This is a genomic window from Vescimonas sp., from assembly GCF_057856985.1.
In genome coordinates, this window is sequence record NZ_DBLZXX010000003.1 from 1 (window position 1) to 113,603 (window position 113,603).

The window sequence follows — 113,603 nt, forward strand, 5'->3', positions numbered from 1 at the left end:
GGAAAAAGCCGAGCGTGGAAAGAACGCCCAGCTTGCATACAGCTTTGACATTGCCTTGCAGAATGAATTTTCCCTTGAGGAAAACATCGCTCTTGCAAGGCGATTTTTATTGGAGAACTTTGTGAGCCGTGGCATGGTGGTTGACTTCGCCGTACACCAGCCAGACCGGGAGGACGGCGGCATACCAAACCCACACTTCCATGTGCTTTGTCCCATCCGCCCCATCGAGCAGGACGGTAAATGGGGGCTAAAGCAACGACGAGTGTACGAGCTGGACGAGGACGGAAATCGTATCAGAGACCAGAACGGCGAGTATGTTTTCAATGCCGTTCCCACTACCGACTGGGGCAGTCCCGAAACGCTGGAACATTGGCGGCAGACATGGGCGGAACTATGCAACGCCAAGTTTGCGGAGAAAGGGCTTGATGTTCGTATCGACCACCGAAGCTATGAGCGTCAGGGCGTGGAGCTTCTTCCCACCGTCCATGAGGGCGCAACCGTCCGGGCAATGGAGAAGAAAGGCATACGCACCGAGAAAGGCGAGTTCAACCGCTGGATCAGAGCAACCAATGCCGTTATCCGGGACATCAAGAAGAAAATCGCTCTCCTGTTTGATTGGATTGCCGTACTGGATGGAGCATCCTGATGAGGTGGACACGCAAAAGCTGGCGGACATCAGTGTGCAGATGCTCTCCTCCGTAGAACAGATCATCTAAAAAAGCTGCGGCAGTGCCGCAGCTTTTTTGCGTCCAAGCCCGGACACTTTTTGAAAATGTGTCGTTCCATCTATCCGCTGTCTCTTGTATGATGGAATCAAATCAGAGACAAGGAGAGATGTATGATGGCAGAGATCAAAATTCATGTGTTCCACACCGGCGAGGCATGCGTAGCACCGGATCTGCCCTTTGGCGGCGAGCATTGCAGCACGATCAAGGCATCCGGCGCGTTTGCAAAGAAATCGGAACGGTTGTGGCTGCCTGTGTCAGCCTATCTTATTGAGTGCAGCCACGGGAAGATAATCTTTGACTGCGGATGGCATCGGAATATGAGCCCCGATGGTGTGTTTGATAAAAAAGCGCAGATCAAGTCCCTCGGTTCGCTGCCGCTGTATGTAACAAATCAAGGACGAATTGAAAAAGGCTTAGCCATCGACGAGCAGTTGGCGGCGCTGGGCATTCATCCTGCCGACTTGGATTTGGTGCTGCTGTCCCATCTGGATTGCGACCACACCAACGGTCTGAATCTGGTGGCCGACGCAAAGCAGATCCTTGTGTCGAAAGACGAGCTGCTTTTTGCGGAGAACAAAACGCCCGTCAACCGCATCCGCTACAATGCGGATTGGTGGCGCAGCACGAAAATGCAGACCTTCGACTGGAACGGTACGGAAGGCCTTGCGGGAAAATCCTACGATGTATTTGGGGATGAAAGCCTCGTTATGGTCAATATCCCTGGTCATTCCAAAGGGCTATGTGCGCTAAAGATTACTGGTTCTGACGGGCGGTTCATACTACTTCTACGCCGATGGCGGTTACGCCCGAAAATCGTGGGAGCAGCTGATCACATCCGGCATTGCAGATGACAAGGCGGCACAGAAAAAGTCACTGGAATGGATACGAGAGCAAAGCCTAAACGCAAACTGCGTAGAGTCTCTTGCCAACCACGACCCCGATGTGCAGCCGCACATCATCGAATTGTGAGGTGGCTAATATGAGAAAAACAGTACTTATCACCGGCGCATCCGGCGGACTGGGTTTGGAGTTTGCCAGAATATACGCAAGAGAGGGTTTTGATCTTGTTGTAGTTGCCCGCAGCGAGGGGAAGCTCTATAAGCTGAAAAGCGAGCTGGAGACGCAGTATGACTGTCATGTATGGGTGCTGGCGCAGGACTTGTCTCAGCCAGACGCCGCCTATGAAGTATTCAATTACACCTTAGAGAAGAATATCACCATTGATGCACTGGTCAACAACGCCGGGTTCGGTGACTTCGGCAACTTCTGGGAGGTGGACGCCCAGCGGCAGACCGATCTCCTGCAAGTCAACATCATGACGCTGGTGCAGCTTACGCGGTATTTTCTGCCCGGTATGGTGGAGCGCAGACATGGCAGTGTGCTGAATCTATCTTCGGTCGCAGCATTCAGTGCCGGGCCGAGGATGTGCCTATACTATGCCTCTAAGGAATTTGTACGCAGCTTCAGCGAAGCCGTTGCCGAGGAGGTGCGCAGTACGGGCGTTACAGTGACTGCGCTTTGCCCCGGCCCAACTGCCACGGGATTTGAACAGGCCGCACAGATGAAAAACTCCCATATGTTCTCCATGTTTAAGCCTGCCAGCGCAGCGGCTGTTGCAGAGGCAGGTTTCCGTGCTGCACAGAAGGGAAAAACTCTTCGCTATTGTGGCTGGCCAACTCACACGGTGAGCATCGCTGCACGGCTGCTGCCAAGAAGTGTGTGCAGAAGATTTATGATGAAGGTCAATGGATAATGAGTGCAATCGCTGTTTGCTCTAATCAGTAGCTTAATCATCTATCAACCACCAGGGAGCAATCCCCGGTGGTATTTTTATGCTCGTAGAAGGAAACAGCCGGAATATTCCGGCTGTTGTTATATAGCAATATCACATATTCTGCTGTTTCGGTAGCACAACAGTAAAGGTCGTTGTTCCGCTTTCGCTTTTTGCCGATACCGCACCGCCGTGCAACTCACATACTTTTTTCACGACGGCAAGACCAATGCCGTTTCCTTCCGACGAATGTGACTCATCCGCCTGATAGAACTTATTGAAGATATGGGCAATACGGTCCTTTGGGATGTCTTTGCCGTGGTTGGAAACAGAGATTGAAAGGCATTCGCTCCCGTCGGAAATATCGACAGATACCGTGCCGTTCGGATCCGAAAACTTGATTGCATTATCCAGCAGATTGATCCATACCTGCTTCAGCAGTTCTTCATTTGCACATATCATATGCTCACCGAACTGCATATCCATATACAGGTTCTTGGGCGTCCATTTTTCTGCAAGCAGCAGGACGGCTCCACGAATCTGTTCAGAAAGGTTAAATCTTGTAACCTCTGTCAGGATCGTCTGGTTTTCCACCCGAGTCAAATTCAATACATTGTTTGCCATGGCAGAAAGCCGAAGCGATTCCTCTTCAATGACTTCAAGGTATTCTTCTTTTTGTTCGTCCGTAAGGTTTCCGCGACGCAAAAGCTTTGCAAAGCCTGCGATAGAAACGATCGGTGTCTTAAATTCATGAGAGAAGTTGTTGATAAAATCACTGCGCAGCATTTCTGTGTAATCCAGTTCTTCTGCCGCCCGATTGAAACTTTTTTCTACCTGCTTGAAGGTGGGATGGTCGGCAATAGGCTTGCCGAAATGCAGTCTCGTCTTGAAGTCGCCGCTTGCCAGCCGGTCAAGCTGATCGATAATACGCTTGATTGGTTTTAGAATGATTTTTCCTGTCAAAGAGGCGAGAAGAAATCCAATAACCAGACTGGTGTAAAAGAAGAACCTCAAAAGCTCCGGTAATCCTACCTGTCCTCCGGTCGTTTCAATGACTCCGAGTCGGGCCAGTCCATAGATAGCTACGATCGTCAGCAGCATAGCGATCGTGTTGGTAAGAAAAACAATGCCGGAGATCAGCAGTGCCAAAGCGATCCGCCCTGTTCGCTTCCTTTTATTCATACCTTCTTCACCGCCTTATAACCAAGCCCACGAACAGCAACGATCTCAAATTCATTCCATCCTTCAAAGCGTTTGCGTAAGCGCCCGACATGAACGGTGACGGTTTCCCAACCGGTTTCGCTATCCGTCCCCCATATCTCATCCATCAGCTGAATACGGGTGAAAATTTGACCGGGATAAGAAAGCAGCTTATACAGGAGCATAAATTCCTTCTGCGGTAGCTCCTGCGTTTCACCATTTTTTGTGACCGTAAAGGCATTGTAGTCCAAAACAACATCACCAATCGTGATTTTCTGTTCGCTGACGATCTGCGCACGCCGAAGCAATGCTTTGATACGCAAAAGCAGCTTTTCCTCGTCGATCGGTTTTGTGATATAATCGTCGGTTCCCACAAGGAATCCCTTTTTCTCATCTGCCGGTAAATGCTTTGCCGTTACCATCAATATAGGCAGCGCATTATCTGTTTCCCGAACAAACCGTGTAAATTCATATCCGTCCATTTTCGGCATCATAATGTCCAGTACAACCAGATCAATATGCTCTTTGTCCAGAGCCTCCAGCGCTTCTTCTCCGTTGGTTGCCGTTGTTACGGTGTAATGGGCATTTTCCAACACGGCACGGAGCAGCTTCCTGGTATGCTTATCGTCATCTACAACGAGAATGTGAAACATAAATATCCTCCTCGGCTAAATTATCTCCCATAGAATAATGCTGCAAAATCAACTGAAAATAAACTTATTCCTTTTTCGCAGGTTTGTTGATGCTGTATCTAAGATCGACAGGCCTTTTCAAATCCTTCGGAATCATATAAGAATGTCCGAAACGCAGCACCCCGTCTATCCGGTTTTCCTTACAGAGCTTTTGCACCCAGCGCTGCGAAACCTGCCACTGCTCGGCAGCTTCCTTTACAGAGATATAATCCATACATTTCCTCCGCTTGTATTCGTTTCTGCGAACTATATATATTTTACAGTATCACGCCCGACGTGTCAATGCCGGCTGAAATGTTCCTCGCATAATGAAAAAAGCGGCTGCCGACGCTTTTTGTGCATCGGCAGCCGCCCATTGGTTCTGTATTTTTTACTCGATGAGTCCGCTTTCTCTCAGCAGGATCTCGATATCTGTGCCCTTAACCTTTTTCAGGACCACCTTGAGCATTTCCTTCTCCTTGAAGGACAGCGGTGCCTCACTGATCGGCTTCTTGTCGATGGCGTAGTAGCAGGCACGCAGGATCTCACGCACATCGTACTTGCTGCCCCAGACCTCCGGCACGCCGCGGTCGATGTCAAGCAGCGTGTAGACCGACTCCATACCGGTACGCATGGAATACTCGGTGGTGAAGATGGTGTCACGGGGCGTCTCGGCAAATTGACCGATGAAGGCGAAGTTCACAGCGCCATCGGGCACGACCTTCGGACGGTCAGACTCCTTACGAGGCTGGAAGAAGGAATTGATATACGGCATAAAGCAGGTGGTGGTGTTGCAGGCATCGTGTGCCAGCGCATCGATCTTTTCGGTCGGCATGCCGATGTGGTACAGCCACTCACGGCAGACCTCCTCGCCAGTGCAGTCCCGCATGGCCTTCTTTACATAGTTGCCTTCCTTATTGGTGTTCAGAGAATACAACCACACAAGCACCATGTTCTTATCTTGGGACTTGAACTGCGGCTGGCGGTTAATGGTCCAGGAGAGATACCAGTTGTCGGTGCTGTCCTTGACGGTGACAATGCCGCCGGTGGTTACCTTGCCGGAGCGCGGGTCACGCTTGCAAACATTCATAATGTGCTGAATGATCTCTTCATTGGAAGTGGCGACGGTAGCGCTCATCCAGTTGGTGGCATCCACATCGGAGCAGAATTTGTCCGGGTTGCCGTACTCGCCGTGCTCGGCCTGAGCAGCGATAGCTTTCCACATATCCCAGGAATCGCCCTTGCCGTTTTCAATGCCGGACAGATCGGGTGCATGAGTCTGGTCGCCATAGCAGGAGGTATCGGTGCAGCAGCCGTTGGTGATGAACACCAGATCGTCCTCGATGAGGTCGATAGAGATTTTTCCCTTTCCGTGTTTCATAGTACCATTATCGTATATTCAAATTCTAAACTGAAACGAAACTTTTGAAAATCCGGGCAGTTTCGTTTCAGTTTAGAATTGCTTGCTACACTCTCCGCAGAAAATGTCGAAATAACGGTTTTTAAGGGAGTGACAGACTTGAACTATGAAATAGCCTATTACAGTTTATCAGGCAATACAGAAAAGCTGGCATACGGCATTGCAAAGCGTCTTCCGGAAAATCAAGCTTTTTTGACGAACCTGCAAGAGGAAGAAGTTACCCTTGCGGCCGATGTGTATTTAGTAGGATTCGGCATAAACAACGGTACAGTCCCGCTAAAAGTCATGGACGCATTGGACCGGCTGGCCGGAAAGAAGATATTCCTGTTTGTGACCTGCGGCATAGAGCCAAGTGAGGAATACAAGCGGCTTATCGAGCGCAAGATCGAACCTTTTCTGCCGGACGAATGCGACTATTGCGGCATTTTGCTGTGTCGAGGTCAGATAGCGGAGGAGGTGCTGAGCAAAATCCAAAGACAGTTCGCACAGCAACCGGACGATCCTGCCATCAAAAAAATGATCTCCGAGGCAAAATTGTCCGAGGGGCATCCCGATGAAACGGATGCGGAAAACGCAGTGAGGTTTATCCGGGAAAAGCTTGATTCTTTCTAACCGGCAAGCAGCATTTCAAAGATTCATTACATAAAAAGGAGTTTTTACCATGAGAAAAGTTAAGATCATCACCGATTCCTGCGCAGACCTGAGCGCAGAGCAACTCGAAAAATACGACATCGACTACGCCAGAATGTCCACGATCGAGGATGGCAAAGAGTCTCCGGCGCTTCTCACATGGACACCCGCAGAAGCACACAGACTTTACGAGACGATCCGTGGCGGAAAGCGTATCACGACAGCGCAGGTTTCCGTTGAAGAATTCAAAAGCTGTTTGAAAAATATCTGGGGCTTTATCAGTTAGGGGCTGTCTATACAGGCCTTTTTGCTGTTCTTGGACATGCCTATCCGATCTGGTACGGCTTCAAAGGCGGCAAAGGATTTCTCGTCAGTCTTTCAACGATTTGGGTAACAGACTGGCGGGTCGGTCTGATCGTGACCGGAATGATGGTTGTACTGCTGCTTACCACAAAATATATGTCGCTTGCTACTGTTGCTGCGACGCTCTGCAGCCCATTGCTTCTGCTGCTGTTCAAAGCACCTGTATCCGTAATTTTGATAGACGCTGCAATCGTTATTTTTGTGGCGCTGCGGCATAAGGAAAACTTCAGGCGCTTGAAAGCCGGAACAGAATCAAAGTTTACATTAAGCACGCACTGATAAATTTACAGAACAGGGACGATGCTTCGAGGAGGTAATGAACTTATGTCTGAAAAATATATTCTTTATAATCCCTGTGCAGGCGGTCCGGAGACCGAGAAAGCCGTAAAAGCCTTGCAGGATGCCAATGAAGGGGCTGTGGCGATCAATATTTGCCGCATCATCAGTTATAAGACTTTTTTTAACGGATTAGACCCGAATGACACTGTGATCTTATGCGGCGGAGACGGCACCCTGAATCGTTTTGTCAACGATGTTAACGGAATGAACATTCCCAATAAGCTCTACTACTACCCCACGGGAACCGGCAACGATTTTGCGAGGGATGTCGGGCAAAAACCGTTTTCGGATCCAACGGTTTGCCTCAACCCATATTTTGAACGGCTACCTCGTGTAAGCGTTAAAGGAAAGTCTGAATTGTTCCTGAACAATGTCGGTTTCGGCATTGACGGTTATTGTTGTGAGGTTGGAGAAAAGCTCCGAGAGGAAAACAAGAAGAGGAAAAAGCCCAAGCCGGTAAATTATACGAAGATCGCCATCACCGGGTTGCTGTTTCACTATAAGCCCAAGAATGTGACCGTCGTTGTTGACGGCAAACGCTATCAATATAAAAAAGTGTGGCTTGCCTCTGTCATGAACGGCAGGTTCTATGGCGGGGGTATGATGCCGACGCCGGAGCAGTACAGATTACGTGAAGACGGAAAGGTATCCATTCTGATATTCCACGATGTCGGCAAACTGCGTGGACTAATGATCTTTCCGTCGATTTTCAGCGGCAAGCATCTGAAGTATACGAATCAGATGACGATTCTGGAAGGAAAGACCATTCAAGTGAAATATAATGAGCCGGCACCGCTTCAGATCGACGGCGAAGTTGTACCGGAAGTCATGGAATATACGGTTCGGTCATGCGTTTCACCGGCAGAGAAAGCAAAACAGGACAGTGAAATGGCAGCTGTATAAATGCGAAGATAAACGATATTATAATGGCGACAGGCCGATGGGAGATATTACATATGCATAGGATATTCAGAAAAGATCAGGTATTGACGATACCGAATTTATTAAGTGTGATACGCTTGGCGCTGATTCCGCTGATCGTGTGGCTATATATAGGAAAGCAGGAATATTCTGCTGCAGTGGCTGTGATTTTAATCTCCGGTGCAACGGATATTATTGACGGATTCATCGCCCGCAAATTCAATATGGTGTCAGACCTCGGAAAGATTTTGGATCCCGTGGCAGACAAGCTGACGCAGGCTACGGTGATCCTCTGCTTGACGGTGAAATATCGCTGGATGCGCGGATTGATTGTTCTCTTTGTGGTCAAGGAGATCATTATGGCCGTGCTCGGGTATATGGCAATTCAAAAGAAAGATGTTGTTAACAGCGCAAAATGGTATGGCAAGCTCAACACCGTGGTTCTGTATCTGGTTATGACGTGCCTTATCTTGTTCCCGAGTATATCGGAAACGGTGGCAAATGTTCTGATCGGAATTTGCATTTGCGTTATGCTTATGTCCCTTACGCTGTACATACGGTTTTACCTGAATCTGTTCCGCACGAACTGAATCAGCAAACCACAGATCCAAGGAGGGATAAAATGGTTGTTGTTTACATACTGCTTGGCATTCTCGCCGTCCTGCTGCTCTATATTTGCTTCCTTGCAATTTGCAGCCTATGCGTCGATCCGAAAAAAGAATATGAGAAAAACAGCCGTTTTTACCGCACACTGCTTACAGCGCTTCTGCCGCTGCTTTGAAGGTGCTGCGAATCAGAGTATATACAAGCGGACTGGAGAAGATACCTAAGAATCAAAAGCTGATGTTTGTCGGAAACCATCGCTCCAATTTTGACCCGATCATTGAGTGGCTTGTGCTGAAACCGTGGGATATTGCGTTTATCTCAAAAGGCGAGAATTTTAAGATTCCGTTTTTCGGACGAATTATTCGGAAATGCTGCTTTATGCCGATCGACCGGGAGAACCCGCGAAAGGCATTGAGGACGATCAATAAAGCTTCTGATCTGCTTCAGAGCGGCGAGGTCTCTATCGGTGTATATCCGGAGGGCACCCGAAGCAAAACCGGAGAATTGCTCCCGTTTCACGACGGTGTTTTCCACATTGCCAAAAAGGCCGGCACACCGATTGTCGTTATGTCCATCAGGGGAACGGAACAGATCCATAAGAATGTCCTACGCCGGCATTCCGATGTATATTTGGACATCGTGCAGGTGATTCCTGCAAGCGATGTGGAAAACGGAACCACACATACGATCGGCGCAGAAATACGGAATATGTTGCTCGATAGTATAAAAGATAAATAATACAGTAGTTTTATTACGAGGGGTCACAACCATACTCAAGCGAACGATAACCGGTGCGTTTATAACAGCCGCCGTTTACTTAATCCTATTCTATTCTTACATACCGGCGGTCATTTTGGTGGCTACCGCCATCCTTTGCGCCTTTTCGGTGTATGAAATATACCGCGCAACCGGCACAATCGAAAATGAAGTGATGTTTACTGTTTCTATGCTCATTGCCGTTTTGGCTGCTTTCGTACACATTCCCCGTTCCGAGATCGTACTGACGGTGGCATTTATTTTTGCAACTGTAGCATCCATTTGGCTGATGATACGGCAAAAACATTGCAGCTTGGACTCTCCCGTCAAGGCATTTTTCATTGTGCTCCTGATCATTGTGCTCTTTAAAGCCATTCCGGAGCTGAGAAGCCTGAATAGCGGACTGTATTATCTGATTTTTGCTGTCACATTGTGCTTTGTCACGGATGTCGCCGCCTATCTGATCGGGCGAGGTTTGGGACGGCATAAGCTAATGCCGAAGGTAAGCCCAAATAAGACCATAGAAGGCTCCCTTGGCGGCCTATTGTTCGGGGTGCTATTGGCACTGCTTGGCGGGATCGTTGTTGAGAAATTTGTAAAGATTGAAGTAAATTACGGAACGCTGGCACTTTGGGCGCTTATGACCTCCGTTGTCGGCCAGTTCGGTGATCTGTCTATGTCAGTGATCAAACGTATTTGCGGCATCAAAGACTATGGCAATCTGCTGCCGGGACACGGCGGTATACTGGACAGGTTTGACAGTCATTTATTTGCCGTTCCGTTTACTTATCTTTTCTGCACATACGCAGGCGGCTTCTTTTTATAAGCGCAGGAGGAATCATCTATGAAAAAATACCGTGCCGGGATCGACATCGGCTCCACGACCGTAAAGCTTGTGGTACTTGATGACGCCGATGAGATCCTTTACGGAGAATACAGACGGCATCAGGCCCACACGCAGGAAACCCTATCCACTTTGTTGGAAGAAGCCAAGAAATCTGTTGGGGAATGTGAACTGCAGGTTTGCATTACCGGCTCCGGTGCGATCAATCTGGGGAAAGCGTTGGATATTTCCTTTGTCCAGGAGGTCGTTGCCGTCGCTACAGCCCTGAAAAAATGTGCGCCGCAGACGGATGTGGCGATTGAACTTGGCGGCGAGGATGCTAAGATCATATACTTTACCGGCGGATTAGAGGAGCGAATGAACGGTGTCTGCGCCGGCGGAACCGGCTCTTTCATCGATCAAATGGCATCGCTGCTGCAAACGGATGCCGCCGGACTGAATAGAGAGGCTGAGCAGTACAAGCAGATCTACCCGATCGCAGCACGCTGCGGCGTATTTGCGAAAACAGATATTCAGCCCTTGATCAATGAAGGGGCAACCAAAGCGGACCTTGCAGCATCTATTTTTCAGGCAGTCGTGAACCAGACGATCTCCGGTCTTGCCTGCGGAAAGCCGATCCGGGGATGCGTGGCATTTCTCGGAGGTCCGCTGCATTTTCTGCCGGAACTGAAAAAGGCATTTGTACGGACTCTTGGTTTGACAGCGGAAACGACTGTTGATCCGGATCACTCCCATCTGTTTGCCGCCATGGGCGCTGCAATGGAAAGCACGGAAAAAGACACTGTCCCAATCGACACCCTGATCGAGCGTCTGAAAAACGGCGTCTCGATCTCTTTTGAAATGCCCCGGCTTCCGGCTCTATTTGAAAGTCACGCAGAATATGAGCAGTTCTGCTGCAGACACGCTCGGGCTTCCGTTGCCCGTGGTGAGCTTTCCGCCTATCGAGGGAACTGCTATCTGGGAATCGACGCTGGTTCTACGACAACCAAGATGGCGCTGATCGGGGAAAACGGTGAACTGCTGTATTCTTACTACACGAACAACAACGGCAACCCAATCGAGGCGGCAAAAAAGGGTATCCACGAACTGCAAACGCTAATGCCGGGGAATGCAAAAATCGTCCGGGCGTGCTCTACCGGCTACGGAGAGGCACTGCTGCAGGCTGCCTTTTCTCTGGATGACGGAGAAGTGGAAACGATTGCTCACTGTACGGCCGCTTCTTTCTTCGATCCAAAAGTGGACTGTGTGCTGGACATTGGCGGTCAGGATATGAAATGTATCCGTCTGAAAAACGGTGCTGTGGACAGTATCATGCTTAACGAAGCCTGCTCCTCTGGCTGCGGTTCCTTTATTGAAAACTTTGCAAACTCTTTAGGATATACTGCAGAAGAGTTCGCACAAACCGCACTATTTGCCGAACACCCGGTTGACCTCGGTACCCGGTGCACGGTTTTCATGAATTCCAATGTCAAGCAGGCACAAAAAGAAGGTGCCTCGGTTTCGGATATTTCCGCCGGCCTTGCCTATTCCGTGATCAAAAACGCTTTGTATAAGGTCATCAAGCTGTCCTCGGCGGAGGAGCTTGGCAGCCATATCGTCGTGCAGGGCGGTACTTTTCATAACAAGGCTGTCTTGCGGGCGTTTGAAGAAATTGCCGGTGCAGAAGTGATTTGCCCGGATATTTCCGGCGTGATGGGTGCTTTCGGTGCCGCATTGATCGCCAGACGCAATTACACCGGAGCACCGACACCGACTAAGATGCTTTCACTGGAGCAGATCGAGGCGCTGACCTATTCCTCTTTCACAAGACGCTGCGGCGGCTGTGCCAACCATTGTATGCTGACGGTAAATGTTTTTGACGGAGAGCGCCGCCACATCACAGGAAATCGCTGTGAAAAGATGGTCGGCAATGCCGAGCGGAAAAAAGCTGCACCCAATATGGTTGAATTCAAGCGCCGATGCATATTTGGCTATGAGCCGCTTGCAGAGTCAGCTGCCGCACGGGGGACGATCGGTATTCCCCGGGTGCTGAACCTATATGAAAACTACCCGTTTTGGGCAACCTTTTTCAAACAGCTGCATTTCCGGGTCATCTTATCCCCCTTTTCAAGCCGAAAGATCTACGAGCTTGGGATGGAGTCAATCCCATCCGAATCGGAATGTTACCCCGCAAAGCTGGCGCACGGCCATGTACAGTGGCTCATCAACCAAGGCATCAAAACGATCTTTCACCCCTGCGTATTCTACGAACACCAGGAAACGCTGGGAGCACAGAACCATTTTAATTGCCCCATTGTTGTTTCATATCCTGAAAACATCAAAAACAATGTGGAAGCCGTTACCAATGGAGCCGTGCGCTACATACGCCCATTTATGGCGTTTACCGATGAAAAGACGGTTGCTGACCGCATGGTAAAGCTCTGCCGTGAGGAATGGAATATTCCCGCACCGGAGGTGCATGCGGCAGTAAAAGCGGCATGGGCAGAACAGCAGCGGGTCAAGGCAGATATTCGTACGGAAGGCAAGCGCCTGCTCAATCAGATGAAGCATAACGGCGAGTGCGGAATCGTGCTGGCGGGGCGGCCGTATCATATCGACCCCGAAATCAACCACGGGATCCCGGAACTGATTGCCTCCTACGGTCTGACGGTTTTTACTGAGGATAGTCTTCCCATCGATTTTGAGCCGTCCCGGCCCTTGCGTGTTGTGGATCAGTGGGTATATCATTCCCGGCTGTACAATGCAGCGGAATTTGTCTGCCAACATGATAAATTGGAGATGATTCAGCTCAATTCTTTCGGATGCGGACTTGATGCCGTAACGACAGATCAGGTAAGCGAGATTCTGGAGGCTTCCGGCAAGCTGTATACGCTTTTGAAGATCGACGAGGTCGCCAATCTCGGCGCTGTCCGTATCCGAATCCGCAGCTTGCTCTCTGCTATGGCTATGCGAAAGCAGGATCAAAGCAGGGCGACGGCAAAGCCTGTGGCGTATCACCGAACAGAGTTCACCAAAGAAATGCGGGAAAAGGGGTATACCATTCTTGCGCCGCAAATGAGTCCGATCCATTTTGATATTTTGGAGCCCGTGTTCCGCAAGCACGGATATAACCTGGTTGTTCTGGACAATGACAATCGCAGTGCTGTGAATATGGGACTCAAATATGTCAATAACGATGCCTGCTATCCTTCTATTACGGTGGTCGGACAATTTATGGATGCCGTACTTTCCGGCAAATATGATACCGACCGTTTGGCAATCGTTATGACACAGACCGGCGGATGCTGTCGTGCCAGCAACTATGTATCCTTCATTCGCCGCGCCTTGGATAAGGCCGGATACTCCCATATTCCGGTCATTTCCCTGAACGCCAACGGGATGGAGAAAAATGAGGGTTTCAGCCTGTCCGCCGGTTTAGTCACGGATGCCGCAAAAACGATCGTCTACGGAGATCTTTTTATGCGCTGCCTGTACCGTGTGCGACCGTATGAGGTCATACCCGGTTCTGCCGATGCGCTCCATAAAAAGTGGCAGGATATTTGCATCGACTCACTCATAAATTCAAAAACGCAGTACACCTATAAGGAAGTATGCCGTGGAATCGTCAATGCGTTTGACAGCTTCACCATCGATGAAACGATCCGTAAGCCGAGGGTCGGCATTGTCGGTGAGATCCTTGTGAAGTATATGCCGCTGGCAAACAACCACTTGGTGGAACTGCTGGAACGGGAAGGTGCCGAGGTTGTTGTTCCGGATCTGCTGGACTTCTTCAATTACTGTGTTTTCGGCTCCCAATACAAGGCGGAATACCTCGGCACCAAAAAATCTTCGGTCATCGTATCCAAGGCGGCAATAAGGCTGATTGCCGCTCTGCGCAAACCGGCAACTGATGCGCTGAACGAAAGCAAACGGTTTGAGGCCCCATTGTCTGTTTACCGGATTGCTGAAATGACAAAACCCTTTTTGTCTTTGGGCAATCAATACGGTGAGGGGTGGTTCTTAGCCGGAGAAATGATCGAACTGATCACACATGGCACGCCGAATGTAGTTTGTATTCAGCCGTTTGCGTGTCTTCCAAACCATGTTGTAGGCAAGGGCGTGATCAAAGCGCTGAAAAAAGCATACCCGCAAAGCAATATTGCTGCGGTGGATTATGACCCCGGTGCCAGCGAGGTCAATCAGCTGAACCGCATCAAGCTTATGCTGTCCACAGCAAAGAAAAACATAGGTCTCGATGGCTGACGAAATGAAGCAAAACGGAGTTTTTTCTCCGGTTTGTTTCGTTTCAGTTTAGAAATGGACAGTATACTCACCACAATGAACGAAAAGGAGTCGGGTAAGTATGAAAGAAGTTAAGTCACCGAGAAAACCCCTGATCTATTATTACGGCATTGTTTTGTTGGTCATTCTGGTTTTCAACATGGTCATCTCTCCGTTGCTTGCAAATGCCAGAGTGAAAGAGGTTGATTACGGTACCTTTATGAAGATGATCGAGGATAAAGATATCGGCAGCGTAGAGGTTGCCGATTCCGAGATCGTATTCACAGACAAGGACAATACCCAGATCTACAAGACTGGCGAAATGAACGACCCCACCCTGACCGAGCGGCTGTATGCATCGGGAGCTAAATTCACACGGAATATTGAAAAAGGCATGTCTCCGCTGCTCAGCTTTTTCCTGACATTTATTCTGCCGATCCTGATCTTTGCTGCCCTCGGACAGTATATGGCGAAGAAAATGATGTCCCAGGCAGGCGGCCCAAATGCGATGGCGTTCGGTATGGGAAAAAGCAATGCCAAGGTCTACGTTCCGTCCACGGACGGCATCCGTTTTGCCGATGTCGCTGGTGAGGATGAAGCAAAGGAAAATCTTGCCGAAATCGTCGATTACCTACATAATCCCAAGAAGTATTCCGATGTCGGCGCATCTATGCCCAAGGGCGTATTGCTTGTAGGCCCTCCGGGTACCGGCAAAACGATGCTGGCTAAGGCTGTTGCAGGCGAAGCCGGTGTTCCGTTTTTCTCCATGTCCGGCTCGGAATTTGTGGAGATGTTCGTCGGTATGGGTGCATCAAAAGTGCGTGACCTGTTCAAGCAGGCCAAGGAAAAAGCGCCCTGTATCGTCTTTATCGATGAGATCGATGCCATCGGTAAAAAGCGCGATGGTCAGATAGGCGGCAACGATGAGCGTGAACAGACGCTTAACCAGCTTCTGACCGAGATGGACGGCTTTGAAGGCAACAACGGCGTCATCATTCTGGCGGCGACCAACCGCCCGGAGTCCCTTGACCCGGCGCTGACCCGCCCCGGCCGCTTTGACCGCCGTGTTCCCGTGGAGCTGCCTGACCTCGCAGGTCGTGAAGCCATCCTCAAGGTCCATGCGAAGAAGATCAAAACGGCGGACAATGTGGACTTCCATACCATCGCCCGTATGGCCTCCGGAACCTCCGGCGCAGAGCTTGCGAACATCATCAACGAAGCTGCCCTCCGTGCGGTGCGCAGTGGGCGCACAGTCGTAGAGCAGGCAGACCTGGAGGAAAGCATTGAGGTCGTCATCGCCGGCTATCAGAAGAAAAACGCCATCATGACCGATGATGAAAAGAAGGTCGTCGCCTACCATGAGATTGGCCATGCGCTGGTCGCTGCTTTGCAGACGGCTTCCGCACCGGTGCAGAAGATCACGATCATCCCCAGAACCTCCGGCGCACTGGGCTACACCATGCAGGTCGAGCAGAACGATAAGGTTCTGATGACCAAGGAAGAACTGGAAAACAAAATTGCCACGCTGACCGGTGGCCGTGCGGCGGAGGAGATCGTATTCGGGCAGATTACAACCGGTGCCTCTAATGACATCGAGCAAGCAACCAAACTTGCCCGTGCGATGATTACCCGCTACGGTATGACCGATGAATTCGATATGGTTGCGATGGAGACGGTCAGCAACCAGTACCTCGGCGGCGATACCTCGCTTGCCTGCTCGGCGGATACACAAAAAGAAATCGATCAGAAGGTCGTGGAGACTGTCAAAAAGCAGCATGAAAAGGCTCGCCGTCTGCTGGCAGACAATCGCAAGAAGTTGGATGAACTTGCAAGCTATCTTTACGAGAAAGAGACCATTACGGGCAGCGAATTCATGACGATTTTGAACAGAAAGGATGGGAATGCGGTATGAAAAGAAAAAACGGCTTTGGATGGAGCGAATTGATCGTCGGCGTGCTCCTGATCCTGCTTGGCATCTTTGCCTTTATCCGCCCGGAAAGCATGCTGACGGGAGCGGTCGTTATTTACGGCGTGATCGCCATTGTGATGGGCATTGAAGATCTCGTGGTATATGCCCGGCTTTCCCGCTTTATCAGCTTCGGTCCGATGCTGTCGTTGATCTCTGGGATTTTAAGCGTTATGTGCGGCGTGATGCTGATCGCCAATCCCAATGTCGGGAAATGGGCACTGACGATTCTTCTCCCGATTTGGTTTATCGCCCACTGCATATCCGAGCTGACAAGGACAAACCTGATTCGTTTGATTGGAAATCCGTTTTATTACTATTTCTCACTGATTCTGAACATTCTCGGGCTTGTGCTCGGATTTGTGATGATCTTTAGTCCGGCGCTTTCCTTTGTAACGCTCAGAGCGATCTGCTATATGGTGGCAATCTATCTGATCCTGTTCGGCATCGAAAGCATTATTGCGGCTTTTGCCCGCAGAAACTCCGACTGGTAATACAGGAGATGCAGTATGGAAGAAATGAAAAAGGAGCAGATCCCTCAGATCGGCAGCCGTTTGCGGCAGCATATTCTGAAGATCCCGGAGGCGGTTTTCCAAGCCAGCGGAATTATCATCAACGGACGCAGGATCAAAAGCTTTGTCTTTACCACCGATCTTGCAATTATTCGGAATTGTGACGCCGATGCCGTGTTTGCGGTCTATCCCTTTACTCCGCAGCAAGCGATCAGCGATGCAATCATTCGCTCCTCTTATATCCCGGTGTTCTGCGGCGTTGGTGGCGGGACGACCAAGGGAATAAGGACGGTATCCTTGGCGAAGGACGTGGAGTCGCAAGGTGCTATGGGAGTTGTGCTGAATGCACCGATTTCCGATCTGAATCTTCTGGCTGTAAGCAACGCCGTAGATATTCCGGTGATTATCACGGTGACGCATGAGGGCACGGACATTGCCAGCCGTTTGCAGCATGGCGCTGCGATCTTAAATATCGCCTGCGGAAAAGAGACTCCGAATGTTGTACGAAAAATCCGCTCGGAGTTTCCGAATGTTCCGCTGGTTGCATCCGGTGGGAAAACCAACGAAAGCATCTATGAGACAATCGTGGCCGGGGCCAACGCTATTACCTATACGCCGCCCTCGACGCAGGAATTGTTTAAGGAACTGATGGCAAAGTATCGAACTTAACGGTATTATAAACAACAAAGATTATGGGAGCAAACCAATATGTTTGAGCTATTAAAGAAAATGAAACGCAAGGAGTGGCTGACTGCCGGGCTTTGCGCCATTCTGGTATTGGGTCAGATCTATTTTGATCTGCGCCTGCCGGACTATATGAGCGACCTGACAGTACTTATCAAGACCCCTGGCAGCGCAATGAGTGACATCTGGCAAACAGGGCTTGAAATGCTCGGCTGCACGCTCGCAAGCGCTCTGCTTGCGGTAATTTGCGGATACTTGGCAGCGCAGACTGCCGCAGGCTTCAGCTATACAATCCGTGAAAAGGTGTTTAATCAGGTGGCGGATTTCGGTCAGTATGAAATGCAGCAGTTTTCTGTTCCGAGCCTGATCAACCGCACGACGAATGACATCACGCAGATCCAGATGCTTGTGGCAATGGGCCTGCAAATTATGATCAAATCTCCGATCATGGCGATTTGGGCGGTCATAAAGATCATCAACAAAAGCTGGACGCTGTCTGTTATCACCGCCGGCTTTGTCGTGGCGCTGCTTGCCATGATGGCAATCGTCATTGCGGTGATCGTGCCGCGTGTCCGCCGTGTGCAGAAATTGACGGATAACATCAACCGTGTATCCCGTGAAAATCTGACGGGCATCAATGTGGTGCACGCTTATAATGCCGAGAAATATCAAGCGGAAAAATTTGAGCAGGCCAACGACGAATTGATGAGAACGCAGCTGTTCAATCAGCACGGATTTGCGATGCTTATGCCGGCTGTCTCGTTCGCTATGAATACTTTGGCATTGACCGTCTATTGGGTAGGCGCATCTATCGTGGAAAAGGTCGCACTTACAGATGTCGCAGCGAGGATCGCAACATTCGGTGACATTATGGTATTCGGCACCTATGCAACCTATGTCATCATGTCCATTATGATGATGGTCATGATTGTAATGTTCTTCCCTTCGGCCCAGGTTTCTGCCGGGCGTATCAATGAGGTGCTGAATGCAAAAATCACCTTACGGGAAGGAAAATCGGACAACGCTCCCGAAGTGGGCACAGTCGAGTTCAAGGATGTTTCCTTCCACTATCCCACCTCGGATAAGGATGTATTGGAAAACATCAGCTTTAAGGTGAATAAAGGTGAAACCATTGCATTTATCGGTGCGACCGGCAGCGGTAAAACAACGCTCATCAGCCTGGCAGCTCGCTTTTACGACACGACCTCCGGCACGGTCCTGATCGACGGAAAGGATATAAAAGAATACACCTTCGACGCCCTTTACGACCGTATCGGATATGTAACGCAGAAAGCGGTTCTGTTTGCCGGTGACATCCGGGATAATGTGCTGTTCGGTGAAAGCGCCGCAGTTCCTACCGACGAAAACGCACAGAAAGCCTTGGAACTTGCCCAGGCAAGTGAATTTGTCGAAAAACTGCCCGGCAAATTAGATGCACCGATTTCACAGGGCGGATCCAATGTTTCCGGCGGACAGAAGCAGCGTTTGGCAATCGCCCGTGCGTTGGCGAGAAATCCCGAGATTTTGATTTTCGATGACTCCTTCTCCGCATTGGACTACAAAACCGATGCAGCGCTGCGAAAAGGTCTTGCCGAAAAGCTCGGCGGCGTTACCTGCATGATCGTTGCCCAGAGAATCGGTACGATCCGCAACGCCGATAAGATCGTCGTTCTGGATGAAGGCAAGGCCGTTGGGATCGGTACGCATGAGGAACTGATAAAGAATTGTGCTGTCTATCGAGAAATTGCCATGTCGCAGTTGTCCGCCGAAGAACTGGGCGCATAAGGAGGTGCTCTGTAAATGAACGGAAATCAAATGATGGGGCGCCGAACAGGCGTGCCCGAAAAAAGTAAACGAGGAATAAAGGGCGTTCTGAAAGAACTGTTTACCTATTCTTCAAAATTGCGGCTGCCAATGATCATTGCGTTTGTGTTTTCCATGATCGGCGCTGTCTTGACGATCATCGGGCCAAACCAGCTTAGTCGTATCACGGATCTGATCTCAGACGGACTGATGACCGGCATTGACCTTTCTGCCGTTGCAAAGGTGGGAGGCGTCCTGCTGGCGATCTATCTGATCGGTGAAGTGTGCGGATATATTGAGCAATATATCATGGCTACCGTTACGCTGGATCTGTCCAAGAAAATGCGGCGGGATCTTTCCGATAAAATCAATAAGGTCCCTATGAAGTGCTTTGGGAAAATCTCGCACGGCGATATTCTGAGCCGTGTGACAAATGATGTCAGCACGCTTCAGCAGGCACTTTCCAACAGCCTTCCGTCGATGATCAGTGCAGTTGCCCAATTCGTAGGCTGCCTGATTATGATGCTTGTGACGGAGTGGCGAATGGCGCTTGCAGCGATCGCCATTACGCTGATTGGATTCGTTGTAATGGCGGTAATCATGTCCCGTTCTCAAAAATACTTCGTCGCCCGTCAGCAGAGTCTCGGTAAGCTCAACGGCTATGTGGAGGAAATGTACTCCGGCCATGATGTTGTACGCATTTCCCGTGCCAACAACGAGATCAAAAAGAACTTTGCCGGGATGAACCGTGCGGTTTACGATGCAAACCGGAAAAGTCAGTTTCTATCCGGCGTTATGCAGCCGCTGATGAATGTGATCGGCAATCTCGGTTATGTAGCGGTCTGTGTGATCGGTGCGGCTTTGGTTATGGATGGGCAGATCACCTTTGGCGTAATCACGGCATTTATCATGTTTGTCCGCTTGTTTACCTCCCCGCTCAGCACACTGGCACAGGGTATGACGCAGATGCAGACGGCAGCTGCCGCCGGAGATCGGATATTCGACTTCCTGCAGGAGGAAGAACTTTCGGATGAAAGCTATAAGACCGAGAAATTGACCGAGGTGCATGGCGAGGTCGAATTCGACCATGTTCGCTTCAGCTATCCGGATAATCCGGACAAAATCATTATCAAAGATTTTTCTGCTCACATCAAGCCGGGGCAGAAAGTCGCTATCGTCGGTCCTACAGGTGCCGGTAAGACAACAATGGTCAACCTTTTGATGCGGTTCTTTGATCTGGTCGGCGGCGATATCCGCATTGACGGTATTTCTACCTCCGATTTGACACGAGAAAACATCCACGAGCTGTTTGGCATGGTGCTGCAGGACACCTGGCTGTTTGACGGAACCGTGCGTGAAAATCTCGTTTACAACAAAACAGGGGTTACGGACGAAGAACTTGAAAAGGCCTGCCGTGCGTGTGGGATCTATCACTTTATCGAGACGCTTCCGAATGGCTTTGATACCGTGCTTGGAGAAAATGTGGTCATTTCCGCAGGGCAAAAGCAGCTCTTTACCATTGCTCGTGCCATGATCAAAAACAGCCCAATGATGATCCTGGACGAAGCGACCAGCTCGGTCGATACACGGACGGAGCTGATGACGCAGAAGGCTATGGATACGCTGACAGAGCACAGAACCAGCTTCGTGATCGCTCATCGGCTTTCTACCATTAAAAACGCTGACCTGATCCTTGTGATGAAGGAAGGCGACATCATCGAACAGGGCACGCATGAGGAACTGCTGGCACAGGGCGGTTTCTATGCTGACCTATACAACAGCCAGTTTGACAAAGCATCTTAATCAGAAGGGAGAGACAACCATGAAATCCTTGGCAATCGAAAGAGAATTCGGAAGCGGCGGCCGTGAGATCGGTATGCGTGTTGCCGAATTGGCAGGAATACCTTACTATGACGGTGAGTTGCTGATCAAAGCCGCTGAAGCCCAGGGTGTATCTATCGAACTGCTGAAAACCTACGACGAGCAGCGTACAGGTAGCTTTCTGTATGACATTGCTGCTTTTTCGGACTACGCACGTAACCGGAAGAACACAGTCTATGAGCTGTTCGAGGGAATTCGTCGGACAATGGTAAACATCGAGCTGAAAGGCCCTGCTGTTTTTATTGGCAGATGCTCCACGGTGATCCTCGGGGAAAGCCCTCGTGTTCTGAAATCATTTATTTATTCATCCGATACCGAGAAAAGGGTGGAACGCATTATCCGAACGGAAAATGTTTCGGAGACTGACGCAAAATATCTGATGCAGAAAAAGGATAGGGATCGGAAAAACTATTTCCACTTCTGGACACAGAAGGAGTGGGCAGATAAGAGCAATTACGATATTCTGCTGAATACATCCGGCGTGTCCACGGAGGCATGTGCCCAAATGCTTCTTGCTGCGATAAGCGGCCAGCCACAGAAGTAATTCAGCATTTCCAACGGCCGCTATGCAAATCAAAGAGGTATCAAACTTATGAAACATTTTTTGCGTTGCTTGCTTTACATAGCGGCCTTGGGTGTTGTGTTTTTTGTAGTCGGACGGTTAGTACCAAAGTCTTGGTTCAAAGCGGATCATTTCCCGTGGCGGTGCTATTCATATGAACAAGCAATATGGAAAGCGCTGCGTGTGAAGCAGTGGCAGGCAAAGGTGCCGGATATGAGCCGTATTTTTACAAATATCATGCCGGCAAAAAAGCTAAAGCGACAAACGCTTTCCGATTTGCCCAGAATGATCCAAGAAACCTGTGTTGCAGAGTGGACACACGGTATCTTATCGATTGCAGGGCTTGCAATGCTATGGTTCTGGCCTGGTATAGGAGGTATTTGCATGACGGCCGTTTACATTTTGCTCGGCAATTTGCCATTTATTGTGGTACAGCGTTTCAACCGGCCTCGCTTACAAAAATTACTCTTAAAGCAACAGCGCAATATGCAAATTCGGAACTTACCACGATATGAGGAGCAGCTACTAACGACGATAGCACCGTAAACCCTTATCTCGCTTTTGCCGCACGTTACGAATGGATGGAATGTTATGCAAAGAAGCACGAAAAAAATCAAACCGGAGGTGGACTACCGCCAGTTTCGTTTCAAAAAAATGAATACGCCGGAGTTTTCACATGTTAAGTTGCTGCTGTTTTGGCCGTTTTTCGGATTGATGTTTATGTTTCTTGAACGGTTTCAGCCGGAAAGACATTATTACGTTGTACACTGTGCGCTGGACGACTTGATCCCATTCTGGGAATGGGCGCTGATCCCGTATCTTCTGTGGTTTGTTTTTCTCATCGGAGCACTTATCTATACCTTTTTCTTTGACACAAGAGCCTTCCGAAGAATGATGCACTTTGTTATCGTTACATACGGCATCACATTGCTTATTTACATCGTATTTCCGACCTGCCAGGAATTACGACCGGAGCATTTCGATGAACCCAATATACTTACTGATTTTATAACGGGGTTTTATTCATTTGACACCAACACGAATGTCTGTCCTTCTCTCCATGTTATCGGCTCGTTTGCCGCTATGTTTGCCCTGTGGGATTGCAAACGCTTTCAAAATGTTGCATGGAAGATCGTGTTCGGCATCATCGCAGTATGCATCAGCCTTTCGACTGTTTTTATGAAACAACATTCTGCTGTGGATGTCATAGCTGCATTGCCTGTGTGCGCTTTGGGCTGGTGGCTGGGTTACGGAAAGAAAGAAGCATCAGCTCAGACCTCTGCAGTGGAGAAATAGATATGGATAAAAAATTTAAGCAACAGCTTGGCTTGATTGCTTTCGGCGTTGCTCTATTCACAGCATTAAACAACTTGAACTATATTTCGGACTTTTTACATGTGTGTGCGGAATTGCTCACCCCTGTATTTGCAGGGTTGCTCATGGCGTTTATCCTGAGCGTTCCGATGCGCGGGATCGGCAAGCGTCTTTCTCGCCTTATGCCCAAAGCAAGCGAGCGCACAATCAATGTTTTAAGTTTGATTATTACATTGTTGCTTTTAGTCGCTATTATCGTGCTACTATGTGTCATTGCGATTCCTCAGCTCATAGCCTCCGTAAAAAGTATCATTTCTCTTATTAAAGAAAAGTGGCCCGACTGGGCAGCGGTGCTGCGCAATTATGGCTTTGATACCGCTGAGATCAGCGCATATCTCAACAAGTTGGATTGGAAAACCATTGCCGAGAAGGCAATGAACGGAGCAGGCGTAGTAATAGGCTCCGTTGTCAGTGTTGCCGGCTCTACAATATCTACTGTTGTCAACGCAGCCGTTTCGCTCGTGATCATGTTTTATGTTCTGGTTGGAAAGCAGGAACTTGGCAAACAAACAAGACGGGCGCTGTACGCTTATTGCAAAGAATCTGTCGCAGATAAGGTCTGCCATATCGCAAAGCTGTCTCACGATACCTATGCCAAATTTCTTTCAGGTCAATGTGTAGAGGTGCTGATACTTGGTACGCTGATTTTCCTTTCGTTTTCTATATTCCGGATCCCTTATGCCGGGCTGACGGCGGTTTTGACCGCAGCTTTTGCCTTTGTACCATACATTGGAGCGTTCTTGTCCTGTGCAATCGGTATGTTGCTGACTTTGCTGGCTGAGCCAAACAAGGTGATCCTATGCCTGATCGTCTATCAGGCGGCACAGTTCGTTGAAAACCAATTTATTTACCCTCATGTTGTGGGAAGCAGTGTCGGGCTATCTCCGTTTTGGACCTTGCTCGCCGTCCTTTTGGGCGGGAAGATGTTTGGCGTTTTAGGTATCATCTTCTTTATCCCGTTGATGGCGGTGATCTCACAATTACTGCATGAGAATATTGAACACCGTTTGGCTGTGCGGAAGCTAAAGAAAAACGACCTCATCCAAAAATCTGACTGAGCACTTCAACAAATGATATGGTTACGGCGCAGCCGAAAAAAGGCTGCGCCGTTCTTTTATTATGCTCGTTCTCTCAGATCCAAACGGGAATACTATGATCCTGAGCAAATTCCCTTTTGTTTCGTTTCAGTTTAGAAAAGGACATTATAATTTCTGCAAATCTGGATAAAAGGAAAGGTGCTGATGAAAAACGTTATCTTTAAGGGTATAAAGGCCTTGGCTATTCTGTTTGTGCTTTACATACTGATCAGCCTGATCGTCCCGCCGATATTCCAAAAAGAACCGATAGAGCTCGAAGGAGCCGAGTTCGCCGGTACAGGTGTGACAGAACGGGTTCTGTGTATTGACGATAACCGTGAAGCGCTTATCTGGCGTCTTCGACTGATAGACAGGGCCGAAAACGAGATCATTCTGTCAACATTCGATTTTCGGGTGGATAACAGCGGGAAAGATATGATAGCGGCCTTGAATGAGGCTGCCGAGCGTGGGGTGAATATCAAAATACTCGTTGACGGAATTTCCGGAGATATGTATTTGCGCTGCAACAGGCTGATCGGTGCATTGGCGGCTAATACGAATGTACAAATCAAGCTGTATAACCCCATCAATCTTATGACTCCTTGGAAAATCAATTACCGCCTGCACGACAAATACCTGATCGTGGATGGAAAGCAATACCTATTAGGCGGAAGAAACACAAACGATTTGTTCCTCGGAGAATATAAGGACAAGGAAGACCGCAACATTGACAGAGAAGTTTTGGTCTGCTCTGATGGGACGAACAGCTCGACCGAGGCCTTGACAGCATATTTTGCGAAGATATGGGATTTGCCCTGTAACAAGGAAATCTCCGGCAACCGGAGAAACCTCCAAAAGGCACAGGAAACGCTCCGAACGCATTATACAGAACTACAGGGATCGTATGCCGAGGCTTATTTGCCGGTGGATTTGGAAAGAGAGACGCTGGAAGCCAAAAGTATCACACTTCTCTCCAACCCAACCTCGCCGGAAAACAAAGCACCTGTACTCTGGGAGCAATTGAGCGGCATCATGAAGAACGGCGAAAGCATTTTGATTGAGACTCCTTATATTATCTGCAATAACGGTATGTATGAAACACTGGCAGGCTTCTGTGAGGGCGGTCGCCGGGTCCAAATCATGACCAATGCCATTGAAAGCGGAGCAAACCCCTTTGGCTGCACAGACTACCTGAACGAGAAGAAAAACATTCTTGCAACCGGCAGTGAGGTCTTTGAAGTGTCCTGCGGGCAGTCCCTGCATACCAAAACGATTTTGGTGGACGATCACATCAGTATGATCGGCTCCTATAATCTTGACCTGAGAAGCACCTATCTGGACACGGAGCTCATGCTGGTGATCGACTGCCCGGAGCTGAATCAATGCCTACGGGAAAACGCATCTGTCAAGGCAGAGCAAAGCAGACATGTGCTGCCCGATGGAACAGAGAACGAAGGGCCGGATTTTCAAGGAGAAATGCCGTTTTATAAGAAAGCCGGTTATTTCCTTTTACGACTCCTCACCGGCCTCTTCCGGTATCTGTTGTGAATGATCCGAATCCGGAGGTGCGTCTGTCTTAATCGGCGCACTAAAGATATCCCTTAGCAGAAAGGAAGTTGTAGTATGAAAAAGAATACAAAGAAAATCGTAACAGCGGCAGGAATCGCAGCCGGAACAGCTGCCGTTGCATTGCTGTCCGCATATGTCACAATAAAAGCCCTGATCGATACAGCACTTGATCGGGAAATGCCAAAGGTGATGGAAAAAGCAGATAAGCGTATCTCCGGAGAGAAAAGCAGCGACGAGTTCACAAACCGGATGGAGAGTGCCTCTGAAAGCCTTGCCGTACAGCCGAATGAAACGGTTGAAATCATTGCTCATGACGGAGAAAAGCTCGTCGGACATTATTTTCCCTGCGAAAAGCCGGAAAGAGTGATTATTGCTTTCCACGGATGGCGTTCATCGTGGCATCGGGATTTTGGGATGATCTCCGATTTCTGGTACAAAAACAACTGCAGCGTGCTCTATGTTGAGCAGCGTGGGCAGAATAACAGCAGTGGCGAATATATGGGCTTCGGCCTTACCGAACGCTTTGACTGTCTGGACTGGCTGAATTGGGAGATTGAACGCTGCGGAAGCGATATTCCTGTTTACCTTGCCGGTGTTTCCATGGGGGCTACCACCGTACTGATGGCTGCCGGACTGCAGCTGCCGCCCAACGTACATGGGATCATGGCGGATTGCGGTTTTACATCGGCCAATGCGATATGGGAGCATATTGCTAAGGATAACCTCCACATTCGATTCGGCATACGCAGTGCGATTGCCGACAGGATGTGTCGTCGGAAAATACAGGTCGGCTCAAAGGAGCATTCGACGGTAGAAGCTCTTAAACATACCCATGTTCCCGTTATTCTTGTCCACGGCGCCGATGACCATTTTGTTCCGGTAGAGATGACCTACGAGAACTACACTGCCTGTACGGCACCGAAGGATTTGCTGATTGTTCCGGGTGCCGATCACGGTATGAGCTACTTTATGGAACCGGAAAAGTATGAAAATGCCGTAAAGGCGTTCTGGGCAAAATATGATAGACCGAGGTGCGAAGCATGAAATTCAATGATAAGCTGATTACTGCAATCGCAGCAATCGTTGTGGGTGTCCTGTTTATTGCGCTGAAAGGGGACGTGCTGAGTATTGCATTTACTGTTCTCGGCGCAGCGTTGATCGTTATGGGTATTCTGGACGCCGCAAAAAAAGACAGTAAAAGTGGCACTGTGAAAATTGTCGCCGGCCTTGTGACCGTGCTGCTCGGATGGACGCTTGTCAGTATCACGCTCTATATTGTGGCGGCATTGATGATCCTCTATTGCCTGATGAATTTGGTTTCCTCTTTGAAAACGGATGGCTATTCCATGAGTACTGTGCAAAAGCTTCGCACCTATGCAAAGCCGGTCATCGGTCTTGCTGCCGGCATCTGTCTCCTGCTGAACCAAGGCGGTACCGTCTCCTGGGTGTTCATCTTTACCGGTATTGTTTTCATCGCTGAGGGCATTATGATGCTTGCGGAATGCAAAAAATAACTCTCTGTTAAAAGGAGAGCACAAAATTGAATCTGAAACTGAAAGAAAAAATCAAAGAGTCACTCTCCGCCGTTCTTCCAATCACCGGAATTGTTCTGATGCTCAGTATTTTCTTGGTTCCGATGGAGCTTGGCAGCATTGTTATGTTCCTTACCGGAGCGGTCATGCTGATCGTCGGAATGGGATTTTTCCAGCTCGGCGCAGAGATGGCGATGACGCCGATCGGAGAAGGCGTCGGCGTGCAGATCTCGAAAATGAAAAAGCTTATAACGGTTTTGCTGACCGGCTTTGTTATGGGCGTCATCATTACCGTATCCGAGCCGGATCTGCAGGTCCTTGCCGGTCAGGTGCCCTCCGTTCCCAATGCCGTGCTGATTATGACGGTAGCAATCGGCGTCGGCTTGTTTCTTGCGCTGGCAATCGTCCGTATCCGCTATAAGATCAGCTTGCCCCTGCTGCTGATCATCTGCTATGCGGCGCTCATCCTTATATCGCTGTTCGTGCCGAAGGAGTTTCTGGCTGTGGCATTTGATTCGGGCGGCGTTACCACCGGTCCTATGACCGTACCGTTCATTATGGCAATGGGCGTCGGGCTTGCCTCTGTGCGGAGCGATAAAAATGCAGCCAGCGACAGCTTCGGATTGGTTGCGCTTTCCAGTGTCGGGCCGATTCTCGCCGTTTTGATCCTCGGTTGTTTCTACAAACCGACTGAGGCTGCGTATACGCTCACCGATGTGGCGACTGTCGTCACCACCCAGGATGTTGCCCGTGTGTTTGCACAAGGTCTACCGCTGTATGCCAAAGAAGTCCTTGTATCGCTGCTGCCGATCATTGCGGTGTTTCTGATTTTCCAAATGATGACCCGCCGTTACCAAAAGCGGCAGATCAAGCGCATTGCCGTTGGCTTTGCGTATACATACATCGGTCTGGTGCTGTTCCTTTGCGGAGCCAATGTCGGCTTTGCACCGCTCGGCTCCTATCTCGGCAAAGAGCTGACCGGGGTGTCCTTCCGTTGGATTTTGATCCCCATCGGTATGCTGATCGGTTATTATATCGTAAAGGCCGAACCTGCCATCCAAGTGCTGAACCATCAGGTAGAGACTGTTACAAACGGCGCTATCTCCGTAAAAATGATGAACCGCTGCATGTCGATCGGTGTAGCCGTGAGCGTGGGGCTGGCAATGCTTCGTGTTCTTACCGGGATCTCTATTCAATGGTTTGTGATCCCAGGATACCTCATCGCTCTGGTGCTGTCCCGTTTTGTTCCGGATATTTTTATCGGTATTGCATTTGACTCCGGCGGCGTCGCCAGCGGCCCGATGACCTCGACATTTCTGCTGCCTCTCAGCATCGGCGTTTGTGAGGCGCTTGGCGGAAATCTGATGACTGATGCGTTCGGCGTGGTTGCGCTGGTTGCTTTGACACCGCTGATCGCCATTCAGCTTATGGGTCTTGTATATAAACTGAAGACTGAAAAGAGGACATCGACGGGAACGGCTGAAATTGCCGACGATTGCGATGCGATCGTTGACCTTGAGGAGGGTGAGTAAAATGGATTATGAGAAAAAAGTATCTTTTCAGCTATTAACGCTGATCACCACGCCAAAGCTTGCCGAGAAGGCAGCGGAAATGTTCAAAAAGGGTGCACTGCCGCTGCAATATCGCTTCAATGCCGAAGGCACCGCCTCCAGCGAGATCATGGACATGCTCGGTCTCGGCAGCATCGATAAAAGCGTTTTGATCAGCATGATCCCGAAAGAACTATCCGATGTCCTGATGGATAAGTTGCGCTCGGAGCTGCAGTTAAACATGGCAAACAGCGGTATTGCATTTACGATCCCGCTGAACGGAGCAAACAACCTGATTTTGCGTATCCTTGCCCAGAATACGGGAAAGGAAGTATTGAATATCGGAGGAAAGGAAGAAAACAGTATGTCTGAAACAAAATACTCTCTTGTTGCGGCAATCGTGAACCGGGGCTTCAGCGGTGATGTGATGGAAACCGTTCGTGGTGCCGGTGCCAAAGGTGGCACTGTGATTCACAGTCGGCGCATCGGAAATGAGGATGTGACCAACTTTTGGGGCTTGAGCGTCCAGGACGAAAAGGAAATCGTTCTGATTCTGACGGAGTCCGCAAACAAGGTGGCGCTTATGAAGTGTATCGGAGAAAGCTGCGGTATGCACAGTGAGGCGCAGGGGATTGTCATGTCCATGCCGATAGATTCCGTCGCCGGCATTTAAGTACGCAGATCGGAGAAATGCTATGTACTGGAATGATTATATATGGTTTATAACCGCTATGCTGTTTTGCACCTTATTTTCTGCGATTGCAAGCGGAAAGGTTCATTCGGCATTTTCAAAATACTCTAAAGTCCGGTGCCGTTCGGGAAAGACCGGATATGATACCGTCGCCCAATTATTGTGGTCGAATCGGGTAAACGGAATATCCGTCGGGCGTGTAAAAGGAAACCTGAGCGACCACTATGACCCGAGAAGAGGCGTTGTCAATCTTTCCGAAAGCACTTACGGCAACAGCTCGGTGGCATCCGTAGCTGTTGCTGCCCACGAAATGGGACATGTCATGCAGAAACAGGAAGGCTATTGGTTTTACAGATTCCGCACAGCACTGGTTTCTGTAGTGAATTTCGGATCAAGGCTGGCATTGCCATTGGTGTTGATCGGGCTTTTGCTTGACGCCTTTGTGATCAGTGCCGATCCTGAGATGGGATTTCACATCGCAATGATCGGCGTGATTTTGTACGGAACATCCTTCCTTTTTACTTTAGTTACGCTGCCGGTAGAGATCAATGCAAGCCGCCGTGCAGGAAAAATGCTTTTGCAGGAAGGAATACTGACGACAGATGAGATGCCGGGAGCAAAGAAAGTACTGTCCGCTGCTGCTCTCACTTACCTGGCTTCACTTATGACTTCTCTCGTTTATTTTCTGCGCTTTTTCCTCTATGTTTTAACCTTATTCGGCAGACGCAACGACAGGATGTAACCGGCGGAGGAAAGCGTGATTATAGAATGAGCAATATTTTGCTGTTGGATAGAAATATAGACGAGGCAGAGAGGATAAGCAGCTATTTTGAAGCGAGAAGTTATGCAGTCATATGGCCGAAAACCATAGCGGATTTACTTTATCATGTTGTACACAGGGATTTTTGCTTAGCCATTTTAGATGTCGCTCTTTCAGCAGAGGACGACCACCGGTTTCTGGATGCTCTACGCAAAGTAAAGGGCGTTCCCATTTTAGTTTTAGGGTCCGATACGGCGGATGCGGAAGAACGCCTCAATTCTCTGCGGGCAGGTGCGCACGCATATCTGTGTCGGCCGTATTCGATGGAAGAATGCTTTGCGCAAGCGCAAGCCCTCATACAGGCGTATTCGCCACACATGCAAACACGGAAAGAGGAAAATAGCTCATGCAAAATGACAGTGGCCGGAAGGCTGCGTATTTCTCCGGAGAGTCGGCAAGCGTTCCTTGGCGAAAAGGAAATTATGCTGACACGAAAGGAATTTGACCTGCTGCTTCTGTTTGCCGAGAATCCAAACAAAGTATTTACCTGTGATCAGCTTTATGATCTCTTGTGGAGTGAGCAGACTGCATATAATGTTGATGAGGTGGTTAAAGCTCATATAAAATCACTCCGGCAGAAACTGTCCGATGACGATTCGGTCCAGATAAAAAATGTTTGGGGTGTCGGCTACCGATTTTGTTACAACAGAAAATAAAACTACCGAATTCTTCCCGATATATTCCCTAAAAAATCCCTATGTTTTGCTATCCTTAGAATAGCAGGAACATAGGGATTTTTGTTGTGGCAGGTCAAAAGACAAACAATATATCGAAAAAAGAAGCAACCGCTTATCTTTGTAAACGGCTGCTCATTTATCAGTTTTCAGCTTATCTGCTTGTTGACACAAGGACACATACTTTTGAACCTCTGCCTCACTCTTTCCGGCGAAGAAATCCATAGCGGTTTTTGAAATATGCCCTCGCACAATATTGGGAAACAGGATCGCATCAATACTGATATCCAATTCTCTCGCAATAAGCAAGATGGTTTCGGCTTTTGGATTGCTGATTCCGTGTTCCAGATCCTGAATAGTACGGATGCTCATATGGAGCTTATCCGCCAGCTGCCTCTGTGTGTAGCCAATCGCCTTGCGCTTTCGGAGCACTTCCGCAGCGAAGGTATCTAATACATTTTGCACTGTAGTTCACCTCATATATATTTTAGTGTGAGCTACAGTTCGTATAAATATCCTTACGGCTCGCATTTAGTGAGTTGTGGTTCGCTTTTTATGTGTGAAAGGAGCACTATGGTACATATGAGGAGGTTCATTTAAGCTAACGGCGGAAGACGAAGTCTATTTTTACTTCTCTTAGAGCATAATACTTGGACACCTAAAACGAGTTGCACTCACGAATATGAGTTGCAGCTCGTTTCTTATGTATTGCAACTGCTTTTCTCAATTATTTGGGACACACCGCCCGGCACATATTATCATAACGACACTTGTATATACGCAGAGGAAAGCGCATTTTCGGATTTTCATGTCCGTCAATGCGCTTTCTTTTGTTTTAACTGTCATTGCCCCGGGTGCCGTTCTCCTCCGTGTTTGTCTGCTCCCATACGCCAGACAAGAAACACGGAGGGTTTTATATGTATAAAAAGAATAATGGCTCAACTGAGCAGGAAATATTGCAAAACCAGTTTTCGGCCTATGTGAAAAAGGCAGTCCATAATCGGAGAATTCAATTTTTGACCGAGAAAAGCCGCAAGTTTCGCTTTGAAACACCGCTTTTTGACCTGGACTATCTCCTGTTCGATACAACGGACATCATTCAGGAGATCACGGATCATGAGACCGTGCGGCAAGCGCTTCGGTCAATCAAGGAAAACGAACGGCGGATCGTCCTTGAAAGAATCATTGAGGAAAAAAGCTTCGGGCAATTATCGGATGAACTCGGTATGTCCTATAAGACTGTAGCCTCACTGTATTACCGTGCAATAAAGAAGCTCCGCCGATTTATGGAAGAAGGTGAATCAAAATGAATTTCAAAGAGTTACTGTTGCAAGCAAAATTCGGAGACAGAACAGCCACAACAGAATTACTGATGCTATATCAGCCCTTGCTACTGAAAGAATCAATTATAGACGGAATTCTTGACGAGGATCTGTACCAGGAGCTTTGCATTGTGTTTATGCGCTGCATAGACCGTTTTGACCCATAAAATAAAAGGGCGGCAGGAGTTTTGCTCCTGCCGCCCTTACTCATCTTCTGAAACTTGCCATAGTATTTTTGATTGCCGCCATACCATCCTCTCCCAGCAGTTCGGCAGCGTCATCAAAGGCGATCTCTTCGGATTTGACCGTCTTTTTCTCCGGCGCCTGTCCGACATCTTTTGGGGTGGGCTTTTCTGAGTATTCCTCCATAATGCGCCGCACGATTGCTTCAATGGCGTCGGTATTAACTGGTGACGGCTGAGGAATATCGGGCGTTTCGGAGCAATGAATGTAGTGCAGAACTGTGTTTACAAGAAACTGTGCTTTCCGGCGCCCCTGCTGATTGAGTATTTCCGCAACCTGCTGATGCTGCGGATCTCCGCCGCTGAATTGAATAGTGAACTTGTAAATATCTTTCTTCGCCATTCACATCACCCCATACAAGCGGCCTTGAACAACAGCTCGTAGCCCTTTGTATTGGCGGAAATCTCATCGACAAAAATCGGTGCGCCGACCTTGCCGGACGCTTCGATTTGTTTCTTCAGTAGGATAGAACCGCCGCCGACAAACACAGCCTTGCCGGAGCGCAAATCAATCATCCGCTCTCTGAGCTTGCCGAAAAGATCGTTGATAAACTGTTGCGCCTGCTCCTGCACGATACGGATCACACTTTCGTCAAAATCGGTAGGCGTATCCTTCAAGATAGCATCAATGTCCGACTCGTCCAGGAGGATGTCAAAATCCGCATTGACCTTGGATTTGATTCCATTGTAAAGAGTGATGACGCCGTTATCCAGTGAGTCGCAGGCAGACAGATCCGCCTCGCCGTTTTTCACCAGCAGATAGTCGGCAGTAAAACCGCCAATGTCCAGCACTGCAACCTTTGAATACGAATGGATCCGCTGATAGATCGGCATAATGGCAGCGTAAGCCTGCGGAAAGCAAATCGCCGTGCTGATGAATACAGAGTACGGTCTGCCGTCGAGCTGGAAGTCAATAATATCCCGGTTCAGAAAATAGTTTTCAAACCGTTCGTATTGCGCTCCGTAATGGGCAGGCGGCAGGCCTACCGCAAGCTGCACATCTACGATCTCGTCCTTGCGGTACTCGGTTCCGGCAAGCTCAAAGGCAACGGAAAACAGCGTGAGGATAAAATACCGTTCGTCAGCCGTCTTGTCCCGCATATACGGGATGCGCTGATCGGTGAGGGTATAATACTTGCCCTTGTAGAACAGAACATCCTTTCCGAAGGGCGGCTTTGTGTCGCTTTCCCGAAGCCCGGACACAAAGGTCCTGTGGTTGGTTTTGATTTGTTTATTCCCGTGGTCGATACTGATTAGCATGGTAAAATCTCCTTTGTTTTTGGTTTATACTCTTTAATTACGACTTTAATGCGTGTTATTTCAACAGATTTCCGCAAAGGGGCAAAATAGTCCCGCAAGTAAAAAATAGTGATAAGACAAAGCACCTCACGGGGAAAAATCCCGTGAGGTGCTATTCGCTCATATACGATTATGGTCGTTTCGTGCTGAAGTCCTTGAAAGTAATTTGAAGGATGACTTCTTCTCGTGTCGAGGTTACAGATTGCACCTTAGCCTCCAGCAAGTCGGGCATAGCCTGTGCCGTCAGTTTATATAAACTGCGGTAGCGACCTACTATATTGATCCCGGCCTTTACAACGACTGGTATCTCATCGCTGGCAATTCCGATCCGACTGCAAAAGTCGAGAACGGTGATCTTTCTCATGGCAACTCCTTTCTAATGCTTGGGTGAGCAGAGGAGCCTACCACCCAATATCCATTCCTAACTGTTCCATTGCCGACTCCATAGAGAGAACTTTCATCCGCTTGGCGTCAAACACCGAAAAGGAGAGAAGCTCCCCATTCTCGTCGCAGGCAATGGAATTTTCCGATAAAACTGCAGCGTCAAGCTCCTGAATGCCGGCGTACACATTGCCTTCGTTATCCATAAGATACGGAAAAGAAGGTGTGACCTCGCACCCGTTCATCATAAGCCGCGTTCCTTCCGGCAGCTCCATCAGCAGCTTTTCCTTATCTCTGCCGGCAGGCTCTATGTCGAACAGCGTCTGCTGCCCGAAATAGGAGCCGGCATATAGCTTTCGCTTTCTGTAAGGATACTTGCCGGTTTCCGTCTGCACCATCTGCTTGATGCGCTCGACATTGTTCTGCATGGCAGACCAGTCGATCACTTCGTGCAATCGGTGCTCATTGTAGTAACCGGCACTAATATTTACCGCTGCTGTTTTGAGATATGGCGCAACAACGGAAATGTCGCTGAAGGAGCCCATTGCCTCACGGAAACCGAAGGAGCAGACAAACTCAGAAAACTTCGGGTTGTCGCAGTTGTAAAACACAGCGTCGTTGTTCCCACGGCGGTCCACCTCTACAATGTAATTCACATCGATCTGGATCCCGCTCCGTTCAAACGCTTTGGCGCCCTGTCCGCCGGTTTCCTCATCCTCGCAGAACAGCACATGGCAGCGTACTTCGCTAATGATCTGTAAGATCATATATACGCCGCACCGGTCGTCGCCGCCGATCCCTTGCGGGGACATGATATAGCGCCCGTCTTCGGATCGGCAGATGATATGCGGCAGCTCATTATGTACGGTGTCCAAATGGGCGACCAACAGCACCGGCACTGTGCCCTCGGCATAGAGGAAGCCTTTCTTTTTGACTGTCTCATAGCCAAGTTTCTTCAGGTGACCGGCCAGATAATGCTTCAGTTCCTTTTGCCGCATACGGAGAATATCATCAAATCGAATCATCTCGCACCGCCTTCCGCAGCTGTGACCGAAGTCCTGTGGCAGAACGCATTGCCGATGATGCGGCAGATGCTGCAAACGCTGCAGGCCGCACACGGCTCAAGCGATGCCCGGTAGCAGGCTTCGCATATCTCTACCAACCGGCCTCTGCGGTCGTATGCCGGATACATTGTTCCGTGGATCATCTCACCGCACGAGCCGCAGATATGCAGGCACGCATGGCAGTGATAGACTCCTTCAATATATCTTGCATTTTGCTTGGGAACAGTATTGCCGCAATCCTTGCAGACAACGGTATCCTCGCATCGGCATTTCAAGTGACCCGAATGGTACGCTTGGCCGCAGCAAACACAGAGTGATGGGCCTCCAATGACGAAATGACTGGGTGCGGCAGCGGTTTTTAGCATCGACAGATTCCCGTAGTAATTATAGTCGGGATATTGACGGCTGCCTTCGCCGCTGGTGCAGCACTCGTTCACATCCTCACGCTTCTTTTTCAGCACCCAACGATTTGGCACACCGAGGCAGGTCGCAATCGCTTTCTGTACGATACTGCGGTACAGATCCATTTGCTCCGACAAATCGCTCGGATAGAGCCTTGATTGAAACAGCGTTTGATCCTTGTAGAAAAACATCTGCCGTGACCGTCTCGGCGCACGGTAATAATGGTCTTTCACTTCCGGGTCAACCGTGAAGAAGATCATGCTCACATCGTCAGTCATATAGGACAGCGTACCGGCCTGATAGCTGCCGCTTTCGAGATTGTGGCAGGAAGTCCAGGTGTTGTCCTTGTTAGACATTTCGAGAAAATCACACGGGTGCAGAGATAACAGCGCCGTTTTGAGCATTTGCAGAGGATTCAGAGAATCGGAAAGCTGGGCAAATACCGCATTATAACGCTCATGCCCGTCCACACCGAAACTGCGGCACAGCTTGCCGATGATCCGGCTGGTTTTCTGTCCCTCGGCGCATTTTATACCGCCACGGGTACGGATGATCTCCAGCGTTTGCTCGGACAGCGTGCTGCTGTACTCGTTGACAGCGGCACGCAGAGCAATGCGGAAATCCTCCAAACGCTGTTCTTCATTGATCTGCTCGGCGGCAAGATCCTCCATAGTAAAAGCAATCTCGTCCACGACATCACGCTGAATACCGCGTCCCTCGTCAAAGGAAAACACGATTGCCTTTGCGTCCTCATCCCAATTCGGATGGCGGCGCAGCAATTCGAGCAATCCTGCTTTTTCTTGTGCCCATAAGTTCAGATTTGTCATAACGCCGGTTTCGCCAAAGGATTTTTCATACTTATACATGACCTCGTAAAAGGCCTTTTTTAATTCTTCCATTCGTTTCAGTCCTTTCCTAAATAGTATTTGCTTCAAATTCAACGCCGATAAAATCATCGGCAGTCAGAATATGCTTGCCGCTGTACCATTCGTCGCCGACGATCTGCTCAGCGGCCTCTTTGCTTTCTGCCGTCACATCGACCGTTCGTTTCAGCGTTTCGGTTATGGTGACCCTATATTTCTTTGCCATAGCATTTCCTCCGATCCGACAAGGGCGGAGAAGAAAAACTTCCTCTCCGCCCGTCATTCTATTGATTATTTACTCTCCGATCATACGGAAAAACTCTGCCGGAGACAGTACGGCAACGCCGAGCGCTTGCGCCTTGGCGAGCTTACTGCCGGCATTTTCGCCGCAGATCAGGTAGTCGGTATTCTTGGATACGGAGCTTCCGGCTTTCGCACCCAAAGAATATATCTTCGCATTGATGCCGTCACGGGTGTACGGCTCGACCTTGCCCGTAACCACAAGCGTTTTCCCCACAAAGGGGTTGTCCTGTACGACGGACATAGCGGTTTCTTTCTTTTCAATGTTTACCATAGGCTTTAATTCCTCCCATAAAATGCGGTTTTCTTCAACTGAAAACCATTCGTGAATGTTGTTATGCAGCGTTTCTCCGAAATCGGGAAGCTGCGTAAAATCATAGCCGGAATCGACCGCTACCTCAAAGGCACGGAGACTCTGATCGAAGCATCGACCGAGCGCAGCGCTGGCTGTGTTGCCGATCATCGGAATATCCATTGCGATAAGATAGCGTTCAAATGTGGTATTGCGGCTTTTTTGAATCGCATCCCACAACCGCTGCCAGGACCTTTCTCCGAAACCGTCCATACGGATGATCTCGTCCCGGTGATTATCCAGCCGGTAAATATCCGTAAAATCCTGAAGCCAGCCACGGGCAATGAATTGCTCCAGCGTCGCCTCTGACAGCCCATCAATGTCCATCGCTTTCTTTCCGACGAAGTGAACGAATTTCTTCAGATTCTGCGATGCACAATTCGGATTGTGGCAGAATAGTGTTTTCGTCAGCTTCTGCTCACCGTCGGTCCGCTTCTGTGTAGTATGGATCATCGTCTGATACCCACAGCAGGGGCAGAGAGACGGAACCAGCACTTCCATTGAAAAATCTCCACGGTCAAGGTTTTCTTCGACCTGAGGGATGATCATGTTCCGCTTACTCACCAGAATGCGGTTGCCCGGCATCAACTCAAGCCCCTCAATAAAAGAGAGGTTGTGCAGCGTTGCACGGGACACCTCGCATCCGTCGATCTCTACCGTGTCAAAAACAGCTACCGGAGAGATCTCACCGGAACGGGTCGGCGTCCACTCAATGTGGTCGAGCCTTGTTTCAAAGAGCTCGTCTTCAAACTTAAAGGCAAGACCATCCTTGAAATGGTGCCCTGTCCGTCCGCAGGTGCGGGAGTAGGAAATGGAGTCATAGGTCATGACCAGTCCGTCGATCGGCAGATCTTCCTCGGCCGCTTTGTCCCGCAGTACCTTAATGTGCAGATCCATCATATCGTTATTTGCCGTTGCAAACTGAATAGAGCGCACTCTGCCGAAGCCGAATTCAGTGAGCTTTGCCAGCTTCATGCGTTTGCTGTCCGTCTCGGCCTCGATCTCCGGCAGTCCCTCTATGACCGCAAAGGGCAAAAAGTGGACGCACCGCTTGGCGCATACCGCAGAATTGTAAGCACGGACGGAGCCAGCGGCAAGATTGCGGCTGTTTCGGTACGGCTTTCCCGTACTGTCAACCAGCTTTTGGCGCAGCCGTTCAAAGTCGTTACAGTGAATAAAACTCTCACCGGCAACGACCAGTCTTTCCTTGTACGGGATCTGCACCGGTATTCCTTCGATGGCTTCGGCGTTGTGGGTAATATCCTCACCGATGTCGCCGTCGCCCCGGGTAGAGAGCCGTTGCAGAAGGCCGCCCTCATAAATGATCTCGGTCGTCAGTCCGTCCAGCTTCAGTGAGAAATTCACTGCGCGACCGTCCTGAAATGCAAGCAGCTCGCTTATCAGCTTTGTTTTATCCAGTGATAACAGCGGAATATCGTGCTTTGCCTGCGGCAGCCTCGACACAACGGGGTAGCCCACGGTCTGCGTCGGCGAATTGGACATCACTACGCCGGTTTCTTTCTCCAGTTCAGTCAGCTCATCAAAGAGCCGGTCATATACAGCGTCCGATACTGACGGAGTATTTTGGTTGTAATACTCGTCCCGGTATGTATTGAGCCGGGCGGTCAGTTCACGCTGCCGTATCAATCTTTCTTTCATTCTGTATCATCCTTTCTCGTTATGCTGCCCGTTCAAGAGCAGGTGCGTATAGCACATTTTCTTTCCAGCTTTCGATAAATCTCTTCACCTTGGGCGGCGGGACAACATTGTTCTGGATCCTTGCCTGAATGACATCCCCATGCTTCACCTCTACCGTACAATACGGCTTTTTCGGTGCGGACGCTTTTCGGATGAAAAGGATTGTGGTATTGTTTTTTACCACATCTTTCACATAGCGTCCGACACAGTGGTGCAGTTTATCGCCCTCCTGTGTGATCTCTTTTGCGGAATGCGGAGGAATAACAACAAACCCCATTTGGGTGTATCCGTAACGGTGCTGCAATCCCTCAAACATTTTGGCAATTATCCGATCATACGCCTGCGACACATCATTTCGGGACATATCATTTACCCGGTCATGCTCCGCCTTCAAATCATTCGGAAACAGGACAAAGCTGCTTTTCATATCGTGCTCCAATAGTTCGCACATACAAAGGTAATCCTTATAGTCGGACATCATCTCACGCATGGAATAATAACCGGGGGCGTAATAAGAGGTCTTTCGGTGTGTGGCAAACTGTTCCGTAGCATACCGCATCAGCTTATGGGGCGTCATATAGCGCAAGGGAACCGTAATATACGCTTCCTCTCCGATGTCGTTTTTGCTGCACCATTTCATCAGTTCCAGATCCGGTCGGATATTATCCCGCAGAAATGCTTTGAACATCGTAAGCTGGTTCGGCCCGGGGTCGATCGTCTGCAGAAGCGGTATATATTTTTTACCGACACCCAAAACCTCTGTTACGGTTTTGCCCTTGCTGTTGAGCACGCTGTCGTCATAGAAATGAGCCCCGCCCGTATCTCCGTAAGCAACATAGGTTGCGAGGCGATAGAGCTTCAGCTTTACCAAATACTCCAGCATAGGATAGCGTAAATACTTCTGCAGATACTGCCCGGCATACAAGGGCGTGGGATCTCCTGCGTAATACTCCTTCAGTGCGGAATACTGCCACGGCGTTCCTTTCAGTTCACTGTCCAGATTCCGATGATAGAGATAACCGCAGCAGTCTGCCTCAAAATTGTAGTACCACCGGCTGAATACCGGTCTGTCGCCCGGATGCCACGGTGTAATGCGATCCCGGGAATAACCGTAATAGTAGCTTTCACTGGCTATGATCTTGCTGCCGTCCCATTGAAGAAACAACCGTGCGTTTTCATAAACATGAAACTCCGGCGTGTCGCTTTTCAGATAACGGCGATAGGCTTTTACGAAACGAATGATCATTTCGTTGCTACCCAGCCGCTGAATAACCTGTGCAGTAGAACGGTCAACGATATATCCGCGGCGCCCACGGCTCTTAAAGGTGATTTTCCTCTTGCAGTGTGGGCAAACGCCTTCGCCGTTGTGCTTGGCTTCAGCGACCGATACATTATGCTTGCAGGCAGTACAGTATGCGTTTTTCGGCGCTTTTCCCTTGGCATAATCATAGAAGATATAATGCGGCAGGGTCTCTCTGTGCATAAAGCCTTTGATGTCCCTGGGTAATGCGCCTACCGGTTTCATCCGCTCGATGATCCTGCGCTGCTTTTTCAGTTCATTTTCCCTTTGCTTTTTCCGCAATAAATCCAACTGAAGCAGGCAGAGGCTTTCAAATCCTTTTTGCTTTTCGGAATGACAATATCTCGTGACCCGTCTCTCGTCGGCCTGGGAATAGAAAGAGCATTTGTCCCTGAAAAAGTAATCCTTTCCGAGGTTCTCGAACATAGACTGCTGCCAGCGTGTGCCTTTATCATCGGTGCATAAGGTAATATAGCCGCCTTTCTGCTGAAACATTGTCCAGCGAGGGGTATGATTTCCGGCCAGCACACTTTCCTTTGCGTAGATATACAGTACCAGCGTGCGCTGATGGTCGATATTTTTGGTCGCCGTGCGCACCACATACTTCACCTGATCGGCACAGAAAATGCCGTTTTTCGGGTTGGGGCTGCTGCTCGGTATTGCAAATTTGCGCAAGACTCTTTTATTCATCATGCGCCCACCTCAAACAAATTCATCTGCGTGCTATCGTTCAGATGTTCCTCTGCCGGCGGCTCCTTTTGGGGAGCCGGCTTTTTCTTGTCGGCTTTCTTATTGGATCTCGGGGTCGGCTTTCCGGGATAGGGCTTCGGAACGAATTTTTCCTCCTTTTCCTTATCTTCCTCTGCGTCCATATCCATAAAGTATTCTTCGGCCCAGAGATAGCACATATCATCCGGCACATCACAGCCATAACCGCCTGCGATCGGCTTTTCGTCGTTGTCCTTCATTTCCTGCTCGGCAAACTCCTTGGCTTTGCGGGTAATGTAACGGAAACAACGGATCATATTCTTGCGGGGGTGCATGACCTGCCGGGCAAACTCCGGTTCGCTGAGGCACTTAGTCTGAATATGCTCGGTCACGCATTGCTTCATATTGCGGCGGGTCAGTCGCTCGGCGTCATCACCGACACGCTTCATCGAAGCCATCATGACCTCATCATCACCCATAGCCACGGCGTTTTCCCAGGCAGCCTGTTCAGCTTCGGCTTTTTCACGCTGTTTTTGCTCCCATTCGGCTTTGCGCTTGGCTTCGGCCTCTTCATGAGCACGGCGCTTTTCGTCCTCGGCTGCAGTATTCTGCATTCGCTGAAGCACTTCCTGTGCAGCTTCGGCTTCCGCCTGCTGCCGCTGATCATCCCTTTGATCTGCGATAGTCGCCAGATCGGCGCCTTTTTTCAATTCCGTATTGTTGGTATCAACACTCATAAAATGTTCCTCCTATAAAAATAGGGACACAGCGCAGTTTTACCCACGCTGTATCCCATTCTTGACATATAGCCGTTTCCGGTTGTTCCTATTTCTTTGCGAGCATCGGAGAAAACTTCACAGGACAAAAACCGTCTGTGTCACGGTAGAAATAACGCCGTCCCGTGTCGTCATACAGTTCTATCACATCGGATGGGGCGACGCTCCTGCCTCGGTAATCCTTTGGCAGAACATCACCGAAAAGTTCGGCAATGCGTGTGAGCCGCCCTGTATCACTCACCGTTTCCTCACAATGCAGCATACCGTCATGTATCAGCCTGTACTGCGCTGCCGGCGGGTATTCGTGACCTGCTTTTTGCAGTTCCTTTATTCCGCCGAAGGCAAAGGGAATGACCTTGTAAAGACTAACATCCAACTGGTATATCCGAAACCGTTGCTCCTGCCTTTGCGACAGCAACCGATTTTCAAGCTCGTCGGAGCTTCTGACAAACAAAGAATACTCTTCCTCCGTCAGCCCGAGATATTCGTGCAGCTCATACGCACATTCAGTGCTTTCGTGCCACTGTGCAATATCATCGTCGATCACTTCAAAGTCACAAAGACCGTACATAAATCTTTGCCTGAAATTCTTCTTGCTATCCTCCTTTGCGTAGGCGTTTCGCTTTAAGGCAAGCTGCCAGTCGTCCACGCCCTTGTAATTCGGATTCCAGTTGAGTCCACGGCACACCATGCCGTATTTCCTTGCCAATTCGTGCAGCTTCAAGGCGCCCTTGCAGGCAGCCTCATTCCGGTATTTGTCCATATCCTCCGATTCAATGATCGTATGCGTGCCGTTCTCTGCCAGCTCTTTCAGTAGAAGCTCCAGCTGCGCCATATTGTTGACGCCGGCCGTAGCGGCAAAGGAACGGTTCATCAGATAATGGGCAATGTCGGATTTCAAAAGCCCTTCCGTCACATAGACAACGCCTGCATTCGGATCACCGACAAAATGCGCCGGGCTTCCGGAGGAGGTGCCTTTCGGCTTACCGGCAGACGAAAACCAGATGTATTTGGCCCCGTCCTTTTCCGGCGGATCATCCTCATTCTTCAGCGGCACATCCAAACGGATCTGAAAGCCGCTGATAAGCCCTTGCCTTGTCCGTGCAGGGATCATAATGCCGGCGGTAAAGCTGGAGCTGGCAATCGTCCACTGACCGTCCTTTTGATAAAATCCCGGCACGCCATCCAGCTGATGCCCGTTTTGCAGAAGCCGGTTTGCCAGTGAACGACACATATAGAAGGGAGGCATAGTCTTGTAGCCCAACCTCTCGATCTGTTCATCCGGCAAGCCTCTGACCGTTTGCAGATGTGCACGGTGCTCCTTGGATAGCGTCAGCATAGCAAGAAGTGCGGTATAGGTCTTATTGCGCACGGCAATGTCGGCAGCAGGCGCAGCTTCGACCGGCGTTTCCTTCGGCTTATCCGGGTACTTGACCGCATGATCCGAAAGGTTTACTCCGTTGAGCAGCGCATCGCTGATCTCCCGATAGGCAGTGCTCGTGCTGATGCTATGCACCTTTGCATATAAAGCCAGCATACCGCCGCTTTCATCGCAGTAATTGCACCGCCAGGTATCGGTCTGCGTGTTGATGTGCATTTTCCCTCGCTTGTCATTACAGATGGGACAATCCACATAAAGCCCTTGCGGGCTCGGCCGCCGTATCCGTAAGTGAAGCAGTTCCGCCACATCCGTTATGTCGAACGAAAAATCATGCGGCTGGCTCATGAACAAGCCTCCTTTCTAAAGAAATATCGGTGAATTTTAGCTTGCTCTCTGCATTTCATCCAAAGACGCCTGCATGATCGTAGCTGCCGCACGAAGAATGTTATCATTGCCGGAATAGCCGTTGATGTACCATTTCAGGCTCGCAGGGCGGCGGTCAGCCACTTGCGACATCGCCCAGCCCTTGCAGGTGCCGAGCGGCACGATCACATTGCCGGCCTCTTCATAGGTCATCATGGAGCAGATCTCATCGACCGGCATATCCGAGGAATAAGTCGGCGCTGCCGCATCGGTATCGGCGGTTTCTTCCTCGATTTCTTCGCCCTCAGTCTCTTCCGTGACGGGAGCAACAGATTCCATAACCTCTGCGGCCGGAGCTTCTGCAACGGTTTTCTGAACAACAGGGGCTTCCTGCACAGGCTCGTTGATTACTTCTGTCGCCGCTTCGGCAACCGTAACCGGCACTTCTGTGGAAACTTGCTCCGCCGTGGCGGTTTCCGCTACTGTCGGCTGCTCTTTGACGGTTTCGGCCGCTTTCTCTGCGTTCGCTGTAGGAGTGGCAGCAGAAAACTGTACGCCAAAACCGGCGTCCGACAATGCCTGGTCAATGGCAGCGTGCTGCGCTGACTCGATATACAGACCGCCCGGAGTGGCTTTCGCCTCTCTTTGGGCAATGAAGCTGGATCTCGGCTGTGCGTCGTTCTTGTCGAAATACACACGGGCCTCGATGATTGCCAGCTGATCCGTGATCTTGAGGGAGGACAGCTTGATCCTGCCGTTCGGATATTTCAGGCGGAACCAGAGCTTTTTGTATTTGAGGTCAAGAACCTTTTCGCCCTTGGTCGTTCTGCGCAGAAATTTGAGCGGGTCAAAGCCATGCACCTTGTTCAACTCGGAAACCACAGGGACAGATTCATACATCGTTGCACTTTGATTTGTATTCATACGGGAAATCTCCTTTCATAAATAAACACGAAGCACTCCTGCACTTTTCTGCAAGCCGCTTCGTATCAACTGACCTTTTTCAATTCATTTTGGCGGGTAAAGGCTTTCAGATATTTGCCGATACGCTCGCCGAGCTGCGTGTTTCGTTTCCCGGCGGCTTTTTTAAGGATCGCCATGATCAGCGTTTTCTTCTGACCGACCGCAATGACCTGTTTCTTTGCACGGGTGATCGCCGTATAGACGATGTTCCGGTTCAGCAAGATGTAATGGCTGCGAAGAATAGGCATGATCACAATATCAAATTCCGAGCCCATCGCCTTATGTACGGTAGTCGCATAAGCCAGTTCCATATGGCCCATTTCTTCCATACCGTATTCGGCAATGCGGTCGCCGGAAAACTCGATCGTCACGACCATTTCGTTCTTTGCATTGCGCCCCATTTTGCGAATGTAGCCGATGTCGCCGTTGGATGCCTTCGCATTGTTTTTTGTCTGCATCACCTTGTCGCCTACACGGAAGTAGTGGCTGCCGACCTTCAGATCGGCAAACTCGTCCCTCGCCGGATTGACAAGCTCTCGGATAGCGGCGTTAAGCTGCTCGACCGAGGCCGGCCCTTCCGAACGGAACGGAGAGAGTATCTGCACCTTTTCGATTCCGTGCAAAGTGACCTGTTCACAGAAGATCCTGCAGATCAGGTCAGCGGCTTCCTCCTGTGTCTGGCACTTGACAAACTGAAAATCCTCGCCGTACTGAAGGTCGATGTTGGCCTCATTGATGCGCTTTGCATTGTAGGCAATGAGGCTGCCTTTTTTCTGACGGAAGATCTCATTGAGTACCGTAACGGGGATAAGTCCGCTGTCGATTAGCTCACGGAAGACATCGCCGGCGCCCACGCTTTGCAGCTGGTCCACATCACCGGTCAGGATAACTCTCGTACCCATACGGACACGGCTGAAAAACTGCCTTGCCAGCCACATATCGATCATGGAGCTTTCGTCCACGATGATGAGGTCGGCATCAAGCGGTTCTTTTTGTTTATCCTTTTGGATCGGCTCACTGTCGCCCAGCAGCCCTAAAAGGCTGTGCAGCGTTTTGGCGTCGTTTCTGCCCGTGCTTTCTGCCATTCTTCGGCTGGCTCGTCCGGTCGGAGCGGCAAGAAGGATCTTCCCCTTGGGGCAGAGCATCTGAAAGACCTCAATGATCGCCCGCAAGACTGTGGTTTTACCGGTACCGGGAGAGCCTGTGATGATAGACAGATTACTGCGAAAAGCCATATACACCGCCTCGCTTTGCCTTTGTGAAAGGGCAAGACCGAGGTTTTTGCGGACATATTCGAGTGATTCGGATATATCCAGCGTGACCGGCGGTACAGCCAGCATTTCCGCAATTTTCCGGGCGGTTTCATCCTCCTGCACGAAAACATTGCTCTGATAGATGTTGCCGTTGCTTGAAGCGATCTCACCCTTGAGGATCATATCCTGAACAACGGCGTCCACTTCCTCGGGCGTGACCTTGACCTGTCCATCGGTAATATTCTCATTGAGCAGCTTCACACCCGTTTTCGCAAGCGCATCTTCTTCCAGAAAAAGATGGCCTTTTTCGTTGCGCCCCGTATCCAATGCCGCAAATACGGCGCCGTGGATCCGCATAGGAGAATTCAGCGGCAGATCGCCCTTGCGGACGATAGCATCGACTCTCTTAAATCCGAATCCGGATACCTGGCACAATTCATAGGGGTTCTTTTGCAGGATGTCTACGCTGCGGGAGCCGAAATGCTCATAAATCTTCATGGCCGTTACCGGCGTGACATTAAATGGGGTCAGCAGGATCATCAGATCCCGCACGCACCGGCTTTCCGCATAGGAGGCTTTGATGTCCTCCAGCTTATCCGGGGTGATTCCTCGAATCTCCAGCAGTCGCTCCGGCTCGTTTTCCAGCACACGCAATGCGTCGGCACCGAAGCGATTTACGATCAATGCGGCAGTCTTTTCACCGACGCCTTTGATCAGCCGGGAGGAAAGATAACCGTATACGCCCTCTTTGGTCTGCGGCACGATCTCCTCGCACTTATCGACCTGCAACTGAACACCGTGTTTTCCGTTCTCCCATTCGCCGTCCAGGATCATGCTCACCTTATCGGTTTGAGGCAATTCATACCCGACGGCGATAAACCGGATCATATTGTCCCGGTGACGGTAAGCACTCCGTGCCTGCTGCGGTACGCTTTGGTCGGAGGTCTTCACGCTGATAATGCAATACTTATTGCCCGGATTGTAGAAGATCGTCCGGTCATAAGTCCCGACATACCCCACGGTTCACCACTCCTTTCTCGTTTTCTTTCTGTGCATCGTTTTTCATCTGCACCATCCTTTCTTCCGTTTATGCCGCCTCGTCAAATTTGCGCTTTACATAGAAGCGGCGGCTTTCCGATACCGTCACATAATCCTCATAAATATCGGGATGCTGTGCTTTCAGCCGTATCAGATTTTCCTTGCCGATGTCGGGCTTTCTCGTAGGCTTGTAGCTGATGGAATAGGAAACGCCGCCGCTGTTTGCCGTAGCCGTGCAGCTTCGTCCCATTTCCGCCACAATGCGCCCTTGCAGCCGTTTCATCTCGTTTTCGACCCGCTTGACCTCACGGTTCAATTCCGACTTTTCCGCCTGCAGCTCGGTATAGCGCACCAGACTGCTTGCCAGCGGCACACTCAGCTCGATCTCAGGGGCGTTTTCGTCGGCAGGGCCGAAGTGACGCCGAACGCTTTCAAGCGTCAGCTCACCGTCCTCTGTGTACGGCGGCGGTGTCTGTGTCAGAACATGGTAGTTCCAGAAGTTGCCCTCCAGAGCGATCATTTCCGCCTCGTAATCCGGGTCACGCTCAATGTGCCGGATGATGACTTCATTTTCGTTATTGCCGTAAAGGCAGCAGAAGTACACCTCATCCATATTCATCACGCACATATAATGGCGGCCCTGGATCTCGTAGTTGACGGGAACGATCTCCTGTCCGTCGCACCACCAATGATCCTTGGCGTTGTAGTTTGTGGTCTTGATCTCAAGGATCGCCGTTTTGCCGTTTGGCAATCGGATGAAGTAATCAATGTCTGCCAGCATATAGGTGTAGACCGGGTGATAAAACATCTTCTTCACCTGATAGATCTCAAAACCTGTTTTCACATGGAAAATCTCAGCGACCAGATCCTCAAGCAAATGCCCGACCTTCTTTTGCACCCAGTTGCTTTCGCCGTCCTCATACGATACGACTTTGAGTTTGTCGTAGTAGAGGTCGCGGGCGGTCGCAAATGGGGACACACCTAAAATGGCAGCGGCGTCACTTCCGCCGATTCCTCTGCGGCGATATTCCAGCCATTCCTCCTCCGGCAGATCTGCCGTGTCAACCAAAACCAGCGGTTCGTAGGTACTCGTTGTGTTCGGCATATTATGCACCTCGATTCTGAGGCTGATAAAGCCTTGTGCGAGAGACATATACCGTTTTCAGCGGGTACTTTGCAAGCTTTCTTGCCTCCTTTCTTTTTACCTGCTGCTTGAACACAGCAGGTCTGGACACTCTTCTGTGCGAGTGCCGATGGGTTCGTCTTTTCATTCGATTTCCGCCTTTCTAAAAATGTATTCCAAAAGCACGAAGGCTTTTTGGGCATAAAAAAAGCGAGAACAACAGCCGATGCCTTTTCAGGCATTCATGTCCGTAATGAATTACGAACAGGTGTCATTCTCGCAGAGGATATAAATATCCTTAAAAAATAAAAAATGCCAGTACATAACCGGCCTCACGGCACAGTTATACTACTGACATACTGCAAACTTAACGATATGTGCAATGCAGAAGCGTACTGCTGGTCCTTACGGACAACGCACAAAAATCAATTACAGAAGAAGTATAGCACAATATATCGTGTTTGTCAAGAATTTAGAAACTATATATAGTTATGCGGGTGGCAATACGGAAAAGGAAATTTCGCTTTTTTGAATTTTGATTGCAGAAAAGGCGGGTATACCCCCGTGTTTATTAGTGAACGGATAGAGGAAGAAGCTCTATCCGCTTATGCACCTTGAAAACCGAATATCCTTCCGCCGGGAGTTATACAGGATCTGCGGACAGTATGCCACGATGATCGATTCGGAGCGTGCCCACAGAAGAATTGCCGTATAGCGGCAGCCTGCCAATACGCGGCTGAAATGGGCGCAGGAAATGGCCCGGCGGACAGGCGTTTTTAATTTGAACACAAACTAAATATAAATATATGCGGACAGCCCCACACGGGATCTTTTGCGAAAAGTAGTATAATGACAATATCGCAAGGATACTCCATTGCTGCAGGCTGTCAGAAAGGAGGAAAACATGGCGGAATACAAACCGACAGCATTACAGACGAGCAAAAGATACTTGACAGCAACGGATGTTGCCGAATTACTCGGTGTTTCCCGCAGTACGGCATACCGCATTATCAAGCGGCTTAACAGTGAACTGGAAAAAGCCGGAAAGCTGACTGTGGCGGGCAAGGTATCTGCCAAATATTTTTACGAGAATACCTACCTGTAAGTGACGAGGGAAACCGTATCCGGGCGATGAAACTTTTACAGATCGGAGGTGAAATCATTGCCGACCTACAAAGACGAAAAGACAGGGTTATGGTACTGTAAATTTGTTTACACAGATTGGACAGGCACCAAAAAGCAGAAAAAGAAGAAAGGTTTTCGCCTGCAAAAAGAGGCCAAGCAGTATGAACTGGATTTTCTGAGCAAGACATCAAATTCCTGCGATATGCTTTTTAGTGATATGGTAGAGATCTATATGGATGACTGCAAAGCCAGAATCAGACCGACTACCTACAAAGGGAAAGAGGACATCATTGCGGTACATATTATGCCGTATTTCAAGAATTTGAAAGTCAATGAGATCCAGCCGATGAATGTGCGTCGCTGGCAAACCGAGCTGATGAACAATCAGAAGAATTATAAGCCAACCTATCTGAGAACTCTGAACAGCCAGTTGTCTGCGATTTTCAATTTTGCAGTCAAGTATTACGGCCTCGGCAGCAATCCGGTACAAAAAAGCGGAACTATCGGTAAAAAGAATTCTGGCTTGGAACAGATCTGGACAGCGGACGAATTCAAGATTTTTATTGATGCTGTCAGTGATAAGCTGCAGTCCAAGGTCATCTTTAATCTGCTTTACTGGACAGGAATGCGATCCGGAGAAATGCTAGCTTTGACCCTGAACGATTTCGACTTTGAGGAACGGACGGTTTCCATTACAAAAAACTATGCGCGTATAGACGGCGAGGACTTATTCCTTGACCCAAAGACGCCAAAAAGCAATCGCAAAATTACCTTGCCGCAATTCGTTTGCGATTTGGTAAAGGATTATGCCGACAGATTGTACGGCTACGATCCGTCAGATAGACTGTTTGAAGTAACAAAGCATTATTTGAAGCACGAAATGGAAAGGGGCTGCAAGAAGACCGGACTCCGGGAGATACGGGTGCACGATCTTCGTCACAGCCACGCCAGCTTGCTGATTGAACTCGGTTTTGCACCGCTGCTGATCAGCGAACGCCTCGGGCATGAGAGCGTAACGACAACTTTGGAGATTTATTCCCATCTGTACCCGACAAAACACGGGGAAGTTGCAGACCGCTTGGAGGCTTTCGCATAAATTTTTCGTGTACCCGCCGTGTACCTTTCATGTACCCGGAGCAAAAAAGAAACCCGAAAACCCTTGAAAATAAAGGGTTTTCGGGTAAGTGGCGATTACTCCCACTCCACGGTGGCGGGAGGCTTGGAGGTGATGTCGTAGCAGATGCGATTGATGTGCTTGACCTCGCCCACGATGCGGCCGGAGACCTTATCCAACAGCTCATAGGGCAGGCGGGACCACGTGGCGGTCATGAAGTCCTGAGACTGCACAGCCCGCAGGGCCAGCGTGTAGTCGTAGGTGCGTTCGTCGCCCATGACACCCACACTGCGCAGATCGGTGAGCACGGCGAAGAACTGGCTGGTGGTGCGGTCCAGACCTGCCAGCTTCATCTCCTCGCGGAAGATGGCGTCGGCGTCCCGCAGGATGGACAGCTTTTCCTCGGTGATCTCGCCGATGACGCGGATGGCAAGGCCCGGGCCGGGGAAGGGCTGACGCCATACCAGCTCGTCTGGCAGGCCCAGCTCGGTGCCCAGCTGCCGTACCTCGTCCTTGAACAGACGGCGCAGAGGCTCCACGATCTCCTTGAAATCCACGCAGTCGGGCAAGCCGCCCACATTGTGGTGGCTCTTGATGACGGCAGATTCGCCGCCGAGACCGGACTCCACCACGTCGGGATAGATGGTGCCCTGAGCCAGGAAATCCACGGCACCGATCTTTTTGGCCTCCTCTTCAAAGACGCGGATGAATTCCTCACCGATGATCTTACGCTTGCGCTCCGGCTCGGTGACGCCCGCCAGCTTGCCCAGGAAGCGGGGGCCGGCATTGACGCGGCGGACATCCACGTGGAACTGGTGCTTCATGACCTGCTCCACCTGATCGCCCTCGTCCTTGCGCAGCAGACCGTGATCCACAAAGATACAGGTCAGCTGATCGCCCACGGCACGCTGCAGCAGGGCCGCGGCCACGGAGCTGTCCACGCCGCCGGACAGGGCCAGCAGCACACGGCCGCTGCCGATCTTGCGGCGGCACTCCGCCACAGCCTCCTCCAGATAGTTGGCCATGGACCACTCCCGCTGGAAGCCGCAGATGCGGTACAGGAAGTTCTGCAAAATCTCCTTGCCGTACTCGGTGTGCAGCACCTCGGGGTGGAACTGCACGCCGTACAGGTTCTTCTCGGCGCAGCACACAGCGGCGTGCCGGCAGCCGTCAGTATGAGCGATGGCACGGAAACCAGGGGCCAGCTGCTCCACCTCCACGCCGTGGCTCATCCAGCACACGGAGGTCTCCGGCACGTCCTCGAACAGGGGGGAGACGTCGTGGGTCAGCTGGATCTTGCCGTACTCGCGGGTCTCGGCCTTGCGGCACTGACCGCCCAGCAGGTGCATCATCAGCTGCTGGCCGTAGCAGATGCCCAGCACGGGGATGCCCATCTCGAACAGGGCCTTGTCCACCATGGGGGCGTTGGGCTCGAACACGGTGGCAGGGCCGCCGGTGAAGATAAGGGCGTCCGGCGCAAAGGCGCGGACCTCCTCCATGGAGGTGCGGAAGGACTTGATCTCGCAGTACACGCCGCACTCGCGGACGCGGCGGGCCACCAGCAGGTTGTACTGGCCGCCGAAGTCCAGAACCAGAACCTTCTTCATATCAGTTATCCTCCCTGAAGCGGATGTGGTGCTCATCGGCCTCATCGATAATGGCCAGAGAGTGGATGGGGTAGCCTTCGCGGCGCAGGCTGTCGCCGCCGTCCTGGAAGCCCTTCTCCACAGCTACGCCGATACCGGCCAGCGTGGCGCCGGCCTTGTTGACGATGTCGATGAGGCCCCGCATGGCGTAGCCCTTGGCCATGAAGTCATCGATGATGAGCACGCGGTCATCAGCGTGGATCCAGTCCTGGGACACCAGCAGGGTCACTTTCTTTTTATAGGTATAAGAAAAAATATCGCTCTGGTACAGGCCGCCCTCGATGTTGTCGCTCTTGGCCTTCTTGGCAAAGACCATGGGCACGCCGTACTTCTCGGCGCAGACGGTAGCGAGAGCGATGCCGCTGGCCTCTGCGGTCAGCACCATCGTGATATTCTTGACATCAAAATATTTGGCGAATTCCTCCGCCATGGCGCCCATCAGGGCGGTGTCCACGCGGTGGTTCAGGAATCCGTCCACCTTGATGATATTGCCGGGGAGCACGCGGCCCTCCTTCAGGATACGCTCTTTCAACTGCTGCATCGTCGACACTTCCTCTCAAAAGTTTTAGTTCTATACTGCCCGATTTTCCGGGGAAAAGCAACAGGAAAAATTGAAGAATATTTCAGCGCTTTCTGCGGTTTTTTGTGGGTTTTACCGGTGAAAACAGGTGTACTTATCGTTTGGATAAGCTCTGCTTGACAAAGGCGGCAAAACGCTCCGCCGCGGCGGTCTGGGGTACGTCCCGCAGCATGCACATGTCCACGGAGCGGGGCGGGATGTGGAACGATGTCTTGAGCTGCCGCAGCCGTCCATTTTCCAGATCTCGGGTGACGAACTCCTCGGTGACGCCGGCCACGCCGAAGCCGATGGCGGCCAGATCTACCAGCAGGCTGCGGGCGCCCAGCTCGATCTCGGGGGTCAGCTTCAGACCGTTCTGCAGGAAGAATCGCTCCAGATACAGGCGGCTGGAGGCCTTCCGCTCCAGCAGGATCAGAGGGAAGGCGGAGATCTCCTCCAGAGAATACACATGCTCAAAGTCGCAGGGATACCCGGCCCCCGCCACAAAGATGGAGTGGGTAGGGAAGCAGGGGTACGTCTCCAGAGATGTCATGTCCGTGGGGGTGCTGGCGAAGGCGATGTCCACCTTGCCGGAGCGCAGCAGCCCCAGCACCTTGTGGCTGCGCCCGGAGATGATCTGAATATGAATGGCGGGATGTTCCCGGTGGAAGCCGTCCAGATAGGGCAGCAGGAACTGGCTGGTGACGGTGTCGCTGGCGCCGATGACCAGCTGGCCCATCTGAAGCTCGCGGGTCTGGGACAGCTTCTCCTCGCCGGTCTCCAGCAGGCCCATGGCGCTGCGGACGTACTCGTAGAGCATCTTGCCCTCCGCCGTCAGCGTGACGCCGCGGGAGTTGCGGGAGAACAGGCGGGTCTGCAAGTCGTTCTCCAGCTGCTTGATGGACTGGCTCACTGCGGACTGGGAGATATACAGCGCCTGGGCGGCGGCAGTGATGTTGCCCACCTCGGCCACTTCCTTAAAGACCCGATATAATTCAAGCTTTACGGACATATCGTTGCCTCCTATAAGAAGATGATGATACACGGCAATATGATATCTCCTACGATTATACCAAGAATCAGGAAGAATACAAGAGGGAAATTGCATATCCTGCAGCGGTTTACCGCTTGCATAAGCGACAGCGATGTGCTAAAATAAAAAAATTGGAGACAGAAAAGGAGAATACACATGAGAAAACTGAAAGAGGTCTGGCTGGGGCAGGATGTCATCAACCGCGTGATTCTTGTCTCGGGTATTCTGGCGTGTGTCTGGTGCCTGGTGAAGGGTCGGGGACTGTACGGTGTGGCGCTTCTGGTCCTGATGGGGATGCTGATGGTCAGCCGCAAGAGCAATCGGGAGAAACGGCTGAGTCGCCTGTACGGCGGGCTGCACTTCCACATGCCGGACGGGGAGATCGTGCCCATCTCCTTCGATCAGGTGCGCTCGGAGTACACCCACGGCCAGCAGAGCAAGTACGCCGGCCGCAAGGTGACGCTGCGCTTTCCCTGGTGGCACCTGGATCTGGACGGCCACGGCGACACCGGCTTTGGCCTGCTGATCCACTTCGACGGCAACGATGAGGCTATGGCGGAGGCGAAGGCCCTGCGCTCAGGTGAGTTCGTGTCCGTCACCGGCGAGATCGTGCCCGCCGGCAAGGCGTATTTCTACATCGGAAACGTCACGGAGCTGCGCCGCGTCTCGGAAAAAGAAGAGATCCGATAATAAGGGAAGAATTCCCTCACAGGGAATGAAAATATTCCACATTTTGGCAAAAAAAGAAGGAGTGTTTACTATGAGTTTCATGATCGAAACGTCCGCCCGTCACATCCATCTGACCCAGGAGACGGTGGAGAAGCTGTTCGGCAAGGGCTATGAGCTGACCATCCGCAAGCCCCTGTCCTATCCCGGCCAGTACGCATGTAATGAGCGTCTGACCATCGTTGGCCCCAAGAAGGAGATGGCCAACGTGTCCATCCTGGGCCCCGTCCGCAAGGCCGACCAGGTGGAGGTCTCCGCCACCGACGCCCGCACCCTGGGTATCGCGGCCCCTGTCCGCGAGAGCGGCGATGTCAAGGGCTCCGGTGCATGTAAGCTGGTGGGTCCCGCCGGTGAGGTGGAGCTGTCCGAGGGCGTCATCGTGGCCAAGCGCCACCTGCACGTCACGCAGGAGGACGCCGAGAAGATGGGTGTCAAGGACAAGGAGATCATCCGCGTCGCCTGCGGCGGCGAGGGCCGTAAGCTGATCTTCGACGATGTGGTGGTCCGCGTCAACGTGGGCGGTGCTACCACCATGCACATCGACACCGATGAGGCGCAGGCGGCGGGCAACCCCACCAGCGGCGAGATTTTCCGGTAAGCGAAAACTACATAAAAAAGTTCCTGGCCACTTCACATGGTCAGGAACTTTTTTATACGCTTTATTCGGCGCTCTCCGCCTCGCCGGCATCCTCCGGCGGCCGCTGCGCCGCCTCGTACTCCGCCAGCGCCTGGGCCAGCACTTTCTTGTCGTGACGGCTGTGTACCTGCGTCAGGTCGAACTTCTCCCACAGATCAGGCCGCCGCGCCATAGTGCGCTTGTAGCTCTCCCGCGTGCGCCAGTCCGCCACGTTGCCGTGGTGACCGCTGAGCAGCACCTCCGGCACCTTGCGGCCGTGCCACTCCTCAGGACGGGAGTACTGGGGATACTCCAGCAGGCCGTTCCAGTGGCTCTCGTCGGTGTAGCAGCTCTCCTCCGGCAGCACGCCCGGCACCATACGGCACAGGCAGTCCGCCAGCGCCATGGCGGGTATCTCGCCGCCGGTTACCACGAAGTCGCCCATGGAGATCTCCTCGTCCACGCACTCGTCCAGAAACCGCTGATCCACACCCTCATAGTGGCCGCACACCAAAACGAGATGGTCGTACCGCTCCTTCAGCTCGCGGGCTACCTGCTGGGTCAGCACCCGCCCGCAGGGGGACATATAGATGGTGTGTACCCGGCCGCCTGCCTCATCGCAGATATGCTGCCAGCAGCGGTACAGCGGATCTGCCTGCATCACCGCGCCCCGCCCGCCGCCGTAGGGGTAGTCGTCCACCTGCATCTGCCTGTTGGTGGTGAACTCCCGTATCTGGTGGGTGCGGATGGTGACGAAGCCCCGCTCCTGCGCCCGTCCGATGATGGAGGCATTCATCATGGCGTCCACCGCGTCGGGGAACAGGGTCATGATGTCAATCCTCATCGGTGGCCAGTCCTTTCATCATGCGGACGCGGATGACCTCCGCATCGGGATCGGCAGAGACGATGAACACGTCCGGCACTGCGGGTATCAGGTACTCGTGTGCGCCGCCCCGCACCTGATACACCTTGTGGGCGGGGTAGGACAGCACCTTGTCCAGCCGTCCGATCTCCTGACCGGTGGCGTCGTCCACCACGGCGCAGCCCTCCAGCTCCTCATCGAAGAACTGCCCCTTGGGCAGGTGCGCGTCGGTGCGCCGGATGGCCACGGTGCAGCCCTTCAGAGCCAGCGCACTGTCCATATCCTCCACCCCGGGCAGCGTCAGCAGTACCGTGGACTTGTGGACCCGGACGGCCTTGACGGCCACCGCCTGCCCGTTGAGATACAGCGTGTGGAACGAGGCGATAAACGCAGGATCGAAGCCGTGGGGATTCACCTTGACCTCACCGCGGACGCCGTGGGCATTGACAACGGTGCCCACTGTAATGAATTCAGGCCGCATACCGCGCCCTCCTTATCGAAAATATCAGACCAGCATACCAAACAGGGTAAAGCCCCACTGGTAGCGCAGCATGTAGTACAGCACCGCGCCGCCGATGGAGAAGATGGTGCCCAGCATGGCGCAGACACGCTTGCTCCTTTTGTAGCGCACCGCCCCCACCACCACGCCGATGACGTCGGACAGGAAAGGCAGATGGATCAGCACCGCCATGGGCCAGAAGGACGCCCAGGGTGTGTAGTTGCCCGCCGTCAGGGAGAACACCAGCAGACCGGCCAGATCATAGGCGAAAAACGGCAGGATGAGATTGAAGATGCCGTGGAGCAGGGATCGGATATCTGGTCGCATGGTGTTTTCTCCTTTCGCGGGCGCCGCCCGCGTATACTATAACATAATTAGTATATCACACCAAGCCTCTCCGCGCAACGACGGATTTCGCCCCGGCGGGGGAGAGACCCGCCATAGAGCCGGAAACCGCCGCCTTCCCACCGCTGCCGCCTATATTTAGTGGCGGACATCCCCTGCATCGCTACCATATCTTGTGTGTTCTGGAAAATAATTTTGGCAGAATCCACAAAAATATCCGCCGCTTTTTGGCGGGAGTCCTCTCTATATTTCGGTACAGGCACTTGCAAAGCCACAAGATGTAGTGTATGATAGGGTCGATGTATTTGGATAAGCCCCGTATACGGGGAGAGAGATAGACTGCGAAGGAGGATGCCCCATGAGGATCATCAAGAGAAACGGCGCTGAAGTCGGTTTCGATATTACCAAGATCATTATCGCCATCACCAAGGCCAATGAGGCCGTGGCGGAGGCGGACCGCATGACGCCGGTACAGATCCAGCGAATCGCCGAGTCCGTGGAGCTGCAGTGCCAGAAGATGAACCGCGCCCCCACGGTGGAGGAGATCCAGGATATGGTGGAGCACCACATCATGGCCCACGGCGCGTTCGAGGTGGCCAAGCACTACATCACCTACCGCTACACCCGCTCCCTGGTGCGCAAGTCCAACACCACCGATGACAAGATCCTCAGCCTCATCGAGTGCAACAACGAGGAAGCCAAGCAGGAGAACTCCAACAAGAACCCTGTGGTGAATTCCACCCAGCGCGACTATATGGCCGGTGAGGTCAGCCGCGACATCACCAACCGCATCCTGCTGCCCAAGGACATCGTGGACGCCCACAACGAGGGCATCATCCACTTCCACGACACCGACTATTACGCCCAGCACATGCACAACTGCGACCTGGTGAATCTGGAGGACATGCTGCAAAACGGCACTGTCATCACCGGTACGCTCATCGAAAAGCCCCACAGCTTCGCCACCGCCTGCAACATCGCCACCCAGATCGTGGCCCAGGTGGCCAGCAACCAGTACGGCGGCCAGTCTATCTCGCTGACCCACCTGGCCCCCTTCGTTCAGGTGAGCCGCGAGAAGATCCGCGCCAGCGTGCGGGACGAGTTCGACACCGTGGGCGTCTCCGTGACGGAGGATAAGATCAACGCCATCGCCGAGAAGCGCCTGCGGGAGGAGATCCGCCGCGGCGTCCAGACCATCCAGTATCAGGTGGTGACACTGCTGACCACCAATGGACAGGCTCCGTTCATCACGGTGTTCATGTATCTGGGCGAGGCCCGCAGCGAACAGGAACGGGCGGATCTGGCGGTCATCATCGAGGAGATGCTGCTTCAGCGGTATCAGGGCGTGAAGAACGAGAAGGGCGTGTGGGTCACGCCTGCGTTCCCCAAGCTCATCTACGTGCTGGAGGAGGACAACATCCGCGAGGACAGCAAGTACTGGTATCTGACGCAGCTGGCGGCCAAGTGTACCGCCAAGCGCATGGTGCCCGACTATATCAGCGAGAAGAAGATGCTGGAGCTGAAGGTGGACAAGAACGGGGAGGGCCACTGCTATCCCTGCATGGGCTGCCGCAGCTTCCTGACCCCCTATGTGGACGAGAATGGCAAGCCCAAGTACTACGGCCGGTTTAATCAGGGCGTGGTGACGGTAAACCTGCCGGACATCGCTCTCAGCTCCGGCGGCAATATCGAGAAGTTCTGGCGCATCTTCGACGAGCGTATGGAGCTGTGCCACCGCGCCCTGCTGTGCCGCCACGAGCGGCTGAAGGGCACCCTGTCCGATGCCGCCCCCATCCTGTGGCAGTACGGCGCCTGCGCCCGCCTGAAGAAGGGCGAGCCCATCGACAAGCTGCTCTACGGCGGCTACTCTACCATCTCTCTGGGCTACGCCGGCCTTTACGAGTGCGTGAAGTACATGACCGGCAAGTCCCACACCGATCCCAGCGCCACTCCCTTCGCCCTGGAGATTATGAACGCGCTGAACGCCGCCTGTAAGAAGTGGAAGGCCCAGCACAACATCGACTTCTCCCTGTACGGCACGCCGCTGGAGTCCACCACCTACAAGTTCGCCAAGTGCCTGCAAAAGCGGTTCGGCGTGGTGGAGGGCATCACCGACAAGGGCTATGTCACCAACAGCTACCACGTCCATGTGACGGAGCCGATCGACGCGTTCAAAAAGCTGGAGTTTGAGGCACAGTTCCAGCATCTGTCCCCCGGCGGCGCCATCAGCTATGTGGAGGTGCCGGACATGCAGAACAATCTGGACGCGGTGCTGGAGGTCATGAAGTTCATCTACGACCACATCATCTATGCCGAGCTGAACACCAAGAGCGACTACTGTCAGGTCTGTGGCTGGGACGGTGAGATCGAGATCGTGGAGCAGGACGGCAAGCTGATCTGGAAGTGCCCCCAGTGCGGCAACACCGATCAGGATAAGATGAACGTGGCCCGCCGCACCTGCGGCTATATCGGCACCCAGTTCTGGAACCAGGGCCGCACGCAGGAGATCAAGGACCGCGTGCTGCATCTGTAAAGACAACGCAAAAAAAGGCGGGCAGACGCCCGCCTTTTTCACTCTGTTCATGATTTATCGGCAGGCTTCTGGTATGATCCTGCCATAGGAGGCTGCTATGCACTACGGAGAGCTGAAAAAATGTGATATCGCCAACGGGATCGGCGTGCGGGTGACGCTGTTCGTCTCCGGCTGCACCAACCACTGCCCGGACTGCTTCCAGCCCCAGACGTGGGACTTCGACTACGGCAAGCCCTTTACCAATGAGACGAAGGCGGAGATCTTCGCCGAGCTGGACAAGCCCTTTATCAACGGCCTGACCGTGCTGGGCGGTGAGCCCTTCGAGCCGAAGAACCAGCGGGAGCTGCTGCCCTTGCTGCGGGAGATACGGGAGAAGTACCCCCATAAGACCATCTGGTGCTTCACCGGCTTCCGTCTGGAGGACGAGCTGCTGCATGACGGCAGCTATCCCCGGTGCGAGGCAACGGACGGAATGCTGGCCTGCATCAACGTACTGGTAGACGGGCGGTTCGTCAAGGAGCTGAAGGACATCTCTCTCCAGTTCCGGGGCAGCCGGAACCAGCGGGTCATCGACATGGACCGGACCCGAGAGACGGGGCAGGTCACGATCTGGGACAAACTGAGAAAGTGAGGGATTCCCCCATGAAAAAAGGAATGGCGTGCCTGCTGGCGCTGGTCATGGCGCTGGCACTGACGGCCTGTACCCGGACGGCGCAGCCGCAGAACGGCGGCGATGCGGCTCCGACGGACCCGACCGTTCCGGCGGAGCCGGACGCGGGCTACAACACCGGAGCCGGCGAGGTGGTACAGATCAAGGGCTTCCGCTCCATCGACATCGAATGGGTCAGCGGCGCGGTAAACGTGGAGCTGTACGACGGCGAGGGCATCCAGCTGTCGGAGACGATGATGGACGGCGGGGATGTGGCGCTGAAGATGGAGTGGCGGGTGGACGAGGACGACAACACGCTGGACATCCGCTCCCAGCCGCTGACGGTCAGCACCTCGCAGAAAAAACAACTGACGGTCAGGCTGCCCCGCAGCACGGTGCTGCATGAGCTGAACATCGACGCGGTCAGTGCCGACGTATCCGTGGACCTGACAGAGGAGGATACCCTGACCCTGACGGAACTGGACGTGTCCAGCGTCAGCGGCACGGTCAGCGTCCACGCCGCCAACGCCGGGGAGATCTCTCTGGAGACCACCAGCGGCGCCATCACCGGCAGCGTCCGCACCGATAAGCTGGAGGCGGACAGCGTCAGCGGCAGCATTGGACTGACGCTGGAAACCCAGCCAAAGGAGCTGGATGTGAAGAACGGCAGCGGCGACATCACCCTGACGCTGGCCCGGCAGCCGGAGGCGGTGGCCATCGATTTCCACACCGTCAGCGGTCAGCTGCGCAGCGACGTGACCAACAGTCCCGACGCGCCGGCGGTCTGGAAGCTGGAGACCGTCAGCGGAAACGCAGACATCTTCCTCATGCAATAAAGAGAACGCAGGCGCTCCGCCGGATCATGTGGCCGGAGCGCCTGCGTTTACACGCTTTTCAGAGAAAATCGGAAAATTCTTCATCAAACAGTGCAGCTGCCGCATTTTGGAGCCTTTTGCAGAATGAATCGTAGGCGTCCAGCAGCTGCACGCACCGGGGGGTCAACGCCGCACCGCCGCCGCCCTTCCCGCCGGTGGTGGAGGTCAGAAGCGGGAACCCCAGCGCCTTTTCCGAATTTTTGACGATGGTCCATGCCTTGGAATAGGCCATGTCCATGCTCAGCGCCGCAGCGCGCAGCGAATGGAGCTGCTGCACCGCGTGCAGCAGCTGAACTACGCCCGGACCGAAGCATTTTGCATCAGTGAACAGGCGGCAGGATAGCTTGTATGTCATCTTTCTTTCCATGACGTTATTCTATCAGGAGAATCAGGATACGTCAACAGGGATTGACCTTTTCCCGCTAAAGTGTTATCCTACAACAGACCACAGGGTACTACACATTGGTATCAAACAGATAAGGGGCTGTCGCATGAGAGTTTTGATCCGCGGCGCGGGGGATATTGCCACCGGCATCGCCCTGCGGCTGTACCGCAGCCATATGCAGGTGGTGATGACGGACCTGCCCGCGCCCACCGCCATCCGGCGGACGGTGTGCTTTTCCCAGGCTATCGTGCTGGGCCGGACGGAGGTAGAGGGCGTTGCCGCCGTGCTGGCCGCCGATGCGGCGGAGGCGGAGAGCCTTCTGGCACAAGAGGTCATCCCTGTTCTGGCCGACCCGGACTGCCGGTGCCGCCAGGCGCTGCGGCCGGATGCGGAGGTAGACGCCATCCTGGCCAAGCGGAACCTGGGTACGGCCATCACCGACGCGCCGGTGGTCATCGGCATAGGGCCGGGGTTTACCGCCGGTGTGGACTGCCACGCCGTGGTGGAGACCATGCGGGGCCACACCCTGGGCCGCGTCATCTACGAGGGAAGCGCCCTGCCCAATACCAACATCCCGGGCCTCATCGGCGGCTACGCCGGAGAGCGGGTACTGCGCGCTCCGGCGGACGGCATCTTCCACCAGCTGCTGGACATCGGTGCAGAGGTGAAGGCCGGCGATGTGGCTGGCGAGGTGAACGGCCTGCCCATGCGATGTACCATCGACGGCGTGGTGCGGGGCATCCTGCCGGAGGGTACGCCGGTGCATCAGGGCATGAAATCCGGCGATGTGGACCCGCGATGCAGGCCGGAATACTGCACCACGGCGTCGGACAAGGCGCTGGCCGTGGGCGGCGGCGTGCTGGAGGCAATTCTGCACCTCAGCGGCGCTCCGTACACTGGTGCGGCAAAACTGTAAATGAAAATCACTTAACACCATACAGGAGGAAACAAACTATGGAAACATACGGGCTGGAGAAGCTGGGACTTGTGAACGCGGGGGCAGTGTACCGCAATCTGACGCCGGCGCAGCTGGTAGAGCACGCGCTGCGCCGCGGCGAGGGCACCCTGTCCAACACCGGTGCGCTGGTGGTCAAGACCGGCAAGTACACCGGCCGCAGCGCCAACGACAAGTTCATTGTGGACACCCCCGCCGTCCATGACGATATTGCCTGGGGCAAGGTGAACCGCCCCTTCGAGAAGGCAAAATTTGACGCCATCCGCGCCAAGGTGCTGGCCTATCTTCAGGGTCGGGACGTGTTTATTTTCGATGGCTTTGCCGGTGCGGATCCCAAGTACACCAAGGCGTTCCGCATCGTCAACGAGCTGGCCAGCCAGAACCTGTTCATCCACCAGCTGCTGCGCCGTCCCACGGCGGAGCAGCTCAGGGATTTCCACGAGGACTATACCATCATCGCCGCCCCGGGCTTCAAGTGCGTGCCGGACATCGACGGTACCCGCTCCGAGGCCGCCATTCTGGTGGACTACGAGGCCCGCGAGGTAGTGATCTGCGGCACCCAGTACGCCGGTGAGATCAAGAAGTCCGTATTCTCCGTGATGAACTATGTGCTGCCCAAGCAGGGCGTGTTCCCCATGCACTGCTCCGCCAATATCGGAAAAAACGGCGACAGCGCCGTGTTTTTCGGCCTCAGCGGTACCGGAAAGACCACCCTGTCCGCCGACCCACAGCGGATGCTCATCGGTGACGATGAGCACGGCTGGGCCGATGATTCCGTGTTCAACTTCGAGGGCGGCTGCTACGCCAAGTGCATCAACCTCAGCCCCGAGGGTGAGCCGGAGATCTACAACGCCATCAGGTTCGGCGCACTGGTGGAAAACGTGGTGATGGACCCCGATACAAGGGAGTTCGATTTTGACGACGCTTCTCTGGCGGTGAACAGCCGCGTGGGCTACCCTGTGGAGTATATCCCCAACGCGGAGCTGTCCGGCATGAGCCCCAGCGTGCCCAAGACCGTCATCTTCCTGACGGCGGATGCCTACGGCGTGCTGCCTCCCATCAGCAAGCTGAACAGGGATCAGGCCATGTACTACTTCGTATCCGGCTTCACCTCCAAGGTGGCGGGCACGGAGATCGGCGTCACCGAGCCGGTGCCCACATTCTCTACCTGCTTCGGCGAGCCGTTCCTGCCGCTGGACCCCTCCGTGTACGCCGCTATGCTGGCGGAGAAGGTGGAGAAGGCAGGCGCCAGGGTGTATCTGGTGAACACCGGCTGGAACGGCACCGGCAAGCGAATGAAGCTCAGCTACACCCGCGCCATGGTGACGGCGGCCCTCACCGGCGACATCGAAAAGGGCGAATTCGTCACGGACCCCACCTTCGGCGTGCAGGTGCCCACCAGCATCGAGGGCGTGCCCTCGGAGCTGCTGATCCCCGCCAACACCTGGGAGGACAAGGCGGCTTACGAGGCCAGCTGCAGGAAGCTGGCGCAGAGCTTTGCAGAGAATTTCAAGAAGTACACCCACATGAGCGCGGCGGTGGTGGCCGCGGGCCCCAAGGCGTAAGGAAATGATCGAACTGAAGATACTGGTCGATGACATCGACTACAACAGCCTGACGGAGCTGCTGGTGCCGCTGCTGGCGGAGAAGCTGGAAAAGGACGGCAAGGGCGGCATTTTGGGCGGCGTGCTGTCGGGCAACCGGGGCATGGCGGTGAGCATGGCGCGGACGCTGCTGAACACCATGCCCCAGGCCAAGAAGGACGAGCTGGTGGTCCAGCTCATCAACAAGAATCGGGACAAGCTGCTGCAGAAGGGCAGGGCACTGGCGGCGAAAAACGGCGTCAGGCTTCAGCTGTGCGATGTGGCGGCGAAAAAGATATGAAAACATCCCCTCCGGCATCGCCGGAGGGGATGTTTTTGCAAAATTCGTTACTTTTTCAGGGCCTGGACGGCGGCGCGGAGGGCGTCCACGTTCTCCTGAGTGGTGGCCCAGCTGGCGCAGAAGCGCACGGCGGAGTGGGCGGCGTCCACACGCTCCCAGTACTCGTAGCCGAAGTCCTTGCCGAGCTCGGCCAGCTCCGCATCGGACATGATGGGATACTGCTGGTTGGTGGGGGAGTCAAAGAGGAAGGAGTAGCCGTTCTCCTCGAAAATGGCGTGTATCTTCTTGGCCATGACGTTGGCGTGGCGGGCGATCCTGAAGTACAGGTCATCGGTGAACAGAGCGTCGAACTGCACGCCCAGCAGACGGCCCTTGGCCAGCATGCCGCCCCGCTGCTTCATCATAAAGCGGAAGTCCCGCTTCAGCGCATCGTTCATAATGACCACGGCTTCGCCGAACAGAGCGCCCACCTTGTTGCCGCCGATGTAGAACACATCGCACAGCCGCGCCAGCTCCGGCAGGGTCAGGTCGCAATCGTCGCAGGTGAGGCCGTAGCCCATCCGCGCACCATCGATAAAGAGTGGCAGGCCGCACTTCCGGCACACCTCGTACAGCGCCGTCAGCTCCGCCTTGGAGTACATGGTGCCGCCCTCGGTGGGGAAGGAGATATACACCATGCCGGGCATGACCATGTGCTCATAGTCGGGGCTGAAGTGATGCCAATTGTAATAGTCCTCCACCTGCCGGGCGGTGATCTTGCCGTTGTTGGTGGGCAGGGCCAGCACCTTGTGGCCGGAGGACTCGATGGCGCCGGTCTCGTGGCAGTTGATGTGGCCGCTGGCGGCGGTGAGGACGCCCTGATAGGGCCGCAGAACGGAGGCGATCACCGTGGTGTTGGTCAGCGTACCGCCCACCAGGAAGTGAACGTCGGCGTCAGGGGCCTGGCAGGCTGCCTTGATCTTTTCCCGTGCGGCGGCGCAGTACTCATCCTCGCCGTAGCCCACGGTCTGGACCATGTTGGTCTCGTTGAGCTTTGCCATCAGGGCGGGGTGCGCGCCCTCCAGATAATCGCTGTTGAAGTAGATCATCTCATTTTGCTCCTTTTTTTCGGGCGGCGGAACCTGCGGAGACGCCGCGCCGTCTTATCGTGTGTGATATCTATTTTAACGTAACTTGGCGGGGAAGTAAAGACAAACTATTAAGTGACAAACTGTTAAATTTGGTTACAGGTTGTAAATACAACTTGCATTGATATGCGAAACCTGCTACAATGCTTGCAAAGCAAGGAGGCTTGTTACATGAACGAAAGACCTAACAGACGCCGCGAGGAGCGGGGCTCCCGTGTGCGCGACGAGCGGTCCCAGAACCGCCCCGCCGACTACGGCGACAGACCCAGACGGAGCAGCCAGAAGCATAAAGGCGGCAAGGTGCTGTACTACGGTGTGCTGGCCATTCTGCTGGGTGTACTGGTGTTCTCCTCGGTGAAGATCATCAGCTATATGATGGAGAAAAAGGAAAGCGAAAAGAGCCAGCAGGATCTGATCGATCAGGTGGTGACACCGGTCACGCCTTCCAATGACAACACCGACGGCAACACCGACAGCAGCACCGGCAGCGAGCCCGACTACATCTCCGTGGACTTCGCCGCGCTGCAGGCCAAGTATCCTGACGTGGTGGGCTGGATCTACGGCGCCAACACCGGCATCAACTACCCCATCGTCCAGACGGCGGAGGAGGGCGGCGAGTACTACCTGTACCGCGATATCGACGGCTCCAGCAACAAGAACGGTACCATCTTCCTGGATTGGCGCTGCAATTCCGACTTTACCACCCAGAACAACCTGCTGTACGGGCACAATATGAAGTCCGGCCGCATGTTCGCCGCCATCACCAAGTACAAAGATCAGAGCTTCTACGACGCGCACCCCTACCTGTACCTGTATACGCCCAATCAGCTGTACAAGGTGAACCTGTTCGCCGGTATGGTGACGCCCCATGACTCTGACGTGTACGCCTATGAGCTGTCCTCGGACTACATCAAGCAGTGCATCAGCAGCTCCACGTTTACGTCCACCACCGGTACGCCCACGGGCAATATCCTGACGCTGTCCACCTGCGACTACGTGTACGACAACGCCCGCTATGTGGTGATGGGAGAGATGGTTCCCATCGACTGGCCCTCCTGAACCGGAAAATGACTGAAAAATATCCCTTTCCTGCGGGAAAGGGATATTTTTTGCGCAGAAAGCGCCCTCCGGCGGGGCTGGAGGGCGCGGGGACGTTACAGCTCGGTCTCAAAAATGCGGGCTGCTGCTGCGGCCAGATAGGCGCAGTCCTGCGCGCCCATGGTCTCCCAGGAGGAGTGCATGGCCAGCTGGGCAAGGCCGATGTCCACGGTGCTCACCGGTACCAGCGTGCCGGCGATGCTGCCCAGGGTGGAGCCGCCGGGCAGGTCGGAGCGGTTGGCCATCAGCTGCACCGGTACGCCTGCCTCAGCGCAGGCGGCGCGGAACACGGCACAGGAGCGGCCATCTGTGGCGTAGCGCTGGTTGGCGTTGAATTTGATGACCACGCCGCCATTCATGCGGGGGCAGTTGCCTCGGTCGGCGTATTCGGGGTGATCGGGGTGGATGGCGTGGGCATTGTCGGCGGATACCAGAAAGCTGCGGGCCAGGGTGGTCTGGAAAGCCTCCTCGTCCTGGCCCAGGGCCAGGCTGATGCGGCGCAGGGTGTCCCGCAGGAATGTGGAGGCCGCGCCCTGCTTGGTGGCGGAGCCCACCTCCTCGTTGTCGAAGATGCACAGCACCGGCAGGCTGCCGCTGTCACCGGCGGAGAGGAAGCCCTCTGTGCAGCCCCAGACGCAGGCCAGGTCGTCCAGCTTGGGGGAGAGGATGTACTCGCCGTGGGCGCCCAGCACCGTGCCGCAGCCGCGGCAGTAGAGGAACAGGTCCTGCCCCAGCACGTCCTCCGGACGGACGCCGGCGGCCTCCGCGGCCAGGGGCAGGATGGCGGCGTCGGGGTCCTCGGCGCTGAACAGGGGAACGGTGTCGATGTTGGCCTGATACTTCATGCCGTCATTGGCGTTCCGGTTCATGTGGATGGCCACGCTGGGGATCACCAGCAGGTCACGGTCTACGTTCACCAGCTTTTCCGCGATGGCGCCGTTTTCCCGCACGAACAGGCGGCCCGCCACGGACAGGGGGCGATCGAACCACGTGGCCATCAGCATGCCGCCGTATTTCTCGGTGTTCAGGCGGATGTAGCCGTTGTCCCGCAGCTCCGCGTTCTCCTTGAGCTTGAAGGCAGGGGAGTCACTGTGGGCCGCGGCCATCATGAAGCCGCCGGTCAGCTTCCGGGGTACGCGGAAGGCGAGGATGCTGGAGCTGTTGCGGGTGACGAAGTACCGGCCGCCGGGAGTCAGAGTCCAGCGGTCCCGCTCGGACAGGGGCGTATAGCCCTCCGCAGTGAGACGGGCGGCCAGATTGGACACCACATGGTAGCAGCTGGGGCTGGCGGCGATGAAGTCCAGCAGCGGCTGGACGGAAGTGTGCGTCATAGAGAAGAACCTCCTTTGTCCTCGAAAGATGGACAATTTTGTCGTATGCTATTATAGCACACGGGCCGCGGGTCTGGCAAGCGCCGTGCGTCCCCGCCGCAGCCCCGCCCCGAAAGATACTTGCCAATCGGCGATCTATCCGTTATAATGTCTACTTACACGATACTATTTACGTGATACTATTTCATTTCAGGAAAGGAGGGGGGCGGTCGTTCCGGCGGAACGGTCCGTGCAGATATATGAAACAGACCGATGAGATCCGACCGGCTGTCGCCCCTCTGTGGACGCGAGACTTTACCATCATCACACTGGGCAGCGTGGTATCCATGCTGGGCAACGCCATGTCCGGCTTCGCTCTGAGCCTGCTGGTGCTGGACTACACCGAGTCGTCCCTGCTGTACGCCATCTATATCGCCACGTTCACCGCGCCCCAGATCATCGCACCCATCTTCTCCGGCGCTATTCTGGACAGGTTCTCCCGCAAGAGGACCATCTATACGCTGGACTTTATCTCAGCAGGCATCTACGCCATGGCGGCGTTCATTTTGAGCAGGGGCTGGTTCAGCTTTCCGGTACTGGCGGTGTGGTGCTTCATTATCGGCACTATCAACAGCGTCTATATGGTGGCCTACGAGAGCTTTTACCCCATGCTCATCACCGAGGGCAACTACTCCAAGGCCTACTCCATCGCCAGCGTACTGGAGACGCTGTCGGCGGTGATGATCCCCATCTCCACCTACGTCTACAACAAGGTGGGCATCGCGCCGCTGCTGGGCATCAACGCCGTGTGCTTTCTGACCGCCGCCATCGCGGAGACGCAGATCCGGGCGGAGGAGAAGTACATCGAGACGCAAAAGGCCGCGGCAACGGCGGGAGAGTCCTCCGCACGGCGGCTGCTGCGGGACATCGGGGAGGGCTTCCGGTTCCTGTGGAGCGAGAAGGGGCTGCTGGCGGTAGCGTGCTATTTCGCATTCAGCTCGCTGGCCGGCGGCGCGTCCCAGGTCATCACGCTGCCCTATTTCAAGGGGGCGTTTCCCAACGGCGAATACGTGTACATGCTGGTGTGGGGCATGATGGTGGTGGGCCGTACCGTCGGTGGGCTGGTACACTATAAGGTGCAGCTGCCTACCCACCGGAAGTACGCCATCGCCCTGACGGTATATATCGTTATCTCCATGCTGGAGGGCGGGTATCTCTACACGCCGGTGCCGGTGATGATGGCGATGTGCCTGTGCAACGGGCTGCTGGGCGTCACCAGCTATACCATCCGTATCTCCGCCACCCAGAGCTATGTGCCGGACGAGAAAAAGGGACGGTTCAACGGGGCGTTCAATATGCTGAACACCGTGGGGAGCCTTACCGGTCAGCTGGTGGCCGGCGCACTGACGGTGGTGCTGCCGCCGAGACTGGTGCTGACGGCGTTCATGCTGGTGACGGCGGCTGCGGCCATTGTGTTCATCGGCGGGAACAGGACGGCGGTCAGCGCCATCTACAACCGCCAGCAGTGAATTTGTATGCCGACGCGGCGGCGGATGATCCGACACGCCGCGACATAGAACGATGTACCATCGTAAATCATGCAAGGAGGAGCAAGATATGAAGTTTTCCGAAATGCCCTACGCCCGCCCCGACACGGAGACGGTGAAAAAGCAGCTGACGAAGCTGACGGAGCGGCTGAAGAACGCCGGCACCTATGAGGAGGCCAAGGCGGCCTTCCTGGAGGAGCAGAAGGCGTCTCTGGCCGTGGAGACCCAGGCCACACTGGCATCCATCCGCCACTCCATCGACACCCGTGACACCTTCTACGATGAGGAGGAGAAGTTCTGGAACACCTTCAGCCCTGAGCTGGAGGAGTATCAGCAGGCATGGAAGGCGGCTATGCTGGAGTCCAAGTTCCGTCCGGAGTTCACCGCAGAGTATGGCGACCTGATGTTCGTCAACGCTGAGATCGCCCGCAAGTGCTTTACGCCGGAGATCATCCCCGAGATGCAGCAGGAGAACGACCTGGTGCAGGCATACGAGAAGCTGCTGGCCTCCGCTCAGATCCCCTTCGAGGGTAAGACCTACACCCTGTCCCAGCTGACGCCGCTGAAGAGCGATCCCGACGATGCCCGCCGTCTGGCGGCGTGGCAGGCCGACGCCAAGTGGTCCATGGAGCACGCGGCGGAGCTGGATGAGCTGTACGACAAGCTGGTACACCTGCGCGACAGCATGGGCAGGAAGATGGGCTATGAGGGCTACACCACCCTGGGCTACTACCGCATGAACCGTAACTGCTACACCAAGGAGGACGTGGAGAAGTTCCGCACCGCCGTACAGAAGTATCTGGTGCCGGTGGCCGACAAGATCTGCCGCCGTCAGGCGGAGCGTCTGGGCAAGAGCTATCCCCTGAGCTTTGCTGACCTGGCGCTGGAGTTCCGGTCCGGCAATCCCTGCCCCGTGGGCACCCCTGACGACATCCTGGCCCAGGGCATGAAGTTCTACGGTGAGCTGTCTCCCGAGACCAAGGAGTTCTTCCGCACCATGCTGGACAACGAGCTGCTGGACGTGCTGAGCACCGAGGGCAAGCAGGGCGGCGGCTACTGCACCAGCCTGGGCGAGTATGAGGTGCCCTTCATCTTTGCCAACTTCAACGGCACCCAGCACGATGTGGAGGTGGTGACCCACGAGGCCGGTCACGCCTTTGCCGACTGGACCAACCGCAAGCGCATCCCCAGCAGCTACATCTGGCCGACGCTGGAGGGCTGCGAGGTACACTCCATGAGCATGGAGTTCTTTGCCTGGCCGTGGGCCGAGGGCTTCTTCGGCCCCGACACCCGCAAGTTCTTGTACAGCCATCTGGCCGGCGCCCTGACGTTCATTCCCTACGGCACCATGGTGGACCACTTCCAGCACATCGTGTATGAGAAGCCCGACATGACCCCCGCCGAGCGCAACGCCGCCTGGAAGGAGCTGACCGGCCTCTACATGCCGTGGGTGAAGATGGACGACAGCGAGATCCCCTTCTACACCGAGGGACGCCGCTGGCAGCGTCAGCACCACATCTACTCCAGCCCGTTCTACTATATCGACTACTGCCTGGCGCAGACCGTGTCCCTGGAGTTCTGGGCCATGATCCAGAAGGATCTGGGCGACGCCTGGGAGCACTATATGGCCTACACCAAGCAGGGCGGCAGCCGCACCTTCACCGATCTGCTGAAGAACGCCGGCCTGGAGTCTCCCTTTGATGAGAGCTGCCTGCGGGGCGTGTGCGCCGCCGCCGACCAGTGGCTGGACAGCTATGACATGACCGGCATCCGGTAATGGCGGAGAGCAAAAAGCGGCGGGGACGCCGCGACCATCTCAATGATTTCTATCGCGATGTGTCGGGGAACTATGTCTACACCGGCACCTGCTACGTCTGCCGCGCCGCTGAGAAGGAGCGCACTGCGCTCCTTCGGCGGGTGTGGCTGCTGACGGCGGTGATGGCGGCGGCGGTGGTGGCCGGAGGGTGCATCTCCGCACCGGGCATGGACCGATGCTTCTACGTGCTGCTGCCCTACGCGGCGGAGGTGGGACTCACCGGCAGCGTCGTATGGGCCACAGTCCGCTGGCAGGCCCGGGAGTACCCCATGCGGGAGTACGTGTACAGGGCCACGGTGCAGGCGCTGCCCGGACGGTGTCTGGGCGAGGCCATCGCGGCAGGCGTGGGCCTTGCGGCGGAGGTCGTATACCTCCTGCTGTCCGGCAGCGGTGGACGCGGCGCACTGGCGGCAGCCTATCTGGCGCTGAAGGCCGTAACCCTTGTGGCAGCACTGTTTGCGCGGCAGCTGGTGCGGCGCAGCGCGTGGGAACCCGTGGGGAAGAGCGGCGAAATCCCGGCAGAATGAGAAAAAAGACTGTACAACAGGCATAAGTATATGGTATAATAAACAAAATGACCGATTATATCGCAGCGGCGATCGACCGGCCCAAAGGGAGTACTCCCTTTTTCTGCATGCTCCGCATGCAGAGTCCCATTGTGCACCACGGGTATACACCCGTTGCTGCAAATATATCGAAAAGGAGTTAGATCCAATGAAAAAGGCACTTGCATTGATCCTGTCTGTCGTCATGTGCGTGGGTCTGTTCGCAGGCTGCGGCCAGCAGAACGACGCCAACAATGACAATAATCAGGATCAGGGCTCGACCGCTAAGACGCTGGTGGTCGGCACCCAGAACTTCGACGGCAAGTTCTCCCCCTTCTTCTACACCAACGATTATGAGAACCAGGTCATGAACATGGTTTTCGACCCTCTGCTGGGCACCGACCGTGAGGGCTCCGTGGTGCTGAAGGGCATCGAGGGTGACGTCCGTCCCTACAACGGCACCGACTACACCTACTACGGCGTGGCCGACTGCGAGATCGTTGAGAACGAGGACGGCACCGTTGACTACAACATCACCCTGAAGCCCGGCGTCAAGTTCTCCGACGGTACCGAGATGACCATCGACGATGTCATCTTCTCCTACTACGTCCTGCTTGACCCCACCTATGACGGCGTGTCCACCCTGTACTCCATCCCCATCAAGGGTCTGGATGCCTATCGTTCCGGCATGGACTCCCGTATGAACCTGATCCTGGCTGCCGGTCCTGACGGCTACACCGCCACCGACTTCTTCACCGAGGATCAGTACAACACCTTCTGGGCTGCCTTCAACGCCGCCGGCGTGAAGTTCACTCAGGAGATCCTGGACTACGTTGTGGCTGCCGGTAGCGCCACCGCCAGTGATTCCGTGGCCGCCCAGGCTGCCAACTGGGGCTATGAGCTGGCCGAGGGCGCCACTGTCGAGGATTTCTGGAAGGCCATCGTGGCTAAGTACGGCTATGACATCTCCGATAACGGCATCAACGCCGAGACCGCCGGCACCAGCATCTCCGCCTTCATCGAGGCTGAGATCGGTGACGCCTTCTCCGACTACACCGTCGGCGTGCAGACCGGTGAGTCCGCTCCCAACGTCGCTGGTATCGTCAAGACCGGCGATTACAGCATGACCGTCACCCTGACCGAGGTCAATGCCACCGCCATCTATCAGATCCCCGTGACCATCTGCCCCATGCACTACTACGGCGAGACCGAGAAGTACGACTATGACAACAACAAGTTCGGCTTCGACAAGGGCGACCTGTCCCACGTCAAGTCTGTGACCTCCGCTCCTGTCGGTTCCGGTCCCTACACCTTCGAGAGCTATTCCAACGGCGCTGTGACCCTGGAGAAGAACGCCGGTTACTGGAAGGGCGAGCCCAAGATCGACACCATCATCTGGCGCGAGATGCAGGATGTGGATAAGATCCCCGGCGTCGTTTCCGGCACCATCGACATCACCGATCCTTCCTACTCCAAGGAAGCTGCCGATCAGATCAAGAAGGCCAACTCCAACGGCGAGATCTCCGGTGACGTGCTGCAGACCGATCTGGTCGCCAATCTGGGCTATGGCTATGTCGGCTTCAACGCCAACCGTGTGAAGGTCGGCAATGGCAACGGCGGCGACGAGGCATCCAAGAACCTGCGTAAGGCTATCGCTACTGTGATCGCTGTGTACCGTGACGTGGCTGTGGACTCCTACTACGGTGAGTTCGCCAATGTTATCAACTACCCCATCTCCGACACCTCCTGGGCCGCTCCCCGTGTCACCGATGAGGGCTACAAGGTCGCTTTCTCCGTGGATGTGAACGGCAACGACATCTACACCGACGGTATGTCCGCCGAGGATAAGTACGCCGCCGCCAAGCAGGCCGCTCTGGGTTACTTCGAGGCTGCCGGCTACACCGTCACCGACGGCAAGATCACCGCGGCTCCCGCGGATGCCCGCATGGACGCTGAGGTCATGGTCGGCGGCAGCGGCACGGGCGACCACCCCACCTTCATGGCTCTGACCCTGGCCTCCGACGCTCTGAAGGAGCTGGGCTTCAACCTGATCGTCTCCGATATGTCCAACTTCTCCGAGATGACCAACGCCATCAACGCTGGTAACGCGGACATGTTCGCCATGGCGTGGCAGGCCACTCCCGACCCCGATATGTTCCAGATCTATCACAGCCAGGGCGGTTCTAACGAGAAGTCCTACTGGATCAAGGATGCCGAGCTGGATGACCTGATCATGCAGGCCCGTCAGTCCACCGATCAGACCTATCGTAAGACCCTGTACAAGGAGTGCCTGGATATCGTGGCCGACTGGGCTGTTGAGATCCCCGTCTATCAGCGCCAGAACTGCATCATCATCTCCAGCCAGCGCGTGAACCTGGATACCGTGACGCCCGATATCACTACCTATTGGCAGTGGTACAACGATCTGGAGCTGCTGGATCTGAAGTAAGCGCCTGATCCGTACATCTGATTTTCCTTAAAGGCCCAAAAACCTTTAAGACGGCTACCCTGCGGCTGCAAAGCCGCAGGGTAGCCTATCACCGGACTCTTTTTGCGTATGAGTCAGGCGGTTCGACGTCCGTGCCGGAACGACTGCCTGATACGCAGAATCACATTAAAAAGGACAGCGGCCCCTGGCGCGGGGCGGCTGTCGGCAAAACGGAGGGATTGTATGCGCAAATTCTTAGTCAAACGCACACTGCTATCGATTGTGATCCTGTTCTTTGTGACATTCATCATCTATGTGCTGATGCGCTGTCTGCCCGCCTCCTACGTGGAGACGATGGCGCGGCAGCTGTCACAGGCACCCGGCTCCAAGCCCTACGAGGAGTGGCTGGCCCAGCTGAATGCCCAATACGGATTGGATCTGGAGCTGATCCCAGGCTTTTTCGTGCAGCTGAAAAACCTGGTCACCGGCAACTTCGGCGACAGCTGGAAGTACACCGTGCCCGTCATCCAGAAGTTCAACGAGGTCATCTGGGTGTCCTTCATCATGGGAGCTATCTCTCTGGTGTTCGAGCTGCTGATCGCGGTGCCCCTGGGCATCGTGGCTGCCACCAAGCAGTACAGCGTGACTGACTATACCGTTACCACCGTGGCCCTGCTGGGTATGTCTCTGCCCACGTTCTTCTTTGCCACCCTGCTGAAGCTGGTGTTCTCCGTGAAGCTGGGCTGGTTTGATCTGGTGGGTCTGACAGGACGTGATTTCAATACGCTATCCCGCTTCGGGCAGATACTGGATATGGCCAAGCATCTGGTGCTGCCTATCGTGACGCTGGTGTTCATCTCCATCGGTCCGTGGATGCGCTACGTCCGCACCAACATGCTGGAGGTGCTGAACGCCGACTACATCCGGACTGCCCGTGCCAAGGGCCTGTCCGAGAAAAAGGTCATCTATCACCATGCCTTCCGCAATACGCTGATCCCGCTGGTCACGTTTATCGGCGGCAGCCTGCCCGGCCTGTTCGCCGGCGCGCTGATCACAGAGACGCTGTTCGCTATCCCGGGCATCGGCTACATCTCCTACAACGCCATGGTGGCCGGTGATATTCCGTTCTCCATGTTCTACATGACGTTCCTGGCGATCCTGACGCTGCTGGGCAACCTCATCTCCGATATCCTGTACGCCGTGGTTGATCCGCGGGTACGCATCGCTTGAGAAGGGAGGACGTGACGAATGAGTTATTTTAACGATAAGACGGATAAAGATTTGTCCGTTCCCGGCCATGGGCAGGGAATGCCGGGCACCGATGCCCGCCGCCGTTCCTATGAGCTCAACGAAAAGTACGCGGGAAAGGACAATACGCCCTCTGAGGATAACACGCCCCAGGAGGATTACTCCCTCAGCGATGACCGCCGCGTCAAGGTGCTGTCCCCCGGTACGCTGGTGGCCAAGCGGTTCTTCCGCAACCGGCTGGCGGTGGTGGGCCTCACCATTCTGGCCGTGATGTTCATCTTTTCCTTCATCGGCGGTCTGGTCAGCCCCTACGGGCAGGACGAGGTGTTCTACCGCGATGACATCCAGATGAAGGAATACGCTGCCCTCAGCGAGAACACCGAGTACCGGTACCTCATCGCGGACGGGCAGGAGTTCGGCGCCATCCTGCAGGCGCAGCTGACACTGCACATGGGCAAGGATGACAGCTTCAGCTACAAGGGTGTGAACTACGACATCACCGAGGAGGGCGACAGCCTATACTCCGTGTCCAGCGGCGGCACACTGCTGGCGGTGGCGTACAAGGACATCGTGAATCCCAGCGTCACCGGTGAGAAGTTCAGCTTCAGCTTCAGCTTCAACGCCCTGAAGGCCCACGTCACCGGTGAGACCGAGTTCACCGCCGACGGCAAGACCTATACCATGGACGACGGCAGCGTGATGCTCAACGGCGAGGAAGTCGCGTACATCAGCCGCTACGTCATCCAGTCCAAGGTGTCCGGCACCGTGATCTCCAAAGAGTTCAAGGAGCGGGTCATTGAGGCCGCGGGCAAGGGAGAGACCCAGATCGAGTACACCAACGAGAACGGCGAGGTTCGAGAGATCCAGCTGGAATACAACCCTGCCAAGTACCAGTGGTCCATCAAGGAGGGCACCGTCACCCGCGTGTTCGACGCCTACTCCTTCCCCAACAAGGCCCACCCGCTGGGCACCGATAAGAACGGTATGGATATGCTGACCCGTCTGATGTACGGCGGCCGCGTATCCCTGTGCATCGGCTTCATCGTGGTCATCATTTCCGCCACGCTGGGCGTGATTCTGGGCGGTATCTCCGGCTACTTCGGCGGCTGGGTGGATAATCTCATCATGCGTATCGTGGATATTTTCTACTGCATCCCTTCCACGCCGCTGATCATCATCCTGGGCGCGGCCATGGACGGCATGCGCGTGGACCCGCAGGTCCGTATGCTGTACCTGATGCTGATCCTGGGCTTCCTGGGCTGGCCCGGCATCGCCCGTCTGGTCCGCGGCCAGATCCTGTCCCTGCGTGAGCAGGAGTTTATGACCGCTACTGAGGCCTGCGGCATCAGCGTGTCCCGCCGTATCTTCCGGCACCTGATCCCCAACGTGATCCCGCAGCTCATCGTCAACTGCACCATGAGCCTGGGTTCCACCATCATCACCGAGGCGACCCTGTCCTTCCTGGGTCTGGGCGTTAAGTTCCCCTTCGCATCCTGGGGCAACATCATGAACGACGTATCCAACTCCTACGTGCTGACGGAGTACTGGTTTATCTGGATCCCCGCCGGTATCTGCCTGATGCTGACAGTGCTGGGCTTCAACTTCGTGGGCGACGGTCTGCGTGATGCGTTCGACCCGAAGATGAAGCGCTGAGAAAGGAGTGGATCGGAATGGCTAAGAAACACAACGACGGTTATCTGTCCGCAAAGGAATCCCGCCGTATTTCCAAGGAAAACCGCAAGATCACCAATGCGCTGGAAAAGAAGCGCAAGCGTAAAACCGTGCCGGAGTCCGAGTATCTCACCGAGATGCACGACACTAACAATGCGGTGGAGTTCGATAACCTCCATACCTACTTCTTTACGGACACCGGCGTGGTCAAGTCCGTGGACGGCGTCACCTTCTCTGTGCCCATCGGCAAGACCGTGGGTGTGGTGGGCGAGTCCGGCTGCGGCAAGTCCGTCACCAGTCTGTCCCTGATGCAGCTGCTGCAGCGGCCCCAGGGTCAGGTGGTGGAGGGCGAGATCCGCCTGAATCTGGGCGACAAAGCCTACGATGTCACCAAGACCCCCGACTCCGTGATGCAGCACCTGCGGGGCAACTTCGTGTCCATGATCTTCCAGGAGCCCATGACCGCACTGAACCCCGTGTTCCGCATCGGCGACCAGCTGGACGAGGTCATCGCCCTCCACGGCGAGAAGGGCCAGACGGAGGAGCAGGTGCGCGAGCGCTCTATCCGGCTGCTGGAGATGGTGGGCATCGCTAACAGCGCAGGCGTTTACAAGAACTTCCCCCACGAACTGTCCGGCGGTATGCGCCAGCGTGTCATGATCGCTATGGCCCTGGCGTGCAGCCCCCGCCTGATCATCGCCGATGAGCCGACCACGGCGCTGGACGTGACCATTCAGGCGCAGATCCTGGACCTGCTGCGGAACCTGAAGGACAAAATCAATTCCTCCATCATGTTCATCACCCACGATCTGGGCGTTATCGCCGAGATGGCGGACTACGTGGTGGTCATGTATGCGGGACGTATCGTGGAGCAGGGTACGGCGGAGGAGATCTTCGCCCACCCCGCGCATCCCTATACCATCGGCCTGATGGCCTCCAAGCCGGTGGTGGGCCGGCAGGTGGATAAGCTTTATTCCATCCCCGGAAAGGTGCCCAATCCCATCAATATGCCGGATTACTGCTACTTCAAGGATCGCTGCGAGATGTGCGTAGAGCAGTGCAGCGGCGAATATCCCTGTGAGGTCAGCATCTCGCCTACCCACAAGGTCAGCTGCTACCGCTACTACGACGGCAAGCGGCCCGATCTGGAGGAGCAGGTGGAGCGGGAAATGACCGGCAGCGCCGACAACGGAAAGGAGGGTGAATAAGATGCCGTTCTGGAAAGCAGGTAAGAATGACGATCAGGTCCTCGAGGAGCTGAAAGAGACTCAGAAGCAGAATGCCGACGAGTTTGTCAAGGAGCAGGCACACAGCCAGAAGGCGAAGAAGCCCTCTCTCGCCGTGGACAACGATTTCACTCCCGTGGAGTATGATCCCCAGTACATTCTGCAGGTCAACCACCTGAAGAAGTATTTCCCCATCAAGGGCGGCATGGTGTCCAAGACTGTGGGCTACGTCAAGGCTGTGGACGGCGTGACGTTCAACCTCAAGCGCGGCACCACCATGGGTCTGGTGGGCGAGTCGGGCTGCGGCAAAACCACCACCGGCCGCACCATCCTCCGGCTGTACGACGAAAAGACCTCCGGTCAGGTGCTGTTCAACGGGCAGGAGATCTACGACCTGTCCGCCAAGGAGATGCGCGCCATGCGCACCAAGATGCAGATCATCTTCCAGGACCCGTTCTCCTCGCTGTCCCCCCGTATGCCGGTGGGCGAGATCATCGGCGAGGCGGTGCGGGAGCACAATCTGGTGCCCAAGGAGGAGTTCGACGACTATATTGACAAGGTCATGGACAACTGCGGCTTGCAGCCCTTCCACAAGGGCCGCTATCCCCATGAGTTCTCCGGCGGCCAGCGGCAGCGTATCTGCATTGCCCGTGCTCTGGCGCTGAATCCCGAGTTTATTGTCTGTGACGAGCCGGTGTCCGCACTGGACGTGTCCATTCAGGCGCAGATCATCAACCTGCTCAAGGAGATCCAGAAGAAGTACAACCTAACGTACCTGTTCATCAGCCATGATCTGTCCGTGGTGGAGCACATCTCCGACACGGTGGGCGTCATGTATCTGGGCAATCTGGTGGAGTATGGCGCCACGGAGGATATCTTCCGCAACCCGCTGCACCCCTACACCAAAGCCCTGTTCTCCGCCATCCCCATCCCCGATCCCACGGTGAAGATGAACCGTATCGTGCTGGAGGGCAGCATCCCGTCTCCCGCCAACCCGCCCAAGGGCTGCAAGTTCCACACCCGCTGCGCCAACTGCATGGCCTGCTGCAAGGAGGAAGCTCCTGTCCAGCGCGAGCTGGAGCCGGGCCACTTTGTGGCGTGCCATCTGTACGATAAGTAATGGCGAAGAAGCGAACCTATCAGGACGACGATGGGCGAACCATCGCCGATATGAGCGGCGTAGGGCCGTCGCCCATGCTGTTCCCGCGCATGCCTAAGAAGGCGACACCGCAGGAGCCGTCGCCCGCCGATGACCGGCCCTGGGAGTCCCAGGAGCAGTTTACGCCGGAGCAGCGCCGCGCCGCCATGGGCGGTGCGCTGAAGGCGGCCATGCTCATCGCCGGCGTGTTCATCGCCGCCGGCGCCGTGGCGATTCTGGTCATGCAGCTCATTTGGAATCACTGAAGAAAGAACACAGCGGCATTGACCGCTGTGTTCTTTTTTGCACCGTGGCGGCGGCAGTCCGGAGGAAGGTGATTCGTGGAGGATGTTTTGGAACGTGGAGTTGAGCATACGGGAGCTTTGCCTGCCGGAAGGTGGGCTTTTTTCGTATCGCGGCATATTTGGGGACGAGCCGTCATACAAGTGAATATCACACAGGAAGGGGAGCGGAGCATGGAATTGAGCTATGCCATAGCACGCTATGAACAGGCGCTGGAGCTGCTGCCGGTGCGGTGGCAGCAGGCGGCGCGGCGGCTGCCGGACTGGAGGAAGGCGCAGGCGGAGGAATTCCGCCTGCGGACGGGACGGCCTATGACGGTGCTGACGTGTGAAGGGGAGATACTTGTCAGCGATGAGCTGCCGAGGGCACTGGTGACGCAGTCCGACTTGGAGCAGCTGTGCGACATGGTGACGGGATACTCCCGCTACGCTGTGTCGGAGACGCTGAGCAAGGGGTATCTCATCGGCCGTGGCGGCTTTCGGGTAGGCGTCTGCGGCACCGCCGTCCTGCGGGACGGGGCCAACACCAACCTGCGGGACATCTCCTCCGTAGCCGTTCGTATCAGCCGTCAGGTGCGGGGATTGGCAGAGCCGCTGCTGCGAGAGCTGTGGGAGCCGGAGGGCTTCCCCAGTACGCTGCTGCTGGCGCCGCCGGGGGTGGGCAAGACCACTCTGCTGCGGGACATGATCTGTGCGCTGTCCGACGGGGACGAGCAGCGCCCCGCCTGCCGCGTGGGTATCGTGGACGAGCGGGGCGAGCTGGCGGCCATGTACCGCGGCGTGCCGCAGCTGGAGGTGGGGGCCCACACCGACGTGCTGGACGGGTGTCCCAAGGCGCTGGGCATCACCATGCTGCTGCGGTCTGCCAACCCACAGGTCATCGCGGTGGATGAAATCACCGCAGAGGAGGACCTACGGGCCATGCTGTCCGCCGCACACTGCGGCGTGGCGCTGCTGGCCACCATCCATGCCGTGAACAGGGAGGAGCTGGCGCGGAAGCCGCTGTTTGCCCGACTGCTGGAGATGCGGGTATTCCAAAGGATAGTGACCATCACCGTAGAGGATGGACACCGCGTCTATCGGGTGGAGGCGCTGTGACGGCCAAGCTGGCAGGGGCAGCGCTGATCGTGGCCGGTGCGGTCTGGTGCTGCGCAGCAAGACGCAGGCGGCAGCGGCAGCGCCTGACACTGGCCCAGGCAATGGCCCAGGCGCTGAGCGCCATGGAGACGGGCATCCGCTGGCAAAGGCGGCCCATGCCGCAGCTGCTGGCACAGCTGGCACAGCGGCCCGTGTGCGGGACGTACTTCGACGCGGTGCGGGAAATGCTGCAAAGCGATATGCCTTTACAGATAGCGTGGAACAGGACATTTTCACGGATTCCGGATGCGGAGACGGCGGAGGTGCTGCGGCGCATGGAGCTGGGCGGAGATGAGACGCGGCTGCTGACACAGCTGGAGGACGCGCGGCAGGCGCTGACAACGCTGGCGGCGCGGTGGGCGCGGGAGGATGCACAGGACCGCAGAGTGGCGGGGGCACTGGCACTGTCCGCTGCGGGGCTGCTGGTGATCTTACTGATTTGAGGGTAGTACATGGACGTTGATCTGATTTTCAAAATTGCGGCCATCGGGATACTGGTGGCGGTGCTGAACCTGCTGCTGGTCCGCAGCGGACGGGAGGAGCAGGCCATGATGACCACGCTGGCGGGGCTGATCGTGGTGCTGATGATGCTGGTGCAGCAGATCAGCGACCTGTTCGATCTGGTCAAGACGCTGTTCTCCCTGTGAGCCATGGAGACGGTGATCCGACTTTGCGCGCTGTGTCTCACCGGCGCGCTGCTGGCGGTGCTGCTGAAGCGGACAAACCCCGACATTGCGCTGCTGCTGGCGGTGGCGGTGTGCGGTGCGGCGCTGCTGTTGCTGGCGGAGCCGCTGGGGCAGGTGCGGGACCTGTTTACCCAGCTGCTCGACTGGGGCGGGCTGCCCACGGATCTGTTTCTGCCGCTGGTAAAAACGGTGGGTATTGCGCTGGTGAGTCGGACAGGCTCCGACCTGTGCCGCGACGCGGGGGAGAGCGCCATGGCATCACTGGTGGAGACAGCGGGGGCTGTCACGGCCATTCTGGTGTCGCTGCCGCTGTTTCAGGCGGCGTGGGACATGCTGAGGGGGCTGCTATGAGGGGAGTGAAGGTATGGATGGCCGCGGCGGCGCTGCTGTGGCTGCTGGTGACGCCGGCACAGGCGTCCGTCATCCCTGACAGCGTGACGGAGGCGCTGCCGCCGGAGGCTGCGGCACATCTGGAGGGCCTGGATGAGACACCGGACCACACCACGTGGTCGGAGGGGCTGGCCCGCCTGTGGCACGACACCCAGCAGCAACTGGGAGAGGCTCTGCGGGAAAAGGCGTCCGGCGCGGCGCTGCTGCTGGGCGTGGTACTGCTGTGCGGCGTGGCGGAGAGCTTCTTCACGGCGGCGGAGCAGCCATCGGTGCCGCGGTTCGTGCCCATGGCGGGGGCTCTGGCCATCACGCTCACTGCTGCGGGGGACCTGCAGCAGATGATGGGACTGGGGGCGGAGACCATGGAGGAGCTGGACGTGTTTGCCAAGGCACTGCTGCCCACACTGTCGGCGGCTGCGGCCGCCAGCGGCGGAGCCATCACAGCGGGGACACGACAGGTGGCTACGGTGTTTTTTGCCAACCTGCTGCTCAGCGTGATCCGGAAGCTGCTGCTGCCGCTGCTGTATTGCTGTATCACGGCGGCCGCCGCCGACACCATGGCGCCGGATCACGGCCTGAAAAAAATTGGCGCGGGCATCAGCAAGGCCGTGACCTGGGCACTGACGGCCACCATGGTGGTGTTTACCGGTTTCCTGACGCTGACCGGCGCGGCCGCCGGCGCGGCGGACGCCATGACGGTGCAGATGACCCGCAGTGCCATCGCCACGGCGGTGCCGGTGGTGGGCTCCATCATCTCCGAGGCCACGGGGACGGTGCTGGCGGGGGCGGGGGTGCTGAAAAACGCCGTGGGTATCTTTGGGATGCTGGCGGTGCTGGCCATCTGTCTGACGCCGTTTCTGAACATGGCGGTGCAGTATCTGCTGTACAAGCTGACGGCGTTTCTGGCGGGCAGCGTGACGCAGGGGGCTCTGGCGGAGCTTATCAACGCACTGGGCACGGCCTTCGGCCTGATGCTGGGCATGACCGGCAGCTGCGCACTGCTGCTGCTCATCTCCATCACCTCCGCCGTGTCGGCGGTAACGGCATGATCGGGGCGCTGCGGACATGGCTGCTGTCCATCATTGCAGCCGGACTGGTGCTGTCCATCCTGTACGCCCTGCTGCCCAAGGGGCGGCTGCGGCCCATCGTCCGCACCGCGGGCGGCGTGGTGCTGATGCTGGTGATCCTGCGGCCGTTGACGGAGCTGGACCTGGAAGGCTTTGCCGTATCCTACGACGACTACGCCCGGGAGATCCGGGAGTTGACGGAGCAGTACCGCGCGGCGGACACGGCGGAGCTGGCAGCTATCATAGAGCGGGAGACCGCCGCATATATATCGGACAAAGGCGCGGCGCTGGGGGTGAATTGCCACGCCGTAGTGGAGACGGAGCTGCGCTCCGGCGTGCCCTACCCCTGCGCGGTGACTCTGGACGTGGAGAGAAACGAGACGCTGGCCGCCTGCATTGCCGCCGATCTGGGTATCGGCAAGGAGGCACAGGTCTGGCAGGCGGCTGGGGAGAGGTGACATATGAAGCTGGAGAAATGGACGGGACTGCTGAAGAAGTACCGATATGCGGCGCTGATCGTGCTGGCGGGGATGGTACTGATGCTGCTGCCCACCGGCGGCAGCAAGGCGGACAGCGGGGGTGACAGCAGCGAGGCGGCGGAGAGCTTCTCGCTGGAGGAGACGGAGAAGCGCATGGCGGAGGTGCTGGGTACCATCAACGGCGTGGGCCGCGTGCGCATCATGCTGACGCTGCGTTCCGGCTCCACCCTGCGTCTGGCGGAGGACAGCACCATCTCCGACAGCACCGGCGGCCAAACTAAGCAGGAAAAGCAGGTGCTCACCGTCAATCGCGGCAGCGGACGGCAGGAGGTGGTGGTGACCCAGCAGCTCTATCCCACCTATCAGGGGGCGGTGGTGGTCTGCGAGGGAGCCGGCAGCAGCCCCGTGCGGCTGGCGGTGGTGAACGCGGTGTCTGTGCTGACGGGGCTCAGCAGCGACAAGATCTCGGTGGTCAAGTGGAAGTCATAGAAAAATGAGGAGGAGTTGGAGCATGAAACAGGTATGGAAGCGGCGCGCAGTGGTGGCGGCGGTACTGATGCTGGTGGGCACCTCGGTGTATCTCAACTGGCGTTATGCCGGAACCGTGGAGGACAGCGGCAAAAAAGTGCTGGGCCAGTCAGCACTGGTGAACGGCGAGACCACGGACGCAGAGGTGACTGCCGCCGGTGACGACTACTTCGCCACGGCGCGGCTCAGCCGAAAGCAGGCACGTGACACCGCCATCAGCATGCTGCAGGAGGCGCAGGTGGACGAAAACGCCACGGAGGACGTGCTGAACGAAGCGTCCCAGACGATGCAGGTGTTGGCGGCCTATACCGTGGCGGAGTCCCAGATCGAGAGCCTGGTGGTGGCCAAGGGCTATGCCGACTGCGTGGCATTCATGGGCGACGATGCCATCAGCGTGGTGGTGTCCGATCCCGACGGGCTGGATACCGTGGATGTGGCCCGCATCAAGGACATCGTGGTCAGCGAGACCAGCTATACGCCGGATCAGATCCGCATCATGGAGGCGGGAGCCACGGCACAGACCGGCAATCCCCAGGAGGCGGAGGTACCTACCGCCGCTGCGGAGGAGACGCAGGCAGAGGACGCAAAATAGGTGTTGTATTTCGGCACAAAAAATGGTATACTGAACTGAATCACGAAAGACAGCACAAGGAGATAACGCAACATGGCTGAAAATAAGGAATACATGATCCATCAGGAGGAGGACGGCGCCATCCAGATCTCGGAGGACGTCGTGGCCTCTATCGCATCCACCACTGCGTCTGAGGTGGAGGGTGTCAGCGCCATGATGAGCGCCAATGTGTCCGATCTGATGGGCGGCAAGAAGATGTCCGCCAAGGGCGTCCGTGTGGAGATGGATGGAGAGGCCATCGCGGTGAACCTGTTCATCGTGGTGCGCTACGGCAGCGCCATCGGCGACGTGGCCAAGAAGGTGCAGCAGATGGTGCGTACCGCACTGGAAGGTATGACCGGCTTCCGGGTGGCGGCGGTCAATGTCCACGTGGGCGGCATCAGCTTCAACTGAACCAAACGAACTGAGAGAGAAAAGGTACACGTTTATGACACGCAATACGGCCCGCGAGATCGCCACACATCTCGCCTATGAACTGAGCTTCAATGACCTGCCTGTGGAGGAGTTTCTGGACCTGCAGCTGAGCGGGGAGAGCTTCGCTGCGCTGGCACCGGAGCATCCCGTCTATGAGGAGCGCCCCAACGCCAAGCAGGAGGAGTATATCCGCCGTCTCGTCTCCGGCGTGGCGGAGCACGCGGCGGAGCTGGACGCGGACATCGAAAAATATGCCAAGGGCTGGCGGTTCGAGCGAATCTCCCTGGTGGCCTCCGCCATCATGCGGGTGGCCATGTACGAGATGCTGTACATGGCGGACATTCCCGCCGGTGTCGCCATCAACGAGGCGGTGGAGATTGCCAAGCATTACGAATCGCCGGAAGTGGTGAAATTTATCAACGGCATCCTGGGCAGCTTCGCCCGGGGCGAGCTGAAGGAATGAGTCAGGAAGGCAGAGCTTGCGCTCTGCCTTTTCCGCATGGAGCGAGGAGGGCGGCATGGACGAACGGCATGTGTTTACCGTCACCGAACTGAATAACTGCGTTAAGGAGTTGGTGGAGTCCGTCCCCGCCTTTGGCGACCTGCTGCTGAAGGGAGAGATCTCCAACTACAAGGTGTACCCCTCGGGGCACCACTACTTCACGCTGAAGGACAGCCAGAGCGCTCTGCGCTGCGTGATGTTCAAGGGCTCCGCCGCCAAGCTGCGGTTCCGGCCGGAGAACGGCATGCAGGTCATCGCCTCCGGCCGTATCAGTGTCTACCCGCGGGACGGCGCGTACCAGCTGTATTGCAGCGGACTGTCCGCCGATGGTGTGGGCGACCTGTACGTAGCTTTTGAGCAGCTAAAGGATAAGCTGTATCGGGAGGGGCTGTTCGACCCTGCCCACAAGAAGCCGCTGCCCCGCTATCCCCAGCGCATCGCCATTGTTACTTCGTCGGCGGGCGCGGCGGTACACGACATGATCCGTATCCTGCGCCGCCGGTATCCCATCGCCAAGGTGCTGCTGCTGCCAGTGCGGGTACAGGGAGTGGAGGCACCGCCGGAGATCGTGGGCGCCATCCGCTATGCAAACCGCTACCACCTGGCGGATGTGCTCATCACCGGCCGCGGCGGAGGCTCGCTGGAGGACCTGTGGGCCTTCAACGATGAGCGGGTGGCCAGGGCCATCTATGACTCGGAGATCCCTGTCATCTCCGCCGTGGGGCATGAGCCGGACGTGGCCATCAGCGACTTTGTGGCCGACCGGCGGGCATCTACGCCGTCCAATGCGGCGGAAATCGCCGTACCGGACATGGCGGAACTGCTGCGGACCTTGCAGGGAAGCCGGGAACGTATGGCCCAGAGCCTGCTTCACGGCCTGCACCGGCAGGAGGAGCGGTTGGCGGACTTTGAGAAGAAGCGGGTACTGACGGATCCCACCGCCTTTCTGGCGGACCGGCGGCTATATCTGGACCATGTGGTCCACCGGCTGGCCGCCGCGGAAAGGGACTGCGTGGCAGGGGAGAACCGCCGGTTCGCGGCGGCTGCCGCCGCACTGGACGCCCTGAGCCCCCTGAAGGTGCTGGCCCGGGGCTACGCCGTGGCCCAGAACGGAGAGGGCACGGTGCTGAAAAGCACCGCCGATGTGGCGGTGGGGGAGCACATCCGCGTCCGGCTGGCCCAGGGGAGCTTACAATGTGACGTTGTGGACAAGGAGGACTGACATGGCCGCAAAAAAGACGTTTGAGGAGAATATGGCCCGTCTGGAGCAGATCGTGACGCTGCTGGAGAAGGGAGACGCCCAGCTGACGGACAGCCTGGCGCTGTTCGAAGAGGGCACGAAGCTGGCGGCTCAGTGCCGCAAGGAACTGGACAGCGCGGAGCAGAAGGTGGTCAAGCTGATGAAGGGCCCTGATGGCGCGCCGCTGGAGAGCGATTTTCTCGCGGAGGAATGACCATGAGCTACGAGACACAGTACGCGGCGTATCAGCAGGGCATCGAAGGCTATCTGGCCGGTTTGTTCACCGCCGAGACCCCCTACAAGAAGCTGTACGAGGCCATCCGGTACAGCCTGCTGGCCGGCGGCAAGCGCATCCGGCCGGTGCTGACGCTGGAGTTTGCCCGCCTGGGCGGCATCGATTGGCATCTGGCGCTGCCCTACGGCTGTGCGCTGGAGCTGGTACACAACTACTCCCTGATCCACGATGACCTGCCCTGCATGGACAACGATGATCTGCGCCGCGGAAAGCCCACCAACCACAAGGTGTACGGCGAGACGCTGGCGGTGCTGGCCGGCGATGCTATGCAGCCCGAGGCGTTCCGCCTGATGGCGGAAGCACCCTGCCTGCCGGCGGAGAACCGGCTGGAGGCTGTCCGCACACTGGCCCGCGCCTGCGGCGCCGATGGCATGGTGGGCGGTCAGGTGCTGGACACCGTCTACGATGTCCGCGATGCGGCAGGGCTGACGGTGCTGAACCGGCTCAAGACCGGCGTGATGATCTCCGCGGCGGCGGAGCTGGGCTGTATTGCCTCGGAAATGCCTGCCACCATGCGCGCTCAAGCGCTGGTGTACGCCGATGCCATCGGCAGGGGCTTCCAGATCCGCGACGACATGCTGGATGTGGAGGGGGACCAGGCCGTGTTCGGCAAGCCTATCGGTTCCGATGTTCAGGAGGGCAAGGTGACCTTCGTGGATGTGATCGGCATGGACGCCTGCCGCCAGGAGGTGGCCGCCTGCACCGAGACGGCCAAGGCAGCGGTGGCCGGATGGCCGGACCATGGTTTCCTCTGGGAGCTGGCGGACCGAATGGTGGGCCGCAGGAAGTGAGAATAAAAGAATACCCGCACCACGGTGCGGGTATTCTTTTATTGCTCTTTCCCGTAGTCGCACAACGACTGTAAAGGGCATTCGCTGCATAGGGGACCACGGGCCATGCACAGGGCGCGGCCGTGGAGCACCATGCGGTGGCAGAAGTTGTTGGACTCCTCTGGCGGGATGACCTTCCGTAGCTGCTGCTCTACCTTCAGGGGGTCCTTGCTGCCGTCGGTGATGCCCAGCCGTCCGGTGATGCGGATGCAGTGGGTGTCGCAGACGTAGCCCTCCTGGCCGTAGATGTCGCCCAGAATCAGGTTGGCCGTCTTGCGGCCCACGCCGGGCAGCGTCAGCAAGTCCTCCATATTGTCGGGGACCTTTCCGCCGAACCGCGCCAGCAGCTGCTGGGCGGCGGCCACGATGTCCCGCGCCTTGGCCCGCCAGAAGCCGCAGGACTGGACGCAGCGGCCTACCTCGTCCACATCGGCATCAGCGAACGCCTCCAGCGTGGGATAGCGCTGGAACAGCGCCGGCGTTACCAGATTTACCCGGGCATCGGTACACTGGGCTGCCAGCCGCACGGAAAACAGCAGCTCATAGTCCTTGCCGTAATCCAGCGAACAGGCTGCATCGGGGTACAGCTCCTTCAGTGCCGCGATGATAGCGGCGATCTCCTGTGTGGTTTTCATGGGCTTCACCTCGCCTGATATTATAACAGCGGTTGCAGAAAAAGGCAATCCATGTTATAATGTCCGGACGGAAAGGAGGTGCGGCCCATGCGCCCGCTGGCAGACGAAATACGGCCCCAGACGCTGGACGAGGTGGCGGGGCAGAAGCACCTGCTGGGGCAGGGGGCTCTGCTGCGCCGTCTCATCGAGAACGGTACCGACACCAACCTGATCTTTTACGGCCCTTCCGGCACCGGCAAGACCACTGTGGCCAACATCATCGCCAAGCAGGCGAAAAAGACCCTGTACTACCTGAACGCCACCACCGCGTCGCTGCAGGATGTGAAAAACGTCATCGGCGATGTGGGTACCATGATGGCGCCTAACGGCGTGCTGCTGTATCTGGACGAGATCCAGTACTTCAATAAGAAGCAGCAGCAGAGTTTGCTGGAATTCCTGGAGAACGGTAAGATCACCATGATCGCCTCTACCACGGAGAATCCGTATTTCTACATTTACAACGCCCTGCTGTCCCGAAGCACCGTGTTCGAGTTCAAGCCCCTGGCGGTGGAGGAGACCATTCCCGCCGTGGAGCGGGCACTGCGCATCGAGCAGGAGCGGAGCCCGCTGCCATTTACGTGGGAGGACACCGTGCCCCGCACCGTGGCCAGCGGCTGCGGCGGCGACGTGCGCAAGGCCATCAATGCCGTGGAGTTGCTGTACCGAGGAGCGCGGACTGTCGACGGTGGACTGTATGTGACAAGGGATGATGCTTTACAACTCAGCCAGCGCAGCGCTATGCGCTACGACAGGGAAGGAGATGACCACTACGACCTGTTGTCGGCGCTGCAAAAGTCCATCCGCGGCTCCGACCCTGACGCGGCGGTGTACTATCTGGGACGGCTGCTGGTGGCGGGGGATCTGCTGTCGCCCTGTCGTCGGCTGTTGGTCATCGCGGCAGAGGATATCGGCCTGGCCTACCCCCAGGGCATTGTGGTGACGAAGGCCTGCGTGGATGCGGCGCTGCAGCTGGGACTGCCGGAGGCGCGGCTGCCGCTGGCGGAGGCCGCTGTGCTGCTGGCCACTGCACCCAAGTCCAACAGTGCCCACAATGCCATCATCGCCGCTATGGCGGACATCCAGAACGGCGCGGTGGGGGAGATCCCGCGGCATCTGAAGAACGTTCACGCCGACAGTGCCGGCTCTGCCAGGCCCGACGCCTACAAGTACCCGCACAATTATCCAAATCACTATGTAAAGCAAAGATACTTGCCGGAGGTGATGGGCGATAAGACATATTATGAGTACGGGCCCAACAAGACGGAACAGGCGGCTAAGCGCTATTGGGACGACATCAAGGGGACGTGACCATGGAACTGCACCTGAATGACATACTGGAACTGAAAAAAGACCACCCTTGCGGCAGCCGCCGCTGGCAGGTGCTGCGGGTGGGAATGGATATCAAGCTGCGCTGTCTGGGCTGCGGGCATGAGGTGATGCAGCCGCGCCGCAAGGTGGAGAAGATGATCAGGCGCATCGTACCGAAGGAGGAATGAACATGAGACCGAAATGGACACGCTACGTTGCCATGGGCATCGCGCTGCTTCTGGCTTTCGTCATGCTGGTGTCGCTGGTAGTGCCCTATCTGGGTATGTGAGGCGGCTATGAAACACTGTATCCTTGCCAAATACCGGCCGGAGGTCTATCCTCGCCGACAGGAACTGCTGCCCCGCATCCGCCAGATCTTCAGCGCCGCCTCGGAGCTGGAGGGCGTCAGCGGTGCGTCGGTCTATCCCAACTGCGTGGCGCGGGACAACCGGTACGATGTGCTGATCGTACTGGATATGGCGCCGGAAGCGCTGCCGGTGTACGACGCATCGGCTATGCACCACCTCTGGAAGGAGGAGTTCGGCCCGCTGCTGGCGCAGAAGGCCATCTTTGATTTTGAAGCGTAATGCCCCCGCAGATACATACCGCACGGAAAGGTTTCTCCTTTTCCGTGCGGTTTCTTTTTTTGACGGTTTTCTTTGCCGCCGCGTTCTATAATGGACGGGCGAGGTGAGGCGAGATGGTGGTGTATCTGGATCGGGTGTTCCTGCTGAACCTGCTGGTCGACTATCTGCTGCTGCTGTCGGCGGCGCAGCTATCCGGCAGGACGCTCAGCCGCCTGCGCCTGCTGCTGTGCGCCGCCGGAGGCGGTCTGTACGCGGTGGCCACGTTCCTGCCGGGCTGCGGTTTTCTGCGCGGCCCGCTGTGCCAGCTGGCGGCGGGTGGGGCCATGGCCCTATGCGCTTTTCGGGGACGGCGGCGGCCGGCACTGCTGTTTTTGCTGCTGTCCGGCGGACTGGCGGGCTTCGTACTGGCGCTGGGACTGTGGGCCGGATCACCCACGGCACTGCTGCACCGCATCTATCGGGGCGAGATGAACTGGCCGCTGCTGCTGGGCGCTGCACTTTGCTTCTATTTGCTGCTGCGTCTGCTGCTGGGGCAAGGGGCACGCCATGGAGGAGGAGAACGATTGAAGGTCACCATATCTGTCTGCGGACGAAAGCAGACCGTCACGGCGCTGCATGACACCGGAAACACACTGCGGGACCCTGTGTCGGGCCGCCCGGCGTTAGTGCTGGAGCGGGAGGCAGCGGAGGATCTGTGGCCGCCGGACGTGGCGGCAGTGCTGGCATCGCCGCTGCCGCCGGAGGAGAAAATGGCGCGGCTGCACCGGCTGGGGGCGACTGTGACGTTCACCCTGCTGCCGTTCCGCAGCGTGGGTGTGCCATCGGGTCTGCTGCTGGCGGCCCGCAGCGACTACATAGAGATCAATGGGCGGCGCTACCCACGGACACCGGTGGCGCTGACGGAGCACCCCATCAGCGACGGCGGGTGCCACGCCCTGTGGGGAGATCCGGATGGGGAGGAGGTGATGGCGGATGCGGAAGCTGCTGCTGCGGCTGCTGACGTTTCTGCGGAGACGACGCAGGCCGGATAAGATCATGTACATTGGCGGCAGCGATACTCTGCCGCCGCCGCTGCCGCGGGATCAGGAGGCGGAGCTTCTGGCTCGCCTGGATCAGGGGGAGCTGCCGGTGCGGCAGACCCTCATCGAGCGGAATCTGCGGCTGGTGGTCTATATTGCCCGCCGGTTCGAGAACACTGGCATCAACATCGAGGACCTGATCTCCATTGGCACCATCGGGCTCATCAAAGCCATCAATACCTTCCGTACCGACAAGAACATCAAGCTGGCCACCTACGCTTCCCGCTGCATCGAGAACGAGATCCTGATGTATCTGCGGAAGAATAACGGCAGCCGCGTGGAGGTCAGCTTCGACGAGCCGCTGAGCACCGACTGGGACGGCAAGGAGCTGCTGCTCAGCGATGTGCTGGGCACGGACAGCGATGTAGTGATGCGGCCCATCGAGGCCGACGTGGACCGCCAGATGCTGGCGGACGCCGTGGCCAAGCTGAACCCACGGGAGCGGGATATCATCACCATGCGATTCGGACTGGGCGGCAGCAAGGAGCTGACCCAGAAGGAGGTGGCGGACCGGCTGGGCATCTCCCAGTCCTACATCTCGCGGCTTGAAAAGCGTATCATCCTGCGGCTCAGGCGGGAAATTCTGCGCATGAGCTGAAAAACGCCTGTGAAGGAAATCTCCTTCACAGGCGTTGACCGTCAATATTTATTGCAAAAACAGGGAGGCGGGGCGGTTGATGACCATCATGTTGTAGTACCGCAACAGGTGGTAGTCGTCCTTGTCCAGCTTAATGGTGTTCAGCAGGCGCTCTGTCTCGTCCAGCGGCTCCTTGGAGATCAGGGCCTTCAGAGCGATGGGGGCGAAGAAGGGGGTGGAGCCGATACCGGACAGCAGGCCGATGGCCGGCGTGCGGTTGGACATGGGGTTCAGCATGCAGATGTACATCTTCTCCGCCTCGTTGATCTGGTTGGTCAGTACCATATGGGTGATGGTGTCATAGGCTTTCATCTCACCGGTGAACAGGTGCTGGCATCGATCCGGATCGGAGAAGGACGTGACCCCCAGATACAGCGTGACCTCAATGCCCTCGCGGTCGGCGGCACGGGAGAACCGCAGCAGGGAGCGCACCATCTGGCGCACACGGCCGTCGTAGTAGTACATATACGCCAGGGACTGGTTGAAGTAGTTGTTCTTGGGCAGCGCCGCATCCTGATGGAATACCGGAGGCTGGTAGTCGATGAAGCACTTCAGGTCGATGTCCAGGGCCTGGGCGATGTCGTACAGCGTCTCGATGTCGATGGTAATGGCGCCGTTTTCGTACTTGGACAGCGTGGCCTTGCTCTTGTTGATCATGGCAGAGAACTGCTCAATGGTATAGCCGCGGCTCTTCCGGTATTTTTTGATACGCTGCCCCACGAAATAGGAAAAAGAACTCATTTGCGTCACCTCCTGCGACAGCACAATCATACCAAACATTTGGTAGGAAGTCAACTATTAGTTTCGGAATATGAAACAAATTTTCCGCCTGATTTCCCTGCAATAAACGGCATGTTGAAGAATGACAAAAAAGACCCATCCTTGCGGATGGGCCTTTTTGCCTATGTCGGGGAGTGACCTTACTTGGCGGCCTCCATACCGGCCAGCAGAGCCTTTTTGTTGCCATCCAGGAAGCGGGCTTTCTTCTCACCCAGCTCGATACGGATGGCTTCCATCATGCTCTCCACGGTGGTGACGGGAGCTACAGCCAGAACAGCACCCAGGATAGCCACGTTGGCGCCCTTGGGGTTACCGATGGACTCGGCGATGCCGTTAGCGTCGCAGTACACCACGGTGATGTCGTCGCGGACGGCCTTGCGGTCGATGATGCTGCTGTTGATGACCAGCACACCGCCGGGCTTCACGTGCGCCTCAAACTTGTCCAGAGAAGGACGGTTCATGGCGACGATGACGTCGGCCTTATCCACCAGGGGGGAGGCAACGGGATCATCGGAGACGATGACGGAGCAGTTGGCGGTACCACCGCGCATTTCAGGGCCGTAGGAAGGCAGCCAGGAGACGTGCTTGCCGTCCAGCATGCAGGCCATGGCCACGAATTTACCGATCAGGAGCATGCCCTGACCGCCGAAACCGGCAAAAATGAAGGTTTTTTCCATATTACTCGGCCTCCTTGTCTTTGTAAACGCCCAGCGGGTAATAGGGGATCATGTTCTTCTCCAGCCACTCCATAGCCTCCACAGGAGACAGGCCCCAGTTGGTGGGGCAGGTGGACAGGACCTCGATCATGGTGAAGCCCTTACCCTCCATCTGCAGGCGGAAGGCCTTGGCGATGGCCTTCTTGGCCTTGGCGATATTGGCGGTGTTGTTGACTGCCACGCGCTCGATGTAGTAGGAGCTGGGCACAGCGGCCAGCATCTCGGACATCTTGATGGGCAGACCACTCCACTCCTCGCTGCGGCCGGTGGGGCAGGTAGTAGCCTTCTGGCCAATCAGGGTGGTGGGGGCCATCTGGCCGCCGGTCATGCCGTAAATAGCGTTGTTGACGAAGATGGTGGTGATCTTCTCACCGCGGTGGGCGGCGTGAACGATCTCGGCGGTACCGATGGAGGCCAGATCGCCGTCGCCCTGATAGGTGAACACCAGAGTGTCCTTGCCCACGGAGCGCTTGACGCCGGTGGCCACTGCGGGAGCGCGGCCATGAGCGGCCTCGTACATGTCGCAGTTGAAGTAGTCATAGGCAAACACGGAACAGCCAACGGGGGCTACACCGATGACCTTGCCATCCAGGTGCATCTCATCGATGACCTCGGCCACCAGACGGTGAATAATACCGTGGTTGCAGCCGGGGCAGTAATGGAACTGCTTGTCACTCAGCAGCTTTGTCTTTTCAAACAGTACAGCCATCTTATTTACCCTCCTTCATGCTCAGGATCTTCTCAACGATCTCACTGGTAGAGGGCATCTGGCTGCCGCAGTGACCGAAGAAGTCCACGGGCTTTTCGCCGTTGAGGGCCAGCTTGACGTCCTCCAGCATCTGGCCTTCGTTCAGCTCCACGTCCAGAACAGCCTTCACGCTGGGCTGGCAGCAGGCATCGTGCATCGCCTTGGCGGGGAAGGGCCACACGGTGATGGGACGGACCAGACCGACATGGATGCCCTTTCCCTTCAGCTCAGCGATAGCGCTCTTGGCGATACGGGCCACGGTGCCGAAAGCGGTGATGATGTACTCAGCACCCTCGCAGTTGTAGGATTCCCACTGCTGCTCGTTCTCAACGACTCTCTTATACATAGCCTGCAGCTCGTCATTATGGACGGCCAGGCTCTCGGTGTCGATGTAGATGGAGTTGATGACGCCGCGCTTGGCAGGATCATCGCCGGGCTTCCAGCCTGTGCAGGCCCAGGGCTTCTCCTCGGGATCGACCTTGTAGTCCACCATCTCGGGCAGCTCCACGGGCTCCATCATCTGGGCGATGATGCCGTCCGCCAGGAACAGAACGGGGATGCGGTACTTCTCGGCCTTCTCGTAAGCGATCATCATCAGGTCGATGGCCTCCTGCACGGAAGCGGGAGCGAAGGTCAGCAGGTGATAGTCACCGTTGCCGCCGCCCTTGACACCCTGGAAATAGTCGCCCTGGGATGCCTGGATGTTGCCCAGACCGGGGCCGCCGCGCATCACGTTGATGATAACAGCGGGGACCATGGCGCCTGCGCAGTAGGAGATGCCCTCCTGCTTCAGGGACACGCCGGGGCTGGAAGAAGACGTGATAACACGTGCGCCGGTGCCGGCTGCGCCGTACACCATGTTGATAGCCGCCACTTCGCTCTCGGCCTGCAGGAAGCAGCCGCCGATCTCGGGCATACGGGCGGACATGTATTCAGGGATCTCCGTCTGCGGAGTGATGGGGTAACCGAAGAAATAGCGTGCGCCGGCGCGAATGGCGGCTTCCGCAATAGCTTCGCTTCCCTTCATAAGAGTCAAAGCCATGTTCTTTCCTCCTTAGTCTTTCTCAATTCGGATCACCACATCGGGGCAGGTACGCGCACAGGAAGTACAGCCGATGCAGGCTTCCATGTTGATGACCTCCGCCGGATGATAGCCCTTAGCGTTGATGCGGGTTTTGGACAGCTCGATGATATGCTTCGGACACGCTCGTGCACACAGGCCGCAGCCCTTGCACAGGTTTTCGTCGATGGTAACTCTTACCATTCTCTACACCTCTTTTCCTCATTTTCCTCATGCTGTGATGTATCTACTACCCCCGAAAGGGGAGGTATGCGGTGTTAATACATATCCTTGTGCGGGTTCTTGGTATTCAGTCCATACTCGATGTAGGAATCCCAGTCACGGTGCATATACACGTCGATGGCAACGGGCTTTCCCACATATTTCGGGTCCGGATCACGGGCCAGGAAGGCATCGAGGAACTCCTTCTTGCCGGTGGTGTAGGTCACGGGGATGCCTGTGCGGTCCACCACCTCACGCAGGACATCGTAGCCGTCCCACAGATCATCGGCACTGGTCATGGTGGCCAGATTGGTGTTATTGATCATGCCGGTGATCTGCAAACGGGCGTGAGCCTGCATGCCCTCCTGCAGCCGGTGGATCTTCTCCACCGTGCTGGCAAGAGGCCGTCGGATATTCACAACGTTCAGCACTTCCAGAGCACCGGGCTCCAGTGCCATAAAATCCTGATGGTAGCGGCCCAGCGCCGTGGCGCCTACGTCGTCGCCGCCCACATCGAAAATGACCGTATCCCAATCCAGTACAAAGGCGGATGACACCTCGGCAGGGAGGGAGAGCGTTTCGATACCGGAGCAGGCGAAGTTGGGGGACACCAGACGGATCTCCTTCTGTTCCACCATCTTGCCCCGCTCGGTCAGCCGGAAGTAGGTATTCACCATATCCAGATCCAGCAGCTCCGTCCGATCGCCGCGGGCCGCAGCCTGCATGGCAAAATTCAGGGCCAGTTCACTCTTGCCGCTGCCGTAGTTGCCGATGAGCACTTTGACGTCTTTCATGGATGCAGAGTCTCCTTGCTTACTTCAGGTTCTCCCGAATGGTCTGGCACAGGGCGGTGATGCCCTGTACGATCTTCTCCTCAGGCATGCAGGAGTAGTTCAGACGCAGGGTGTTCTCGTGGCCGCCGTTGGGGAAGAAGGAACCGCCGGGGACGAAGGCGACCTTCTTTTCCAGACACTTCATCTGCAGGGCCTTGGCGTCCATGTACTCAGGCAGGACCACCCAGGCGAACAGGCCGCCCTCGGGACGGGTGAAGGTGCAGGGCTCAGGCAGCTCCTTGGCCAGAGTCTCCAGCATCACGGCGCGGCGCTTCTTGTAGCACTCGCGGATGGTGCTGACGTGGGCGTCCAGATCGAACATGTCGATCCACTTGGAGGTCTCCATCTGGCCGATGGTAGAGGCCTGCAGGGAGGCGGCCTGCTCCATGAAGTTGTACTTGGCCAGAATCTCATCGGAAGCGCAGACCCAGCCCAGACGGTAGCCGGGAGCCAGGATCTTGGAGAAGGTGCCCAGATAGATCACCAGGCCCTTGGTGTCCAGGCTCTTCAGAGCGGGCAGATACTCGCCCTCGAAACGCAGCTCGCCGTAGGGGTTATCCTCGATGACGGGGATCTCGTACTTGTTGACGATGTCCATGAACTGATGACGGCGATCCAGATCCCAGGTACGGCCGGTGGGGTTCTGGAAATCGGGGATGACGTAGATCATCTTCACACGCTCGGTGGTGGCCAAGATCTTCTCCAGTTCGGACATGATCATGCCGCCATCATCGGTGGGGACTTCGATGAACTTGGGCTCGCAGGCCTTGAAGGCGTTGACGGCGCCCAGATAAGAGGGGCTCTCCAGCAGCACCACGTCGCCGGGGTTCAGGAACACACGACCGGAGAAATCCAGACCCTGCTGGGAACCGGAGGTCACCAGAATGTGGTCCTTATCGGTGTGGATGTTGTTCTTGGCCAGCATACGCTCGGCGATCTGCTCGCGCAGACGGGGATAGCCTTCCGTAGAAGAATACTGCAGAGCGACACGGCCGTTTTCCTTCAGAACAGCGATGGATGCCTCCATCATCTGCTCCACGGGGAACAGCTCGGGAGCGGGCATACCGCCGGCAAAGGAGATGATGTCGGGCTGCGCGGTCAGCTTCAGCAGCTCGCGGATCTCAGAGCCTTTCAGAAGGTCCATTCTGCTCGAAAATTGTACCATGAATCTTTCCTCCTCAAATGATGAAAATTCGCTGCATGTACATACGTTCCACTGTGTACATAAGCAAATTAAAGCACAAATCGGAGCCAATGTAAATAAAGGCAGACGGAGAAAAATTCGAGAGCCGCATTTTTGTCATTCCCAACAAAAATCACCCCATCAGACCGTCAATTTCACAATATTAATTCAACGAACGATTCGCTGAAATGGGCGAAAAGAGGCCATATGCGGGGAAAAGCGGCGCTGTATACTACCAGAAGCAGGATTGACTTTTAATGGTATAGTGTGTTATGTTGTTAAAGTATTCAGGGCGTCCGGCCCTGAGAAAAACAGAAATAAAATGGTCAACAGACGGGGGAGGAGGCACTTCATCATGAAGAAGAAAGAAGTCGCGGCAGCCATCGCGCTGCTGACTGCCAGCTCGGCGCTGTGCCTGCGGCTGATGAAGAAGGTGGACGAGAAGCTGCGCCGCGAAAAGGAGAAGCGGACACGGAAATAAAGCGCGGCCTGACTGCGGTCCCCGACCCACACGGAGGCTGCGATCCGGCGGGCATAAGAAAAAAAGGAAGGACGGCTCAGCCGTCCTTCCTTTTTTATGGGGTGATTCAGGCAGCAGCCTTGACCACGGAGGTGATGTGGGGGTTCACACCCTCATACCAGTACAGGAAACCCTCCATGTCCACGACATCGCCCACGTTCAGAGCCTTGACGGCCTCATACACGTCGGTGCCGGGGCCGCAGAGGTAGCTCTCTACCACGAAGGTGTAGATCTTGTCGTTCAGGGACACATTGAAGTACAGGTCGTCACCCTCGGAGCCGGAGCCGTCCCAGTTGTACAGGAAGGGAGCGCCGGCATCGTTGGAGGCGGTCACGGTCATGCCCTTGAAGGACACCTTCTCGTTCTGATGCTGGATGAGCTCATCGCTGTCCAGCAGGGAGGTGACATCCAGCGCGTCATAGACCTTGGTGCCCTCCAGCAGTTCGCAGGTAGCGTCGATGATCTCCACCTCGCCGGACCACTCGGCCTTATAGCCGCTGACGCGGATCTTGGCGCCCTCTACCAGCATGGAGTCGTAATCCTCCTTGCTGCAGGGCATATTGTACAGGAAGTACGCACCGTCATCGGCCTGGGTGTAGAAGGTGGCCACGCCGACGCCGTCCTTTTCCCACCAGCCCTGACGGGCCTGGATGTAGGTCTCCACGGTAACGGCGGAATCCACAGCGGCCGCGTCGAACTCCGCGTGGGTCATGACGGTGACAGCGGCGTCAGCGCCGTCATCGGGGGTGTCCGGCGTCTGAGGCTCGTCGGTGTTGGTCTTGCCGCAGCCCACGATGGACAGCGCCATCACCAGAGCCAGCAGCAGGGTCAGAAACTTTTTCATGTTTGCTTTCTCCTCTAAATTGCACCATATAAAAATGGCAGATAGGGCGGGTGTGTTCCACACGCCCGCCCCATTATAACGCATTCTGCCGATAAATCAATGGGTCTTTCGTTTTTTCATCAGCTGTGCCCCGGCGTAGGCTGCGATCAGCACCCACGCACCGCCCAGCGTGATGAGAAGAGCTTTGGACGCGGAGGGCAGGGGCCCCAGATCCTCACCGCCGGCGGCAGACAGGCCGCCTCGCTGGTCCAGCCGGTACAGGCTGGTCACATCGGCGTACAGCCGGGTCATGTAGGCATCGTCCACCGTCTCTTTACGGCGCACGGACTTCACCACGTTCTCAATGAGCTGGCCCGCGGCGTTGCGCAGGGAGGTGGAGCCGTTGTAGACTGGCGTGGTGAACGTGTTGTCCACGTTGTTCAGCAGCAGCTGGGATGCCTGGATCTTTACGTCGTAGTAGAGAGAATCGTCCTCGCCTGCGCGGGAGAGATAGTCCCGATATTCCGCAGACTGCTGGGCCTTGGCGGTGACGGGGACATAGCCCTCCGTCCGGGCGTAGGCGATCTGGACGTCGTTGGTCAGCAGATACTGGGCGAACAGCCACGAGGCCAGCACCTCCTGGGGATCGTCCTTGTTGAACACGCACACCGACGGGCCCTGGGAGATCATCTGGGGATGATCGGGGTCGCACTGGGGCACGGCCATCACCGCCGTCTCAAAGTCCACGTACTTGTCGGCGCTGATGTCGCTCAGCGGCGCGTGAGAACCCATCCATGTGGCACCGGCGGTGGAGTCTACCGCGAACAGGCACTGCCCCGCGTTCAGAAAGTTGGCAGGGTAGCCGGAGATCTTGAAGGTGGAGAAGGCACCGCTGGCGGTGTGGCGGGCCACGTCGTACAGGATGTCCTCCGTGGTGTCGTTGAAGATCTGCACGTCGCCGCTGTCAGTGGAGTAACCGGCGTTTTTCTGGCGCAGCAGCTGGATCATCATGTTGTCCGTGGACTTATAGATGAAGGGCAGCAGCACCTGCTGGCCGTTGACGGTGTAGGTGCCGTCGGCATTTTTCGCCGCGGCGGCTGCCTCCGACACCTCCCACACGAAGTCCCAGGTCAGCATTTCCGGCAGCTCATAGCCCAAGGCCTCCACATAGGTCCTGTTGACGTAGCACGCCTCGGTGGAGCGCATGAAGGGCACGGCGTAGTGGCTGCCGGAGAAGCTGCACTCCTCCAGAAACCGGGAGATCATCTCCTCCGACGCGGGGCCGTCGTACCGCAGGGCACTGCCGCCCAGACCGTACTGCTCGTCGGCGAACAGAGCGTCCAGCGGGGCCACCACGTTGTCGCCGGTGAGGTACGTGGCGATGTGGTCGGGGTAGGTGATGCACACATTGGGAGTGGTGTTGGTGGCGATGTTGGTGATGACATCGTTGTAGATCTTGCCGTAGTCAGTGTAGAGCCGCAGCTTCACGGTGATGTTGGGGTACAGCGCCTGGAAGTCGGCGATGGCCTTGCTGTAGATGTCCACCTGGGTCTTGTTGGTGTCGTTCTTGGCCCAGAACGTGATCTCGTACTGCCGCGACTCGTCAAAGCTGTCCGGCACGGTGAAGGCGTTCTGGCTGCGTGAGCCGTGACACCCGCAGAGGGTGGTCAGCAGGGTCACAAGTGACAGCGTCAGCGCGGCCATGCGGGTGTGTCTCATCCCTTGGTGCCTCCTCTCGAAACGCCCTCCATCACTTTGTTGCGGAACAGGAGGAACAGCACGATCAGCGGCACGGAGATGACCACTACCGCCGCCATCATGGCGGGGATGTTCTCCCGTCCGAAGCCGTTTTCGCGGATGGCTTGGATCCCATTGGACACCAGAAAGTAGTTCTCATCGTCGGTGATGAGGCGGGGCCACACATAGGAGTTCCAGCACTCGATGACCTTCAGGATGACGATAGTTACTACCGTGGGGCGGCAGATGGGCAGCATCACCTTCCAAAGGTACTTGAAGTCGGAGGTGCCGTCCACCTTGGCGGCGTAGTACAGCTCATTGGGGATCTGGGCGAAGTTCTCCTTCAGAAGATAGATGTAAAACACCGATGTCACCGACGGCAAAATCAGGCCCCAGAATGTGTTGCGCAGGCCGGCGTCCGTAATGGTGACGAAGTTGGTGATGATGACCAGTTCATTGGGTATCATCATCAGTGCCAGAAAGCATGTAAAGGCCAACTGCTTGCCGCGGAAATTCAGCCGCGCGAAGGCGAATGCCGCCAGTGTGATGACCACCAGCATGATGGCCGTGGTGGCCACGGTGAAGATCACCGTGTTCAGGAAGTAGCGGCCCAGCGGCACGGCGGTGAAGGCATCACGGTAGTTCTGGAGGGTGGGGGACAGGGTGAAAAAGGCGGGGATGCGCTCGGAGCTGTACGCGCTGTAACTCTTCACGGAGGTCAGCACCATCCAGTAAAAGGGAAACAGCACGATGACGGCCCACAGGGCCAGCAGCACGTAGGTGACGGCGCGGCGCACCGCTCTGCGGCGGCGGGCGGCAAGCTCCACCTGCTTGTAATCGGTATGGGGATCCACAGTGCCGCCTCCTCTCAATAGTGGACGTGCTTCCGGCTCACCAGCAGGTTGATGCAGGTGATGGTCAGCACGATGGCGAACAGGATGATGGCTGCCGCCGATGCGAAGGACGGGTAGCCGCCGGAGTCACCGTACAGCATGTCGTAGATGTAGCCCACCATGGTGTTCATCTGGGCGGCGTTCAGGTCGGTGCCGAACAGGGCCACCGCGTCACTGTACGCCTTGAATGCGCCGATGAAGCCGGTGATGACCAGATAGAAGATCATGGGGGAGATCATGGGCAGGGTGATGCGGGTGAAGATGCGCCAGCGGGGCGTGCCGTCCACGCGGGCGGCGTTGTAGTAGTCCTGCTTCACCGAGGCCAGCGCACTGGTGAGGATCAGGATCTTGAAGGGCAGCACTATCCACACGGTGTAGAAGCACAGGACGAACATCTTGGCCCAGTACGGCCCATCGATAAAATCCACGCCGGGGCTGCCGAACCAGTGGAGCATCACATTTACCAGCCCATCGGTGTAGGCGGTCTTTTTGAACAAAATCATGAAAACCAGACCCACCGCCAGCGTATTGGTGACGTAGGGAAGGAAATACACCGTCTGGAACAGGCTCCGCAGCTTTTCGATGGAGCTGAGCCCCAGCGAGACGAGGAGGGCAAGGCCGGTGGACACCGGCACGGTGATGATGACCAGGATGAAGGTGTTTTTCAGTGCCTGCAGGAAGTAGGGGTCCCGCAGCACGTAGCGGTAGTTGAACAGGCCCACACCGGAAAATGTCTGGGACGCGGAATTGTACCCCTCCTCAAAGGAGTACACGAACACGTCCACCAGCGGGTAGACCATGAACACGCCCAGAAAGGCGATGGCGGGCAGCAGATAGAGCCAGCCCTTGACGCTGCACTTGTCCATGGCGTCACCTCAGAGTGCAGTCCAGCCGGACCTGCGTGTCGCGGTGGAACAGGAACACCTTGTGGGGCTTCAGGGCGAAGCGTATCGACTCCCGGGTGGTATCTACGCGGCTATCGGCGGTGATGATGGCGCGGATCACCGCGTTTTCACAGTCTGGATGGGTGCATACCACGCTGATGTCGCGGCCCATGACCTCCACGCGATCCAGCTTGCAGCACAGGGGGCCATCCTCCGCAGGGACGAAGCCCTCCGGACGGACGGCGGCGTACACCGGCTGCTCCTCGGCGCCTGCCGCGTCCAGCACCGCCGCGCCGCCTATGTACAGCTTGCCGTCCCTGATGCATCCGTCAAAGACGTGGATGGGCGGAGTGCCCAGAAATTTGGCCACGAACAGGTTCACGGGATTGTCGTATACCTCCTGGGGCTTGCCGATCTGCTGCACCACACCATCGCGCATCACCACGATCATGTCGGAGATGCTCATGGCCTCCTCCTGATCGTGAGTGACAAACACGGTAGTGACGCTGGTCTGCCGCTGGATGCGGCGGATCTCCTCCCGGGTCTGGAGGCGCAGCCGCGCGTCCAGATTGGACAGCGGCTCGTCCAGAAGCAGCACGCGGGGGCGCTTTACCAGTGCCCGGGCAATGGCTACCCGCTGCTGCTGTCCGCCGGACAGCTCACTGGGCTTGCGGTCCATCAGCCCCTCCAGCTGCACCAGCTTTGCCGCGGCCAGTGTCCGCTCCGCCATCTCTGCTTTGGTGAGCTTGTCCGCGCCCCGCAGGTTTTCCAGCGGGAACATGATGTTCTGCCGTACCGTCAGGTGGGGGTACAGCGCGTAGTTCTGGAACACCAGCCCCACGCCGCGATTCTCCGGCGGCAGATGGGTCACATCGTCTTCACCAAAGAAGATCTGGCCTGCGGTAGGCTCCAGCAGGCCGCTGATAAGGTTCAGTGCTGTGCTCTTGCCGCAGCCGGAGGGACCCAGCAGGCCGATGAGCTTTCCGTCGGGGATCTCAAAGGTAAAATCGTTGACGGCGACGACATCGCCGCCCGCTTTCTTGTTGCGGTTGGGGAACTTCTTGGTCAGATGTTGCAGCGTGACCTTCATGGCAGCTTCTCCTGTATTCTGGCGGCTCCGTCTCACGGGACGGGAGGCGACTGTAATGACCGCACTATTGTACCACAGTTCACGGCGTAAATCTCCTGTTTTTACAAAACTTTCCGGAAAATTTTCCGCCTGCCTGTCAGGCGCCACCTGTGCCGGAGGCACATAGAATGAGGTGAGCCGTTTTCGGTTCACTCGATCTGACCACTTCAAAGGAGGAATATCTCTTGTATACAGAGAGGACTACTGCCGCTGCGGCGGCAGCGCGGGACGGCACTGCCCGCGATATGACGGCCCGCAGTGATGCAGCCTGCCGCGAGATGGACGGCTCGCTGCCCGGCGGCTGCGGCAATATGGTATTTCCCTATATCGCTATGCAGCGGGAGAACGCACAGCGCTACGATAACAGGGAGGCTCTTTTGCAGGGCACACTGTTCCCGGGTTTGGATCTGCCGTTCCGCAAGGAGCTGCGCTCCCGCTTTCCCCAGGTGAACGAGGCGCTGCTGGAGCTGATGGCCTTGGACTTTGCCATCGACGAGCTGGGGCTGTATCTCACCACCCATCCCAATGACCAGCAGGCGCTGGAGCTGTACTGGAGCTACATCCGTCTGGGCAGGGCGGGCCGCGCCAAATACGAGGAGACCAACGGCCCGCTGCTGCAGACGGACATCACCGAGGGAGGCTTCCGCTGGTTGGATGATCCATGGCCCTGGGATAAAGGAGGGAACGACTGATGTTTGTCTATGAAAAGAAGCTGCAATATCCGGTGAAGATCAAGAACACCAATCCGCGTCTGGCTGCGCTGATCATTTCACAATACGGCGGGCCGGATGGGGAACTGGGCGCGTCCCTGCGTTACCTGAGCCAGCGCTACTCCATGCCGTATCCGGAGCTGAAGGGCTTGCTCACCGACATCGGCACAGAGGAACTGGGGCATCTGGAGATGATCGGTGCTATCGTTCACCAGCTGACCTGCAACCTGTCAGAGCAGGACATCAAGACCGCCGGTTTTGACGCCTACTTCGTGGACCATACCGCCGGTATCTATCCTACCGCAGCCTCCGGTTCACCGTGGAATGCGGCCAGCATAGGCGTGAAGGGAGACCTCATCGCTGACTTGACGGAAGACCTGGCGGCGGAACAGAAAGCCCGCGTCACCTACGATAACATTCTGCGGCTCAGCGACGACCCCGATGTCAACGACGTCATCAAGTTCCTGCGGGCCCGCGAGATTGTGCATTTTCAACGGTTCGGAGAAGGTCTGCGCCTGGCCAAGGATCGCATGAATGAGAAGAACATCTACTTCCTTAACCCGTCCTTCGACAGCTGACGGCGAGAGGGGAGCGGAGGAAAGCATAAAACATGGGGGAGAAGGCATATGTCCTCTCCCCTATGTTTTCGCCCTGTGCGAGTGCAGTGGCTTCCGGCGTTTTTCAAAAAGTACGTTATTTTGCATTTCAACCCTCACGCCCCGTGAGAGGCGCGACGAGAGCCACAACTACAAGAACCTGTTCCTGTACACATTTCAATCCACGCGCCGACCGCGAAAGGCGCGACTCTTTGGCGGGTGCATCGCCGCCGTACCGGTGAGGTGATCCGTCACGGTCTGGTACTCCCGACCATGTTCGCCCTCCTTCCGATGGGCGTCATACGTCATGCCTATCCTCTTACGCGAAAATATGTATATATTATACAATATTTGATGAATATCGCCAAATTAATTGCACATTTTAACTATATCTGCCATGCACCCCGTTTTCTTTTTGTGCCCGCTGTGGTATGATACATAAAACCCGCCGCGCCGCCATAGGCTTTCCGCAGGAGGGGAGTCACATGGTGCTGTTTATCCCGAAAAAAGCGATATGCGCCTGCGCACTGGCCGCAGCACTGGTGACGCTGGCGGCGGTGGCCCTGCGTCCGTCGCCGGATACCGTACCGGCCTCGACTGCTGCGGAACCCCGCACCATGCTGGTACTGGATGCCGGCCACGGCGGGGAGGACGGCGGTGCCGTGTCGGACAGCGGCGTGGCCGAGAGCGGCATCAATCTTCAGATCACGCGGCGGCTCTATGAGATTTTGCGGTTCCTGGGCCACCCGGCGGTGATGACCCGCACCGGCGACGAGGCCATCTACGACGACGACGCCGCGACCCTGCGGGAGAAGAAAGTGTCCGACCTGAAGAACCGCACGAAGCTGGCCAACGAGACAGCCGGCGGTCTGCTCATCAGCATCCACCAGAACTGCCTGCCCGGCTACCCCAACGTCCGCGGCGCTCAGGTGTTTTACAACGCCGTCCTACCTTCCCGGCAGTTGGCTGAGGCGATGCAGCAGACGCTGAACACCGCGGTGAATACGGACCGTGCCAAGGCCGCCATGCCCATCGGCGACGGAGTGTACCTCATGACCCACACCACCTGCCCTGCCATTCTGGTGGAGTGCGGTTTTCTGTCCAGTCCGCAGGAGACGGCGCTTCTGCAGCAGCCGTCCTACCAAATGAAAATAGCCGCCGTCATCGCGGCGGGCTACTGCCAATATTGTACGAGTGAGGGAACAACATGAAAGCAAAAACCGTCTTTTTCTGCACAGAGTGCGGCAGCGAGAGCCCCAAGTGGTCGGGTCGCTGCGCCGTCTGCGGCGCGTGGAACTCCATGGTGGAGCAGCCAGCGGAGCGGCCTGTCAAAAGCGGAAAGACCCAGCGCATCGCAAATGCTGTAAACGCGTCTCCCATTACATCCTTGCAGGAGGATGAGGAGATCCGTTTCCCCACCGGCATGGGGGAGCTGGACCGCGTGCTGGGCGGCGGCGCTGTAAAAGGCTCGCTGGTGCTGGTGGGCGGCGCACCAGGTATCGGCAAATCCACACTGATGCTCCAGATCTGTCAGCAGCTGGGCCGAACCTGCAAGGTGCTGTACGTCTCCGGCGAGGAGTCTGCCCGCCAGCTGAAGCTGCGGGCCAAGCGTCTGTCCGTGGACAGCGGGAACCTGTTCGTCCTGTCGGAGACGCGGCTGGGCGACGTGCTGGAGTGTATCCGCAGGGAGGAGCCGGACGTGCTGATCGTGGACTCCATTCAGACTCTGTATAACGAGGAACTGGACGCCCCTGCCGGCGGCGTGGGGCAGGTGAAGGACTGCACCATGGCTCTGATGCAGGTGGCCAAGGGACAGGGCGTCACAGTGTTCGTCATCGGCCACGTCAACAAGGAGGGCAGCATCGCCGGTCCCAAGGTGCTGGAGCACATGGTGGACTGCGTGCTGTACTTCGAGGGCGACAGCCGCATGACCTACCGTATCCTCCGCGCTGCCAAGAACCGCTTCGGCGCCACGAATGAGATCGGCGTCTTTGAGATGCTGGACAGCGGTCTGCGGGAGGTGGAGAACCCCTCGGAGATGCTGCTGTCCGGACGGCCCCAGGATGCCTCCGGCACCTGCGTTACCTGCGTCATGGAGGGCGCGCGCCCCGTGCTGGCGGAGATACAGGCCCTCGTCGCCCCCTCTGCCGGAGCTCGCCCGCTTCGCAGCAGCAACGGCTTCGACTACAACCGCGCCGCCATGCTGCTGGCAGTGCTGGAGAAGCGGGGCGGTCTGAAGGTCAGCCAGTGCGACGCCTATCTGAATATCATCGGCGGCCTGACACTGGACGAGCCTGCCGCCGATCTGGCCGCCGTGGTGGCTATCGCTTCCAGTTATCTGGACAAGCCCGTGCCCAACGGCATGGCCGCCGTAGGCGAGGTGGGCCTTTCCGGCGAGATACGCAGCGTCAGTCACATGGAGCAGCGCCTTTCGGAGGTAAAGCGTTTGGGCTTTACAGAGTGTATCATTCCCGCACATCACGCTGTTGATCTGCGGGAGCGCTCCTCTCTGGAGCTGCTGCCGGTCCGGAACATCTCGGAGGCGCTGCGTCTGCTGGCGCAGGGAAAATAGGCAGGTAGTGGACGCAGGGATGACCGGCACTGGGCTGTCCGGCCGTGCTGCAGGTATCCAGCGTACACAGCCCGTCCCGCTGCCACTGGCAGCTGTCGGTGCAGGGGATCATACCATCACTCCTTTGCCGATAGTGTGCCACCGCCGCCGGATAATATGAAAAAATGCCCTCCGGCAGCTGCCGGAGGGCATTTTTTCATGTCTCTTTATTCGGGGGAATTGAACCAGTCCTCGCAGAATTTGGCGATGGAGGGTACCAAGTCCTTGACGTAGCGGCGGCTGGTGTTGACGCACAGGTCGTAGGACTCCTTGGCGCCCCACTTGCTGTCGCTGTACATCTGATGGTGCTGGGCGCGGTTGCGGTCGATCTGCTTCATGCGCTTCTCGATCTCACCGGCGGTCAGGTTCTCACCCGCAGGTGCGCGGCGCTGGCAGCGCTCGATCTTGGAGTCCTTATCGGCGTACACGAAGATGTTCAGGGGCTTGTAGTCCTTCAGGATGACATCAGCGCCGCGGCCCACGATGACGCAATCGCCGCTCTTGGCGAAGTTCTCCAGGATCTTCCGCTGGGTCACGGCCACGCGGATGGGCTGGTCCATGATCTGGAAGGGGGGTACGCCGAACCGGTGGCCGATGGTCAGGGGATACGCGGCCTCTATACTCTTTTCGGACACGTGCGCCACGTAGTCCTCATTAAAGCCGTTTTCCTTGGCAATCATTTCGATGATCTCATGGTCGTAGCAGGGGATATGCAGCGCCTCTGCCAGACGCTTGCCCAGCTCACGACCGCCGGAGCCAAATTCACGGCTGATGGTGATGATACGGTTCATGGATACGACCTCCTTTTAGATATGCGATCAATATTCGTAGCAGCTGCCGCCCACAAATTCGCGGACGATGGAGTTGCGGGGTACGTAAGGGGTGTGCAGCGGGGGCACGGTGGACACCACATCGATGAGATCGGTAAGATCGTGCTCCTTCATGTATTCCGGCGTCAGCTCCTCGCGGAAGTTGGGGATCTCGCTGAGACACTTGGCCAGGATGCAGGGCTCGTAGTCGTGGAATGAGTCAATGTGGATGGCGGCGTTGCCCTTGAAGGGCTTAATATAGTTGACCTCGCCGCGGTTGACGCTCTCCGCCCGCTCCACCGTCTCCCGCAGGGAATGGCCGCGGGTGTTGTAGTCGCGGATGAGCCGCCGTGCCACCCGCAGCTGCTCCGGCCGCACCACGCGGTCGTTGTGAGTGAGGATGCGGGTGCGGGGCGCCACATAGATGCCGGTGGCCGCGCCGCGGATCTTGTCAAAAATCAGGGGGTTCAGCATATGGATGCCCTCGGCGATGACGATGCAGTCCTTTTCACCCTGCATCTTCTTATAGCCGCCTGTGTTGCCGGACTTGAAATCATACCAGGGGATGTCGGCCTCCTTGCCGTCCAGCAGCTTGCTGATGCAGGATACCAGCAGATCCACATTCACGCAGTAGGGGGACTCCCAATCGGCAGCCTCCTTCGGCCGCTGATCCAGCGGCAGGAAAAAGTTGTCCATGCTCAGCAGGCATACGGTGACGCCTAAATTTTCAAGATAGTCCTTCAGCCGCATGGCGGAGGTGGTCTTGCCGCTGCCGGAGGGGCCGGTCAGCGCCACGATAGGCCGGTTGCTGGAGAGAATGGTAGCCGCGGCTGCGGAGATCTTGTCGTGGAATACCTCCTCGCACCGCAGGACAAACTGGGTCTCATTGTTCATGGATTCCTGAATATTTTCCAAATCGATAACGCGCATAGTGCAGCTCCTTCATGATGGAAATTCAAAATCGTGGATAGTATACCACACTTTAGCCTTACCGTCAAACGGGCAAAATGCCGGAATTCCCCAGTATTTTGCGGAACTTTTCCCGCAGCAGCAAAAACGCCCACATAATGGGGGCGTTTTTTGGCGTGAAATTTATTTGGTGCCGAAGATGCGGTCGCCTGCATCACCCAGACCGGGGACGATGTAGCCGTTCTCGTTGAGGCACTTGTCCACAGCGCCGGCGTAGATGTCCACATCGGGGTAAAGCTTCTGCAGATACTCGATACCCTCGGGAGCCGCCACCAGCACCATCAGCTTGATGTGCTTGCAGCCGAACTTCTTCATCTCGGCGATGGCCTCTGCGGCGGAGCCGCCGGTGGCCAGCATGGGGTCCACGATCAGCACGTCACGCTCGGCTACGTCCTTGGGCATCTTGCAGAAGTAGGGATGGGGCTCCAGCGTCTCCTCATCGCGGTACATACCGATGTGTCCCACGCGGGCGGAGGGGACCAGACGCAGCACGCCGTCTACCAGACCAAGACCGGCACGGAGGATGGGAACCACCACGAATTTGCGGCCCGCCAGCGTGGGCGCTTCCATTTCACAGATAGGTGTTTCGATGTGCTTGGTGGTCAGGGGAAGGTCCCGGGTAGCCTCATAGGTGATGAGCATGCCGATCTCGGATACCAGCTCGCGGAAATCCTTGACGCTGGTGTTCTTGTCGCGCATGATCGTCAGCTTGTGGGACACCAGGGGATGGTTCACGATATGCACTTTCTCGCTAAACATGGTTGTCTCCTCCGTGTATGTAAAATTTTGCATGGAACACAATAAAATGTCAGTCCAGCGTGATCTTCAGCCCGCGGGACAGCCGCTCCCGCTCCGCCTGACTGAGCCGCAGGTACACCGGCTCCAGATGCTGGGCCGTCACGGTCTCGCCCCGTGCCGCCATCTCCTCCGCGCACAGCGCCACGCCCACGGCGGACTGCATCCGGTGATGCTCGTCGGCCATGCGGCAGGAGATGCCCGCCGTGCTGAGATAGTCGGCACACAGCGCCGCACCATCGCCAACCACCAACTTTTCCTCCGGCATGTCCCGCAGCAGGGAAGCCAGCTCCTCCAGAGAGATGGCGCAGTCCTGCGTCACGCGGAGAACGCGGCCGTTCTCACCGCGGAACAGAGCGTGGTAGATCTGCTGACGGCGGGCGTCCATGGCTCCAATGATGAGTCCTTGAAAGTCCGCAGCCGTCCGCGCCATAGCCGCCAGCGTGGACACGCCGCAGCAGGGCAGCTCTTTGGCCCACGCCAAGCCCTTGGCCGCCGATACGCCGATACGCAGCCCCGTGAAGCTGCCCGGCCCGTTGGCTGCGGCGATGAGCCCGATGTCATCCAGCGACAGCCCCGCTGTACGCAGCATCCCATCGATGAGGGGCATCAGCGTCACACTGTGGGTCAGCCCGCGGTTCTGATAGGCGGAGGCCAGAACCGCGCCATTTTCCGTGACAGCGGCGGACACGCTCTTGGCCGATGTCTCCAGCGCCAGTATCTTCACAGTCCCTCGCCTCCCGTGATGGTGATGATGCGGTCATTTTCATTGTCGCCGCGGGCGATGTCCACCCACACGGCGTCCTCCGGCAGAGCGCCGGACACCTGCTCCGACCACTCCACGGCGCACACGCCGCCGCGGGTCAGATAGTCCTCCCAGCCGATGTCGAACAGCTCATCCTCGCCGCCCAGGCGGTACATATCGAAATGGAACAGGGGGATGTCCCCACTGTACTCATTGACGATGGTGAACGTAGGACTGGTCACACGTCCGCGGCAGCCCAATCCTCGGGCCAGCCCGCGGGTGAACGCAGTCTTGCCCATGCCCAGTCCTCCGCGATAGGCCACCACGCTCCCGGCATGGAGCGTCCGGCCCAGCTCCTCACCGATGCGCTCCGTTTCCTCCGGACTGTGGGACAGATATTCCATGCCTTCACCTCATTTCTGCTCAAACCAACTTATTATACCATGCTTTCCCACAAAAGAAAAGAGCGAAACTCTGGTTTACAGATAAAACTTCTTGTGGTACACTTAGCGTGTTATCATGCGTTTTTACCAGCCCACTGGAAAGGAGACCCGCCCATGTTCCGTCGTTCCCGCGACTTTTTCACCGACATCCTGCGCCAGACGGATCTGGTACTGCTGGCGCTGTGCGCGGCGGCATCCCTGTTCGGTATCCTCATGGTGGCCAGCGCCACCCGCTACATGCATACCTGGCGTCTGGTGGCGGTCCAGTCTGCGGCCCTGCTGCTGGGCGTGATACTGTACTTGCTGGTGTCCCAGGTGGATCTGAACGACCTGTCCAAATACTGGAAGTGGATATTTCTGACGGGCATCATCTTTATTCTCCTGCTGGTGACGCCGCTGGGTATCGAGGATAATACCGGCAACCGCGCCTGGCTGGATTTCCCGTTCCTCCCCGTAAAGGTGCAGCCCGCCGAGATCGTGAAGCTCACCTTCACACTGGTGCTGGCCAAGCAGCTGGCGTGGCTCAAGGAGAACCGCGACCTCAGCAGTATCCCGTCCATCCTGTTTCTGGGCGCCCACTTCGGTGTGATCTTCCTGCTCTACTATAAGGTGTCCTCCGACATGGGCAGCGCACTGGTGTTCCTGTTCATCTTCATCTGCATGTGCTTCGTAGCCGGTGTGGCCCTGCACTGGTTCGCCATCGGCGGCGTGCTGGGCGGCGTAGGCTTCTGGGCGCTGTGGGACCTGAACAAGATGCCCAAGTACATGAAGCTCCGGTTTCAGGTGCTGTTCGACCATACGCTGGACGTGCAGAACACCGGCTGGCAGCAGACCCGCAGCCTGATGGCGCTGGGCAGCGGCAAGCTCACGGGGGAGGGGCTGTTCCACGGCACCCAGACCCAGAGCGAGTATAGCTCTGCGCTGCCCAATCGTCACACCGATTTTATCTTCACTGTCATCGGCGAGGAGCTGGGCATGGTGGGCTGCCTGCTGACGCTGGCACTGCTGACGGCCATCGTGGTCCGGTGCATCTGGGTGGCTCGTCACGCCAAGACCCGCCAGGAGGGCTTGGTCTGCATCGGCGTGGCCGGCATGGTGATCTTCCAGGTCATCGTCAACGTGGGCATGTGTCTGTTCGTCATGCCCGTCATCGGCCTGACGCTGCCGTTCATCAGCTACGGCGGCTCATCGCTGCTGATGCTGTTCATCTCCATGGGGCTTGTGTCCGGCGTACAGGGCCGGTCCAAGCCGGACTGGCTGCGATAATAGCCTCCCGGGGCGCGTCCAACGGACGCGCCCTTTTTTATTTACAGTTTGTTCGGAGGAAAATCGGTTGTCATACCGGAAACGCCGTGCTATAATAGTGCCGTTAATAGCAGAGTTAAAAACAGTGAGAGCGTGGGCTGATGCGCCCATGAGCCGCGGGCCGCCGGGCCCGCCGTACCTCGCGGAAGGAGCGATTTGCCCATGATTCCCTGTACCATTCAGGAGATATGCGCCGCCGTGGGCGGTACGATGCTGCAAGACAGCCCCGCCGCTATTACCGGCGTCACCACCGACAGCCGCGCCGTCTCGGCGGGCCAGCTGTTTATCCCCCTGACCGGCGAGCGCTTCGACGGCCACGCCTATATTGACGCCGCCCTCACCGGCGGCGCAGAGGGCTGCCTGACGGCCCGCCGCCCGGACAAGCTGCTGCCCCATAAGGCCTACGTGCTGGTGGAGGACACCCGTCTGGCCCTGGGCGCCTTGGCTGCCTGGTATCGCAGCCGCTTCACTCTGCCCGTGGTGCAGATCACCGGCTCCGCAGGCAAGACCACGACCAAGGAGATGGTGGCCGCCGTCCTGTCCCAGCGGTACGATACCCTGAAGACTCAGGCCAACTACAACAACGACATCGGCACGCCGCTGACTCTGCTGAACCTGACGCCGCAGCACGAGGCTGCGGTCATCGAGACGGGCATGAATCACTTTGGCGAGATACGCTATCTGGGCGAACTGGTGCGGCCCGATATCGCCGTTATCACCAACGTGGGCGATGCCCACATCGAAAATCTGGGCAACACGCGGCAGGGCATCCTGCAGGCCAAGTGCGAGATATTTGAACACCTGCCGCCGGACGGGCTTGCCGTCCTCAACGGTGACGATCCGCTGCTGAACACCGTTGCCCTGCCCCAGACCGTCCTGCGCTGCGGCAGGGGGGAGGGCTGTCAGATCCGCGTCACAGACGTGGACGACTGCGGCATCGAGGGTATCTCCTGCACTGTCACCACCGCCAGGGGCAGCTATCGTCTGCACACCGCGTCCCCCGGGGCGTACATGATCTACCCCATGGCTATGGCCGCCGCCATCGGAGAAGTCCTGGGTCTGACGGCGGCGGAGATCACCGCCGGCGTGGCCTCCTATGTCCCTACCGGCTCCCGCATGCGGGTGCTGCACCTGCCGGAGGGCCGCCTGCTCATCGATGACTGTTATAACGCCAACCCTCAGGCTATGACCGAGGCCCTGAAGCTGCTGTCCGTCACGCCGTCCCGCCGCCGTCTGGCCGTGCTGGGCGACATGGGGGAGCTGGGGGAGCTTACCGTCTCTGCCCACCGCGCCATCGGCGTACTGGCGGGAGAGC

119 protein-coding genes and 1 pseudogene (1 of these 120 running past the window's edge) are annotated in these 113,603 nt (G+C 56.0%); 75 read left to right on the forward strand and 45 right to left on the reverse strand.

Translation table 11 applies throughout. The annotated features are described in order from the left end of the window. The 3 genes and pseudogenes from ACZM22_RS04050 to ACZM22_RS04060 all read left to right on the forward strand — a co-directional run. Positions 1–625: pseudogene (locus ACZM22_RS04050) on the forward strand (MobA/MobL family protein); the annotation flags it as partial. Positions 626–841: 216 nt separating this feature from the next. Next, the gene (locus ACZM22_RS04055) at positions 842–1,579 is read left to right on the forward strand and encodes an MBL fold metallo-hydrolase (protein ID WP_213540421.1); all 738 of its coding nucleotides are present in this window, start codon (positions 842–844) and stop codon (positions 1,577–1,579) included. Between the two features lie 128 nt (positions 1,580–1,707). Further along, positions 1,708–2,481, forward strand: a complete 774-nt coding sequence (locus tag ACZM22_RS04060) for an SDR family NAD(P)-dependent oxidoreductase (RefSeq protein ID WP_212819547.1) — start codon at positions 1,708–1,710, stop codon at positions 2,479–2,481. A gap of 132 nt (positions 2,482–2,613) precedes the next feature. Here the strand turns inward: ACZM22_RS04060 and ACZM22_RS04065 are convergent, their stop codons facing one another. The 4 genes from ACZM22_RS04065 to ACZM22_RS04080 all read right to left on the reverse strand — a co-directional run bounded on the left by ACZM22_RS04065 (position 2,614) and on the right by ACZM22_RS04080 (position 5,751). After that, on the reverse strand, positions 2,614–3,681 hold the full coding sequence (locus ACZM22_RS04065; protein ID WP_212819545.1) for a sensor histidine kinase: 1,068 nt from the start codon (positions 3,679–3,681) through the stop codon (positions 2,614–2,616). Then, positions 3,678–4,352, reverse strand: coding sequence for a response regulator transcription factor (locus tag ACZM22_RS04070; protein ID WP_212819543.1), 675 nt, complete (start codon positions 4,350–4,352; stop codon positions 3,678–3,680). The genes ACZM22_RS04065 and ACZM22_RS04070 overlap by 4 nt, the downstream gene beginning before the upstream one ends. Positions 4,353–4,416: 64 nt before the next feature. Then, positions 4,417–4,605 carry a helix-turn-helix domain-containing protein gene (locus tag ACZM22_RS04075; RefSeq protein ID WP_212819541.1) on the reverse strand — a complete coding sequence of 63 codons (189 nt, stop codon included), beginning with the start codon at positions 4,603–4,605 and terminating at the stop codon, positions 4,417–4,419. A 156-nt stretch (positions 4,606–4,761) separates the two neighbouring features. Further along, on the reverse strand, positions 4,762–5,751 hold the full coding sequence (locus ACZM22_RS04080; RefSeq protein WP_407701741.1) for an oleate hydratase: 990 nt from the start codon (positions 5,749–5,751) through the stop codon (positions 4,762–4,764). Between the two features lie 138 nt (positions 5,752–5,889). Here ACZM22_RS04080 and ACZM22_RS04085 point away from each other — a divergent pair, with 138 nt between their 5' ends. From ACZM22_RS04085 to ACZM22_RS04205, 25 genes are all read left to right on the forward strand, one after another. Continuing rightward, on the forward strand, positions 5,890–6,402 hold the full coding sequence (locus ACZM22_RS04085) for a flavodoxin family protein (RefSeq protein ID WP_022177396.1): 513 nt from the start codon (positions 5,890–5,892) through the stop codon (positions 6,400–6,402). 49 nt (positions 6,403–6,451) lie between these two features. Then, entirely contained in the window at positions 6,452–6,706 is a 255-nt protein-coding gene (locus ACZM22_RS04090) for a DegV family protein (RefSeq protein ID WP_022177397.1), read from the forward strand. After that, positions 6,688–7,062, forward strand: coding sequence for a glycerol-3-phosphate acyltransferase (locus ACZM22_RS04095; RefSeq protein WP_228298474.1), 375 nt, complete (start codon positions 6,688–6,690; stop codon positions 7,060–7,062). Before ACZM22_RS04090 ends, ACZM22_RS04095 begins: the two co-directional genes overlap by 19 nt. Before the next feature lie 45 nt (positions 7,063–7,107). After that, the gene (locus tag ACZM22_RS04100) at positions 7,108–8,025 is read left to right on the forward strand and encodes a diacylglycerol/lipid kinase family protein (RefSeq protein WP_022177398.1); all 918 of its coding nucleotides are present in this window, start codon (positions 7,108–7,110) and stop codon (positions 8,023–8,025) included. Between the two features lie 53 nt (positions 8,026–8,078). Further along, positions 8,079–8,633: a CDP-alcohol phosphatidyltransferase family protein gene (locus ACZM22_RS04105; protein ID WP_022177399.1), complete on the forward strand. Its 555-nt coding sequence runs from the start codon at positions 8,079–8,081 to the stop codon at positions 8,631–8,633. 32 nt (positions 8,634–8,665) lie between these two features. Further along, on the forward strand, positions 8,666–8,824 hold the full coding sequence (locus ACZM22_RS04110; protein ID WP_022177400.1) for a hypothetical protein: 159 nt from the start codon (positions 8,666–8,668) through the stop codon (positions 8,822–8,824). A gap of 2 nt (positions 8,825–8,826) precedes the next feature. Next, entirely contained in the window at positions 8,827–9,387 is a 561-nt protein-coding gene (locus tag ACZM22_RS04115; RefSeq protein ID WP_212819537.1) for a lysophospholipid acyltransferase family protein, read from the forward strand. A gap of 46 nt (positions 9,388–9,433) precedes the next feature. After that, a complete protein-coding gene (locus ACZM22_RS04120) occupies positions 9,434–10,231 on the forward strand; it encodes a phosphatidate cytidylyltransferase (RefSeq protein WP_267873559.1) in 798 nt (265 codons plus the stop codon). A gap of 18 nt (positions 10,232–10,249) precedes the next feature. Then, positions 10,250–14,491 (forward strand): 2-hydroxyacyl-CoA dehydratase, encoded by a 4,242-nt coding sequence (locus tag ACZM22_RS04125; protein WP_212819535.1) that lies wholly within the window; start codon positions 10,250–10,252, stop codon positions 14,489–14,491. A 100-nt stretch (positions 14,492–14,591) separates the two neighbouring features. Then, positions 14,592–16,421 carry an ATP-dependent zinc metalloprotease FtsH gene (ftsH, locus tag ACZM22_RS04130; protein WP_212819533.1) on the forward strand — a complete coding sequence of 610 codons (1,830 nt, stop codon included), beginning with the start codon at positions 14,592–14,594 and terminating at the stop codon, positions 16,419–16,421. Continuing rightward, positions 16,418–16,969 (forward strand): HdeD family acid-resistance protein, encoded by a 552-nt coding sequence (locus tag ACZM22_RS04135; protein ID WP_212819531.1) that lies wholly within the window; start codon positions 16,418–16,420, stop codon positions 16,967–16,969. The genes ftsH and ACZM22_RS04135 overlap by 4 nt, the downstream gene beginning before the upstream one ends. Positions 16,970–16,993: 24 nt before the next feature. Continuing rightward, positions 16,994–17,656 carry a beta/alpha barrel domain-containing protein gene (locus tag ACZM22_RS04140; protein ID WP_212820633.1) on the forward strand — a complete coding sequence of 221 codons (663 nt, stop codon included), beginning with the start codon at positions 16,994–16,996 and terminating at the stop codon, positions 17,654–17,656. A gap of 39 nt (positions 17,657–17,695) precedes the next feature. Then, a complete protein-coding gene (locus ACZM22_RS04145) occupies positions 17,696–19,456 on the forward strand; it encodes an ABC transporter ATP-binding protein (RefSeq protein ID WP_212819529.1) in 1,761 nt (586 codons plus the stop codon). Between the two features lie 15 nt (positions 19,457–19,471). Beyond that, positions 19,472–21,277 (forward strand): ABC transporter ATP-binding protein, encoded by a 1,806-nt coding sequence (locus ACZM22_RS04150; protein ID WP_022177408.1) that lies wholly within the window; start codon positions 19,472–19,474, stop codon positions 21,275–21,277. 19 nt (positions 21,278–21,296) lie between these two features. After that, positions 21,297–21,899, forward strand: coding sequence for a cytidylate kinase-like family protein (locus ACZM22_RS04155; RefSeq protein WP_212819527.1), 603 nt, complete (start codon positions 21,297–21,299; stop codon positions 21,897–21,899). Between the two features lie 48 nt (positions 21,900–21,947). After that, on the forward strand, positions 21,948–22,463 hold the full coding sequence (locus ACZM22_RS04160) for a glycosyl-4,4'-diaponeurosporenoate acyltransferase CrtO family protein (protein ID WP_212819525.1): 516 nt from the start codon (positions 21,948–21,950) through the stop codon (positions 22,461–22,463). 45 nt (positions 22,464–22,508) lie between these two features. Continuing rightward, on the forward strand, positions 22,509–23,213 hold the full coding sequence (locus ACZM22_RS04165) for a phosphatase PAP2 family protein (protein WP_022177410.1): 705 nt from the start codon (positions 22,509–22,511) through the stop codon (positions 23,211–23,213). Between the two features lie 2 nt (positions 23,214–23,215). Further along, a complete protein-coding gene (locus ACZM22_RS04170; protein WP_212819523.1) occupies positions 23,216–24,349 on the forward strand; it encodes an AI-2E family transporter in 1,134 nt (377 codons plus the stop codon). 183 nt (positions 24,350–24,532) lie between these two features. Further along, a complete protein-coding gene (locus tag ACZM22_RS04175; RefSeq protein ID WP_022177412.1) occupies positions 24,533–25,915 on the forward strand; it encodes a phospholipase D-like domain-containing protein in 1,383 nt (460 codons plus the stop codon). 75 nt (positions 25,916–25,990) lie between these two features. Further along, complete coding sequence (locus ACZM22_RS04180; protein WP_489543212.1) at positions 25,991–26,980, forward strand: alpha/beta hydrolase; 990 nt, start codon at positions 25,991–25,993, stop codon at positions 26,978–26,980. Further along, positions 26,977–27,450, forward strand: coding sequence for a DUF308 domain-containing protein (locus tag ACZM22_RS04185; protein ID WP_022177414.1), 474 nt, complete (start codon positions 26,977–26,979; stop codon positions 27,448–27,450). Before ACZM22_RS04180 ends, ACZM22_RS04185 begins: the two co-directional genes overlap by 4 nt. A 26-nt stretch (positions 27,451–27,476) precedes the next feature. Further along, complete coding sequence (locus tag ACZM22_RS04190) at positions 27,477–29,000, forward strand: DUF1538 domain-containing protein (RefSeq protein WP_022177415.1); 1,524 nt, start codon at positions 27,477–27,479, stop codon at positions 28,998–29,000. A 1-nt stretch (position 29,001) separates the two neighbouring features. After that, a complete protein-coding gene (locus ACZM22_RS04195) occupies positions 29,002–29,691 on the forward strand; it encodes a hypothetical protein (protein ID WP_212819518.1) in 690 nt (229 codons plus the stop codon). 22 nt (positions 29,692–29,713) lie between these two features. After that, positions 29,714–30,451, forward strand: coding sequence for a zinc metallopeptidase (locus tag ACZM22_RS04200; protein WP_212819517.1), 738 nt, complete (start codon positions 29,714–29,716; stop codon positions 30,449–30,451). A 26-nt stretch (positions 30,452–30,477) separates the two neighbouring features. Next, the gene (locus ACZM22_RS04205) at positions 30,478–31,185 is read left to right on the forward strand and encodes a response regulator transcription factor (protein ID WP_022177418.1); all 708 of its coding nucleotides are present in this window, start codon (positions 30,478–30,480) and stop codon (positions 31,183–31,185) included. A 153-nt stretch (positions 31,186–31,338) separates the two neighbouring features. On the opposite strand, the gene ACZM22_RS04210 is transcribed toward ACZM22_RS04205, so the two are convergent. Next, positions 31,339–31,668, reverse strand: coding sequence for a helix-turn-helix domain-containing protein (locus tag ACZM22_RS04210; protein ID WP_022177419.1), 330 nt, complete (start codon positions 31,666–31,668; stop codon positions 31,339–31,341). 452 nt (positions 31,669–32,120) lie between these two features. Here ACZM22_RS04210 and ACZM22_RS04215 point away from each other — a divergent pair, with 452 nt between their 5' ends. Together ACZM22_RS04215 and ACZM22_RS04220 are read left to right on the forward strand one after the other, a co-directional pair. Next, positions 32,121–32,513 carry an RNA polymerase sigma factor gene (locus ACZM22_RS04215; RefSeq protein WP_022177420.1) on the forward strand — a complete coding sequence of 131 codons (393 nt, stop codon included), beginning with the start codon at positions 32,121–32,123 and terminating at the stop codon, positions 32,511–32,513. Further along, positions 32,510–32,692, forward strand: a complete 183-nt coding sequence (locus ACZM22_RS04220) for a helix-turn-helix domain-containing protein (RefSeq protein WP_022177421.1) — start codon at positions 32,510–32,512, stop codon at positions 32,690–32,692. The genes ACZM22_RS04215 and ACZM22_RS04220 overlap by 4 nt, the downstream gene beginning before the upstream one ends. Before the next feature lie 40 nt (positions 32,693–32,732). On the opposite strand, the gene ACZM22_RS04225 is transcribed toward ACZM22_RS04220, so the two are convergent. The 13 genes from ACZM22_RS04225 to ACZM22_RS04285 form a co-directional block, all read right to left on the reverse strand. Continuing rightward, a complete protein-coding gene (locus ACZM22_RS04225; RefSeq protein ID WP_212819515.1) occupies positions 32,733–33,110 on the reverse strand; it encodes a hypothetical protein in 378 nt (125 codons plus the stop codon). Positions 33,111–33,115: 5 nt separating this feature from the next. After that, positions 33,116–34,027: a ParM/StbA family protein gene (locus ACZM22_RS04230; RefSeq protein ID WP_489543213.1), complete on the reverse strand. Its 912-nt coding sequence runs from the start codon at positions 34,025–34,027 to the stop codon at positions 33,116–33,118. A 169-nt stretch (positions 34,028–34,196) separates the two neighbouring features. Continuing rightward, the gene (locus tag ACZM22_RS04235) at positions 34,197–34,430 is read right to left on the reverse strand and encodes a hypothetical protein (RefSeq protein ID WP_022177423.1); all 234 of its coding nucleotides are present in this window, start codon (positions 34,428–34,430) and stop codon (positions 34,197–34,199) included. Between the two features lie 37 nt (positions 34,431–34,467). After that, positions 34,468–35,472 carry a zinc-binding metallopeptidase family protein gene (locus tag ACZM22_RS04240; RefSeq protein ID WP_212819513.1) on the reverse strand — a complete coding sequence of 335 codons (1,005 nt, stop codon included), beginning with the start codon at positions 35,470–35,472 and terminating at the stop codon, positions 34,468–34,470. Then, complete coding sequence (locus tag ACZM22_RS04245) at positions 35,469–36,812, reverse strand: hypothetical protein (RefSeq protein ID WP_212819511.1); 1,344 nt, start codon at positions 36,810–36,812, stop codon at positions 35,469–35,471. The genes ACZM22_RS04240 and ACZM22_RS04245 overlap by 4 nt, the downstream gene beginning before the upstream one ends. A gap of 16 nt (positions 36,813–36,828) precedes the next feature. Continuing rightward, positions 36,829–37,002, reverse strand: a complete 174-nt coding sequence (locus ACZM22_RS04250; protein ID WP_212819509.1) for a DpnD/PcfM family protein — start codon at positions 37,000–37,002, stop codon at positions 36,829–36,831. 69 nt (positions 37,003–37,071) lie between these two features. Then, positions 37,072–39,087, reverse strand: coding sequence for an NAD-dependent DNA ligase LigA (ligA, locus tag ACZM22_RS04255; RefSeq protein WP_489543214.1), 2,016 nt, complete (start codon positions 39,085–39,087; stop codon positions 37,072–37,074). Between the two features lie 19 nt (positions 39,088–39,106). Next, positions 39,107–41,116 (reverse strand): PcfJ domain-containing protein, encoded by a 2,010-nt coding sequence (locus tag ACZM22_RS04260; RefSeq protein WP_489543215.1) that lies wholly within the window; start codon positions 41,114–41,116, stop codon positions 39,107–39,109. Next, positions 41,116–41,871 carry a PcfK-like family protein gene (locus tag ACZM22_RS04265; protein ID WP_489543216.1) on the reverse strand — a complete coding sequence of 252 codons (756 nt, stop codon included), beginning with the start codon at positions 41,869–41,871 and terminating at the stop codon, positions 41,116–41,118. Before ACZM22_RS04265 ends, ACZM22_RS04260 begins: the two co-directional genes overlap by 1 nt. 88 nt (positions 41,872–41,959) lie before the next feature. Continuing rightward, positions 41,960–43,636, reverse strand: coding sequence for a YodL domain-containing protein (locus ACZM22_RS04270; protein WP_489543217.1), 1,677 nt, complete (start codon positions 43,634–43,636; stop codon positions 41,960–41,962). A 36-nt stretch (positions 43,637–43,672) separates the two neighbouring features. Next, positions 43,673–44,578: a hypothetical protein gene (locus ACZM22_RS04275; RefSeq protein ID WP_489543218.1), complete on the reverse strand. Its 906-nt coding sequence runs from the start codon at positions 44,576–44,578 to the stop codon at positions 43,673–43,675. 65 nt (positions 44,579–44,643) lie between these two features. Further along, entirely contained in the window at positions 44,644–46,890 is a 2,247-nt protein-coding gene (recD2, locus tag ACZM22_RS04280) for an SF1B family DNA helicase RecD2 (RefSeq protein WP_489543219.1), read from the reverse strand. A 67-nt stretch (positions 46,891–46,957) separates the two neighbouring features. Then, positions 46,958–48,013 (reverse strand): YqaJ viral recombinase family nuclease, encoded by a 1,056-nt coding sequence (locus tag ACZM22_RS04285; RefSeq protein WP_212819495.1) that lies wholly within the window; start codon positions 48,011–48,013, stop codon positions 46,958–46,960. Between the two features lie 922 nt (positions 48,014–48,935). On the opposite strand from ACZM22_RS04285, the gene ACZM22_RS04290 reads away from it, so the two are divergent. Then, positions 48,936–49,136: a helix-turn-helix transcriptional regulator gene (locus ACZM22_RS04290; RefSeq protein WP_021858306.1), complete on the forward strand. Its 201-nt coding sequence runs from the start codon at positions 48,936–48,938 to the stop codon at positions 49,134–49,136. 57 nt (positions 49,137–49,193) lie between these two features. After that, positions 49,194–50,252, forward strand: a complete 1,059-nt coding sequence (locus tag ACZM22_RS04295; protein WP_212819493.1) for a site-specific integrase — start codon at positions 49,194–49,196, stop codon at positions 50,250–50,252. A 95-nt stretch (positions 50,253–50,347) separates the two neighbouring features. Here the strand turns inward: ACZM22_RS04295 and guaA are convergent, their stop codons facing one another. From guaA to ACZM22_RS04310, 3 genes are all read right to left on the reverse strand, one after another. After that, positions 50,348–51,877, reverse strand: a complete 1,530-nt coding sequence (guaA, locus tag ACZM22_RS04300; protein ID WP_489543220.1) for a glutamine-hydrolyzing GMP synthase — start codon at positions 51,875–51,877, stop codon at positions 50,348–50,350. Position 51,878: 1 nt separating this feature from the next. After that, positions 51,879–52,457: a xanthine phosphoribosyltransferase gene (locus ACZM22_RS04305; protein WP_484425162.1), complete on the reverse strand. Its 579-nt coding sequence runs from the start codon at positions 52,455–52,457 to the stop codon at positions 51,879–51,881. Positions 52,458–52,590: 133 nt separating this feature from the next. Next, complete coding sequence (locus ACZM22_RS04310) at positions 52,591–53,487, reverse strand: LysR family transcriptional regulator (RefSeq protein ID WP_484438124.1); 897 nt, start codon at positions 53,485–53,487, stop codon at positions 52,591–52,593. A 177-nt stretch (positions 53,488–53,664) separates the two neighbouring features. On the opposite strand from ACZM22_RS04310, the gene ACZM22_RS04315 reads away from it, so the two are divergent. Both ACZM22_RS04315 and pduL read left to right on the forward strand, forming a co-directional pair. Further along, on the forward strand, positions 53,665–54,198 hold the full coding sequence (locus ACZM22_RS04315) for a hypothetical protein (RefSeq protein WP_489543221.1): 534 nt from the start codon (positions 53,665–53,667) through the stop codon (positions 54,196–54,198). 70 nt (positions 54,199–54,268) lie between these two features. Beyond that, positions 54,269–54,832, forward strand: a complete 564-nt coding sequence (gene pduL, locus ACZM22_RS04320) for a phosphate propanoyltransferase (RefSeq protein WP_484437034.1) — start codon at positions 54,269–54,271, stop codon at positions 54,830–54,832. Positions 54,833–54,893: 61 nt separating this feature from the next. Here the strand turns inward: pduL and trmD are convergent, their stop codons facing one another. From trmD to ACZM22_RS04335, 3 genes are read right to left on the reverse strand one after another with little or no spacing between them, the layout of a single operon-like run. Further along, positions 54,894–55,694 (reverse strand): tRNA (guanosine(37)-N1)-methyltransferase TrmD, encoded by an 801-nt coding sequence (trmD, locus tag ACZM22_RS04325; RefSeq protein WP_489543222.1) that lies wholly within the window; start codon positions 55,692–55,694, stop codon positions 54,894–54,896. Continuing rightward, a complete protein-coding gene (gene rimM, locus ACZM22_RS04330) occupies positions 55,684–56,193 on the reverse strand; it encodes a ribosome maturation factor RimM (RefSeq protein ID WP_484425157.1) in 510 nt (169 codons plus the stop codon). The genes trmD and rimM overlap by 11 nt, the downstream gene beginning before the upstream one ends. 24 nt (positions 56,194–56,217) lie before the next feature. Continuing rightward, entirely contained in the window at positions 56,218–56,538 is a 321-nt protein-coding gene (locus ACZM22_RS04335; RefSeq protein ID WP_484425156.1) for a hypothetical protein, read from the reverse strand. Between the two features lie 376 nt (positions 56,539–56,914). On the opposite strand from ACZM22_RS04335, the gene nrdD reads away from it, so the two are divergent. The 3 genes from nrdD (at position 56,915) to ACZM22_RS04350 (ending at position 60,574) form a co-directional block, all read left to right on the forward strand. Further along, positions 56,915–59,089, forward strand: a complete 2,175-nt coding sequence (gene nrdD / locus ACZM22_RS04340; RefSeq protein WP_489543223.1) for an anaerobic ribonucleoside-triphosphate reductase — start codon at positions 56,915–56,917, stop codon at positions 59,087–59,089. Between the two features lie 97 nt (positions 59,090–59,186). Then, positions 59,187–59,720, forward strand: coding sequence for an anaerobic ribonucleoside-triphosphate reductase activating protein (gene nrdG / locus ACZM22_RS04345; RefSeq protein WP_484437037.1), 534 nt, complete (start codon positions 59,187–59,189; stop codon positions 59,718–59,720). Between the two features lie 11 nt (positions 59,721–59,731). Next, positions 59,732–60,574 (forward strand): DUF4097 family beta strand repeat-containing protein, encoded by an 843-nt coding sequence (locus ACZM22_RS04350; RefSeq protein ID WP_489543224.1) that lies wholly within the window; start codon positions 59,732–59,734, stop codon positions 60,572–60,574. Between the two features lie 58 nt (positions 60,575–60,632). Here ACZM22_RS04350 and ACZM22_RS04355 read toward each other — a convergent pair whose 3' ends face one another. Then, positions 60,633–60,968 carry a winged helix-turn-helix domain-containing protein gene (locus ACZM22_RS04355; RefSeq protein WP_489543225.1) on the reverse strand — a complete coding sequence of 112 codons (336 nt, stop codon included), beginning with the start codon at positions 60,966–60,968 and terminating at the stop codon, positions 60,633–60,635. Positions 60,969–61,104: 136 nt separating this feature from the next. On the opposite strand from ACZM22_RS04355, the gene yqeB reads away from it, so the two are divergent. The 3 genes from yqeB to ACZM22_RS04370 are packed head-to-tail and all read left to right on the forward strand — an operon-like array spanning position 61,105 to position 63,837. Continuing rightward, a complete protein-coding gene (gene yqeB, locus ACZM22_RS04360) occupies positions 61,105–61,914 on the forward strand; it encodes a selenium-dependent molybdenum cofactor biosynthesis protein YqeB (protein ID WP_489543226.1) in 810 nt (269 codons plus the stop codon). A 38-nt stretch (positions 61,915–61,952) separates the two neighbouring features. Next, positions 61,953–63,518 carry a phosphoenolpyruvate carboxykinase (ATP) gene (gene pckA, locus ACZM22_RS04365; protein ID WP_489543227.1) on the forward strand — a complete coding sequence of 522 codons (1,566 nt, stop codon included), beginning with the start codon at positions 61,953–61,955 and terminating at the stop codon, positions 63,516–63,518. Between the two features lie 4 nt (positions 63,519–63,522). Continuing rightward, positions 63,523–63,837: a hypothetical protein gene (locus ACZM22_RS04370; RefSeq protein WP_483268421.1), complete on the forward strand. Its 315-nt coding sequence runs from the start codon at positions 63,523–63,525 to the stop codon at positions 63,835–63,837. A 47-nt stretch (positions 63,838–63,884) separates the two neighbouring features. Here ACZM22_RS04370 and ACZM22_RS04375 read toward each other — a convergent pair whose 3' ends face one another. Continuing rightward, positions 63,885–64,925, reverse strand: coding sequence for a threonine aldolase family protein (locus ACZM22_RS04375; protein WP_489543228.1), 1,041 nt, complete (start codon positions 64,923–64,925; stop codon positions 63,885–63,887). A 210-nt stretch (positions 64,926–65,135) separates the two neighbouring features. Here ACZM22_RS04375 and srtB point away from each other — a divergent pair, with 210 nt between their 5' ends. Continuing rightward, the gene (srtB, locus tag ACZM22_RS04380) at positions 65,136–66,023 is read left to right on the forward strand and encodes a class B sortase (RefSeq protein WP_489543229.1); all 888 of its coding nucleotides are present in this window, start codon (positions 65,136–65,138) and stop codon (positions 66,021–66,023) included. 95 nt (positions 66,024–66,118) lie between these two features. Here the strand turns inward: srtB and ACZM22_RS04385 are convergent, their stop codons facing one another. After that, the gene (locus ACZM22_RS04385; RefSeq protein WP_489543230.1) at positions 66,119–67,393 is read right to left on the reverse strand and encodes a M18 family aminopeptidase; all 1,275 of its coding nucleotides are present in this window, start codon (positions 67,391–67,393) and stop codon (positions 66,119–66,121) included. Between the two features lie 239 nt (positions 67,394–67,632). Here ACZM22_RS04385 and ACZM22_RS04390 point away from each other — a divergent pair, with 239 nt between their 5' ends. The 22 genes from ACZM22_RS04390 to ACZM22_RS04495 all read left to right on the forward strand — a co-directional run bounded on the left by ACZM22_RS04390 (position 67,633) and on the right by ACZM22_RS04495 (position 87,453). Next, positions 67,633–68,901, forward strand: coding sequence for an MFS transporter (locus tag ACZM22_RS04390; protein WP_489543231.1), 1,269 nt, complete (start codon positions 67,633–67,635; stop codon positions 68,899–68,901). Positions 68,902–68,989: 88 nt separating this feature from the next. Further along, on the forward strand, positions 68,990–70,696 hold the full coding sequence (locus ACZM22_RS04395) for a M3 family oligoendopeptidase (RefSeq protein ID WP_489543232.1): 1,707 nt from the start codon (positions 68,990–68,992) through the stop codon (positions 70,694–70,696). Then, positions 70,696–71,262, forward strand: a complete 567-nt coding sequence (locus ACZM22_RS04400) for a hypothetical protein (protein ID WP_489543233.1) — start codon at positions 70,696–70,698, stop codon at positions 71,260–71,262. The genes ACZM22_RS04395 and ACZM22_RS04400 overlap by 1 nt, the downstream gene beginning before the upstream one ends. Before the next feature lie 187 nt (positions 71,263–71,449). Further along, positions 71,450–73,729: an ABC transporter substrate-binding protein gene (locus tag ACZM22_RS04405; protein WP_489543234.1), complete on the forward strand. Its 2,280-nt coding sequence runs from the start codon at positions 71,450–71,452 to the stop codon at positions 73,727–73,729. Between the two features lie 222 nt (positions 73,730–73,951). After that, on the forward strand, positions 73,952–74,938 hold the full coding sequence (locus ACZM22_RS04410; protein ID WP_484424373.1) for an ABC transporter permease: 987 nt from the start codon (positions 73,952–73,954) through the stop codon (positions 74,936–74,938). Positions 74,939–74,956: 18 nt separating this feature from the next. Beyond that, positions 74,957–76,609, forward strand: coding sequence for an ABC transporter permease (locus ACZM22_RS04415; RefSeq protein ID WP_484438113.1), 1,653 nt, complete (start codon positions 74,957–74,959; stop codon positions 76,607–76,609). 155 nt (positions 76,610–76,764) lie between these two features. Beyond that, a complete protein-coding gene (locus tag ACZM22_RS04420) occupies positions 76,765–77,835 on the forward strand; it encodes an ABC transporter ATP-binding protein (protein ID WP_489543296.1) in 1,071 nt (356 codons plus the stop codon). A gap of 223 nt (positions 77,836–78,058) precedes the next feature. Continuing rightward, positions 78,059–78,973: an ABC transporter ATP-binding protein gene (locus ACZM22_RS04425; RefSeq protein ID WP_489543297.1), complete on the forward strand. Its 915-nt coding sequence runs from the start codon at positions 78,059–78,061 to the stop codon at positions 78,971–78,973. Then, on the forward strand, positions 78,973–79,257 hold the full coding sequence (locus ACZM22_RS04430) for a hypothetical protein (protein ID WP_483268527.1): 285 nt from the start codon (positions 78,973–78,975) through the stop codon (positions 79,255–79,257). The genes ACZM22_RS04425 and ACZM22_RS04430 overlap by 1 nt, the downstream gene beginning before the upstream one ends. Before the next feature lie 210 nt (positions 79,258–79,467). Beyond that, positions 79,468–80,391: a stage III sporulation protein AA gene (locus tag ACZM22_RS04435; protein WP_489543235.1), complete on the forward strand. Its 924-nt coding sequence runs from the start codon at positions 79,468–79,470 to the stop codon at positions 80,389–80,391. Beyond that, on the forward strand, positions 80,388–80,873 hold the full coding sequence (locus ACZM22_RS04440; RefSeq protein ID WP_489543236.1) for a hypothetical protein: 486 nt from the start codon (positions 80,388–80,390) through the stop codon (positions 80,871–80,873). Before ACZM22_RS04435 ends, ACZM22_RS04440 begins: the two co-directional genes overlap by 4 nt. A gap of 9 nt (positions 80,874–80,882) precedes the next feature. Continuing rightward, positions 80,883–81,077, forward strand: a complete 195-nt coding sequence (gene spoIIIAC / locus ACZM22_RS04445; RefSeq protein ID WP_483268530.1) for a stage III sporulation protein AC — start codon at positions 80,883–80,885, stop codon at positions 81,075–81,077. A 3-nt stretch (positions 81,078–81,080) separates the two neighbouring features. Next, entirely contained in the window at positions 81,081–81,467 is a 387-nt protein-coding gene (locus ACZM22_RS04450; protein ID WP_483268531.1) for a stage III sporulation AC/AD family protein, read from the forward strand. Continuing rightward, positions 81,464–82,555 carry a stage III sporulation protein AE gene (locus ACZM22_RS04455; RefSeq protein WP_489543237.1) on the forward strand — a complete coding sequence of 364 codons (1,092 nt, stop codon included), beginning with the start codon at positions 81,464–81,466 and terminating at the stop codon, positions 82,553–82,555. The genes ACZM22_RS04450 and ACZM22_RS04455 overlap by 4 nt, the downstream gene beginning before the upstream one ends. Then, positions 82,552–83,031: a hypothetical protein gene (locus ACZM22_RS04460; RefSeq protein ID WP_483268533.1), complete on the forward strand. Its 480-nt coding sequence runs from the start codon at positions 82,552–82,554 to the stop codon at positions 83,029–83,031. The genes ACZM22_RS04455 and ACZM22_RS04460 overlap by 4 nt, the downstream gene beginning before the upstream one ends. Before the next feature lie 3 nt (positions 83,032–83,034). After that, positions 83,035–83,541, forward strand: a complete 507-nt coding sequence (locus tag ACZM22_RS04465) for a stage III sporulation protein AG (RefSeq protein ID WP_489543238.1) — start codon at positions 83,035–83,037, stop codon at positions 83,539–83,541. Positions 83,542–83,563: 22 nt separating this feature from the next. After that, positions 83,564–84,172, forward strand: a complete 609-nt coding sequence (locus ACZM22_RS04470; protein ID WP_483268535.1) for a SpoIIIAH-like family protein — start codon at positions 83,564–83,566, stop codon at positions 84,170–84,172. 72 nt (positions 84,173–84,244) lie between these two features. Then, positions 84,245–84,604 (forward strand): Asp23/Gls24 family envelope stress response protein, encoded by a 360-nt coding sequence (locus ACZM22_RS04475; RefSeq protein ID WP_489543239.1) that lies wholly within the window; start codon positions 84,245–84,247, stop codon positions 84,602–84,604. A 34-nt stretch (positions 84,605–84,638) separates the two neighbouring features. Beyond that, positions 84,639–85,088, forward strand: coding sequence for a transcription antitermination factor NusB (nusB, locus tag ACZM22_RS04480; protein ID WP_483268537.1), 450 nt, complete (start codon positions 84,639–84,641; stop codon positions 85,086–85,088). A gap of 55 nt (positions 85,089–85,143) precedes the next feature. Continuing rightward, positions 85,144–86,349 (forward strand): exodeoxyribonuclease VII large subunit, encoded by a 1,206-nt coding sequence (xseA, locus tag ACZM22_RS04485; RefSeq protein WP_489543240.1) that lies wholly within the window; start codon positions 85,144–85,146, stop codon positions 86,347–86,349. A 1-nt stretch (position 86,350) separates the two neighbouring features. Further along, on the forward strand, positions 86,351–86,581 hold the full coding sequence (gene xseB / locus ACZM22_RS04490; RefSeq protein WP_483268539.1) for an exodeoxyribonuclease VII small subunit: 231 nt from the start codon (positions 86,351–86,353) through the stop codon (positions 86,579–86,581). Between the two features lie 2 nt (positions 86,582–86,583). Next, complete coding sequence (locus ACZM22_RS04495) at positions 86,584–87,453, forward strand: polyprenyl synthetase family protein (protein ID WP_484437057.1); 870 nt, start codon at positions 86,584–86,586, stop codon at positions 87,451–87,453. Positions 87,454–87,491: 38 nt separating this feature from the next. Here ACZM22_RS04495 and ACZM22_RS04500 read toward each other — a convergent pair whose 3' ends face one another. Continuing rightward, complete coding sequence (locus ACZM22_RS04500) at positions 87,492–88,127, reverse strand: endonuclease III domain-containing protein (protein WP_484438111.1); 636 nt, start codon at positions 88,125–88,127, stop codon at positions 87,492–87,494. A gap of 87 nt (positions 88,128–88,214) precedes the next feature. Between ACZM22_RS04500 and ACZM22_RS04505 the strand changes: the two genes are divergently transcribed. From ACZM22_RS04505 to sigE, 5 genes are all read left to right on the forward strand, one after another. Continuing rightward, entirely contained in the window at positions 88,215–89,474 is a 1,260-nt protein-coding gene (locus ACZM22_RS04505) for a replication-associated recombination protein A (RefSeq protein ID WP_489543241.1), read from the forward strand. Positions 89,475–89,476: 2 nt separating this feature from the next. Next, complete coding sequence (locus tag ACZM22_RS04510) at positions 89,477–89,662, forward strand: DUF951 domain-containing protein (RefSeq protein ID WP_489543242.1); 186 nt, start codon at positions 89,477–89,479, stop codon at positions 89,660–89,662. A gap of 108 nt (positions 89,663–89,770) precedes the next feature. Then, positions 89,771–90,061, forward strand: a complete 291-nt coding sequence (locus ACZM22_RS04515) for a hypothetical protein (RefSeq protein WP_489543243.1) — start codon at positions 89,771–89,773, stop codon at positions 90,059–90,061. A gap of 113 nt (positions 90,062–90,174) precedes the next feature. Next, a complete protein-coding gene (locus ACZM22_RS04520) occupies positions 90,175–91,092 on the forward strand; it encodes a sigma-E processing peptidase SpoIIGA (protein ID WP_489543244.1) in 918 nt (305 codons plus the stop codon). Continuing rightward, positions 91,034–91,738, forward strand: a complete 705-nt coding sequence (gene sigE / locus ACZM22_RS04525) for an RNA polymerase sporulation sigma factor SigE (protein ID WP_489543245.1) — start codon at positions 91,034–91,036, stop codon at positions 91,736–91,738. The genes ACZM22_RS04520 and sigE overlap by 59 nt, the downstream gene beginning before the upstream one ends. Before the next feature lie 48 nt (positions 91,739–91,786). Here the strand turns inward: sigE and ACZM22_RS04530 are convergent, their stop codons facing one another. From ACZM22_RS04530 to ACZM22_RS04560, 7 genes are all read right to left on the reverse strand, one after another. Then, positions 91,787–92,518 (reverse strand): helix-turn-helix domain-containing protein, encoded by a 732-nt coding sequence (locus ACZM22_RS04530; RefSeq protein ID WP_483268547.1) that lies wholly within the window; start codon positions 92,516–92,518, stop codon positions 91,787–91,789. Between the two features lie 179 nt (positions 92,519–92,697). After that, entirely contained in the window at positions 92,698–93,234 is a 537-nt protein-coding gene (locus tag ACZM22_RS04535) for a 2-oxoacid:ferredoxin oxidoreductase subunit gamma family protein (RefSeq protein ID WP_489543246.1), read from the reverse strand. A 1-nt stretch (position 93,235) separates the two neighbouring features. Next, positions 93,236–93,982 carry a thiamine pyrophosphate-dependent enzyme gene (locus ACZM22_RS04540; RefSeq protein WP_489543247.1) on the reverse strand — a complete coding sequence of 249 codons (747 nt, stop codon included), beginning with the start codon at positions 93,980–93,982 and terminating at the stop codon, positions 93,236–93,238. Between the two features lies 1 nt (position 93,983). Beyond that, positions 93,984–95,063 (reverse strand): 3-methyl-2-oxobutanoate dehydrogenase subunit VorB, encoded by a 1,080-nt coding sequence (gene vorB / locus ACZM22_RS04545; RefSeq protein ID WP_489543248.1) that lies wholly within the window; start codon positions 95,061–95,063, stop codon positions 93,984–93,986. Positions 95,064–95,075: 12 nt separating this feature from the next. Further along, a complete protein-coding gene (locus ACZM22_RS04550; protein ID WP_482680409.1) occupies positions 95,076–95,285 on the reverse strand; it encodes a 4Fe-4S dicluster domain-containing protein in 210 nt (69 codons plus the stop codon). Between the two features lie 74 nt (positions 95,286–95,359). Further along, positions 95,360–96,097 (reverse strand): CpaE/TadZ family protein, encoded by a 738-nt coding sequence (locus ACZM22_RS04555; RefSeq protein WP_489543249.1) that lies wholly within the window; start codon positions 96,095–96,097, stop codon positions 95,360–95,362. Positions 96,098–96,116: 19 nt separating this feature from the next. Continuing rightward, positions 96,117–97,301 (reverse strand): aminotransferase-like domain-containing protein, encoded by a 1,185-nt coding sequence (locus tag ACZM22_RS04560; protein ID WP_489543250.1) that lies wholly within the window; start codon positions 97,299–97,301, stop codon positions 96,117–96,119. A 373-nt stretch (positions 97,302–97,674) separates the two neighbouring features. Here ACZM22_RS04560 and ACZM22_RS04565 point away from each other — a divergent pair, with 373 nt between their 5' ends. After that, positions 97,675–97,800 carry a hypothetical protein gene (locus tag ACZM22_RS04565; protein ID WP_483268360.1) on the forward strand — a complete coding sequence of 42 codons (126 nt, stop codon included), beginning with the start codon at positions 97,675–97,677 and terminating at the stop codon, positions 97,798–97,800. Between the two features lie 106 nt (positions 97,801–97,906). On the opposite strand, the gene ACZM22_RS04570 is transcribed toward ACZM22_RS04565, so the two are convergent. The 5 genes from ACZM22_RS04570 to ACZM22_RS04590 all read right to left on the reverse strand — a co-directional run bounded on the left by ACZM22_RS04570 (position 97,907) and on the right by ACZM22_RS04590 (position 103,266). Then, positions 97,907–98,683: a hypothetical protein gene (locus ACZM22_RS04570; RefSeq protein WP_489543251.1), complete on the reverse strand. Its 777-nt coding sequence runs from the start codon at positions 98,681–98,683 to the stop codon at positions 97,907–97,909. Positions 98,684–98,779: 96 nt separating this feature from the next. After that, positions 98,780–100,381, reverse strand: a complete 1,602-nt coding sequence (locus ACZM22_RS04575; RefSeq protein WP_489543252.1) for an ABC transporter substrate-binding protein — start codon at positions 100,379–100,381, stop codon at positions 98,780–98,782. Further along, the gene (locus ACZM22_RS04580; protein WP_489543253.1) at positions 100,378–101,253 is read right to left on the reverse strand and encodes a carbohydrate ABC transporter permease; all 876 of its coding nucleotides are present in this window, start codon (positions 101,251–101,253) and stop codon (positions 100,378–100,380) included. Before ACZM22_RS04580 ends, ACZM22_RS04575 begins: the two co-directional genes overlap by 4 nt. A gap of 14 nt (positions 101,254–101,267) precedes the next feature. Beyond that, positions 101,268–102,158: a carbohydrate ABC transporter permease gene (locus ACZM22_RS04585; protein WP_483268364.1), complete on the reverse strand. Its 891-nt coding sequence runs from the start codon at positions 102,156–102,158 to the stop codon at positions 101,268–101,270. Between the two features lie 4 nt (positions 102,159–102,162). Beyond that, the gene (locus tag ACZM22_RS04590; RefSeq protein ID WP_484437065.1) at positions 102,163–103,266 is read right to left on the reverse strand and encodes an ABC transporter ATP-binding protein; all 1,104 of its coding nucleotides are present in this window, start codon (positions 103,264–103,266) and stop codon (positions 102,163–102,165) included. A gap of 224 nt (positions 103,267–103,490) precedes the next feature. On the opposite strand from ACZM22_RS04590, the gene ACZM22_RS04595 reads away from it, so the two are divergent. The 4 genes from ACZM22_RS04595 (at position 103,491) to radA (ending at position 107,183) form a co-directional block, all read left to right on the forward strand. Then, the gene (locus tag ACZM22_RS04595; RefSeq protein ID WP_483268366.1) at positions 103,491–103,997 is read left to right on the forward strand and encodes a spore coat protein CotJB; all 507 of its coding nucleotides are present in this window, start codon (positions 103,491–103,493) and stop codon (positions 103,995–103,997) included. After that, on the forward strand, positions 103,997–104,593 hold the full coding sequence (locus ACZM22_RS04600) for a manganese catalase family protein (protein WP_484424395.1): 597 nt from the start codon (positions 103,997–103,999) through the stop codon (positions 104,591–104,593). The genes ACZM22_RS04595 and ACZM22_RS04600 overlap by 1 nt, the downstream gene beginning before the upstream one ends. Positions 104,594–105,096: 503 nt before the next feature. Further along, positions 105,097–105,822, forward strand: coding sequence for an N-acetylmuramoyl-L-alanine amidase (locus ACZM22_RS04605; RefSeq protein WP_489543254.1), 726 nt, complete (start codon positions 105,097–105,099; stop codon positions 105,820–105,822). Further along, complete coding sequence (gene radA, locus ACZM22_RS04610) at positions 105,819–107,183, forward strand: DNA repair protein RadA (RefSeq protein ID WP_489543255.1); 1,365 nt, start codon at positions 105,819–105,821, stop codon at positions 107,181–107,183. Before ACZM22_RS04605 ends, radA begins: the two co-directional genes overlap by 4 nt. A gap of 206 nt (positions 107,184–107,389) precedes the next feature. Here radA and ACZM22_RS04615 read toward each other — a convergent pair whose 3' ends face one another. The 5 genes from ACZM22_RS04615 to tsaE form a co-directional block, all read right to left on the reverse strand. Then, positions 107,390–108,013: a cytidylate kinase-like family protein gene (locus ACZM22_RS04615; RefSeq protein ID WP_484437068.1), complete on the reverse strand. Its 624-nt coding sequence runs from the start codon at positions 108,011–108,013 to the stop codon at positions 107,390–107,392. A 27-nt stretch (positions 108,014–108,040) separates the two neighbouring features. Beyond that, entirely contained in the window at positions 108,041–108,961 is a 921-nt protein-coding gene (locus tag ACZM22_RS04620) for a uridine kinase family protein (RefSeq protein ID WP_489543256.1), read from the reverse strand. A gap of 162 nt (positions 108,962–109,123) precedes the next feature. Then, complete coding sequence (upp, locus tag ACZM22_RS04625) at positions 109,124–109,759, reverse strand: uracil phosphoribosyltransferase (protein WP_483268372.1); 636 nt, start codon at positions 109,757–109,759, stop codon at positions 109,124–109,126. A 49-nt stretch (positions 109,760–109,808) separates the two neighbouring features. Beyond that, positions 109,809–110,522, reverse strand: a complete 714-nt coding sequence (gene tsaB / locus ACZM22_RS04630) for a tRNA (adenosine(37)-N6)-threonylcarbamoyltransferase complex dimerization subunit type 1 TsaB (protein WP_483268373.1) — start codon at positions 110,520–110,522, stop codon at positions 109,809–109,811. Then, positions 110,519–110,944, reverse strand: coding sequence for a tRNA (adenosine(37)-N6)-threonylcarbamoyltransferase complex ATPase subunit type 1 TsaE (gene tsaE / locus ACZM22_RS04635; protein ID WP_484424401.1), 426 nt, complete (start codon positions 110,942–110,944; stop codon positions 110,519–110,521). The genes tsaB and tsaE overlap by 4 nt, the downstream gene beginning before the upstream one ends. A 153-nt stretch (positions 110,945–111,097) precedes the next feature. Between tsaE and ACZM22_RS04640 the strand changes: the two genes are divergently transcribed. Both ACZM22_RS04640 and ACZM22_RS04645 read left to right on the forward strand, forming a co-directional pair. Continuing rightward, complete coding sequence (locus tag ACZM22_RS04640; RefSeq protein WP_484438108.1) at positions 111,098–112,249, forward strand: FtsW/RodA/SpoVE family cell cycle protein; 1,152 nt, start codon at positions 111,098–111,100, stop codon at positions 112,247–112,249. Between the two features lie 201 nt (positions 112,250–112,450). After that, positions 112,451–113,603 carry the 5' portion of a UDP-N-acetylmuramoyl-tripeptide--D-alanyl-D-alanine ligase gene (locus tag ACZM22_RS04645; RefSeq protein WP_489543257.1) on the forward strand. The gene runs 203 nt beyond the window's last position, so 1,153 of the gene's 1,356 nt are visible here — the first part of the coding sequence; the start codon lies at positions 112,451–112,453; its stop codon lies off the right edge, out of view.

Coding starts and splice junctions, on each gene's coding strand:
- ACZM22_RS04425 (WP_489543297.1), top strand. CDS start 78,059: ATGGTGTCCAAGACTGTGGGCTACGTCAAGGCTGTGGACGGCGTGACG.
- ACZM22_RS04515 (WP_489543243.1), top strand. CDS start 89,771: ATGAAACACTGTATCCTTGCCAAATACCGGCCGGAGGTCTATCCTCGC.
- ACZM22_RS04550 (WP_482680409.1), bottom strand. CDS start 95,285: ATGGTAAGAGTTACCATCGACGAAAACCTGTGCAAGGGCTGCGGCCTG.
- ACZM22_RS04260 (WP_489543215.1), bottom strand. CDS start 41,116: ATGAATAAAAGAGTCTTGCGCAAATTTGCAATACCGAGCAGCAGCCCC.
- ACZM22_RS04575 (WP_489543252.1), bottom strand. CDS start 100,381: ATGAGACACACCCGCATGGCCGCGCTGACGCTGTCACTTGTGACCCTG.
- tsaE (WP_484424401.1), bottom strand. CDS start 110,944: ATGGAATATCTGTCCCACAGTCCGGAGGAAACGGAGCGCATCGGTGAG.
- ACZM22_RS04405 (WP_489543234.1), top strand. CDS start 71,450: ATGAAAAAGGCACTTGCATTGATCCTGTCTGTCGTCATGTGCGTGGGT.
- ACZM22_RS04640 (WP_484438108.1), top strand. CDS start 111,098: ATGTTCCGTCGTTCCCGCGACTTTTTCACCGACATCCTGCGCCAGACG.
- ACZM22_RS04310 (WP_484438124.1), bottom strand. CDS start 53,487: ATGTCCGTAAAGCTTGAATTATATCGGGTCTTTAAGGAAGTGGCCGAG.
- ACZM22_RS04225 (WP_212819515.1), bottom strand. CDS start 33,110: ATGGCGAAGAAAGATATTTACAAGTTCACTATTCAATTCAGCGGCGGA.
- ACZM22_RS04570 (WP_489543251.1), bottom strand. CDS start 98,683: ATGAAAAAGTTTCTGACCCTGCTGCTGGCTCTGGTGATGGCGCTGTCC.
- ligA (WP_489543214.1), bottom strand. CDS start 39,087: ATGAAAGAAAGATTGATACGGCAGCGTGAACTGACCGCCCGGCTCAAT.
- ACZM22_RS04435 (WP_489543235.1), top strand. CDS start 79,468: ATGGAATTGAGCTATGCCATAGCACGCTATGAACAGGCGCTGGAGCTG.
- ACZM22_RS04155 (WP_212819527.1), top strand. CDS start 21,297: ATGAAATCCTTGGCAATCGAAAGAGAATTCGGAAGCGGCGGCCGTGAG.
- ACZM22_RS04590 (WP_484437065.1), bottom strand. CDS start 103,266: ATGAAGGTCACGCTGCAACATCTGACCAAGAAGTTCCCCAACCGCAAC.
- ACZM22_RS04290 (WP_021858306.1), top strand. CDS start 48,936: ATGGCGGAATACAAACCGACAGCATTACAGACGAGCAAAAGATACTTG.
- ACZM22_RS04370 (WP_483268421.1), top strand. CDS start 63,523: ATGATCGAACTGAAGATACTGGTCGATGACATCGACTACAACAGCCTG.
- ACZM22_RS04350 (WP_489543224.1), top strand. CDS start 59,732: ATGAAAAAAGGAATGGCGTGCCTGCTGGCGCTGGTCATGGCGCTGGCA.
- ACZM22_RS04355 (WP_489543225.1), bottom strand. CDS start 60,968: ATGACATACAAGCTATCCTGCCGCCTGTTCACTGATGCAAAATGCTTC.
- ACZM22_RS04535 (WP_489543246.1), bottom strand. CDS start 93,234: ATGGAAAAAACCTTCATTTTTGCCGGTTTCGGCGGTCAGGGCATGCTC.
- ACZM22_RS04450 (WP_483268531.1), top strand. CDS start 81,081: ATGGAGACGGTGATCCGACTTTGCGCGCTGTGTCTCACCGGCGCGCTG.
- ACZM22_RS04585 (WP_483268364.1), bottom strand. CDS start 102,158: ATGGACAAGTGCAGCGTCAAGGGCTGGCTCTATCTGCTGCCCGCCATC.
- ACZM22_RS04495 (WP_484437057.1), top strand. CDS start 86,584: ATGAGCTACGAGACACAGTACGCGGCGTATCAGCAGGGCATCGAAGGC.
- ACZM22_RS04240 (WP_212819513.1), bottom strand. CDS start 35,472: ATGATTCGATTTGATGATATTCTCCGTATGCGGCAAAAGGAACTGAAG.
- pckA (WP_489543227.1), top strand. CDS start 61,953: ATGGAAACATACGGGCTGGAGAAGCTGGGACTTGTGAACGCGGGGGCA.
- yqeB (WP_489543226.1), top strand. CDS start 61,105: ATGAGAGTTTTGATCCGCGGCGCGGGGGATATTGCCACCGGCATCGCC.
- xseB (WP_483268539.1), top strand. CDS start 86,351: ATGGCCGCAAAAAAGACGTTTGAGGAGAATATGGCCCGTCTGGAGCAG.
- ACZM22_RS04415 (WP_484438113.1), top strand. CDS start 74,957: ATGAGTTATTTTAACGATAAGACGGATAAAGATTTGTCCGTTCCCGGC.
- trmD (WP_489543222.1), bottom strand. CDS start 55,694: ATGAGGATTGACATCATGACCCTGTTCCCCGACGCGGTGGACGCCATG.
- ACZM22_RS04070 (WP_212819543.1), bottom strand. CDS start 4,352: ATGTTTCACATTCTCGTTGTAGATGACGATAAGCATACCAGGAAGCTG.
- ACZM22_RS04600 (WP_484424395.1), top strand. CDS start 103,997: ATGTTTGTCTATGAAAAGAAGCTGCAATATCCGGTGAAGATCAAGAAC.
- ACZM22_RS04180 (WP_489543212.1), top strand. CDS start 25,991: ATGAAAAAGAATACAAAGAAAATCGTAACAGCGGCAGGAATCGCAGCC.
- ftsH (WP_212819533.1), top strand. CDS start 14,592: ATGAAAGAAGTTAAGTCACCGAGAAAACCCCTGATCTATTATTACGGC.
- ACZM22_RS04165 (WP_022177410.1), top strand. CDS start 22,509: ATGCAAAGAAGCACGAAAAAAATCAAACCGGAGGTGGACTACCGCCAG.
- vorB (WP_489543248.1), bottom strand. CDS start 95,063: ATGGCTTTGACTCTTATGAAGGGAAGCGAAGCTATTGCGGAAGCCGCC.
- ACZM22_RS04335 (WP_484425156.1), bottom strand. CDS start 56,538: ATGCGACCAGATATCCGATCCCTGCTCCACGGCATCTTCAATCTCATC.
- ACZM22_RS04530 (WP_483268547.1), bottom strand. CDS start 92,518: ATGAGTTCTTTTTCCTATTTCGTGGGGCAGCGTATCAAAAAATACCGG.
- ACZM22_RS04245 (WP_212819511.1), bottom strand. CDS start 36,812: ATGGAAGAATTAAAAAAGGCCTTTTACGAGGTCATGTATAAGTATGAA.
- ACZM22_RS04385 (WP_489543230.1), bottom strand. CDS start 67,393: ATGACGCACACTTCCGTCCAGCCGCTGCTGGACTTCATCGCCGCCAGC.
- guaA (WP_489543220.1), bottom strand. CDS start 51,877: ATGAAGAAGGTTCTGGTTCTGGACTTCGGCGGCCAGTACAACCTGCTG.
- ACZM22_RS04100 (WP_022177398.1), top strand. CDS start 7,108: ATGTCTGAAAAATATATTCTTTATAATCCCTGTGCAGGCGGTCCGGAG.
- ACZM22_RS04375 (WP_489543228.1), bottom strand. CDS start 64,925: ATGATCTACTTCAACAGCGATTATCTGGAGGGCGCGCACCCCGCCCTG.
- ACZM22_RS04465 (WP_489543238.1), top strand. CDS start 83,035: ATGAAGCTGGAGAAATGGACGGGACTGCTGAAGAAGTACCGATATGCG.
- ACZM22_RS04140 (WP_212820633.1), top strand. CDS start 16,994: ATGAAAAAGGAGCAGATCCCTCAGATCGGCAGCCGTTTGCGGCAGCAT.
- ACZM22_RS04215 (WP_022177420.1), top strand. CDS start 32,121: ATGTATAAAAAGAATAATGGCTCAACTGAGCAGGAAATATTGCAAAAC.
- ACZM22_RS04540 (WP_489543247.1), bottom strand. CDS start 93,982: ATGGCTGTACTGTTTGAAAAGACAAAGCTGCTGAGTGACAAGCAGTTC.
- ACZM22_RS04270 (WP_489543217.1), bottom strand. CDS start 43,636: ATGAGCCAGCCGCATGATTTTTCGTTCGACATAACGGATGTGGCGGAA.
- ACZM22_RS04075 (WP_212819541.1), bottom strand. CDS start 4,605: ATGGATTATATCTCTGTAAAGGAAGCTGCCGAGCAGTGGCAGGTTTCG.
- ACZM22_RS04615 (WP_484437068.1), bottom strand. CDS start 108,013: ATGAACCGTATCATCACCATCAGCCGTGAATTTGGCTCCGGCGGTCGT.
- ACZM22_RS04430 (WP_483268527.1), top strand. CDS start 78,973: ATGGCGAAGAAGCGAACCTATCAGGACGACGATGGGCGAACCATCGCC.
- spoIIIAC (WP_483268530.1), top strand. CDS start 80,883: ATGGACGTTGATCTGATTTTCAAAATTGCGGCCATCGGGATACTGGTG.
- ACZM22_RS04110 (WP_022177400.1), top strand. CDS start 8,666: ATGGTTGTTGTTTACATACTGCTTGGCATTCTCGCCGTCCTGCTGCTC.
- ACZM22_RS04055 (WP_213540421.1), top strand. CDS start 842: ATGGCAGAGATCAAAATTCATGTGTTCCACACCGGCGAGGCATGCGTA.
- ACZM22_RS04220 (WP_022177421.1), top strand. CDS start 32,510: ATGAATTTCAAAGAGTTACTGTTGCAAGCAAAATTCGGAGACAGAACA.
- ACZM22_RS04400 (WP_489543233.1), top strand. CDS start 70,696: ATGGCGGAGAGCAAAAAGCGGCGGGGACGCCGCGACCATCTCAATGAT.
- nusB (WP_483268537.1), top strand. CDS start 84,639: ATGACACGCAATACGGCCCGCGAGATCGCCACACATCTCGCCTATGAA.
- sigE (WP_489543245.1), top strand. CDS start 91,034: ATGCGGAAGCTGCTGCTGCGGCTGCTGACGTTTCTGCGGAGACGACGC.
- srtB (WP_489543229.1), top strand. CDS start 65,136: ATGAACGAAAGACCTAACAGACGCCGCGAGGAGCGGGGCTCCCGTGTG.
- ACZM22_RS04105 (WP_022177399.1), top strand. CDS start 8,079: ATGCATAGGATATTCAGAAAAGATCAGGTATTGACGATACCGAATTTA.
- ACZM22_RS04285 (WP_212819495.1), bottom strand. CDS start 48,013: ATGCCGAACACAACGAGTACCTACGAACCGCTGGTTTTGGTTGACACG.
- rimM (WP_484425157.1), bottom strand. CDS start 56,193: ATGCGGCCTGAATTCATTACAGTGGGCACCGTTGTCAATGCCCACGGC.
- ACZM22_RS04175 (WP_022177412.1), top strand. CDS start 24,533: ATGAAAAACGTTATCTTTAAGGGTATAAAGGCCTTGGCTATTCTGTTT.
- ACZM22_RS04555 (WP_489543249.1), bottom strand. CDS start 96,097: ATGAAAGACGTCAAAGTGCTCATCGGCAACTACGGCAGCGGCAAGAGT.
- ACZM22_RS04565 (WP_483268360.1), top strand. CDS start 97,675: ATGAAGAAGAAAGAAGTCGCGGCAGCCATCGCGCTGCTGACTGCCAGC.
- ACZM22_RS04395 (WP_489543232.1), top strand. CDS start 68,990: ATGAAGTTTTCCGAAATGCCCTACGCCCGCCCCGACACGGAGACGGTG.
- ACZM22_RS04620 (WP_489543256.1), bottom strand. CDS start 108,961: ATGCGCGTTATCGATTTGGAAAATATTCAGGAATCCATGAACAATGAG.
- ACZM22_RS04315 (WP_489543221.1), top strand. CDS start 53,665: ATGAGAAAACTGAAAGAGGTCTGGCTGGGGCAGGATGTCATCAACCGC.
- ACZM22_RS04390 (WP_489543231.1), top strand. CDS start 67,633: ATGAAACAGACCGATGAGATCCGACCGGCTGTCGCCCCTCTGTGGACG.
- ACZM22_RS04185 (WP_022177414.1), top strand. CDS start 26,977: ATGAAATTCAATGATAAGCTGATTACTGCAATCGCAGCAATCGTTGTG.
- ACZM22_RS04560 (WP_489543250.1), bottom strand. CDS start 97,301: ATGGTACAATTTTCGAGCAGAATGGACCTTCTGAAAGGCTCTGAGATC.
- ACZM22_RS04235 (WP_022177423.1), bottom strand. CDS start 34,430: ATGAGAAAGATCACCGTTCTCGACTTTTGCAGTCGGATCGGAATTGCC.
- ACZM22_RS04200 (WP_212819517.1), top strand. CDS start 29,714: ATGTACTGGAATGATTATATATGGTTTATAACCGCTATGCTGTTTTGC.
- upp (WP_483268372.1), bottom strand. CDS start 109,759: ATGTTTAGCGAGAAAGTGCATATCGTGAACCATCCCCTGGTGTCCCAC.
- ACZM22_RS04520 (WP_489543244.1), top strand. CDS start 90,175: ATGGTGGTGTATCTGGATCGGGTGTTCCTGCTGAACCTGCTGGTCGAC.
- ACZM22_RS04135 (WP_212819531.1), top strand. CDS start 16,418: ATGAAAAGAAAAAACGGCTTTGGATGGAGCGAATTGATCGTCGGCGTG.
- ACZM22_RS04510 (WP_489543242.1), top strand. CDS start 89,477: ATGGAACTGCACCTGAATGACATACTGGAACTGAAAAAAGACCACCCT.
- ACZM22_RS04060 (WP_212819547.1), top strand. CDS start 1,708: ATGAGAAAAACAGTACTTATCACCGGCGCATCCGGCGGACTGGGTTTG.
- ACZM22_RS04090 (WP_022177397.1), top strand. CDS start 6,452: ATGAGAAAAGTTAAGATCATCACCGATTCCTGCGCAGACCTGAGCGCA.
- ACZM22_RS04305 (WP_484425162.1), bottom strand. CDS start 52,457: ATGCAGCAGTTGAAAGAGCGTATCCTGAAGGAGGGCCGCGTGCTCCCC.
- ACZM22_RS04080 (WP_407701741.1), bottom strand. CDS start 5,751: ATGAAACACGGAAAGGGAAAAATCTCTATCGACCTCATCGAGGACGAT.
- ACZM22_RS04500 (WP_484438111.1), bottom strand. CDS start 88,127: ATGAAAACCACACAGGAGATCGCCGCTATCATCGCGGCACTGAAGGAG.
- ACZM22_RS04065 (WP_212819545.1), bottom strand. CDS start 3,681: ATGAATAAAAGGAAGCGAACAGGGCGGATCGCTTTGGCACTGCTGATC.
- ACZM22_RS04125 (WP_212819535.1), top strand. CDS start 10,250: ATGAAAAAATACCGTGCCGGGATCGACATCGGCTCCACGACCGTAAAG.
- ACZM22_RS04460 (WP_483268533.1), top strand. CDS start 82,552: ATGATCGGGGCGCTGCGGACATGGCTGCTGTCCATCATTGCAGCCGGA.
- ACZM22_RS04170 (WP_212819523.1), top strand. CDS start 23,216: ATGGATAAAAAATTTAAGCAACAGCTTGGCTTGATTGCTTTCGGCGTT.
- ACZM22_RS04475 (WP_489543239.1), top strand. CDS start 84,245: ATGGCTGAAAATAAGGAATACATGATCCATCAGGAGGAGGACGGCGCC.
- radA (WP_489543255.1), top strand. CDS start 105,819: ATGAAAGCAAAAACCGTCTTTTTCTGCACAGAGTGCGGCAGCGAGAGC.
- ACZM22_RS04160 (WP_212819525.1), top strand. CDS start 21,948: ATGAAACATTTTTTGCGTTGCTTGCTTTACATAGCGGCCTTGGGTGTT.
- ACZM22_RS04145 (WP_212819529.1), top strand. CDS start 17,696: ATGTTTGAGCTATTAAAGAAAATGAAACGCAAGGAGTGGCTGACTGCC.
- ACZM22_RS04470 (WP_483268535.1), top strand. CDS start 83,564: ATGAAACAGGTATGGAAGCGGCGCGCAGTGGTGGCGGCGGTACTGATG.
- ACZM22_RS04420 (WP_489543296.1), top strand. CDS start 76,765: ATGCACGACACTAACAATGCGGTGGAGTTCGATAACCTCCATACCTAC.
- ACZM22_RS04605 (WP_489543254.1), top strand. CDS start 105,097: ATGGTGCTGTTTATCCCGAAAAAAGCGATATGCGCCTGCGCACTGGCC.
- ACZM22_RS04230 (WP_489543213.1), bottom strand. CDS start 34,027: ATGCTAATCAGTATCGACCACGGGAATAAACAAATCAAAACCAACCAC.
- ACZM22_RS04250 (WP_212819509.1), bottom strand. CDS start 37,002: ATGGCAAAGAAATATAGGGTCACCATAACCGAAACGCTGAAACGAACG.
- ACZM22_RS04195 (WP_212819518.1), top strand. CDS start 29,002: ATGGATTATGAGAAAAAAGTATCTTTTCAGCTATTAACGCTGATCACC.
- ACZM22_RS04505 (WP_489543241.1), top strand. CDS start 88,215: ATGCGCCCGCTGGCAGACGAAATACGGCCCCAGACGCTGGACGAGGTG.
- ACZM22_RS04150 (WP_022177408.1), top strand. CDS start 19,472: ATGAACGGAAATCAAATGATGGGGCGCCGAACAGGCGTGCCCGAAAAA.
- ACZM22_RS04265 (WP_489543216.1), bottom strand. CDS start 41,871: ATGAGTGTTGATACCAACAATACGGAATTGAAAAAAGGCGCCGATCTG.
- nrdD (WP_489543223.1), top strand. CDS start 56,915: ATGAGGATCATCAAGAGAAACGGCGCTGAAGTCGGTTTCGATATTACC.
- nrdG (WP_484437037.1), top strand. CDS start 59,187: ATGCACTACGGAGAGCTGAAAAAATGTGATATCGCCAACGGGATCGGC.
- xseA (WP_489543240.1), top strand. CDS start 85,144: ATGGACGAACGGCATGTGTTTACCGTCACCGAACTGAATAACTGCGTT.
- ACZM22_RS04275 (WP_489543218.1), bottom strand. CDS start 44,578: ATGAATACAAATCAAAGTGCAACGATGTATGAATCTGTCCCTGTGGTT.
- pduL (WP_484437034.1), top strand. CDS start 54,269: ATGAGTTTCATGATCGAAACGTCCGCCCGTCACATCCATCTGACCCAG.
- ACZM22_RS04205 (WP_022177418.1), top strand. CDS start 30,478: ATGAGCAATATTTTGCTGTTGGATAGAAATATAGACGAGGCAGAGAGG.
- ACZM22_RS04410 (WP_484424373.1), top strand. CDS start 73,952: ATGCGCAAATTCTTAGTCAAACGCACACTGCTATCGATTGTGATCCTG.
- ACZM22_RS04455 (WP_489543237.1), top strand. CDS start 81,464: ATGAGGGGAGTGAAGGTATGGATGGCCGCGGCGGCGCTGCTGTGGCTG.